Origin of the sequence: Streptomyces sp. NPDC050535, from assembly GCF_044457665.1 — a bacterium.
Classification (GTDB): domain Bacteria; phylum Actinomycetota; class Actinomycetes; order Streptomycetales; family Streptomycetaceae; genus Streptomyces.
Window position 1 is genome coordinate 858,848 of record NZ_JBITHE010000001.1, and the last position, 110,368, is coordinate 969,215.

Below are 110,368 nucleotides of genomic sequence, written 5' to 3' on the forward strand. Positions count from 1 at the left end.
CCTCGACGAGGCCCTGCGCGGCGCCGACTTCGTGTTCTCCGCGATCCGCGTCGGCGGACTCGAAGGACGGGCGGCCGACGAGCGGGTGGCCCTCGACGAGGGCGTGCTCGGGCAGGAGACGGTCGGCGCCGGCGGTATCGCCTACGGCCTGCGCACGGTGCCCGTCGCCGTCGACATCGCGCGCCGGGTGGCCCGCCTCGCCCCCGACGCCTGGGTCATCAACTTCACCAACCCGGCCGGTCTTGTCACCGAGGCCATGTCCCGCCACCTCGGCGACCGCGTGATCGGCATCTGCGACTCGCCGGTCGGCCTCGGCCGCCGTATCGCCCAGGTGCTGGGCGCGAACCCGCGCGAGGCCTGGATCGACTACGTCGGCCTCAACCACCTCGGCTGGGTACGCGGCCTGCGCGTCGCCGGCCGCGACGAACTCCCGCGGCTGCTCGCCGACCAGGAGCTGCTCGGCTCCTTCGAGGAGGGCAAGCTCTTCGGCCCGGAGTGGCTCCAGTCCCTGGGCGCGATCCCGAACGAGTACCTGCACTACTACTACTTCAACCGCGAGACCGTCCGCGCCTACCAGCAGACGGAGAAGACCCGCGGCGCCTTCCTGCGCGACCAGCAGGCCGCGTTCTACGACGAGATGACGCGCCCGGACGCCGCCGCGCTGACCGCCTGGGACCGTACCCGCGCCGAGCGCGAGGCCACGTACATGGCGGAGAACCGGGACGCGGCGGGCGCGGGCGAACGCGACGCGGACGACCTCTCCGGCGGCTACGAGAAGGTCGCGCTCGCCCTGATGCGGGCCATCGCCCGCGACGAGCGCACCACCCTGATCCTCAACGTCCGCAACCGCGGCACCCTTTCGGTGCTCGACGCCGAGGCTGTCATCGAGGTGCCCTGCCACGTCGACGCCAACGGCGCGCACCCCGTCGCCGTCGACCCGCTGCCGGACCACGCCACCGGGCTCGTGTGCGCGGTGAAGGCGGTGGAACGGGAGGTCCTGGCGACCGCCGAGTCGGGCTCGCGGACGACCGCGGTGAAGGCATTCGCCCTGCACCCGCTCGTGGACTCGGTGAACGTGGCACGCCGTCTTGTGGACGGCTACACCTCGGTCCACCCAGGCTTGGCGTACCTTAAGTAAGCGCTTTCCATCTTCCTGGAGACTTCCTATGCATGACGAACGCCGCCGTATCGAGGAGCGCGTCGCCCGCGTCCACGACCAGCGCATCAAGCCCGCCACCTACGCCGCGTCCGTGCCCTTCGAGGTCGAGGCCTGGCAGGCTCCCGGTGAGCCCGTCCCCTTCGAGGAGGCCGCCGCCGCCTCGTACGAGCCCTTCGCCATGGACACCCCGTGGGGCCCGCCTTGGGGGACCACCTGGTTCCGGATGCGCGGGACCGTGCCGCCGGAGTGGACCGGCAGGCGCGTCGAGGCCGTCATCGACCTCGGCTTCACCGGCGACTGGCCCGGCAACCAGGCCGAGGCGCTCGTCCACCTCGTGGACGGCACCCCCCTGAAGGCGGTCAACCCGCTCAACCAGTACGTGGCGATCGCCAACCCGGCGAGCGGCGGCGAGGAGATCGACTACCTGGTCGAGGCGGCGTCCAACCCGGACATCCTGGCCAACGACTTCGCCCGTCCGACCCCGCTCGGCGACGTCCTCACGGCCGGCGACAAGCCCCTCTACACCTTCCGGCGCGCCGACATCGCCGTCCTGGACGAAGAGGTCTGGCACCTCGACCTGGACATCCAGGTGCTGCGCGAACTGATGCTGGAGCTGAACGAGCAGGACCCGCGCCGGCACGAGATCATGCACGCGCTCGACCACGCGCTGGACCTCCTGGACCTGGACGACATCTCCGGCTCGGCGGCCGAGGTCCGCGCCGCCCTCGTGCCCGTCCTGTCCAAGCCCGCCCACGCCAGCGCCCACACCCTCTCCGGCGTCGGCCACGCGCACATCGACTCGGCCTGGCTGTGGCCGATCCGGGAGACCAAGCGCAAGACCTCCCGCACCTTCTCGAACGTCACCTCGCTCGCCGACGAGTACGAGGAGTTCGTCTTCGCCTGCTCGCAGGCCCAGCAGTACGAGTGGGTGCGCGACAACTACCCGCAGGTCTGGGCCCGTATCCAGGAGTCGGTGAAGCGTGGCCAGTGGGCGCCGGTCGGCGGCATGTGGGTGGAGGCCGACGGCAACCTGCCCGGCGGTGAGGCCCTCGCGCGCCAACTCGTCCACGGCAAGCGGTTCTTCATCGAGCACTTCGGCGTCGAGACCAAGGGCGTCTGGCTGCCGGACTCCTTCGGCTACAACGCCGCCTACCCGCAGCTCGCCAAGCTCGCCGGCAACGAGTGGTTCCTGACCCAGAAGCTCTCCTGGAACCAGACCAACAAGCTTCCCCACCACACCTTCTGGTGGGAGGGCATCGACGGAACCCGCATCTTCACCCACTTCCCGCCGGTCGACACCTACAACGCCCGCTTCAGCGGCGAGGAGATGTCCCGGGCCGTCCGCAACTACGCCGACAAGGGCCGTGGCACGCGCTCGCTGGCCCCCTTCGGCTGGGGCGACGGCGGCGGCGGTCCCACCCGCGAGATCATGGAACGGGCGCGCAGGCTGGCCGACCTGGAGGGCTCCGCGAAGGTCGTCGTCGAACACCCCGACGCGTTCTTCGCCGCCGCGCGCGAGGAGTACCCGGACGCCCCGGTCTGGGTCGGCGAGCTCTACCTCGAACTGCACCGCGCGACCTACACCTCGCAGGCCCGCACCAAGCAGGGCAACCGCCGCAGCGAACACAGGCTCCGCGAGGCCGAGTTGTGGGCCACGACGGCCGCGCTGCACGCGCCGGGCTACTCCTACCCGTACGAGAAGCTCGACCGGCTCTGGAAGACGGTCCTGCTGCACCAGTTCCACGACATCCTGCCGGGGTCCTCGATCGCCTGGGTGCACCGCGAGGCGGAGGCCGAATACGCCCGAGTGGCCGAGGAGTTGGAGGTGCTGACGGCCGAGGCGCTGGCCGCGCTCGGCGGAGCGGAGACCCGGGTCTTCAACACCAGCCCGTACGACCGGGCCGAGGTGGTCCGTACGTCGGCCGGTGTCCCGATGTACGCGGAGGTACCGGCGAGCGGCAGCGCGCCCCTCGCGGTCGCCGAGTCCCCGCACCCGGTGACGGTCACCGGCCGGGTCCTCGAAAACGGCCTGGTGCGCGTCGAGTTGGCCGAGGACGGCACCCTCGCCTCGGTGCGCGACCTGAAGGCGAACCGCGAGGTCCTCGCCGACACGGGCAACCTGCTCCGACTGCACAGCGACCTCCCGAACTACTGGGATGCCTGGGACGTCGACAAGCACTACAAGAACCGCTACACGGACCTCCTGGACGCCGACTCGATCACGGTCGTCGACGAGGACCCGCTGCTCGGCGCGATCCGGGTGGAGCGCTCCTTCGGCAAGGGCTCGCGGATCGTGCAGACGATCACCGTCCGCGCGGGCAGCCCCCGCATCGACTTCGAGACGGAGATCGACTGGCACGAGGCCGAGAAGTTCCTGAAGGCCGGCTTCCCGGTGGACATCCGGGCCCCGCACTCCTCCGCCGAGATCCAGTTCGGCCACGTCCAGCGCCCCACCCACACGAACACCAGCTGGGAGGCGGCCCGGTTCGAGGTGTACGGCCACCGCTGGGTGCACGTCGGCGAACCGGGCTACGGCGTCGCGGTCATCAACGACTCGACGTACGGCCACGACGTCTCCCGCACGGTCCGCGAGGACGGCGGTACGACGACGACGGTCCGGCTCTCCCTGGTGCGCGCCCCCCGTGTGCCCGACCCCGAGGCCGACCAGGGGAAGCACCGCTTCACGTACTCGCTCCTGCCGGGCGCGAGCATCGGGGACGCGGTCGCGGAGGGATACGCGCTCAACCTGCCGCTGCGGGTGGCTGAGGCCCGGCCGACCGAGCCCGTCGTCTCCGTCGACGGCGAGGGCGTCACCATCGAGGCGGTCAAGCTCGCCGACGACGCCTCGGGCGATGTCGTCGTACGTCTCTACGAGTCCCGGGGCGGCCGGGCCACCGGCATCCTGCGCACCGGCTTCGCGCTGGCGGGCGCCCAGATCACCGACCTCCTGGAGCGGCCCTTCCCGGACACGACGACAACGGTGGACGGTGACACGGTGACGGTGTCGCTGCGACCGTTCGAGGTGCAGACGCTGCGGCTGGCGCGGCGCGCGTAGGCGACGCGGGGGTGCCGGCCCGGGTGGGCCGGGCGCCCGCCTGAGCGCTCACTCCTGCGGACCGCGTTGCGTGGCCCGTTCGGACGGCCGAGGTCTTCACGCAAGCTGCGCAGGGTCTCTACCGATGCGCACCGTGGTTCGGCGGGGGTTTGTCGTGACCGGCGCGCGCGTGTCTCGCGCGCGCCGGTCACCGAAGGTGATGAAGTGTGCAAATTTTGTTACATAGGTGTCTGCGTGAGGCAGATGCGAAGGTGACTGGGCGTGTGTCGAACGAATCTGACGGACGAAAAGATTCTTCGCACCCGCGTGCGATGTTGGGTCGGCTTCCTGTGAAGTGGCCAAGGCTATGAGTCGACATTATGTCCTGCAGGTGTCGTGGAGCGGTCGACGAGAAAGATGCGAGGATTTACTTTGGCGTTTTCCGATTCCCGCATTTCAGATCCTGGAGTTACGGATCTCCTTTTCCTGGTCCGGGTAGTTACTGGCCGCTAAAGTCCAATTGATGCCGGGCTTATGTTCGACCTTCGAACTCTGAGCCGAGGCCGCCCCAAGTTAGGGCACCCTTCCTTTCCTATTGCGGTCGGCCAAACGGTGATCGCAAGTGGCCAGGAGTGATCCACGGACTCCGTGCGGCGTCGGCCCGGTGCCTTCACATAAGTAGCCTAAGTGTCAAAAGGTCTAAAACGGACGATGGCGCGATGCATCTCGTTCGAGGTGACTGGTTCGTCAACTGCGGTCCAGGATTTTTGCTGAAATCCCTGTAGCTAGGGATTTGGAGCCAGGAGCATTTCTGCTGGCGTGTCCTCGGCTGGCTTGTCGTGGTTAAGGTGGGTGCCTGGTCTGAGCCTAGGTGGGTCCAGGCCCTAGGGGGGTCCCGGAGTGTGGTGCTCCGGGACCTTCCGTCTTATGTGACGTACTTCATCCGGGCTTCTCGGTGCTCATCTGATGCCCTATCCGACGCTTCTGTGAATATGCCAGAAAATGGCGTCCCCGCATATCCCGATGAATTCCCCTGAATTGTGGAATTGTAGATTCCTGTGATGTTCCCCACCATGGTCAACAAGGCAGGCTGGAGATTCCCCAGGGCAAGGGGATTCTTCCCGCCGCTTGAAAGGTCCTCGCTGGAGATTTGCCACGGGCTAGGGGTAGCGTTATCGGCCTGACGTTCTCACCGTGTGCCGCCCTGGCCACCACAGCACATCGCCCGGGCGGACGTCGTAGGAGAGGGCGCTGGATCCACCGCCCGGGTGCGCCCGCCTTTACGGGGGCGCACCTGCGTATATCGATCATAAAGGGACATCAGGCCGCATGTGTACCGCTGTCAGCGGTGGCTTCGCCGCGTGTATCTGCCGCGCGACCCATCGCCGTGAAGACATGACCGTCCGTCACCAGGCTTGCTCCGCCGCGTCGTTCGGCTCCAGGCAGGGTTCTCGGCCGCGCGAGAGGGGGGTGTGACGGATGCCCGCCATGCCCCACGCTCCGCGGCTGAGTGACCTTGTTCTCGGCCGCGCGACCATGCCCGAGGGAAGCTTCCTCAAGCACCTCCCCGCACCGACCTGGAAGGCGATGATCCAGGACTGGGACCAGCGCATCCGCTCCTACAGTCGGGATGACCGGCTCCCGCTGGGCCCGGACGACCGGCACGTGTTCATCATCGTGCAGGGGTGCGTCCGTCAGGAGCGCTTCCCCCACGGCGCCTTTCCCGGGTCGCCCACGATCACCCGTTTCCGTGGCATCGGTGAGGTGGTCGGCGAAGCCAAGCTCATCGAGCGGACCTCCGCGGTCAGCACCACGTGCCTGGCGAAGACGTACGTCATCCCCTGGCGCGTCAGTTATATGCACCGTCTGCAGCGACAGCACCCGGATGTCCAACTGGCCCTGCTGCGCAGCATCGAGGACCGCAGCAGGCGGGACGAGCGGATTTACGGCACCTTCGTGCTGCCGCCGTTCCAGCGCGTCAGCATGCTCCTGGCGCATCTCGCGGAGACGGCCGGTGTGCCCGACCCCACGGTCTCGCGCCGCACTGTCATCAGCGGTCTGACCCAGCGGGATCTGGCCGCGGCCCTCCAACTCGGTGTCTCCACGGTGGAGAACGCGGTCAGTAGTCTCCGGCGTCACGGTGCTCTAGAGGCGGGATACCGTAAGTTCATCGTTCACGATCTCGATGCCCTTCACGACAGTGCCATCAGCACCCAACCCTAGATATCTGGACCCACCGCCCCAAAAACCGCACCCACCACCCCGGACTCCGGGCGTGCGGCCCTCGGACCAAAATTAGGAAGAAACATGCTGCTCAGCGCCATCGTCGCCGAACCCAGCGACGCCACCCTCATCGCGACCGGCGTCACTTCCTTCGTCGCCGGCGGTGTCGGTGCCTTCACGGTGACGCACCACAGGAAGATGTTCGCCTGGATCAAGAAGGTGAACGGGAGGGACGAGACCGCCGCCGAACTCGACGTCCCCAAGAAGGCGTTGGACCTGTTGTTCACGGAGGTGTGCCGGCTCGCCAACACGCCCGCCTACGCGGCGGGCCTGGTGGAGGTCACGCGGATCGCCAACGAGATCAAGGGGCGCATCGCGAACACCGAAGACATCCGTCCCGAGCTCGAAAAGGTCGTCGGGTGCGCGAAGGACTATGTCGCCACGGCCCTGCCCGAGCTTCCGACGACCGTCCGTATGCCTGTCGCCGACATACGGGCCCACCTGGTGCAGGCGATGAAGCAGGAATCCGCCCGCACCGCTCTCGAGTGCGCCATCAACTCCGCCGAGCAGAGGATAAACACGCTGCGACGCGTCTGAGCACGGGGCTCACCCGAGACGGTGAGGGGCTGCACGAAGATCTTCGTGCAGCCCCTCACCGTCTCCGGGCCCGGAGACAGACCAGCGCCCTCAGATCCGTGAAGGCCAAGGCGACCTTGCCCGCCTCGATACGGATGAACTTCGAGCCGGACCAGAGCTGTTCGGGCCGACCGGACCAGCATCCGGACCGTGACCGTGGTGCCCCGGGACGCCACACGGTCGGATGAAGACGCCGAAATGCCGGAACCCTCCCCGACCTCCAGGTGCCGTGGGGGACGAGAGCCGGATCAGCGAGGTGCAGGTCAGTGAGCCGGGCCTGGTCGTGCCTGCCACGGCCTCCACCACGTCGCCCTCGGTGGGTGTGTAGGAGTCGCCGGCCCTCGCAGTCGGATGACAGGCCGAAGGGACGGAATGGGTGCCCGGTCTCCCGGCCGGGCACCCATCGTCGTACGCCCTGCCAGGACGGTCAGCCGGTGAAGCCGGCCGTGATGGACGTGAACTGCCAGTTGGTCTGGCTGATGCCGGAGCAGTTGCTCACCACGCCGCCGCCGGCGCAGGGCCGGTCGCGGTTGACCGCCCAGTAGGCGAGGCGGGCGATGTGGTGCGAGTTCGCCCAGTCGCGGATCTGGGTCCAGATCGCCGGTGAGGTGAGCTCCTGCTGGTCACTGAGCCCGTTCATGCCCGAGATGCCGATGTGCGCGTACGCCGTGGCGTCGTCCCAGCCGAAGGTGGACTTCAGCTTGGTCTTCAGGCCCTCGGTGGCGTTCACCGTGTTGCCGTACATGTCGGAGCCGCCGCTGAAGTCGAACGGCATGATCGTGAAGACGTCGATGTTGGCGCCCAGGGCCGAGGCCCGTTCGATGAGCCGGTTGCCCCAGTAGGTCGGGCCGGTCGTCGAGGTGCCGAAGGTGATGATCGTGCGCAGGCCCGGGTTGTTCGCCTTGACGATCTTCAGGGCGTTGAGGATCCGGTCCTGGACGACCTCGTTCTCGAACTCGTCCGTGTTCTCGATGTCGACGTCGATCGCCTTGAGCCCGTAGGCGTTGATCACCTGCTGGTACGCGCCCGCCAGCGCCTCCGGCGTCGAGCAGTTCGGCCCGAGCTTGTTGCCGCTCCAGCCGCCGATCGACGGCACGATGTCACCGCCCGCCGCACGGACGGCGTTGATGACCGACTGGTCGTTGCCGCCGGTCAGCGCCCGCGACCCGTCCCAGGCCGGGTTGCAGCCGCCCGAGGAGAGGATGAACGCCATCGTGAACCACTTGATCCCGGTGGAGTTCATCACCGTACTCACGGCGGGCGGGTCGCCCCAGCCGAGGTAGAGGTACGGTGCCGCCTGCTTGAAAGCCGTGCCGCCGCTGCCCGCGTTCGTGGTGACCGAGACGGAGTTGGAGGCGGCGGAGAGGTTCCCGGCGGCGTCCCGTGCCCGCACGGTGAACGTGTAGGCGGTGCTCGGGGACAGGCCGCTGACCGTCCCGCTGGTGCCCGACACGCTGAGCACCTGGTTGGCGCCGCTGTAGACGTTGTAGCCGGCGACACCGACGTTGTCGCTCGACGCTCCCCATGCCAGGGACACGCTGGAGGAGGTTTTGGCGGGGGAGGTCAGGCCGGTCGGCGTCGTCGGCGCCTGGGTGTCCGAACCGCCGCCGCCGGGGCCGTCCAGACTGACGTCGTCGGCGTAGTAGGTGCCCTGGCCGTACCAGCCGTGCGTGTAGATCGTGGCGCTGGTCTGCGAGGCACCGGTCGTGAAGTTCACGGTCAGTCGGCTGTACGCCGACGGGGATGTCGTCCACGTCGCCGCGCCGCCGTCCACGCCCAGGTACACGTAGTTGCCGCGCACCCAGCCCGTCAGGCTGTACGCCGTGTTCGGCTGGACGGTGACGGTCTGGCTGCACTTGGCGTTGTCGCTCGCGCTCGCCGCCCCGGTGAGGGCCTTGGTGCCGCCGTGCACGGGCGTCGAGACGACCGAGCCCAGGTTCCCGGTGCAGGACCAGGGCGAGAGGGCGCCCGACTCGAAGCCGGGGTTGGTGAGGATGTTGGCCGCGTGGGCCGTGGTGGGCAGGGCGACCGCCCCGGCCAGAGCCAGGGCGGCCGTGCCGAGCAGAGCGATGAGGCGGCGTCTGGAACGCCTGAAGTGTGTGATGCGCACGCGATCTCCCTGAAGAAATGGGGGTGTTCGGGAGTGCTGGAGGGTGCGCAACCAAGTTGGTATGGACCAATCGAGCTGTCAAGAGACTGTGCGTGGATTGGTCCAGACCGATGGTCGGGGCGGGGGCGGGGCCGGCTCTTGGCGAGGGCTGGGCTACGCGGGAGCGGCGGCGGTGGTGGCGCCCGCGGCTGCCTGGGCGATGCCCGACGCGATGGCGGGTGAGGCGTTGGGGGCGATGCCCGACGCCATGGCGGGTGAAGCGTTGGCGGCGATACCCGGCGTGACGGTCGGCGTGAGCGCGCTCTCCGCCGCCGGTGCGGCCGTGGGCTCCGTGACCGGCGTCGTGAGGGGCTCCGTGACGGCCGCGGGCGCGGCAGGCAGTGCCTCGGTCCGCTGCTGCGGCAGCGCCACCGGACGCACCGGGCGCGGTCCCGTGACCACCGCGTAGTCCTGTCCGAGGTGCGCCGGAACGATCTCCCCGGTCTCCTCGCCGAGCGCCAACTGCACTGCCGCCCAGGGGGCGTTGATCCCGCACAGCGAGAGCTGGTGCAGTCCGCCGGCCGGCCGGGTGTTGACGTCCATGAGGACCGGCTCGTCCCCGTACATCCGGAACTGAATGTTCGTCAGGTAGTGCAGCCCGAAGGCCTCCGCGAGCCGGCGCGCGGGCTCGATCCAGGAGGGGTGCAGCGTGAACCCGCGACGGCGCCCGTTCTTGGTGCGGCCCACGGCCATCCGGACCCGGCCGTCGGGTCCGGTGAGGCAGTCGACGGACACCTCCGGCTCCGCCAGCAGCGGCATCACCAGCCAGTCCACGGGCTTCTCGGACCCTCGCAGCGCGTCCTGGACCAGGCTCAACGGCACGTACGAGCTGGGGAATCCATTGAGGTGCATGAGTGAGAAGGGGGCGCGCGTGATCACGCGGAAGCCCACCCCGCCCGCACCCGCGGCGGGCTTGAAGCAGGCCTTGTGGCCCGCGGCCTCCAAGGTCTCGACGGCGACGAGGAGTTCCTCCTCGTTGCGCACCCGCCACCACGGCGGCACCGGGATGCCCATGGCCTGGAGCGCCTGATACGCCGTCACCTTGTCGCGGAAGATGGCCACCGCCTCGGACGGCGGCGCGAGCAGGGCCGTACCCTGCGCGGCGAACTCGGCGCGATGCGCCACGATCGACGTCTGGTGCAGCACGGGCACGAACACGTCGATCTCGTGCCGGGCGCACTGGTCGAGGGCGTACTCGACGTAGGCGGCCCGGGAGAGGCCCTCGGGTTCCATGGCCGCGGTGTCGGCGGCGGCCAGGATGGGCGAGTCGGCGTCTCCGTGCGTCGCATGGATCTCGACGGGGCGACGCTGCGGATTACTTCGCAGCTGATCCATGAAGAAGACATTCTCCGCGTACGTGCGGTTGAGCCAGACGCGTACGCGAGAACCCATGCAGGCCGCCTTTCACGGTTTGCGGGCACAACGAAGCAGGCCGTGCCCGGCCAGGGGAGAGGGAGGTACACCAAGCCACCGCAGACCGGGGGAGGTTCAGGATGGTGGTGTTGGGGCGATCATAAGGGGCGCGGGACGGATGTGACGCTACGAGCGTGTTACGGATTCCCGAATTGTGGACCCCGGACTGTGCCGGACGGTCTTGTGAGGCCCCCGTCCCGTGTGTTCTGGTGATGCTATTCGTGTTCGCGGAAGGGGCGAGGGTGGAGTCGACGGCCGGCCGTTCAGGACAACTGTTGGCCATCAGTGATCTGCACATCGGGTACGCCGAGAACCGCGCCCTGGTCGAGAAGATGCGTCCCCAGTCGGACGACGACTGGCTCCTGGTCGCCGGTGACGTCAGCGAGAACGTGGCCGACATCCGCTGGACCCTCGAAACGCTCAGCGCCCGCTTCCGCAAGGTGATCTGGGCACCCGGCAACCACGAGCTGTGGACCCACCCGAAGGACCCGGTGCAACTGCGCGGCGTCGCCCGCTACGAGCATCTCGTAGCGCTGTGCCGGGAGTTGGGCGTCACCAGCCCGGAGGATCCGTACCCCGTGTGGGACGGACCGGGCGGCCCCGCCGTCATCGCACCGCTCTTCCTGCTCTACGACTACTCCTTCCTGCCCGGGGGCTGCACCACCAAGGAGCAGGGGCTCGCCTACGCCGAGAGCACCGGGGTGATCTGCACCGACGAGCACTTCCTGCACCCCGACCCCTACCCGAGCCGCGAGGCCTGGTGCCGGGCCCGGGTCGCGGAGACCGAGCGCAGACTCGCCGAGCTGCCCGACGACCTGCCGGTGATCCCGGTCAACCACTATCCGCTGGACCGCCACCCGACGGACATCCTGCGCTACCCCGAGTTCGCGATGTGGTGCGGCACCCGGCTGACCGCCGACTGGCACCGCAGGTTCCGTATCGAGATCATGGTCTACGGTCATCTCCACATCCCCCGGACCACCTGGCACGAGGGTGTCCGCTTCGAAGAGGTGTCCGTGGGCTACCCCCGCGAGTGGCGCACCCGCCCCGGGCCGCCCGGTACGCTGCGCCGCATTCTGCCGATGGAGGTCGGAGCCGGTGATCGAGGAGCTGCTCCCGGAGTCCGTGGTGGCCGTGGAGACCTACGGTGACGACGGCGCCGAGGGTACGACCCTGTACCCCGAGGAGCAGGCGCTCCTGACCCGGGCCGTGGAGAAGCGGCGCCGTGAGTTCACCACCGTGCGCGGCTGTGCCCGGCGTGCCATGGAGAAGCTCGGGGTGGCCCCGGCGCCGATCCTGCCCGGCGATCGCGGCGCCCCACAGTGGCCCGCGGGCCTGATCGGCAGCATGACGCACTGCGACGGCTACAGCGCCGCGGCCCTCGCCCGCGCCACGGATCTGGCCTCCCTCGGCATCGACGCCGAACCCCATCTCGTGCTCCCGGACGGTGTCCTGGACGCGGTCGCCCTGCCCACCGAGGTGGACCGGCTGTCCGGCCTCGCGGCCCGGATCTCCGACGTCCACTGGGACCGCCTGCTGTTCAGCGCCAAGGAGTCGGTCTACAAGGCGTGGTTCCCGCTCACCGCGAAGTGGCTGGACTTCTCCGAGGCGGACATCGACATCCTCGTGGATGCCGGTGCCGGGGGCCGTGTGCTGACGGGGCGGCTGCGCGCCGAACTCCTCGTGCCCGGCCCGCTGGTCGGCGGCGACCGCGTCGGGTTCTTCGACGGGCGCTGGACCGTCCAGCGGGGCTTGGTCGCGACGGTGGTCACGGTGCCGCACGGCTGAGGCCGTGCGCTGTTACCCGGCCGGGGCCCGGTCCCGGCGTCCCTGGGCCGGGGCCCCGGCGCAGTTCCCTACCAGTCCCCGTGCCGGTCCCAGGGTCCGCGCCGGTGCCGGGGTGGCCGGGGCCAAGTCCCTGCCCCTGAGCCGGGGCCCCGGCGGACCGTGCGCCGACGCGGGCCTCAGAACTGCGACGGCTCCGGGCACCAGGTGTGCAGCAGTCGGAAGAAAGCCTCCTCGTTGCCCGCGAGTCCGGCCGCCGCCAGTGCGCGTTCCGCCTCGGCCAGCGCGGCGGGCGGCACCACGGGTGGTCGGCGCCCGTCGGGCGGACTGTCGAAGGCGGCTCGGACGGTCTGGAGGAGACGCAGGTAGGCCTGCACGGCGGCGCGTTCGTGATCGGTCAGTACGGCGGTCGGCATCGGACGGCTCTCCCCGGGTCGGCTTGTCGAAGCGGTACATGGCGGTACTGACCCCAGCTTGCCTTCCGCCACTGACAATCCGGTTCCGGTGCCCGGGGGTTCGCCTGCTTAGCGGAGGCGAAACCTCACGGAAATCCCTTGGGGGACGAGGGCCCTAGGCTGGAACGGCAAGCTGGGAACCGCTTTCTCGGCGGCTCGGGAGCTGCCCCACGGCGGCCTGGGAACAGGAGGCGAACCCATGGTCGACGTACCGTCGAAGCGCCCGCGGCGCGCCCTGCGCTCGGTGGGCGACGGGGAACTGCGCCTGCGGCACCGGGTCGTGCACGGCTACCGGCGCGCCTACCGGATGGCCGGCGAGGGGCCCGCGCTCGTCCTGATCCACGGCATCGGCGACTCCTCGGGCACCTGGGGCGAGCTGATCCCCGACCTCGCCCGCACCCACACGGTGATCGCGCCCGACCTCCTCGGCCACGGAGAGTCCGACAAACCCCGGGCCGACTACTCGGTCGCGGCGTACGCCAACGGAGTACGTGACCTGCTGGGCACGCTCGACATCGAGTCCGCCACGCTGGTCGGTCACTCGCTGGGCGGCGGCGTCGCCATGCAGTTCGCCTACCAGTTCCCCGAACGCACCGAGCGGCTCATCCTGGTCAGCGCGGGCGGCGTCGGGGGCGAGGTCAACCCCGTACTGAGAGCGGTCTCGCTGCCCGGCGCCCACCTCATGCTCTCCACGCTGCGGCTGCCCGGCATGCGCCTCCAAGTGGGCCTGTTCCTCCGCCTGATGAAACTCCTCGACACCGATCTGGGCCAGGACGCGCCGGAGTTGCTGACCCTGGTGGACGCGCTGCCCGACGCGACGTCCCGCAGCGCCTTCATCCGCACGCTGCGCGCGGTGGTCGACTGGCGCGGACAGGCGGTGACCATGCTCGACCGCTGCTACCTGACCGAGGGCATGCCCACGATGCTGCTCTGGGGCGACCGGGACAGTGTGGTGCCGGTGCGGCACGCGTACGGGGCGCACAAGGCGATGCCGGGCAGCCGCCTGGAGATCTTCGAGGGCGCCGGCCACTTCCCCTTCCACAGCGATCCGGCGCGCTTCCTTTCCCTGGTCGAGGAGTTCACGAGCACCACGAGCCCCGCCGGCTGGAACCGCGACCACTGGCGCGAGCTGCTGCGGGCTGGCCGCCCTGGTACGGCCGTCGGCCAGCCGGACACGGCTCGGAACCGGGCGGTGGAGAGAGACTTGCGAGAGGCGAGCGAACGCAGCGCGACGTGAGGCAAAGGTGCGGGCGGGGTGTGCCTGACCGTGCGTCCGAGGCGTGGACGGGGTTGCGTGACTCCACGTCCGCGCCATGGTCCGGCGGACGGGTCCTGGCCGGCTCCTAGCCGACGCGCTCGTGGGAGCCGGTCCCCGCCCCGGACGCGGCCCGGTCCCGGACGGTCGCCACGACGGGGGAGCGGCGCAGGGCGACGGACATGCCCACCAGGTCCCGTGGACCGCCGGCCGGGTCGGCGGACGGGGTGCTGTCCGCGGTCGCCGCGCAGATGATCCTGCCCTCCGGATCGTCGGCCCTGGCCCGCAGCGCCGCCGTCACCATCGCCGCGTCGGCCTCGGCCCGCGCCCGGTCCGGGCCGGAACCCGCGGCCACGGCGGCGTCGTGGGCTCGCGCCCGCACCTCGGGGTCGAAGTAGGGATACAGGCTGAGCAGGCCGTCGTGGATGTCGGACTCCCGCTGGGTCACCTGGAGTTCGGCGGGCGACCACCAGGCGATCCGTACCGCGTGGGCCCCCGCGGGCTGCAACTCCCGCCAGAGCGGCCCGAGGCGGCGGTAGGTCGCCCAGGTGCTCCACACGTCGCCGAAGCGCTGACAGGCCATCGGCACACAGAAGCCGATCGCGCAGATCAGCTCCGCGGCCGCGGCCAGCGCGGGGGCGACGTCGGAGCTCAGGTGGTCGAGGTTCCCGCCGTTCCAGCGCGCCACGACCGCGGTCAACTTGGCCACCGCGAAAGTGATGTTGGTCAGGAAGCCGATCACGATGATCAGCAGCCCGGCGCGCAGCCAGCCGCGTACCTTCCGCGCCCAGCGCCAGCACATCGCGATCATCGCGACGTTCGCGACGGCGAGCGCGGCCAGGTACAGCACGATCATCTCGCGGATGTAGGGGGTGTTCGCGTAGTAGGTGTCGAAGTCCCGCTGCCGTTCCTCGGGCGCGTGCCCGAGGCCGAACAGTGTCATCGTCGCCACGATCACCACGGCGTACCCGGCGACCCAGCGGTGCGCGGCCCGGCGGGCCACCTCCGGAGGTCCGCCACGCCAGTGGAGCAGCAGCAGCAGGCAGGAGGCGCTGAAGGCACTCAGCAGGCAGTACACGAGCGCGGCGGAGATGTTGGGGATCCCGGCGGTGCGGTTGACCCAGCCGATGGTCGGCGGGGCGGCGAAGAAGAACACCAGACCGGAGAGCACGATGAGCGTGTAGACCGACCGCAGCAGCGGGTCACGCCAGGCGCGCAGCACCGCGGGACCCTTGAGGACACACGCGATCGCCATCGCGATCGCCGGTGTGTAGTAGCTGGAGTCGTGCACGGCGTCTCAGCCCTGCGGCCCGCGGTAGCCGAGCGACGCCTCGATCCGGCCCGCGAGTCCGTCACGTGGCGACGGCCTGCGCAGCGCCGAACCGGCCAGCCACGTACGGCACTTGCTGGCGAGCAGCAGACCGAAGCTCTCGGCCTCCGCCTCGTCCGCGAGGTGCGAGCGGGTGCGCGCGGCGACCTTGAGGACGGTCGCCTGGAGGTCCGCGCCGTCCCTGAGCAGTCGGGCCGCGACGGCCGCGCCCTCGACGTGATGGCTGCAGTGCCCGGCCGTCATGTGCCACAGCTCGTGGCCCAGGATCACCAACTGGTGGTCGGGCGCCGTGCGTTCCTCGATGACGACGAGGTCCTGGTCGGCCATGTCGAGCCAGAGCCCGCTGGCGGTCCCGGGCGGGAACGCGGCGGTACGGAACTGGACGGGGCGGCCGCGGCGTCTGCTCATGGCGTCGCACAGCGCGGCGTAGAGCTCGGCGGGTTCCGCCGGCGCCGGGAGCGCCAGCTCCCCGACCAACTCGCCGCACAGGCGGCGCATGTCCCTTCGGATGCCCACAGTTCTCCCCGTGCTCACGACTCGGGCCGCTTGACGCTTTCCAGGAGCATGTCCAGCCACTCGGCGACCTTGTCCCGGTGCTGGTCGGTGGGCAACTGGGCGGCCCGCCAGGCGATTCCGCGGACGCCGTGGTCCAGCAGGAGCCGCTCCAGCGGATCGGCGGCCACCGAGGCCGCCGCGCGCTCGCGGTCGGCGAGTCGCTGCAGCAGTTCCTGTTCCGAGCGCTGGAGGGCGCCCACGAGGGCCTCGGAGTCCTCGGCCGTGAGGAACCCGGCATGGACCCTGAAGAAGCGCTGTATGGCGTCGCAGTGCTCCATGGTGGGGCGCCGGTCGCCGTTGATGAGGGCTCCCGCCTGCTGCCGGGACATGCCGGCGCCGTCCGCGATCTCCTGCTGCGTGTAGCGGCGGCCGTTCGGCTTGAGCCGGGTGCGGCGCAGCAGATCGAGACGCTGCAGGAAGCGGGCCTGAAGGTCGGGCTCTCCGGCGTGGCGGCCGGTCAGCAGGGCCCGCACCACGGGTTCGGGGACGCCGGACTCGGCCGACAGCCGCCGCACGTCGAAGACCTCGGCGTACTGGACGCCGAGCCGGTCGGCGAGCGCGGTGACCCGGGCCACGACGGCCTGCAGCAGAACCGTCGCCGTGGCGCCCGGAACTTCGAAGCCATCCGTCACCGACAGATCTCCTACATCTTTTCTCAGGTCTCTCACATGATGGTCAGGAACCATCGGGAGACTAGCCCCTTGTTCGAACTCGCATCCAGGTCTCGCCACAACTGTGGCGGGATTCAGCCGTCAACAGACGCCAAATGCCACGATAGTTGACACGGCAACACTCCGGGAAGCAGGATCGGGGCGCCGCGTGAAGGCCGCAGAGGCAAGAGGGGTGACCTCCCGATGGCGTACCAGGCAGGATGGCAGCGGTCCCAGCCGCGACCTGTCCCCGAGAGTCTCGAAGCGCAGGCGTATCTCCAGGACTACGCCGGACTTCTCGAGGCCGTCCCGTTCCCCTCCGTCGTCTTCGACCAGCGCTGGGACGTGGTTCTGTCCAACGACGCGTTCGAGACACTTTTCGCCGGTGTGGGAGCCCACCCGACGGCGATGCCGGGCGACAACTTCCTCCGGTTCGTCCTGTTCCATCCGGACGCGAGCACCGTCCTCGGTGAGCACGAGTCGAGCTGGTGTCTGCCGATGCTGGCCCACTTCGCGGCCGCCGTGGAGCGGAACGAGCAGGACCGAGCACTCCAGTCGATCCGCCGGGACATCGCCCAGGACCCGATCATGGACGCCGCCTACCGGCACGGTCTGCCGCACTGGATCCGGGCGGTCGGCCCGGACGGCGTCGAGTCCGACGGCGCCGTACGCCCGCTGGTGCACCCCGATCCGCGCTGGGGCCGTACGGACTGCCGGATCGTCGGCGACACCCCCAAGTCCCTTCATGACATGGGCTACACCCGGATGACGCTGGTCCTGCGCGACGCCCGGCACGACGCGGTGACCGGACCGCGCAGGGCCCGCAAGACCCGCAACGGCGCGGCGGAGCTGCGCGCGGTGTGAGGCCGCGCGGCGGTCGCGTCACGGGGGTGCGAGGCGGGCGTCGGTAGCACCACCGTGGTGTGAGCCCGTTCAGCTACGCGTTCCGGGTGGCACCACGAGCACGAGCGGAACCCCGTCGTACGGCACCATCGGGACCCCACCGAAGCCCTCGGTCCGCGCCGGGGCACTGAACGAAGTCCGGCCCCTTGGTGATTCCGATCTACGCGGCGCAGCGGCTGTCCGCCGGCACGGCGACCGGGTGCAGGATTCGAAACGGCCGGGCTACCCGGCGAACTCCCGCATCCAGGCCTCGACTTCGTCGGCCGAGCGCGGCAGCCCCGCCGACAGGTTCTCGTGGCCGTCCGCCGTCACCAGCAGGTCGTCCTCGATCCGGACACCGATGCCGCGCCACTCCTCGGGCACGGTCAGGTCGTCCGGCTGGAAGTAGAGGCCGGGCTCGACGGTCAGCACCATGCCCGGCTCCAGGATCCCGTCGACGTACTCCTCGTTGCGGGCCATGGCGCAGTCGTGCACGTCGAGTCCGAGCATGTGGCCGGTGCCCGCCATGGTGAAGCGGCGCTGGAGGCTCAGCTCGTACGCCCGCTCGGCCGGGCCCTCGATGAAGCCCCAGTCCACCAGCCGTGCGGTCATGGACCGTTGGGCGGCCTCGTGGAAGTCGCGGAAGCGCGCACCCGGCTTCACCGTGGCCATGCCGGCTTCCTGGGCCTCGTACACCGCGTCGTAGACCTTCCGCTGGAGCGGGGTGAAGGTGCCGCTGACCGGGAGGGTGCGGGTGACGTCGGCGGTGTAGAGCGTGCGGGTCTCCACGCCCGCGTCGAGCAGGAGCAGTTCGCCGGGACGGACCGGGCCGTCGTTGTCCGTCCAGTGCATGATCGTGGCGTGTTCGCCGGCCGCGCAGATCGAGCCGTAGCCGACGTCGTTGCCCTCGACGCGGGCGCGGCGGAAGAAGGTGCCCTCGATCCACCGTTCCGAGGTGGCGACGGCCTGGGACAACTCCCGTACGACATCGGTGAATCCGCGGACCGTCGCGTCCACGGCACGGCGCATCTCGCCGATCTCCCACGCGTCCTTGACCAGCCGCAGCGCGGACACCGCCTCCTCGAACTCGGCGTCCCGCTCCTCGTCCGTGGCGAGCGCCGCGTCGAGTTCGGCGCTGTGGCCCCGCACGAGACGGGTCGGTACGCCGGTATCCCTGAGGTCCTCGGCGATCGTACGGATGTCACGGCAGGGCAGGCCGAACACCAGCTCCGACTCGGCGAGGGAGCGTCGGCGGCCCATCCAGAGCTCGGACGTCATGCCCGTCCAGAACTCGTCGCTGTCCCGGCTGTCGCGGGGGAGCTGGTAACAGTGCGCGTCGTGCCCGCCGTCCGCGCGCGGCTCCAACACCAGTGCGCCGTCCCGAGCTTGATCGCCCGTCAGGTGCACGTAGCCCGTGTACGCGCGGAACGGGTAGTGACTGTCGTTCGAGCGGATCCTGAGACTTCCCGCGGGGACGACGAGCCGTTCGCCCGGGAAGCGGGCGGAGAGCGCGGCGCGGCGGCGGGACGCGTGCGGCGCCTGTTCGTCCGGTCGCAGGTCGTGCCGCTCGGTGTCGGCCCAGCCCGTCCGCATCAGGGCGGAAAGCTCGTCGGAGATCCCTGGATAGAGACTGTTCTTCCGGCCCTTGGCCACGTCGGGCACCTCTTCTGTGTGTCGGTCGCTGCGTCTGCGCGCGGTGCTGCGCGCTGTGTCGTGTCCGGTGTTCGTGCTCGGTGTACCGCACTGCTCCCGGCCGGTCAGTCCGGTTGTTCCCAGCGAGAGAAGCATGTGACATAGTACTGCCGTGAGCAAGCGACTGACCTGCGATGTCGTGGTGGTCGGAGCCGGAATGGTGGGCGCGGCCTGCGCCTTCTACGCGGCTCGTGCCGGTCTGGACGTCGCGCTGGTGGACCGTGGTCCGGTGGCCGGCGGCACGACCGGCGCGGGCGAGGGGAACCTGCTCGTCTCCGACAAGGAGCCCGGACCCGAGCTCGGCCTCGCGCTGCTCTCGGGGCGCCTGTGGGCGGAACTCGCCGAGTCCCTGGGGCGGGCGATCGAGTACGAGGCCAAGGGCGGTCTCGTCGTGGCCTCCGGGCCCGAAGGGCTGGCCGCGCTGAAAGCCTTCGCCGCGGGGCAGCGGGCTGGCGGGGTCACCGCGACGGCGGTCGGAGCGGACCAACTCCACGACCTGGAGCCGCACTTGGCACCCGGGCTCGCCGGTGGCGTCCTCTACCCGCAGGACACCCAGGTGATGCCGGCCCTGGCCGCCGCGCATCTGGTGCGGGCGTCGGGGGCCCGGCTGCTGACCGGACGGACGGTGACCGAGGTGCTGAGCACGGCCGGGGGCGCGGTGCGCGGGGTGCGGACCGACCGGGGTGACATCCACACCCCGGCCGTGGTGAACGCGGCCGGGACCTGGGGCGCGGCGGTGGCGGCGCTCGCGGGGGTCTCCCTGCCCGTCCTGCCCCGCCGGGGGTTCGTCCTCGTCACCGAGCCGCTGCCCCGGATGGTGCGGCACAAGGTGTACGCCGCCGACTATGTCGCCGACGTGGCCAGTGACTCGGCGGCGCTCCAGACCTCGCCCGTGGTGGAGGGGACCGTCGCCGGGCCGATCCTGATCGGCGCCAGCCGCGAGCGGGTGGGCTTCGACCGGTCCTTCTCGCTGCCTGCCGTACGGGCTCTCGCGGCCGGGGCGACCAGGCTTTTCCCGTTCCTGTCGGACGTGCGCGCGCTGCGTACGTACCTGGGTTTCCGCCCGTACATGCCCGACCACCTGCCCGCGCTCGGGCCCGACCCGCGGGTGCCCGGCCTCTTCCACGCCTGCGGGCACGAGGGCGCGGGCATCGGGCTCGCCACCGGCACCGGTCACCTGATCGCGCAGGTCCTCACCGGCAAGACACCGGACCTCGGCCTCGCGCCGTTCCGGCCCGACCGCTTCCCCGAGGAGTCCGTGTGAATCCCCTGGAGCTCGTCCAGGCCCAGCCGGGGCCCGCGTTCACCGTCACCCTCGACGGCCGCGAGCTCGACGCCCGGCCGGGTCAGACCGTCGCCGCCGCGTTGTGGGCGGCGGGTGTCACCTCCTGGCGCACCACCCGGGGCGCCGGCCGCCCGCGTGGCGTCTTCTGCGGCATCGGCGTCTGCTTCGACTGCCTCGTGACCGTCAACGGCCGCCCCAACCAACGGGCTTGCCTCGTCCCGGTCCGGCCGGGCGACACCATCCGCACGCAGGAGGGAACAGGCCACGATGACTGAGCGACCCCACCTCGCGGTGATCGGCGCGGGTCCTGCGGGCCTCGCCGCCGCCCTGGCCGCGGCGGTCCGAGGCATCCGGGTCACGCTGATCGACTCCGCGCCGGAGGCGGGCGGCCAGTTCTACCGCCAGCCGGCCGCGGGATTCGGTGCCCGTCGCCCACGTGCACTGCACCACCAGTGGCGCACGTGGGAGAGGCTGTCGCGAGGCCTCGCCCGGGGGGTGGAGGCCGGCAGCATCGAGCATCTGGCGGGGCACCATGTGTGGCTGGTCGAGCGCGCCGCGGGTGGGGTTCCTGGCGGGCCTGGAGTGGTCGACGTGACCGGTGTCTCCGACGGGTCCGGAGCCGTCGGCGCGAGCGAGGTCCCGGGCGGGCCTGGGACGGTCGGCGCGGCCCAGGTCCATGGCGGGCCTGGGACGGTTGGCGTGGCCGAGGCTCATGGCGGGTCTGAGCCTGAGGGAGTCTGCGTGGTCGAGGGCCATGACGGGCCTGAGGCGGTCCGGGTAGCCGAGGTCCCCGGCGGGTCTGAGGTGCTCCGTGTGGCCGAGGTCCCCGGCGGGTCTGAGGCGGTCGGCGTGGCCGAGGCCCATGGGGGGCCTGAGGTGGTCCGGGTAGCCGAGGTCCGCGGCGGGTCTGAGGTGCTCCGTGTGGCCGTGGCTCCCGGCGGGTCCGAGGCAGTCGTGGCCGCGGCGCCCGGCGGGCCGGAAGCAGCCCGTGCGGCCGGGGTCCCTGACGGGGCCGCAGCGATCGGCGCGGCCCAGCCGACGGCTCCCGCCCGTTCCTTCACCATCCACGCTCTCACCGGCCCCCTTCAGGAAGCCTCCGTCACCCTTCGCGCCGACGCCGTCCTCCTCGCCACCGGGGGTTACGAGAAGGTACTGCCGTTCCCCGGCTGGACCCTCCCCGGTGTCGTCACCGCCGGGGGTGCCCAGGCCATGCTGAAGGGCGGCCTCGTGGTTTCGGGGCGGAGGGCGGTGGTGGCCGGGACCGGGCCGTTGCTGCTGCCCGTGGCTACGGGGCTCGCCGCGGCCGGGGTCGACGTCGCCGCGCTCGTCGAGTCTGCCGATCCGAGGAGGCTCGCGCGGAGGGCGGGGGCGCTGGCCGCCCAGCCAGGCAAGGTCGCCGAGGGAGCCCGGTACGCGGTTCAACTCCTCCGGCACCGCGTCAAGTCGCTCACCCGGCACACGGTTGTGGAGGCGCACGGCAGTGAGCGGCTCACCGCCGTGACCGTCGCCGCGCTCGACGACGACGGGCGCGTCAGGACCGGCACCGAGCGGCGTATCGCATGCGACACGCTCGCCGTCGGGCACGGCATGCTGCCGCACACGGATCTCGCCGAGTCGCTCGGCTGCCGTGTCGACGGCCTCGTCGTCCATGTCGACGGGGAACAGCGGACCGACGTGCCCGGTGTCTGGGCCGCGGGCGAGACCACCGGCATCGGCGGCTCCACGCTCTCGCTCGCCGAGGGCCACATCGCGGGACAGTCGATCGCCGCCCGGCTGAACGGCCGCGAACCCGACCCGCGCGAGTGGGCAGCGGCGGCCGACTCCCGTACGAGAACGCGGGAGTTCTTCGCCGCGATCGACACCGTGTACGCACCGCCCGCGCACTGGACGGACCAGGTCACCGACGACACGGTGGTGTGCCGGTGCGAGGAGGTCACCGGCGGTGCGATCCGCGAGGCCGTCGGCCAACTCGGCGCGGGCGACGTGCGAACCGTGAAGCTGCTCACCCGGGCCGGCATGGGCTGGTGCCAGGGCCGGATCTGCGAACCCGCGGTCGCGGGCCTCGCCGGGTGCGAACAGTCGGCCGCCCGGCGGCTGTTGGCCCGCCCCGTGCCACTCGGAGTACTCGCCCACGCCGGGGAGCCCGACGACGACTGAGTCTCAGCCCTCTGCCCGGAATCCGACGACGACCGAGTCTCAGGCCCTCTGCCCGGATTCCGGGGGCGACCGAGTCTCGCCGCCCCCGGAATCTGACGGCGACCGAGCCCCGCAGCTCCCACAAACCCCGTCGCACCGACATCCGCCAGTAAAATGTCACACCCTATCGAGACAGGACCGGCACATGACCGCCACCACCGAGAACCGCCCCTGGCGCGGCGTCCTCGTCGCCACCGCGCTCCCGCTGAACGACGACCTCTCCGTGAACCACGACAAGTTCGCCGAACACTGCGCCTGGCTCGTCGAGAACGACTGCGACGGCGTGGTGCCGAACGGTTCCCTCGGTGAGTACCAGGTGCTCACGCCCGAGGAGCGGGCCAAGGTCGTCGAGACGGCGGTCGCGGCCATAGGCGGCTCGCGCGTGATGCCCGGCGTCGCCGCCTACGGTTCCGCCGAGTCCCGCCGCTGGGCCGAGCAGGCCCGCGACGCCGGCTGCCGTTCCGTGATGCTGCTGCCGCCGAACGCCTACCGGGCCGACGAGCGCTCGGTCCTCGCGCACTACGAGGAGGTCGCCAAGGCGGGCGTCCCGATCGTCGCGTACAACAATCCCATCGACACCAAGGTCGACCTGGTGCCGGAGCTGCTCGCGAAGCTGTACGACGAGGGGTTCATCCAGGCGGTCAAGGAGTTCTCCGGCGATGTGCGGCGCGCCTACCAGCTCGCCGAACTCGCCCCCGGACTCGACCTGTTGATTGGCGCCGACGACGTCCTCCTCGAACTCGCCGTCGCGGGCGCCAAGGGCTGGGTAGCCGGCTACCCGAACGCGCTCCCCGGCGCGAGCGTCGAGCTCTACCACGCCGCCGTCGAGGGCGACTTCGACACGGCGAACAAGCTCTACCGCCAACTGCACCCGCTGCTGCGCTGGGACTCCAAGGTCGAGTTCGTGCAGGCCATCAAACTGTCCATGGACATCGTGGGGCGGCACGGCGGTCCGGTCCGGCCGCCGCGCGTCCCGCTGCTGCCCGAGCAGGAGGCCGCCGTCCGCGCCGCCACGGAGCAGGCCGTCGACGCCGGTCTCGCCTGACCCGCCCGCAACCATCAGGAGCCCGTCCTCAACCCTCAGGAGTCAGTGATCCCATGCGCAGCAAACTCGTCCTGCACGCCGTCGACTCGCACACCGAGGGCATGCCCACCCGGGTGATCACCGGCGGTATCGGCACGGTCCCCGGCGCGACGATGAACGAGCGGCGGCTGTACTTCCGTGAGCACCGGGACGACATCAAGCAGCTCCTGATGAACGAGCCGCGCGGCCACTCCGCGATGAGCGGCGCCATCCTCCAGCCGCCCACCCGCCCCGACTGCGACTACGGCGTCATCTACATCGAGGTCTCGGGCTACCTCCCCATGTGCGGCCACGGCACCATCGGGGTGGCGACCGTGCTGGTGGAGACCGGCATGGTCGAGGTCGTCGAGCCGGTCACCACCATCCGGCTCGACACCCCGGCGGGCCTCGTCGTCGCCGAGGTCGCGGTCGAGGACGGCGCCGCGAAGGCCGTCACCCTGAAGAACGTGCCCTCCTTCTCCGTCGGCCTCGACCGCAAGGCCACGCTGGCCGACGGGCGGACGGTGACCTACGACCTCGCGTACGGCGGCAACTTCTACGCGATCCTGCCGCTGGAGGAGTTCGGCCTGCCCTTCGACCGGGCCCGTAAGGAGGACATCCTCCAGGCGGGCCTGTCGCTGATGGACGCCGTCAACGCCGAGGGCGAGCCCGTCCACCCCGAGGACCCCTCCATCCGCGGCTGCCACCACGTCCACCTGCTCGCGCCGGGCGCCACCGCCGCCCACTCGCGGCACGCCATGGCGATCCACCCCGGCTGGTTCGACCGCTCACCCTGCGGTACGGGCACCAGCGCGCGCATGGCGCAGCTGCACGCCCGTGGCCAACTCCCGCTCCACACCGAGTTCGTGAACGAGTCCTTCATCGGGACACAGTTCACCGGACGGCTGCTCGGCACCACCGAGGTCGCCGGAATCCCCGCCGTGCTGCCCAGTTTCACGGGCCGCGCCTGGATCACCGGCACCGCCCAGTACCTGCTCGACCCGTCCGACCCGTTCCCGGCCGGATTCGTTCTCTAGGACCTTCCGGAGATACTGGTACCGCGTGACATTGCATATGGCACGTGAGAATGAAAATGCCCGTACGAGGAGACTCTCCATGCCCGCCCAGCGCAGCAGCGCACCTTCCGCCGCCCCCGTCCTGCCGACGCTCGGCGGCAAGAAGCGCAGCTACCGCGAGCGCGTCGCCGACGCCCTGCGGGCCGCGCTGATCGCCGGTGAGCTGCGGGCGGGCGAGGTCTACTCCGCGCCGACCCTCGCCGCCCGATTCGGTGTCTCGGCCACGCCGGTGCGCGAGGCCATGCTCGACCTCGCCAAGGAAGGCCTGGTCGACACCGTGCCCAACAAGGGCTTCCGGGTCACCGCGGTCTCCGAGAAGCAGCTCGACGAGTACACCCACATCCGCGCCCTCATCGAGATCCCCACGGTCGTGGAACTGGCCGTCACCGCGGACCACGTCTCCCTCGAGGCGCTGCGCCCGGCCGCCCGGGAGATCGTTACCGCCGCGACGGCCGGCGACCTCATCGCGTACGTCGAGGCGGACATCCGCTTCCATCTCGGCCTGCTCGCCCTCGCGGGCAACGCGCACCTGGTCGAGGTCGTCGGCGACCTGCGCAAACGCTCCCGCCTGTACGGCCTCAACGCCCTCGTCGAGGCGGGCCGCCTCCAGGAGTCCGCCGAGGAGCACCTCGAACTCCTCGACGCGCTCCTCGACCGCGACAAGGGCGCCGTACGTGAGGTGATGACCCGGCACCTCGGCCACGTCCGGGGTCTCTGGGCCGCCGACTAGAGCCGCCCGGCCACCGCACACCGGGGCCCCGGTCCGCAGGCCGGCGCCCTGGCTGGAAAGAGGGCCCGCCCCACTCCTCGTACGCTGTTACGCAAGCCGTTTGCATATTTTGCGCTATTCTTGCGTGCATGACGCGACGACTTGCTCAGGTGGCGAAGAAGGTCGGGGTCAGCGAGGCCACGGTCAGCCGGGTGCTCAACGGCAAGCCCGGAGTCTCCGATTCCACCCGGCAGGCGGTGCTCTCCGCCCTCGACGTCCTCGGCTACGAGCGGCCCACGCAGCTGCGCGGTGAACGCGCCCGGCTCGTGGGCCTCGTACTGCCCGAGCTCCAGAACCCGATCTTCCCGGCCTTCGCCGAGGTGATCGGCGGGGCGCTCGCGCAGCTCGGTCTCACCCCGGTGCTGTGCACCCAGACCAAGGGCGGCGTCTCCGAGGCGGACTACGTCGAGCTGCTGCTTCAACAGCAGGTCTCCGGCGTGGTGTTCGCGGGCGGCCTGTACGCGCAGGCGGACGCGCCGCACGATCACTACCGGCAGCTCGCGGACCGCAACATTCCGGTGGTGCTTGTGAACGCGGCCATCGAGCACCTCGGCTTCCCCTGCGTCTCCTGCGACGACGCCGTCGCCGTCGAGCAGGCCTATCGCCACCTGGCCTCGCTCGGCCACGAGCGCATCGGACTCGTCCTCGGCCCCGGCGATCACATGCCCTCTGGGCGCAAGCTCGCCGCGGCGCGGGTGCTCGCGCCCGACCTCCCCGACGAGCACGTCGCGCGCGCGATGTTCTCGCTGGAGGGCGGCCAGGCCGCGGCCACCCGGCTGCTCGACCAGGGCGTCACCGGCATCATCTGCGCCAGCGACCCGCTCGCGCTCGGCGCCGTACGGGCCGCCCGCCGCCGGGGTCTCACCGTTCCGGGCGAGGTCTCCGTGGTCGGCTACGACGACTCGGCGTTCATGAACTGCACCGAGCCCCCGCTGACCACCGTGCGCCAGCCCATCGAGGCCATGGGGCGCGCGGCCGTCGAGCTGCTGAACGCTCAGATCGGCGGCAGCAGTGTCACCGCCGAAGAGCTGCTGTTCGAGCCGGAGTTGGTGGTCCGTGGTTCCACAGCGCAAGCCCCGCGCCGCTGAGGAACACGTGACTGTCAAATAATTACAGATTCTGCGCGACATCTTGCGGACGGATGTCGTCGGTGCTTGAGTGTGCGGCGCCCACCGCTCCAGGCCACGGGTTGCCAAAGGGTTCCACCCGCTCCTGCCCAAAGGGGTCCACCGATGAGAAGCACCGGGTTCCGCCGTACTTGCATCACGCTCATGGCGTGTTCTTTCGCGCTCACCGCAACTGCTTGCGGTTCGGGCGACGACACGGCCGACGGAAAGACCAGCATCACCGTCAACTGCATGCCGCCCAAGAGCGCCAAGGTCGACCGCTCGTTCTTCGAGGCCGACATCAAGGCCTTCGAGAAGGCCAACCCGGACATCGACGTCGTCGCGCATGACGCGTTCCCGTGTCAGGACCCCAAGACGTTCGACGCCAAGCTGGCCGGCGGTCAGATGGAGGACGTCTTCTACACCTACTTCACCGACGCCAAGCACGTCGTCGACATCAACCAGGCCGCCGACATCACGAGTTACGTCAAGGATCTCAAGAGCTACGACACCATCCAGCAGCAGCTGCGCGACATCTACACCGTCGACGGCAAGATCTACGGCGTCCCGCGCACCGGCTACTCGATGGGCCTGATCTACAACAAGAAGCTCTTCGAAGAGGCGGGCCTCGACCCGGAGAAGCCCCCGGCCACCTGGGAGGAGCTGCGCGCCGCCGCCAAGGCGATAGCCGGGCTCGGCGACGGCACCGTCGGATACGCCGACTACAGCGCCCAGAACCAGGGCGGCTGGCACTTCACCGCCGAGCTGTACTCGCAGGGCGGCGACGTCGTCAGCGCGGACGGCAAGAAGGCCGCCATTGACACCCCCCAGGGCAAGGCCGTCCTGCAGAACCTCAAGGACATGCGCTGGACCGACAACTCGATGGGCAGCAAGCAGCTCCTCGTCATCAACGACGTGCAGCAGATGATGGGTTCGGGCAAGCTCGGCATGTACCTCTCCGCGCCGGACAACATCCCGATCCTGGTCAAGGAGAAGGGCGGCAACTACAAGGACCTCGCCCTCGCTCCCATGCCCGGCGGCCAGGGCACGCTCATCGGCGGCGACGGCTACATGTTCAACAAGAAGGCGTCGCCCGAGCAGATCAAGGCGGGCCTGAAGTGGCTCGACTCGATGTTCCTGACCCCCGGCGACGGCTTCCTCGGTGACTACGCCCGCGCCAAGAAGAACGACGCACCCGTCGGCCTGCCCGAGCCCCGCCTGTTCACCGGCGCCGCAGACGAGAAGGACCAGCAGGTCAAGGGTGCCAACGCGAACGTCCCGGTCGAGAACTACCAGCCCTTCCTCGACGGCAACCAGGGCCTGGACATGAAGATCGAGCCGCCGCAGGCCCAGCAGATCTACTCGGTACTCGACGGAGCCGTCTCCGCGGTCCTCACCAAGAAGGACGCCGACATCGACAAGCTCCTGAGCGACGCGTCCGGCAAGATCGACTCCATCCTGTCCCGGGGCTGACCACGTTCATGAAGACCGCATCGAAGCCCACGGTGCCTCCACCGACGGACCTCCGTCCGGTGGAGGCGCCCAGGCCCGGACCGTCCGCGCGTCCACTGCGCCGGCGGCTGGCCGACCAGTCCCGCGCGTACGCCTTCCTCATCGGCGGCCTGCTCTGCTTCGCCCTGTTCTCCTGGTACCCGGCGATCCGCGCGGTCGTGATCGCCTTCCAGAAGTACACGCCCGGGGCGGAGCCGGAGTGGGTCGGCACCGAGAACTTCACCCGCGTCTTCCACGACCCGGAGTTCACGGCCGCCTGGCGCAACACCCTGACCTTCACGGTCCTCGCCCTGCTCATCGGCTTCGCCGTCCCCTTCGTGATGGCGCTCGTGCTGAACGAACTCCGGCACGCGAAGGCCTTCTTCAGAGTCGTGGTCTACCTGCCGGTGATGATTCCGCCGGTGGTCAGCGCCCTGCTCTGGAAGTGGTTCTACGATCCCGGAGCGGGCCTGGCGAACGAGGCACTGCGCTTCCTGCACCTGCCGACCTCGAACTGGTCCAACGGCGCCGACACCGCACTCGTGTCACTGGTCATCGTCGCCACCTGGGCCAACCTCGGCGGCACCGTCCTCATCTACCTCGCCGCGCTCCAGGGCATCCCCGGCGAGCTGTACGAGGCGGCCGAGCTGGACGGCGCGAGCATCTGGCAGCGCGTCCGCCATGTGACGATCCCGCAGACCCGCTTCATCATCCTGATGCTGATGCTGCTGCAGATCATCGCCACCATGCAGATCTTCACGGAACCGTTCGTCATCACGGGCGGCGGCCCCGAGAACTCGACCGTGACCGTCCTGTACCTGATCTACAAGTACGCCTTCCTCTACAACGACTTCGGCGGCGCCTGCGCCCTGAGCGTGATGCTCCTCGTCCTGCTCAGCGCCTTCTCCGCGCTCTATCTGCGGCTGACCCGCTCCGGAGGCGAGGACTCATGAGCACCCGCACGCTCGTCTCCCCGCTCACCCTGGCCCGCCCCCGCGGCAAGGCCCTCTACTGGACCGTCTTCAGCGGGGTGGTCCTGCTCTTCGCGCTCGCCTTCCTCTTCCCCGTGTACTGGATGGTGACCGGCGCCATGAAATCGCCGGACGAGGTCACCCGCACACCCCCGACCCTCGTCCCCGACAAGTGGAGCCTCACCGGCTACACCGACGCCTGGGACCTGATGGACCTGCCCACCCACCTGTGGAACACGGTGGTGCAGGCGACGGGCGCCTGGATCCTCCAGCTCGTGTTCTGTACGGCGGCCGCCTACGCCCTGTCCAAGCTGAAGCCCGCCTTCGGCAGAATCGTCCTCGGCGGCATCCTCGCCACCCTGATGGTCCCCGCCCAGGCGCTGGTCGTCCCGAAGTACCTGACCGTCGCCGACCTCCCGCTCATCCATGTGAGCCTGCTCAACGATCCGCTCGGCATCTGGCTGCCGGCCGTGGCCAACGCCTTCAACCTGTACCTCCTCAAACGCTTCTTCGACCAGATCCCGCGGGACGTCCTGGAGGCCGCCGAGATCGACGGCGCCGGAAGGCTGCGCACCCTCTGGTCGATCGTGCTGCCCATGTCCAGGCCGGTGCTGGGAGTCGTGTCGATCTTCGCCCTCGTCGCCGTCTGGCAGGACTTCCTCTGGCCGCTGATGGTCTTCTCCGACACCGACAAACAGCCCATCAGCGTGGCCCTCGTCCAGCTGTCGCAGAACATTCCGCTGACCGTGCTGCTGGCCTCGATGGTGATCGCCAGCATCCCCATGGTCGCGATGTTCCTGGTGTTCCAGCGGCACATCATCGCCGGGATCAGCGCGGGCAGCACGAAGGGCTGACCCCACCCCCTTCCAGAGCTTCACAGAAAGGTAGGCACCGTGGGACAGCATTCCCCTGCCCGCACCCAGGGCGAATGGTGGCGCTCCGCCGTCATCTACCAGGTGTACGTCCGCAGCTTCGCGGACGGCGACGGCGACGGCACCGGCGACCTCGCGGGCGTCCGCGCCAGACTCCCGTACCTCGCCGAACTCGGCGTGGACGCCCTGTGGTTCAACCCCTGGTACCTGTCACCGATGGCCGACGGGGGCTACGACGTCGCCGACTACCGCGTCATCGACCCCTCCTTCGGCACCCTCGCCGAGGCGGAGAAACTCGTCGCCGAGGCGAGGGAGCTGGGCATTCGCACCCTCGTCGACATCGTGCCCAACCACGTGTCCGACCAGCACGCCTGGTTCCGCGCGGCCGTCGCGGCAGGACCCGGTAGCCCCGAGCGGGAACTGTTCCACTTCCGTCCGGGACGCGGCGAGCACGGCGAACTCCCGCCCAACGACTGGCCGTCGCAGTTCGTCGGCTCCACCGAACCCGTCTGGACCCGGCTGCCCGACGGCGACTGGTACCTCCACCTGTTCACCCCCGAGCAGCCCGATCTCAACTGGGCGCACCCGGCGGTCAGGCAGGAACACGAGGACGTCCTGCGCTTCTGGTTCGAACGGGGTGTGGCGGGCGTCCGCATCGACTCCGCCGCACTGCCCGCCAAGGATCCCGACCTCCCCGACTTCGTGGAGGGCCGCGACCCGCACCCCTTCGTCGACCGCGACGAGCTGCATGACATCTACCGTGCCTGGCGCGCGGTCGCCGACGACTACGACGGCATCTTCGTCGGCGAGGTCTGGCTCCCCGACACCGAGCGCTTCGCCCGCTACCTGCGCCCCGACGAGCTGCACACCGCCTTCAACTTCTCCTTCCTGTCCTGCCCCTGGGACGCCGCACGGCTGCGCACGTCGATCGACGAGACCCTCGCCGAACACGCCCCGGTCGGCGCGCCCGCCACCTGGGTGCTGTGCAACCACGACGTCACCCGCACGGTCACCCGCTACGGCCGCGAGGACACCGGCTTCGACTTCGCCACCAAGGCCTTCGGCACCCCCGCGGACCCCGCCCTCGGCACCCGGCGCGCCCGCGCCGCCGCCCTGCTCTCGCTCGCCCTGCCCGGCGCGGTCTACGTCTACCAGGGTGAGGAACTCGGCCTGCCCGAGGCGGAGATACCCCGCGACCGCATCCAGGACCCGATGCACTTCCGCTCCGGCGGCACCGACCCGGGCCGGGACGGCTGCCGGGTTCCGCTGCCGTGGCACGGCGACGCGCCGCACGCGGGCTTCGGCGGTGATCCCTGGCTTCCGCAGCCCACCGGCTGGTCCGCGTACGCGGCGGACCACCAGGCGGCCGATCCCGGCTCCATGCTCGCCCTCTACCGCCAGGCACTCGCCCTCCGCCGCACCGAGCCCGGCTTCGGCGACGGCCCGCTCACCTGGCTGCCCGCCCCCAACGGTGTTCTCGCCTTCGCCCGCACCGACGGGCTGTGCTGTGTGCTCAACCTTTCCGGCAAACCGGCCGAACTCCCCGCACACAGTGAACTGCTGCTCACCAGCGGCCGTTTGGACACCGAAGGCCGGCTCCCCCAGGACACGGCGGCCTGGCTGCGCGCCTGACACCGCAGCCGGGCCGCCGCACCACCCCGCTGTCCCGCACCCCCACACGAAAGGGATCGGCATATGTCCAGATCCATCAGGCGCATGCCGGCGAAGGCCACCGCCGTGGCCGTCGCCCTGGCCGCCGGCATGCTCAGTGTCACCACGGCCCACCCCGCGACGGCCGCCGCGGGCGCCACTCTGCCCTTCAGCTCCGTCGAGGCCGAGTCCGCCACCACCACGGGCACGAAGGTCGGCCCCGACCACACCCAGGGGACTCTCGCCTCCGAGGCCTCCGGGCGACAGGCCGTTCGGCTGGCCGCGGGGCAACGCGTCGAGTTCACCGTGCCGCGCGCAGCCAACGCCGTGAACGTCGCGTACAGCGTCCCCGACGGCCAGTCGGGGACGCTCGACGTCTACGTCAACGGTACGAAGCTGGCCAGGACGCTCGCCATCACCTCCAGGTACTCGTACGTCGACACCTCCTGGATCGCGGGCGCCAGGACCCACCATTTCTTCGACAACGCCAGGCTGCTGCTCGGCCAGAACGTGCAGGCGGGTGACAAGATCGCCTTCCAGGCGACCTCCGTTCAAGTCACCGTCGACGTCGCCGACTTCGAGCAGGTGGCCGCGGCAGCCACCAAACCCGCCGGAGCCGTCTCCGTCGTCGACAAGGGCGCCGACCCCAGCGGCGTGGGTGATTCGACGCAGGCGTTCCGGTCCGCGATCGCCGCCGCGCCGGGAGGCGTGGTCTGGATCCCGCCGGGCGACTACCGGATCACGTCCTCGCTCAGCGGAGTCCAGAACGTGACTCTGCAGGGCGCCGGCAGCTGGTACTCCGTCGTGCGCTCCTCACGCTTCATCGACCAGAGCAGCTCGTCCGGAGCGGTCCGCCTCAAGGACTTCGCGGTCATCGGCGACGTCACCGAGCGCGTCGACACAAACCCGGACAACTTCGTCAACGGCTCGCTGGGCCCGAACTCCACGGTCTCCGGCATGTGGATCCAGCACCTCAAGGTCGGCCTCTGGCTGACGGGGAACAATGACAACCTTGTCGTCGAGAACAACCGCATCCTCGACACCACCGCCGACGGCCTCAACCTGAACGGGAACGCGCACGGCGTCCGCGTCCGCAACAACTTCCTGCGCAACCAGGGCGACGACTCGCTCGCCATGTGGTCGCTCAACTCGCCCGACACCAACAGCAGTTTCGAGAACAACACCATCTCGCAGCCGAACCTGGCCAACGGCATAGCCATCTACGGCGGCACCGACATCGCGGTGCGGAACAACCTGATCTCGGACACCAACGCCCTCGGCAGCGGCATCGCGATCTCCAACCAGAAGTTCCTCGACCCCTTCTCCCCGCTGGCCGGCACCATCACGGTCGACGGCAACACGCTCGTGCGCGCCGGTGCGATGAACCCCAACTGGGGCCACCCGATGGGTGCGTTGCGCGTCGACTCCTACGACAGCGCGATCAACGCCACGGTCGACATCACCAACACCACGATCACCGACAGCCCTTACAGCGCCTTCGAGTTCGTGTCGGGCGGCGGGCGCGGCTACGCGACGAGCAACGTGACCGTGACCGGCGCGACGGTCAGCAGGGTCGGCACCGTCGTCGTCCAGGCCGAGACGCAGGGCGCGGCGAGGTTCAGCAACGTCCAGGCCTCCGGTGTGGGCGCCGCGGGCGTCTACAACTGCCCTTACCCGAGCGGCACCTTCACCCTCACCAACGGCGGCGGCAACTCCGGCTGGGACAGCACCTGGTCCAACTGCTCCGCCTGGCCGCAGCCGGGGTCCGGAAACCCGGATCCCGACCCGACCACGAACCTGGCCAAAGGCCGCGCCGCCACCGCCACCGGCTCGGTGGACGTCTACACGCCGGGCAAAGCCGTCGACGGCGACGCGAACACCTACTGGGAGTCCACCAACAACGCCTTCCCTCAGGCCCTGACGGTCGACCTCGGCTCAACCCAGGCCGTCCGCAGGGTCGTTCTGAAACTGCCGCCCGCCACGGCCTGGGGCGCCCGCACCCAGACCCTGTCCGTGCAGGGAAGCACGGACGGCTCCTCGTACTCGACGGTCGTCGCATCGACCGGCTACCGCTTCGACCCCGCCACCGGGAACACGGTCACCGTCTCCCTGCCCAGCGGCACGAACCTGCGTCATCTGCGCGTCAACGTCACCGGCAACACCGGCTGGCCGGCGGCCCAGCTCAGTGAGGTGGAGGCGTATCTTTCGTGAGCTCGAGGGGCGTCCCGCGCTTCGCCGCCTGGATCTGTTCGTACACATGGGTCCGCAGTTCGGCGAAGCGCGGGGCGACCCGCGTGTGCAACTGGTCCCGCTCGTCCGGGAGATCGACCTTCAGCTGCTCCTGTACGACGGTGGGGGAGGCGGAGAGGATCAGTACCCGCTCGCCCAGATAGACGGCCTCGTCGATGTCGTGGGTGACGAACAGGATCGTCATCCCGCGCTGCCGCCACAGCCCCCGCACCAGATCCTCCAGGTCGGCGCGCGTCTGGGCGTCGACCGCCGCGAACGGCTCGTCCATCAGCAGGACGTCGGGCTCGTAGGCGAGCGCGCGGGCGATGGCGACACGCTGCTGCATACCGCCGGAAAGCTGCCAGGGGTAGGCGTCCGCGGCATCCGCGAGCCCGACCGACTCCAGCGCGTCGGCGACCAGTTCCCGGCGCCGTGCCTTGGTCAACCGCTTCTGCTTCAAAGGGAGTTCGACGTTCTCGCCGACCCGCATCCAGGGGAACAGGCTGCGCCCGTACTCCTGGAACACGAACGCCATCCCGGGTGGCGGCCCGGTGACCCGGTTGCCGCCCAGCGACACCTCGCCCGCGGTCGGGGTGAGCAGTCCGGCCATGCACTTCAGCAGCGTGGTCTTGCCGCAGCCCGACGGGCCGACCAGGCAGACGAGTTCACCCGCCTCCACGGTGAAGGTGAGGTCCCGTACCGCCTCGACCCGGCGGCCGGAACCCTCGTAGACCTTGTTCAGGCCGCGTACGTCGAGCATGGACCGCCCTTTCGTGAGTTTCACGGGGACCGCCGGGAGGACGCGCGCAACCCGTGGTACCAGCCGAGCACCCGGCGCTCGACCACCTGGAAGACGACCGAGAGCAGAAAGCCGAGCAGGCCCAGAACCAGGATTCCGGTCCACATGTCGGGGATCGCGAAGCCGCGCTGGAACTGGACGATGGTGAAGCCGATGCCGTTGCTGGCCGCGAACATCTCGCTGATGACCATCAGGATGATGCCGATGGACAGCGCCTGACGCAGGCCGGCGAAGATTTGCGGGCTCGCCGCGGGCAGGACCACGCCGCGCACCCGGGCGACGCCGGTGATGCCGTACGAACGCGCCGTCTCGGACATCACGGAGTCGACCGCCCGGACGCCTTCGACGGTGTTGAGCAGGATCGGCCAGACACAGCCGCTCGCGATGACCGCGATCTTCATGGTGTCCCCGATGCCCGCGAACAGCATGATGACCGGGACCAGTACGGGCGGCGGGACCGCGCGCAGGAACTCCAGGACCGGTTCGCAGAAGGCCCGTACACGGCGGTAGGAGCCGATGACCGTGCCCACCGCGACGCCCACGACGGCCGCCGACGTGTAGCCCACGAGGAGCCGCGCCACGCTGGGCAGGACGTCGGCACGCAGCCGGTCGGCCGTCCAGACCTCCGGGAAGGTCTTCAGGATCGTACGCAGCGGCGGCCAGAAGACGTCGGTGCTCCCGGCGGACGCGAACCACCAGACGATGACGAGCAGGGCGGGCAGCGCGACGACGTGGAGCGCACGCAGAAGGACGTTCCTCACACCATCACCTCCCCGCGCACCGACTGGTGCCAGGCCAGTGCCCGCCGCTCCACCGTGCGGGCACCCACGTTGATCAGCAGGCCCAGCAGACCGGTGACCACCAGCAGGGCGTACATCTCCGGGACGGCCTGGGACGCCTGGGCGACCCCGATGTTCTTGCCCAACCCCGGTGCTCCGATGACCAGTTCGGCGGTCACGGTGAGGATGAGGGCGACCGCGGCGGCAAGCCGGACGCCCGTCATGACGTACGGCAGGGCCGAGGGCCAGAGCACATGGCGGGTCCGTGCCCAGGTGTCGAGGCCGTAGGAGCGTGCCGTCTCCTCCGCGACCGGGTCGACGTCCTGGACGCCGTACAGAACCTGGATGAGGACCTGCCAGAAGGAGGCGTAGACGACGAGGAGGAGGACGGAGCGCAGTTCGGTGCCGTAGAGGAGGACGGCGAGGGGGATCAGGGCGACGGAGGGGATGGGGCGGAGGAACTCGATGGTGGACGCGGTGGCTTCGCGCAGATGCGGCACGACCGAGATCAGGACGCCCGCGAGGATTCCGGCGGTCACCGCGATCGCCAGCCCCAGCGCCCAGCCGGTGAGGGTGTCGCCGAGTGCGGTCCAGAACACCTCGTCGTCGAGCTCCTGCCAGAGCGCGTCGGCGATGCGGCTGGTCGGCGGGAAGTACTCCTCCTTGACAAGGCCGAGCCGCGGCACCGCCTCGCCGAGAGCGAGGAAGGCCGCGAGCCCGGCCGCACCCAGTGCGGAGTTCAGTCCCTTCACGGAAGCAGCTTGTCCAGGTCGGGGGCCGTCTTGAAGAGCCCGTCGGTCTCGCCCAGCTTCGCCAGTGCCTCGATCGAGGCACGGTTCGGCTCGGCCGGCCACTTCGGCAGGACCACGTTCGCCAGCACCGCGGCGGGGATCTTGGTGTACGTGGTGACGATCTCGCGGGCCTCGTCCGGGTGGGTGTCGGCGTAGGCGAGCGACTCGGCGGCGGCCTCCTGGAACTTCTTCACCAACTCGGGGTTCTGCTGCTCGTACTGAGCCGACGTGAAGTACATGGCGACCGTCAGGTCCTTGGCGACGTCGACCAGTGACGAGGCGATCTCGACCGCGCCCTGGCTCTTCACCGTGGCGAGCGCCGGCTCGACGACCATGGCGGCGTCGATCTGCCCGCCGTCGAGGGCCGCGGGCATCTGGTCGAAGGCCAGCTCGACGAACTTCACCTTGGACGGATCGCCGCCCGCCTTGCGCACCGACTCGCGCACCGCGGTCTCGTTGATGTTCTTGAGGGTGTTGACGGCGACCTTCTTGCCCTCCAGCTCCTTGGCCGACTTGATGGCGCTGCCCTTCTTCACCGTGAGGGCGCCGAAGTCCTTTCCCTCGACTCCTGTTGAGGCGATGCCGTTGGCCACGGCCTTGACGGGCACGTTCTGGGACTGGGCGATCATCAGCGAGGTCATGTTGGAGAAACCGAACTGGAACTGGCCGCTGACCACGCCGGGCACGATCGCCGCGCCGCCCTGAGCGGTGGTCAGTTCGAGCTTCAGGCCCCGCTTGCTGAAGAAGCCCTTCTTCTGGCCGAGGTAGATGGGCGCGACATCGACGATGGGAATGACCCCGACCTTGACCGTGGTGGTGCCTCCGGACGACGAGTTCTTGTCCGACGACCCCGAGGAGTCGGACGAACCGCAGGCCGAGGCGGTCACCAGCAGGGCTCCGACCGCGAGACCGGCAAGCAGACGACGCATGACTCCTCCTGTGCAGACGAGAGTGTTCCGACAGGCTGTGCGCACACCGCACAATAGTGCTCAGCGGGAAAGTAGGACCCTTGCACGACGGGGTCAATCCCTTTCGCTGACAATATTGTTGACAGTTACCGAACCGAGCTCAACGCGTGCGCGGAAGGCGCACACCGGCCGTCAACCCGGAGGCGACGATGCCTGCAGCAGCCCGCGCGCCCCACTTCGTCCGGTCCTTCGAACGAGGCCTGGCCGTCATCCGCGCATTCGACGCGGAACACCCCCAACTGACGCTCAGTGAGGTCGCGCGCACCTGCGACCTGACCCGCGCCGCCGCCCGCCGCTTCCTGCTGACACTCCTCGACCTCGGATATGTGCACACGGACGGCCGGATGTTCCGGCTCACCCCACGGGTCCTGGAGCTCGGCTACTCCTACCTCTCCGGCTTCACGCTGGCCGACCTCGCCGAACCCCATCTGGAGCAACTCGTCGAGCGGGTACGGGAGTCGTCCTCGCTCTGCGTCCTCGACGGCGACGACATCGTGTACGTGGCGCGTGTCCCCACCCGCCGCATCATGACCGCCACGATCACCGTCGGCACCCGCTTCCCGGCCCAAGTCACGTCCGTCGGAAGGGTGATGCTCGCCCATCTGCCGGACCAGGAGATCGACGCCCGGCTGGCCCGCGCCGAACCGCGGCCCCTCACGGCACGCACGATCGTCTCGGCCGAGTCGCTCAGAACGGAACTCCGGCGGGTACGGCGCCAGGGATACGCCATCGTCGACCAGGAACTGGAAGAGGGGCTGCGCTCGGTCGCCGCCCCGGTGCGGGACCGGGACGGCGAGGTCGTGGCGGCCGTGAACATCCCGGTCCACGCGAGCCGCAACTCCGTGGAGTCCGTACGGCGCGACCTGCTGCCCCATCTGCTCGCGACCGTGGCCCGCATCGAGGCGGACCTCAAGGTCACAGGTCCAGCACGAGCCGCTTCCCCCGACAGCGAGAGACGCAGATGAGCATGGTCTCGCCCGCCTCCCGCTCCGCGTCGCTGAGTACCGAGTCCCGGTGGTCAGGGACTCCTTCGAGCACGTCCGTCTCGCAGGTCCCGCAGGTGCCCTCGGTGCAGGAGTACAGCACCTCCACACCCGCGGCCCGCACGGTGTCCAGGACGGAGACACCGGCGGGGACGGCCAGAGTGCGCCCGCTCCGCGCCAGCTCCACCTCGAACCCGCCGTCCGGGCCGCTCTCCAGGACCTTCGGCTGGAACCGCTCGACCCGCAGCAGCGCGGCGGGACAGCGCTCCTCGACAGCGTCCAGCAGTGGTCCGGGTCCGCAGCAGTAGACGAGCGCGTCGGGACTGTCGAGCGCGGTCAGGTCCAGCAGGCCTGTCTCGTCCTGCGGGGCGATGGTCACCCGTTCGCCGTAGCGACCCAACTCCTGCGTGAACGCCATGGATTCACGTGTGCGCCCGCCGTACAGCAGTGTCCACTCCGCGCCCGCCGCCTCCGCCGCGGCCAGCATCGGCAGGATGGGAGTGATCCCGATACCACCCGCGACGAACCGGTAGCGCGGGGCGTCCTGGAGCACGAAGTGATTGCGCGGCCCGCGCACCCGCACCTTGTCGCCCTCGCTCAACTCCGCGTGCACATAAGCCGATCCGCCACGCCCGGCAGTCTCCCGCAGCACGGCGATCCGCCAGGCCCGACGGTCGGCCGGGTCGCCGCACAGCGAGTACTGCCGCTCCAGCTCCGGCCCGAGCAGCACGTCGATGTGGGCGCCCGGCTCCCAGTCGGGGAGTTCCTCACCGAGGGGGTGAACGAGAGTGAGGGCGAGCACGTCCGCGGCGGCGAACTCCACCTTCCGCACGACGAGTTCGGCTTCGTAAAGGATCATGGTCGATTTCCTCGGGACTCCTGTCCCCGGGGCTGGTGGCCCTCGGGGTGGGCGAGCATCCACTCCCACATCTCGATCGGATCCTCGGCGGTGTGCTCGGCGCCGCAGTGGCAGGTGCCGTGCAGCACGTCCGTGCCCGGGATCCAGTCGACGCGGTAGATCTCGCCGGTGGGACTGGTCACAGGACCCTCTCCATGGGCTTGTCGCCCTCCTCGACCAGTCGGGCGAGGATACGGCGGGCCGCGAGACCGCCGGTGTCGATGTTGATGCTCAGCTCCTGGTAACCGGTTCGCTCCGAACCCAGCGTCCGCTGCAGCAGGTTGAGCGCGTCGACGTCCTGCATGACCACCGTGTGGTTGAAGTCCCTCAGGAACGTGGTGACTTCGCCGTCGTCGGGCGCGAAGTCCCGTGAGACCGCCCAGAAGTCGTAGACGTGACCGTCGCCGGAGGGCGTGATCGCATAGGTGATCTCGGTGTGGAACGCGTGCGGGTCGCTGCCGTCCGGCTCGGGGAGCACACCGACCGGCGCGACCCTGCTGTGCAGCAGATACAGACAGGGCGCGAAGTACTCGATGTCCTGCCAGCGCGTGATCCGGCCCTCGATACCGGTCGAACGGGCGTAGAACGGCGGGCACTCGGCGTCGTCCATGTGCCGGCTGACCCGCACGATGCCCGCGCCCTCGTCGACCTCCGTGCTGATCGGCGTCTCGGCGACCTCGGGCGTGCCGATGTACCCGCCGTGCAGATAGGTCTCGTGGGAGAGGTCGAGCAGGTTGTCCACCAGGAGGCCGTAGTCGGCGTCGATGGGCTCCATGCCGCGGACCGTGACCCAGTCGGGGGAGTCGAGGTGGCGGGCGCGCGGGATCGTTCCGGCGTCGGCGAGGGCAGGGTCGCCGATCCAGACCCAGATCAGGGAGTCCTGCTCGACCAGCGGGAAGGACGCGACCCGGGCGGTCCGCGGTATCCGTTTCTGCCCCGGCACGTACACGCAGGCGCCCGTCATGTCGTACGTGAACCCGTGGTAGCCGCACACGATCCTGTCCCCGTCGAGCCGGCTCTCCGAGAGCGGGTACCGCCGGTGCACACACCGGTCGGCCAGTGCGACCGCCGTCCCGTCCTCCTCGCTCCGGTAGAAGACGAGCGGCTCCCCGAGAACGGTCCGTCCGAGCAGCTCACGCCCCACCTCGTCCGAGTAGGCGGCGACGTACCACTGGTTCCTGGCGAAGGCGGTGGTGTGCGGCATGAGAGGGTCCCGTCATCGTCGACGTCGTGTCAGAAACACCATGGCGCCGTCTCGTTCCCCCCGGCAACAGGACTTCCGTCGGACGGAAATCCCCTGCTCAGTCGCCGACCGTCTGTTGCGGCCACCGAAGATCTCACCGGCGCGTTGTTCGTTCCCCGGCACGGAATTGCCCGCCGGCCACACCAATGTCACGCGGCCGTCCGGACGGGGTTGCCGACGGATGCGATGTCAGTGCCGTTCGCTATGTTCTGGTCCGGATCGGAAGTCCAGAACTGTTCGGGGAGCAATCAAGATGGTGGCACTTTCTGGCTTGGCGGAGCGCGACGAGTTCTCAGCCCTGGTCATCAGGACCGACTTCACGGACGAGGCCGCGTGGCGGGAGATGACGGCAGAGCTGGAGAGGGCCTCCCACTACGACGGCGACCCCACGGAGTCCTACGACGTGGCCGACGAGCCGGAGCTGGACGGCGCGGACACGGAGGCGATCCTGGTGGCGATATCGGCCCACGAGCACCTGTCGGGCCGGCTCAGCGTGGTGTTCATCGCCGACAGCGTCACGATGCGTGCCGACCACCACGCCCTGCTCGCGGTCACCACGTTGACCCGGGAGGACTTCGACGACGACGGGGGCTATGAGGCCATGGTGGAGTTCGGGCGCGAATTCCGCACGGTGCCGAGCGGTGTCCACACGATTCACGCCAACCTCGAACTGGCCAACATGGACTTCGACGAGTTCTCGGCGAGCGCGCACGAGGACTCGGAGGGAGTCTTCCGCTCCTTCTCCTAGACGGCCGACCGGCATCTGCGAGATTCGACGCAACGCGGGGCAGCAGTCTTTGCGGCGGGTGCACAAGGCGAAGTGACGGCGCTCATCACGGCTTGGCCCGGGTGTGCTTCCAGAAGCCGGAGAACGTGATGCGGTCCTTGGGCAGACCCGCGCGGTGCAGATGGCGGCGGCCCTCGGTGGCCAGCGTCGACTCGCCCACCACGAAGGCGTATCCGGACACGTCGACCTCGTGACGTCGGCGGAGTTCCCGCAGCGCGGCGGCGCCCGGTATCGCGTCGGCGTCGTCGCGGACCACCCAGGTCACCCGGACGCCGTCGGGTGCGTCGAGGTGGCGCCGGTCGCCGGCCACCGGGATCTCCTGGATGACGTGCCCGACGGTGTCGCGCGGCAGGGAGCGGAGGATGCCCGCGGTCGCCGGCAGGCCGCTCTCGTCGGCGACCACCAGCACCTCGGATGCCTCGCTGGGACAGTCGAAGAGCAGTCCCTGGTCGAGCAGGGCCATGGGGTCGCCGGGCCGGGCCGCGCACGACCAGATCGCCGCGTTGCCCTCGGGTTCGCCCGTCGGGCCGCTGTGCACGACGAAGTCGATGTCCAGCTCGGCGGTCTCGGGACGGAAGTCGGCGACCGTGTAGTTGGCGCAGTGCGGCCGTACGTCCTCGGGGACGGCCAGGTACGGTTCCCACCATTTCGAGCCCTCCAGCTGTGGAAGCATGAACCCGTCCTGGTGCGGCAGTTGCAGGAACAGCCTGAACCAGTGGTCGTAGCCCCGCCACAGGAAGTCCGCGAAGTCGGCCCCGGACACCGTCACGCGCCGCATCGACGGAGAGAAACGCACACTCCTGACCACTGCGCCGCGGAACAGCGTCGGATGCTTCGGCATGAGTCTGATCTTCGCCACAAAGAAAGGTTAGCCTAAGCTAACTTGAGGCTCGGCCGGGGTGCTGGCTGGAGCAGATTGACGGCCGATGGTCGGCGGGCCTGAGTCGCACGACAGCCGCCTGACCGGCCCGGCTCGGGACCAGTCAGGCAGCCGCGAGCGTTCGAGCAGCCGGAGCCGACAGAGGTCTCCGTGCGAGAATGGACGGGTTCCCCCTCTTCCACCCCGTCCGTCGCTCTCCGCACCGATCCATCGAGGTTCTCCGTGGCCAAGGCCGTCGTCCGCGAGCCGTTGCGAAGCAATTCGCGGGCCAACCGGGCGCGCATCCTGGCCACCGCCCGCCGGGAGTTCGGCCGGAATCCGGACGTCACCCTGGAGGAACTGGCCCGAGCCGCGGGTGTCGTACGGCGCACGCTCTTCGGTCACTTTCCGGGGCGTGAGGCGTTGCTGGAGGCGCTCGCGGAGGAGGCCTCCGAGGCTCTTCGGGGCGCGCTGGCAGCCGGTGCGCGGCTCGCGGAGTCCGAGCCCGCCGAGTACGCGCTCGCCCACCTCGAGATCTCGATGTGGCCCGTGGGGGACCGTTACCGTCTGCTCCTGGCGCTGGCCCGGCGCGATCTGGGTACGGAACGCGTGGCCGAGATCCTGGCACCGGCCCGCGACCGGGCCACGGCCATTCTGGCGCGGGGTCAGCGGGACGGCGTTTTCCATACGCACCTGCCGGCCGCCGTGCTGAGCGCCGGGCTGGAAGCGATGTCGGTCGCCCTGCTGGAGGCGGTCAACACCGGTGAGCTGGAAGACGACGGCAGCCGGGCCGCCGTCTCCACGCTCATCGCGGCCGGGGTGCCGCGAGAGCGGGCGCAGGCCGTGGCCACGGCCGTCGCGGCGATGGCCGTCCCGTCGAGTGCCGTCGCGGAGACCACGTCCGACGACTGAGCTGTCGTACGGCCTTGATGTGCCTCCGGCCCTGACAGGCCTCGGCTCCCGGGTTCGCGAGGCGTCTGCGGCCCCGGCCCCGATCGCCGGGGCCGGAGCCGGGCGGGATCTCTCAGACGGAGTCGGCGTGCTCCTTGTCGTGGTCGGCCTCCGGCGTGACCGGTGACTCCGGTCGGCGCTCTCCGGCGGCTCGGCGGCCGGGGAGGACGGCCAGGACGATCAGCGTTCCCGCGGCCATGATGATTCCGCCGACCAGACTGGTCTGCGCGATGCTGTGGGCGAAGGCCTCGTGAACGGCGTCGACCACGGCCTGTGCCTGCCGCGCCCCGCCGGAGGGGGTTTTCGCGACCTCCTGGGCGACCGCCAGACCGCCGCCCACCGAGTCCTTCGCCGTCTCCATCGCCGCGGCCGGCAGCCGGCCGCCGATCAGGTCGGTCAGCTCGTCGCGGTAGGCGGTGCCGAGAAGCGAGCCCAGCAGCGCGATGCCGAGGGAACCGCCCAGTTCCATCGAGGTGTCGTTGGCGCCGCCGCCGACTCCCAGCTCGGACTCCGGGAAGGAGCCCATCACGGTGTCGGTGGCAGGGGAGACGCTCAGGCCGATCGCGAAGCCGAGCATCATCATCGGGGCCAGGAAGTCGGTGTACGTCGAGCCCTTGTCGACGAGCGTGAGCAGGAAGACTCCGGCGGTACCGATGACCATGCCGGTCACCACCATCGGCTTCACCCCGAGCTTCGGGGTCAGACGCCCGGTGACCGCGGCGCCGAGGAAGACCGCTCCGGCCAGCGGCAGCAGGCGTACACCCGTCTCCAAGGCGTTGTAGCCGAGGATGAACTGGAGGTACTGGGTGGAGTAGTAGATCGCGCCGAAGGTGCCGAAGAAGAAGAACAGCACCGCGATCATCGAGCCGGTGAACGGACGCATCCGGAACTTCCGTACGTCCAGCATGGGGTGCGGGTGCCGCAACTCCCAGGCCACGAAGGCCACGAGACCGACCACGGCGACCACGGCGGCGGTCACGGGTCCGGCGCCCCAGCCGAAGTGCGGGCCCTCGATCGTCGCGTACACCAGGGAGCCGATCGACACGATGGAGAGCAGCCCGCCGACGTAGTCGATCCGGCCGATGCCCGCCGCCTTGGACGGCGGCACCAGCGCCAGCGCGCCGATGACGGCGACGACCGCGATCGGCACGTTGATCAGGAAGGTCGAGCCCCAGGCGTGGTCCTCGAGGAGCCATCCGGCAACCAACGGGCCGACGGCTATGGCGAGGCCCGAGGTGGCGCTCCACGCCGTGATGGCCTTGACGCGCTCGGCCCGCGGGAAGGTCGCGACCAGCAGGGACAACGTGGCCGGCATGACCACGGCCGCGCCGATGCCCATGACCGCACGGGCCGTGATGACCAGCTCGGTCCGGTCGACGAGGCTGCCCATCACCGAACCGCCGGCGAAGATCAGCAGACCGGTGACGAGGGCGCCGCGGCGGCTGTACTTGTCGCCGATCGCACCGAGTACGAGCATCAGCGCGGCGTACGGGACGGTGTAGCCGTCGATCACCCATTGCAGGTCACTGCTGCTCAGGCTCAGGTCCCGGGTCATGTCCGGCGCGGCCACGATCAGCGACGTGTTCGCCATGACGACGATCAGGAGGCTCAGACAGAGCACGAGCAGTGCCCACCAGCGCCGTGCGTACGGCCCTGTCATCTTCTCGACTGGGGTGTTGGCAGGGAAGGGCACGAGGGCTCCCATGGGTGACGAGTTATTTGCACATCCATGAGCAGGCTAGTTTCGTGCTCGCCGATGTGCAAATAACTCCACGGCTCCACGCCTCCGGCATCGCCTCGCCCACCAGGACCTTCACGGCGCTCGTCACGACCGACCGGGACCTTCACGGCTGTCGTCACGACCCTCTCGGTGAGCGGGTTCGCCCCGCGTGGCGAGCGCCTCCGCCGGTCCCGGAGCCCCGTCGTCCAGGTGGCGGACCTGGGCCGCGCCGAGGGTCGCGCGACGCTGGTCGAGGCCGATGCGCGGGCGCGGGTGGTCAGTCCCGTGGTGCGGAGGATCCCAGCAGTCGGGCGATGAAGGCCGCGAGCTGGGCCCGCAGCTGATCGCGTGTCATCCGCTGCCGCCCGATGAGGTGTTCGACCAGGTCGGCGCGGACGGCGGCGAGCAGGGCGTGCGCGGCGAAGTCGCCGTCGGTGAGTCCGGGGACCTTCTCCAGCGACTCCTGGAGCGTGCTGTGCCACCGCTCGTAGTGCTCCGCCCGGTAAGGGCTGTCGCCGCCGATTCCCTCCAGTGCCAGGGCGAGGTGGCGGTTGTCGATCTTGAAGCACAGGACGGCGTCGAGAAGGGCGGGTACGCGCTGGAGTGGCGGGGTCGCGGGCCCCAGCGGCGGCGGGCCTTCCTCGGCGGCGAGTCTGATGGGCGCGAGCCGCGTCTCGTAGAGCGCGTGGATCAGGCCGGTGCGGTCGCCGAAGCCGCGGAAGAGCGTCGCCTTGCCGACGCCGGCCGCTGCCGCGATGTCGGCCATGGTGACCGCCTCCGGGCTCTCGCAGGTGGCGAACAGCGTGTCGGCGGCCGCGAGGACGGCCTCGCGGTTGCGGGCGGCGTCCGCGCGGGGCTTGCGGTCGGACATGCGTGCCTCCATTTGCAAAACGGACCCGGGGTCCGTATCGTCGGCCACATGAAGCGGACCCAGGGTCCGCATTCTACGGGACGGAGCACCCCATGAACACGAACACCGCACCGGTGGACCTGTACCGCCGCGGCCTGCGGCTTCTGCTGGACAAGGACATCCCCGGCTGGGTGGACCTGTGGGACGGGGACGGGGTCCTCGAGTTCCCCTTCGCGCCGGAAGGCTGGCCGAAGCGGCTGGAGGGCAGGACGGCCATCGCCGAGTACATGCGTTCGTATCCGGACCACGTGGACCTGCACGACTTCCCCTACGTCGAGATCCACCAGACCCTCGCCCCGGAGACCATCGTGGTCGAGATGCGCGGTGTGGGCAGGCTGGTGGACACCGACAGCCCCTTCGACATGTCCTACATCGCCGTGGTCACCGTCAGGGACGGCCTCATCACCCACTACCGCGACTACTGGAACCCGCTCGCCGTCCAGGACCCCGCGGCGGACTTCGCCGGGAGCAACCGATGAACCCCGCCGAGGAGTTCACCCTGGTCATCGGGGCCACCGGCACCACCGGCAGCCGTGTCGTCGCGCAACTGGCCGCCGCGGGACGGCGCGTCAAGGCCGCCGGCCGCCGCGCCACCCCCGTGGACGGCGCCACCGCCGTGCGGTTCGACTGGGACGACCCGACGTCCTTCGAGGGAGCCCTCGAAGGCGTGGACCGGATGTATCTCATCCCGCCGCTCGGCGCTCCCGACCCGGCAGCCGTCATGCTGCCCTTCCTCCGGCAGGCCCGGGCGGCCGGAGTGCGGCGCGCGGTTCTTCTCAGCTCGTCGGCGATCCCCGAGGGAGGCCCCGCCGTGGGGCAGGTTCACCGGGCACTGCCCGGCCTGTTCGCCGAGTGGGCGGTCCTGCGGCCCTCGTGGTTCATGCAGAACTTCACCGGCGACCACGCGCACGCCCGGACCGTCCGAGCGGACGGCACCATCCGGACGGCGGCCGGCGAGGGCCGCGTCGGATTCGTCGACGCCGACGACATCGCCGCCGTCGCCGTCCACGCCCTGACCGAGACGTCGGCCCCGAACACCGACCTGATCATCACCGGGCCGACAGCGCTGAGCTACGGCGACATCGCGGCGATCCTCACCCAGGTCACCGGTCATACCGTGACGCACAGTCAACTGTCCTACGAGCAGATGCGTGACCGGCTGACCGCCGACATGCCCGCCGAGTTCGCCGCGATGCTCGCCGGCATGGACCGGGCCATCGCCGACGGCGCCGAGGACCGCACCACCGACACGGTCGAGCGCCTCACCGGCCGCCCGCCGCGCGGCTTCCGCGCCTTCGCTGAACGGGAGACGGGCCGGCTACGGGTCTGAGATCCGAGCGGGCATCCCGAGTCGGCGGCCCGAGCAGGCGTCCCGAGTCGGCGGCCCGAGCGGACAGCCCGAGTCGGCGGCCCGCTCCGACTCGGGGAAATCGGCCTTTCTCAGCGGACGCCGGGGCGGCCCAGGAGTTCGGTGACCTGCTGGCGGACCACTTCCCAAGCCGGGTCGGGAAGTCCGCCGACTGTCGTGCGACGCAGGGCGTCGAGGACCTGCTCGGTGTCGCCGTCGCACGAGGTGCCGTCGCTGAGCACCTCGTAGCCGTCGCGGACGGCGACCCGGAGACGGGACGGACCGTCCTCGCCACGGTGCACGGCGGCGGCGACGACGAGGGGCGGCGGCCCGCCCGCCTCGCCCGTCAGCTTGTGGTAACTGCTGGCGACCGGCTCCCGCCAGTGGAGGCTGAGCAGCAGATGACGCTTGGCCAGCACCTCGGCCAGGTCGGTCTCGTAGACGCTGTCCGGTTCCAGGACCACCCCGCGGGCGTCCAGGACGAGCGCCGCGGGCAGCAGACATCGCAGCGTGCTGCCGACGAGGTTGCCGCCGACGGTGGCCGTCCGGCGGACCGCGCCGGTCCCCACGGAGGAGGCCGCCCGGCGCAGCGCCTCCGGCACGCTGTCGTCTATCCGGTTCAGCACGACACCCGCGCCCAGTGCCCCTCGCTCGACCGCGTTGGCCGCCGGCAGTTCGCGCAACGACATCGCCTGCTCCGGGAAGCCGTCCCGTTGCCAGCCCGCCCACACCAGTGTCGCCCCGCCTATGGGCACCGCCCCTTCGGCCAGGCACTCCTGTGCTTCGGACACGGACGTGGGCAGACGCAAGAGCACGGTGGCCGACCTGTCTTTCTGGAACTCGGTGGCCCGGGTGGGCGATACCCCGGCCGATTGACCTCTGACAAAGCGCATTTTTCCCGCGCACGCGGGGGCGCGTACAGGGCTCACTTCTCCACCCTGTGCTCCCCTCACGGGCGAGCACCTAATCGAGGAGCCCTACACGTACCTTCCGTGACCTGCTCCGGCCCGACGGCCGGGGACGACCGGGAAGGGGCCGCGGCGTGCCCTTCCCGGTCGTCCCGGCGGGTCAGGACCCGGCGAGTTCGGTGCGGACCGTCCGGGCCGCCGCGACCAGGTTCTCCAGCGACGCGCGCGTCTCGGGCCAGCCGCGCGTCTTCAGTCCGCAGTCGGGGTTGACCCACAGCCGCTCGGCGGGGATGGCCTCAAGTCCCTTGCGCAGCAGGGCGGATGCCTCGTCCGCGCTCGGCACGCGCGGCGAGTGGATGTCGTAGACGCCGGGACCGGCCTCGCGCGGATAGCCGTGCTCGGCCAGCTCCCGGGCGACCTGCATGTGTGAGCGGGCCGCCTCCAGGCTGATGACGTCGGCGTCGAGGTCGTCGATGGCCCGGACGATGTCCCCGAACTCGGCGTAGCACATGTGGGTGTGGATCTGGGTGTCCGGGCGTACGCCGCCGGTGCTGAGCCGGAACGCCTCGGTGGCCCACGCCAGATACGCCGGATGGTCCGCGGCGCGCAGCGGCAGCGTTTCGCGCAGCGCGGGTTCGTCGACCTGGATGACCGAAGTCCCGGCCGCCTCAAGGTTGTTGACCTCGTCCCGCAGAGCGAGGGCGACCTGGCGGGCCGTGTCGCCGAGCGGCTGGTCGTCACGGACGAAGGACCAGGCGAGCATGGTGACAGGGCCGGTCAGCATGCCCTTGACGGGGCGGTCGGTCAGGGACTGGGCGTACGTCGTCCAGCGCACCGTCATCGGCTCGGGGCGGGAGATGTCACCGGCCAGGATCGGCGGGCGGACGTAACGGGTGCCGTACGACTGGACCCAGCCGTGCCGCGTGGCGAGGTAGCCGGTGAGCTGTTCGGCGAAGTACTGGACCATGTCGTTGCGTTCGGGCTCGCCGTGCACGAGGACGTCGAGGCCGGTCTTCTCCTGGAAGGAGATCACCTCGCCGATCTCGGCCCTGATGCGGTCCTCGTACCCGGAGCTGTCGATCCGGCCGGCGCGCAGATCGGCCCGCGCGGTGCGCAGTTCGGCGGTCTGCGGGAAGGAGCCGATGGTGGTGGTCGGCAGCAGGGGCAGACCGAGGTGGGCGCGCTGGGCGGCGGCGCGCTCGGAGTACGGCTCCGAGCGGCGGGCGTCGGCGTCCGCGACGGCGGCGGACCGGGCCCGCACCGCGGGGTCGCGGGTGAGCGCCGAACCGGCCCGGGAGGCCAGGTCGGCCCGGTTGGCGGCCAGTTCCGCCGCGATGGCGTCGGTCCCGAGGCCGAGACCCTTGGCGAGGGTGACGATCTCGGCGGTCTTCTGGCGGGCGAAAGCGAGCCAGCGCAGGATCTCCGGCTCGATGTCACTCTCGGCGGCGGCGTCGAGCGGGACGTGGAGCAGCGAGCAGGACGCGGCCACGTCGACCCGGTCGGCCAGGCCCAGCAGGGTGCCCAGGGTGGCGAGCGACCTGGTCAGGTCGTCGGCCCAGATGTTGCGGCCGTTGACGACGCCGGCGACCAGGCGCTTGCCCGGCAGTCCGCCGACGGCGGCGAGCGCGTCCAGGTTGGCGGCGGCCGTGCCGGTGAAGTCGAGGGCGAGGCCGTCCACCGGGGCCTTGGCCAGTACCGGCAGGGCGTCGCCCAGCCGGTCGAAGTAGGAGGCGACCAGCAGTTTCGGGCGGTCGGCGAGTCCGCCCAGATCGCGGTAGGCGCGGGTGACCGCGTTCAGCTCGGCGGGCGTGCGGTCCTGCACGAGCGCGGGCTCGTCGAGCTGTACCCACTCGGCACCCGCCGCGCGCAGGTCGGCGAGGACCTCGGCGTACACCGGCAGCAGTCGGTCGAGGAGGGTCAGCGGGTCGAAGTCCGCGGCCACGCCGGGCGCGGGCTTGGCGAGCAGCAGGTAGGTGACGGGGCCGACGAGGACCGGCCGGGCGGTGAGCCCGAGAGCCAGGGCCTCCTTGAACTCGGCGACCTGCTTGGCGGAGTCGGTGGTGAAGACGGTGTCAGGGCCCAACTCGGGTACCAGGTAGTGGTAGTTGGTGTCGAACCACTTGGTCATCTCCAGCGGCGCGACGTCCTGGGTGCCGCGCGCCATCGCGAAGTACCCGTCGAGCGGGTCGCTGGCGACGGCGTCCCGGTGACGGTCGGGGACCGCGCCGACCATGACGCTGGTGTCCAGGACGTGGTCGTAGTACGAGAAGTCACCGGTGGGGACCTCGTGGATGCCGGCACCGGCGAGCTGCTCCCAGTTGGCCCGGCGCAGTTCGGCGGCGGTGGCCCGGAGGGCGTCGGCGTCGACGCGGCCCTTCCAGTAGCCCTCGATCGCCTTCTTGAGCTCCCGGCCCTGGCCCTGACGGGGGTAGCCGTACACGGTGGCCCGTGCTGCCGCGGCTGCGGACTTCGCTGTCACGGAAATCTCCTTCGCGAGATATCTCCCTGGAATCCCGGGACGGGACGAGGGCGCGAAGGGCCGGCGACCGGACGGAACGATCCTCGTACGCGAGACACGGTCGTCCGTCCGATATGTGCGCCGACCCGCCCACGAGGTCACCGGGATGTCCGCGCACGAGGGGTCGCGCGCGGGCAGCGGGCAGGTCTTCGGACTTGTGGGCGCGCCCTCCCTGCGGAGGACATCTACTGGCCGTCGCTTCCCAGACCCGGCCGGGCCCAGTGCGTATGACGGCGGTCGTTCCCACTCACCGCTGCGGGGCAGTCCCGGATTCCCACCGGGTTCCCTCTTGCGACGCTCCCGTCTGGCGGACGGGGCGAACCAGCTGCACCGACCAGCCTAGAGGGCCGCGCGAGGCTGCGGGGGACATCGCCCACATGCCGGGCGGCGAGACTTTTGCCCGACGTTGGTTGCGGGAGGCCGGGTTGGCGTTCCGTTTACCGCCGTTCGCCGCACGTACCTCCGAGTTTCACGCGGGGGCCACGGGACCCTTCCTTGCCGTTCGGTGCTCTTGGAACACTCCAATCGCACACGTTCCAGCAGTATCCCGGCCAGCCCGGTCATCCCGTACGTCCGTTGTTTCCGTCAGGACAAGAGGTCACCCAGCCATGCCCCAAGTGAATCGGCGCCGCTTCCTCCAACTCGCCGGCGGTACCGCGGCGTTCACCGCACTGAACAGCAGCATCGAGCGGGCCGCGGCGCTGCCCGCGAACCACCGCTCCGGGACGATCGACGATGTCGAGCACATCGTCGTCCTGATGCAGGAGAACCGTTCGTTCGACCACTACTTCGGCTCGCTGAGGGGTGTCCGCGGCTTCGGCGACCCGGTTCCGGCCAAGACGTCGGGCGACAAATCGGTCTGGTACCAGTCGGACGGCACCAAGGACGTGCTCCCCTTCCGTCCCGACGCCGACGACCTGGGCATGCAGTTCATCCAGGATCTCCCGCACGGCTGGAGCGACGGACACGCCGCCTTCAACAAGGGCAAGTACGACAAATGGGTGCCCAACAAGTCGTCGACGACGATGGCGTACCTGACGCGTGAGGACATCCCGTTCCACTACGCGCTGGCCGACGCGTTCACCATCTGCGACGCCTACCACTGTTCGTTCATCGGCTCCACGGACCCGAACCGCTACTACATGTGGACGGGCTACACCGGTAACGACGGCGTCGGCGGCGGCCCGGTCCTCGGCAACGACGAGGTCGGCTACGACTGGACGACGTACCCCGAGCGCCTCGAGGCGGCCGGCGTCTCCTGGAAGATCTACCAGGACGTCGGCGACGGCCTGGACGCGAACGGCTCCTGGGGCTGGATCTCCGACGCCTACCGAGGCAACTACGGTGACAACTCGCTGCTGTACTTCAACAAGTACCGCGACGCCAAGCCCGGCGACCCGCTCTACGACAAGGCCCGCACCGGCACGGACGCCCGCAAGGGCGAGGGCTTCTTCGACCAGTTGAAGGCCGACGTGCAGGGCAGGAAGCTGCCGAAGATCTCCTGGATCGTCGCGCCCGAGGCCTTCACCGAGCACCCCAACTGGCCCGCGAACTACGGCGCCTGGTACATCTCCCAGGTCCTGGACGCGCTCACCTCGAACCCCGAGGTGTGGGGCAGGACGGCCCTGTTCATCACGTACGACGAGAACGACGGCTTCTTCGACCACCTCGTACCGCCGTTCCCGCCGCAGTCGGCCGCGCAGGGCAAGTCCACGGTCGACGTCGGTCCGGACCTGTACGCGGGTGACGCGAGCCGCACGGCCGGACCGTACGGATTCGGCCAGCGGGTGCCGATGCTCGTCGTCTCGCCCTGGAGCAAGGGCGGTTACGTCTGCTCCGAGACGCTCGACCACACCTCGATCGTCCGGTTCATGGAGCGCCGCTTCGGCGTGCACGAGCCCAACATCTCGCCCTGGCGGCGCGCGATCAGCGGCGACCTCAGCTCGGCCTTCGACTTCGCCCACAAGAACACGAAGCCGGTCGCGCTGCCGGACACCGACGGCTACGAGCCGCCGGACAACGACCGCCACCCCGACTATGTGCCTACACCGCCCGCGAACCCCGCCCTGCCCAGGCAGGAGCGCGGCACGCGCCCGGCCCGCCCGCTCAAGTACGCGCCCCTCGTGGACGGTTCGGCGGATCCGGCGGCCGGAAAGTTCACGCTCACCTTCGGCTCGGGCGCCAAGGCCGGCGCCGCCTTCCTCGTCACGTCCGGCAACCGCACCGACGGCCCCTGGACCTACACGACCGAGGCGGGCAGGAAGATCTCGGACACCTGGAACTCCGCGTACTCGAACGGCTCGTACGACCTGACGGTGCACGGCCCGAACGGCTTCCTGCGCACCTTCAAGGGCCCCGGCAAGAAGGCCGGACCCGAGGCCACCGCGCGGCACACCGGGGGTGACGTCGAACTGACCTTCACCAACAGGGGCTCCGGCACGGTCAACCTGAAGGTGAGCGACGGCTACGGCGGCCGGCCGAAGTCGTTCAAGGTGCGGCCGGGCGCGACCGTGCGGCACACCTTCGAACTGCGGGCCGACAAGCGCTGGTACGACCTGACCGTCGTGTCCGACACGGACGCGAGCTTCCTTCGCCGGTTCGCCGGACACGTGGAGAACGGCCGGCCGGGCGTGAGCGACCCGGCGATCGTTACCCACTGACGCGTCGGCCGGCGGACCCGCTCCGCGGACCGGCCGAGGCTTGGTCAACTGCTGGTTGATCTCCGGCCATCGCACGATAGTGTGCCCCGGTGAACACACATTCGAACACTCCCGCGGAGCGGCAGGCCGGGGTCGCGGCGGGCGGCGGCACCCTCTTCACCGAGCCGGTACTCGTGGTCAACCAGAAGGCCAAGCTCATCGAGCTGACCAACGAGTACAAGGTGATGGACCAGCAGGGCAACCAGCTCGGTTCGGTCGTCCAGGTCGGACAGAGCGCGCTGAAGAAGATCCTCCGCTTCTTCGCCGGCCTCGACCAGTTCATGACCCACAAGCTGGAGATCCGCGACGCGCACGGTCAGCCGCAGCTGCTGCTGACCCGCCCCCGTAAGTTCCTGAAGTCGCGGGTCCTGGTGGCGCGTCCGGACGGTTCGCCGGTCGGTGAGATCGTGCAGCAGAACATGATCGGGAAGATCAGCTTCGCGATCAACGCCGGTGGTCAGCAGGTCGGCGCGATCAAGGCGGAGAACTGGCGCGCCTGGAACTTCGCGATCGTCGACCGGTCGGACAACGAGGTCGCCCGGATCACCAAGACCTGGGAAGGCCTCGCCAAGACGATGTTCACCACTGCGGACAACTACGTACTGCAGATCCACCACCAGCTCCCCGAACCCCTGTTGAGCCTGGTCGTGGCGACGGCGCTGACCGTCGACACGGCGCTCAAGCAGGACTCCCGCGGACTGGGCTGACACGAAACCGCGTGAGAGGGCGGCCGCGGACACTCCGCGGCCGCCCTCTCACGTTCCCGTGGCGGTTCTACCGGGCCGTGAGATGCCCCGGGTTCGGTTGCTGCGGCAGCAACGAGGGTTCGTACGTCGCCGACTCGGGCCTGAGAGCCAGCACCGCGGCGACCGGGTGCTCGTCGAGGATGTCTGCGGGCAGCGGGACTTCGGGCGCGGAGCGCGACAGCGTCACCACACCCCACGCCGCGATCCCCGCGCCCGTCAGCGCGAGGAGCACGCCCGCCGCGCCGCCCTGAAGGCGTTCGCCGAGCAGGGACAGGCCGATCACCGCGGCGGCCATCGGATTGGCGAGAGTCACGACGGCCAGCGGCGCGCCGAGTCCGCCCTGGTACGCCGTCTGCGACAGGAGCAGCCCGCCCATCGCGAAGGCCGCCACCAGCAGGGCCACCACGATCACCTGGGCACTCAGCAGCGAGTCCGAGCGGTCGGTCGCGGCCACCGTCACCGTCTGGGTGAGCGCGGAGGCGACACCGGAGGCGAAACCCGAGGCGGTCGCGTGCCGCAGCCCCGGCCGCGTGCCCCGCCGCGCGAGAGCGCCGATCAGCACGGCGGTCATACCGGCCACGCCCACCGCCTGCGGCACGCTCAGCACGGTGTCGGGCGCGGGCCCCGACGCCGTGACGAGCAGCGCGGCGAGACCGGTCAGGGTGAGCGCGGTTCCGCGCCACTCGACCGCGCTGACCCGCCGCCCGGCGACCCGCGCCCCCAGCGGCACCGCGGCCACCAGGGTCAGCGCGCCGAGCGGCTGCACCAGCGTGAGCGGACCGTACTTGAGCGCGGCGACGTGCAGCAGCGCGGCGCCCGCGTTCAGCGCGACCGACCACCACCAGGCCCCGCTGCCGAGGAGCCGCAGCGCGCCCGACCCGGAGCCGCGGGACGCGAGCCGCTCCTGCGCCACGGCCGCGGCGGCGTACGCGACGGCCGAGAACAGCGACAGGACGACGGCGACGAGAGTGGCGTTCATCGGCCGGCTCCCACGAGCTCGGGTATGTCCCGTACGGAGTCGTCGGCACGTTCTTGGGTGCGCCCCGCCGTTGTCGTGGTCCGGTGCGGCAGGTGGATCACCGCGAGGGCGATCCCGAGCAGCGCGGCCGCCACGATCGCGTCGAGCCAGTAGTGGTTCGCCGTACCGACGATCACCAGCAGGGTGACCAGCGGATGCAGCAGCCACAGCCAGCGCCACCGGGAGCGGGTCGCGACGATCAGGCCTATCGCGACCATCAGGGCCCAGCCGAAGTGCAGCGAGGGCATCGCCGCGAACTGGTTCGCCACCGCGTCGGTCGCGGGATGGGCCCCGTACACCGTGGGGCCGTAAGCCTGCCCGGTGTCCACGAGACCCGCCGCCTTCAGCAGACGGGGCGGTGCCAGCGGGAAGAAGAGGTGCCCCACCAGGGCGGCGCCGGTGACCACCGCGAGGACCCGGCGCGCCCACACGTAGTGCGCCGGACGCTTCAGGTACAGCCAGACGAGGAAGGCCACCGTGGCCGGGAAGTGGACGGTCGCGTAGTAGGTGTTCGCCACGTGCACGAGGGTGTCGCTGTGCAGCAGCGCGCCCTGTACGGCGCCCTCGCCGGGCAGGCGGAGGGCGCGCTCCCAGTCCCACACGCGGTCCGCGTTGCGGAAGGCCTCGCCGGTGTGACCGGCGGCCAGCTGCCGGCCGATCTTGTAGACGAGGAAGAGTCCCACGACGAGCAGCAGCTCGCGCAGCAGCGGCGGGCGTGCGGCGGTGTCGTCCGGCGGGCGCGCCGCCGTGTCACGGGGCGCGGCCCGGCCTACGGTCGCATCGGTCTTCGGTTCGGTCTGGGCTTCTGCAGGCTCGGATCGGGAATCCATCCCCCGGCCCCCTTGCTGACGGTCTTGCGTGGGGTGGTGCGTGGTGAGCCCAGGACAAGGTCCACTCCGTGCCTGTCCACTCGACGGAGGAGTGGGTCCTGTCCAAGGCTCATCGATACGCCAGTGTACCGATACGCCGCCGTATCGGTACACTGGCGTATCGCTTAGACTGTGTGAAGCGGACCACCGGATCGATCTATTCCCAGCCGTGCGGAACCGGATGTGCACAACCGATCGAGCGAGGAGAGAGCATGACGTCGCAGGCCGCGGAGGGACCGGAGACGGTCATCGCCTCGCGCCGCTCCAAAATCACGCCCGAGCGTGAGCAGGAGTTCTACGACGCCGTGATCGAACAGCTCCGTGAATGCGGCTACGACGCGTTCACCATGGAGGGCGTGGCGGCGAGCACCCGCTGCAGCAAGTCCACGCTCTACCGGCAGTGGAAGACGAAGCCCCAGTTCGTGGCGGCGGCGCTGCGCGCCAACCGCTGCCCCCGGTTCATGGGCATCGACACCGGCTCGCTCGCCGGAGACCTCCGCGCGGCGGCGCACGCCGCGGGTGAGTGGTCCGGCCGGGACACGCAGCTGCTCCAGGCGCTCGGCCACACGGTGATGGCGGACAAGGAGCTCCAGCAGGCGCTGCGCGAAGCGCTCATCGAGCCCGAGGTCGCCTCACTCAAGGAGATGATCGAGCGCGCGGTCGAGCGGGGTGAGGTCCGCGCGGATCACCCGGCGCTGGAGTTCATTCCGGCACAGGTCATCGGCGTCATGCGAGTCCGGCCCGTGCTGGAGGGGCGGTACGCGGATGCGGCGTATCTCACACAGTTCGTGGAGGCGGTCGTTATTCCGGCCCTTGGCCTGACCTGAGACCAGGCCGCCGTCCGCGGGATGACCGGACGTCGGCCTGCTCGCGCCGCACCGTGGGGACGGGGGCGGCGCGAAACCCCGGCCGGGTGGGGTTCCTCTTGAGCGGAGGGGCACCCCACCCGGCCGAACACTTTCCGTTCCTTGTCCGGGCGCGATCCGCCGGACGTCGCGGACGGGCTGATCCGGACCAGCAGCTCCCAGGACCCGGCCGGACGGGTCCTAGACGCCCTGTCCGCTGCCGCCGGTTCCGGACCCCGCCTTGATGCCCTTGGTGATCTCGTCGATCACGTCCTGCTTCTGGCTGGCGTCGACGCCGAAGCGGATCACGACGAGCTGTCCGGTGCTGAGCGGGGAGGGGAAGGCGAGCGACTCGACATAGCCGTCCTCGCCCTTGCTGGTGACGGCCTTCCAGCGGACCAGGTAGCCCTTCTGCCCGGCCACCGTGACCGCCTTGGAGGCGAGTACCTCGTGCGAGGTGATCTCGCCGTAGGACTTGCCGCCGTAGGACTCCTCGGCGTTCTTGGAGATGTCCTCCTTCGCCGCCGCCTCGGCCGTGGTGGCCTTCAGCTCGAGCGCCAGCGCCGGGGCGGAGTACAGCCCGCCTGCGGTGCAGGTCGCCGTGGTGTCGCCGGGGCACTTGTACGAGTCGTCCGAGGTCACCGCGGCGCCCACCGAGATGGACGAGCCGGTCCAGCCGTCGGGCACCGGGATGCTGATGCCGTTGACCGCGTCGGCGGCGAAACCGTCCTCGGTCTGCGGCTGCCCGGACTGGCCCGGCGCCGGCGTCTGGCCGCCGGAGCCGCCGCCCGAACCACCACCGGGACCGCCGCTGGGGGCACCGGACGGACCGCCCTGGAGCCCGCCGGGGCCCCGGGAGTTGGCGGTGTCGTCGCTCGCGCCGTCGTCCTTGGTCAGCGCGTACACCCCACCCCCGATGCCGGCGAGGACCGCGATCGCCACGGCGACGGCTATGCCCGTGCGCAGCCCGCGCCGCGGCGGACCTGGCGGACCTGGCGGATAGGCCGGATACGGTCCGTCGGCCGGCGGGTACGCCGGGGGACCCCATGCGGCGGCCGACCCGACGGGGCGCGTCTGGTCCGTCCAGGACCTGCCGTCCCACCAGCGCTCGGCGGCGGGACTGTCATCTGTCTGCCCGGGGTCGGGATACCAGCCGGGAGGAGTCACCTGCGTCATGGTGCCCACCGTATGAGGCCCGGGTGAAAGACGGATGAGAGGGGGCGGACAAGGTTCATTTCAGGAGCTCGTTTCAGGGGTTCGTCGTCGGAGTTCGTTTCAGGACGAGCCGCAGAGGTGCCCGATCGGCCCGCGGCGGCAGTCCCAGACCGTTCCGTCCCGGGGTGACCGACCCGAGCACGCTGGGATGCCGGGCGCCGGTGCTCACCGGGTCGGTGCCCGCGAGCCCGTGCAGGGTCAGAAACCCGAGCACGGCGAAGGCGTACGCCTCCTTGGCGGCCGAGGGCAGGCCCAGTGCGTCGGAGGTGTGCAGGGTGACGCCGGGGAGCTCGGCGCCGAGCATCGCCATGAGCGCCGGATTGCGGGTGCCGCCGCCGGAGGCGACCACCTCGGTGGCCCCGACCGTGCGTACGGCGTCGGCCACCGTGCGGGCGGTGAGCGCGGTGAGCGTCGCGATGACGTCCTCGGCGGTCAGCGTCCCGAATCCCGTCAGCGCGTCGCGCAGATAGCCGAGATGGAACAGCTCCTTGCCGGTCGTCCTGGGCGCGGGCAGCCCGTAGTACGGCTCGGCGAGCAGGCGGGTCAGCAGCGGGCCGTGGACGGTACCGCGGGCGGCGAGGGCGCCGTCCACGTCGTGGTCGAGACGGCCACCGCTGAAGCCCCGCGCCGCCGCGTCCAGCAGCGCGCACGCGGGTCCCGTGTCGAAGGCGGTGCCGTCCGGCGCGGTGAGGTTGGCGATCCCGCCGAGGTTCAGCGCCACCGGTGTCCCCGGCCTGCCGCGCAGCCACAGCAGGTCGAACAGGCTGACCAGGGGAGCGCCCTGTCCTCCGGCTGCGATGTCACGCGAGCGGAAGTCGGCGACCACGGGCAGCCCCGTCGCCTCGGCGATCCAGGCCGGCTGGCCGAGCTGGAGCGACCCGTGCACCTGGCCGTCCGTCACCCAGTGGTAGACGGTCTGTCCGTGCGAGGCGACCAACTCGGCCTTCCCGTCGCACAGTTCGCGGTCGGCCCGGACCGCTGCCGCCGCGAAGGCCTGTCCGATCCGGGTGTCCAGCCGGCACACCTCGGCCAGGCCGGTCGCGGCCGGGGGCATTGCCGCCGCCAGTGTCTCGCGCACTTCGGGGGTGTACGGCTCACTGACGAGCCCGAGCGGCCGCAGTACGAGGGTCTCCTCGTCGAGGGTCAGGTCGGCGGCCGCCGCGTCGATGGCGTCGTACGACGTGCCGGACATCAGGCCGATCACCCGCACGCTCTCAACTCCCTTGTCCCTGTTGTCCCTTGGGCAGCGTGGTCAGCGCGAGGACGCTGACGGCACAGGCCGCCGCAGCGTAGTACGCGGGGATGTCCACGCTCCCCGTCCGTTTGATCGTCTCGGTGATGATGAGCCCCGCGCACCCCGAGAACACCGCATTGGACAGGGCGTAGGCGAGTCCCAGGCCGGTGTAGCGGACGCTGGTGGGGAACATCTCGGAGAGCATCGCGGGGCCGGGGCCGGCCATCAAACCGACCACGGCACCGGCCAGGAACACGGCGGCACCCTTCACCGCCGCCGAAGTCCCGCTGTCCTGGAGGACGTTGAGCAGTGGCACCGCCAGCACGGTGACCAGGACGGCCCCGGTGAGCATCACCGGGCGCCGGCCGATCCGGTCGCTGAGCAGGCCCGCCGGGATGATCGTGACCGCGAAGCCGAGGTTGGCGACGACGGTGGCCAGCAGCGCTTGCTGGAAGGTGGCGTTCAGGCTGCTCTGGAGATACGCGGGGAGTACGACGAGGAAGGTGTAGCCGGCCGCCGCCCAGCCCATGACGCGCCCGGCGCCGAGCGTGATCGCCCAGACCAACTCCCTCGCGCTGGGCCGCACTCGCTCCCGTTCCTGTTGTCGCTCCTCCTGGAAGGCGGGCGTCTCGTCCAGCCGCATCCGCAGCCACAGCGCTCCGAGGCCGAGCGGCAGGGTCAGCAGGAAGGGGAGCCGCCAGCCCCAGTCCTCCAGCTGGTGTGCGCTCAGCACCGTGGCCAGCAGCGCCGCCACCCCCGCTCCGGCCAGCAGCCCGAGCGCCACCGTGAACGACTGCCAGGACCCGTAGAGACCGCGCCGGCACGGCGGCGCGAACTCCGTCATCACCGAGACCGCGCCGGCACGGCGGCGCGAACTCCGTCATCACCGAGACCGCGCCCCCGAACTCACCGCCCGCGGAGAGCCCCTGGAGCACCCGGAGGAAGGTGAGCAGCCATGGGGCGAGGGCGCCGACGGTGGCGTACGTGGGCAGCAGGCCGATCAGGGTCGTGGCGGCCGTCATCAGGACGATCACCAGGATCAGTACCGGACGCCGCCCGATGCGGTCGCCGAGCCGTCCGAACAGCGCGGCACCCACGGGCCGGAAGAAGAACGCGAGTGCGAAGGACGCATACGTCTTCACCAGCCCCTCGACCTCGCTGCCGCCCTCCGGAGTGAAGAACCGCGCCGCGATGACGGTCGCGAAGTAACCGTAGACCCCGAACTCGTACCACTCGATGAAGTTGCCCACCGAGCCGGCCGCCAGGGCTCTGCGGGACTGCCGAGGAGGGGAGGCGCGCAGGTCGGAGTCGTGCGCGGGGGCGCTCATGCCGGATCCTCCCGGGGAGTGCCGGGCCGGGTCGGACCCGGTCGGCGGCGGAAGCCGATGTTGGAAAGTTAGTTTCAGTTCGTGGGGAGTTGGCTGTCAATAACTTTCACTCCGGCAGGTGGGAGCACGGCGCGTCGCCTCCGGAACCCCGCTGTCACCCGTCTCGGCAACAGCTCCCCGTACCCGCCGACATGGCGGCTTCAGGAGGGCTAGGCTCGTTGCTTGTACGTCGTTTGGGCGACCTGGGGAGGTAGCGGGATGACGGAGGCACGGCCAGGAGCGGCTGCCTCGGCTCCCCTGTGGGAGCGCGACGAGGAAGTCGCCACGCTCGAACGGGCGATCGGAGCCCTGCGCGCCGACTCCGCCTTGTCGGGAAGCCTGCTGGTGTTCAGCGGTGACGCGGGCCTCGGCAAGACCGCGCTCCTCGCGGAGGCACGCCGGATCGCGGAAAGCGCCGGCTGCGCGGTGTGGTCGGCACGGGGCGGCGAGACCGTCACCTCCGTCCCCTTCAACGTCGTACGGCAGCTCCTGCAACCCGTCCTGGTGTCGCTGCTGCCCGAGGAGGCGCGCGAATACCTGGGCGACTGGTACGACATCGCGGGGCCCGCGCTCGGCATAACGGAACCGGGCGACCGGCAGCCCGACCCGCAGGGTGTCTGCGACGGGCTGGTCGCGGCCGTGCGGCGGCTCGCCAAGCGTGAGTGGCCGCTCGTGCTCCTCATCGACGACGCGCACTGGGCCGACCAGGAGACCCTGCGCTGGCTGGCCGCGTTCGCCGAGCGCCTGGACGACCTGTCCGTCCTCGTCGTGGTGGCCCGCCGCCCGGGCGGGCTGAGCGGCGTGAGCGCGGCCCACCTCGACACCATCGCCGCCGCGGGCCGCCCGATCACCAACCTGAGCGCACTCACCCCGGCGGCGGCCGAAGGGCTGACCCGCGCCACGATCGGCGAGCACGCGGACGCCCCGTTCTGCCGCGAGGTGTGGGCGGTCACCGGCGGCAACCCGTACGAGACCGTCGAACTGCTCGCCAAGGTGCAGGACAGCGGCCTCGACCCGGTCGAGGCGTCGGCCGCCGAACTGCGCGCCCTGAACCGCTCGGCCCGCGGGCGCGGACTCGTCGCCCGCCTCGAAGGACTCGGCATCGACGCCACCCGGTTCGCCTGGGCTGCCGCGATCCTCGGCACCGGAATCTCCCTCGACCTCGCGGCCCACCTCGCCGGAATGCCCGTCGAGGAGGCGCGGGACTGCGCCCAAGTGCTCGGCTCCGCCCGCATCCTGACCAGGACCGAGCCCGTGAACGGCCGGGTGGGCGAAGGTGACCTGGAGTTCGTGCATCCGCTCATCGCCAGCGCCGTCTACCGCTCGATCCCGGACGCCCTGCGCACCGCGATGCACGGCCAGGCCGCGTGGGCGGTCACCGACTCCGGACGCGGTGCCGCGGCCGCCTCCCGGCACCTCCTCGAAGTGCACCCGGACGACGACCCCGAACTCGTCGAGCAGATGCGCGAGGCCGCCCGCGAACACCTCGCCGTCGGCGCGCCCGACGCCGCGAGGCGCTGTTTGGAGCGCGCACTGGCCGAACCCCCGCTTCCCGACGTCCACGCACGCGTCCTCTACGAACTGGGCTGCGCCACCCTCCTGACCGCGCCCGCCACGACGATCCGCCATCTGCGGGCCGCGCTCGACAGGACCGGCCTCGAAGGCGACCTGCGCGTGGACGCGGTCTTCCGCCTCTCCCAGGCGCTCCTGCACAACAACCAGCTGGAAGAGGCCGTCCGCACCGTCGACACCGAGGCCGCGCGGCTCGACGAGGGCCCCGCCCGCATGCGGCTCCAAGCCGTGCACTACATGTGGGAGGGCATCCACGCCGGCGAGGAGCAGACCCCGGGACGCTCAAGCGGTCTCGCCGAACTCGTCGGGACCTGCACCGGCCGCGACAACTCCGAGCGCGCGCTGCTCATACTGCGCGGCTTCGACGCGATGACCCGCGGCGAGAGCGCCGAGGAGGTCGCGGAACTCTGCGACCGCGCCCTCGTGAACGGCCGCCTCGCACCAGGGCTCGGCTGGACCGACACGGAGTGGGGCATCGAACTCCTTCTGATGCTGGGCAGCGCGTACGCCTACGCAGACCGGCTCGACCGCGCCGAGAGCCTCTTCAGCGAGGCCCTGCACGCCTACACGAAGGCCGGCTGGAGCGGCGGGCACCTTGCCCTGGCCAACGCCTACGTCGGTCTCGCACACCGCAGACGGGGCCGCCTCGCCGACGCGGAGACCTACCAGCGCGAATCACTGCGTCTCGCCGAACGCGTCGGGCGCGGGCTGCCCCTGTACTGGTCGGCGACGTGCGGGCTCATCGACACGCTGCTCGCCCGCGGTCACGTGGTCGAGGCCGAGGAGATCGCCGACCAGTACGGCTTCGCACCGCCGTACCCCTCCACGATCGTCCTCCCCGACACCCGCTCCGTACGCGGCCGTCTGCTGCTCGCCGCCGGCCGCACGAAAGAGGGCATCAACGAACTGGAGGCAGCCGAGAAGGCCGCCGCCACCCGCGGTCACCACAACACGGTGCTCGCTCCCTGGGCGGTGGACCTCGCCCGCGCCCTCGCCACGGAGGACCCGGCACGCGCCGCCGCGCTGGCCGCCGACGCCCGCCGCCAGGCCGAGCGTTTCGGCACGGACACGGCCATCGGTGAGGCCCTGCGCTGCGCGGCGGCCCTGGAGTCGGGCCAGCGCGCGGTACGGCTCGCCGCCCAGGCGGTCGCCTATCTGGAGGCCTCTCCCTGCCAGTACGAACACGCGGCGGCCCGCGTCGAGTACGGCATCGTCTCCCGGTCGGTGTCCGAGCTCAACAAGGGCCTGACGCTGGCCCGTTCGTGCGGTGCCGACGGAGTGGTGGCACAGGCGGAGCGGGCGCTGGGCGGCTTCTAGGGGGTCGTTCGGACCAGCTCGGACCCGGGCTGGTCCGAACGGCACCCCCTAGTCCTCCGCGTCCGTCCCGTCCTCCTCGGCCAGCACGCGCTGGGCCACCGCGAACGCCGAGTTGGCCGCCGGGACACCGCAGTACACGGCGGTCTGGAGCAGCACCGCGCCGATCTCCTCGGGGGTCAGTCCGTTGCGGCGGGCGGCGCGGATGTGCATGGCGAGTTCGTCGTAGTGGCCGTGCGCCACCAGCGCGGTGAGCGTGATCATGCTGCGCTCACGGCGGGCGAGTGTCGGGTCCGTCCAGATCTCACCCCAGGCGTAGCGGGAGATGAAGTCCTGGAAGCGTGCGGTGAAGGGCGTCTGGCGGGCCTGTGCGCGGTCCACGTGGGTGTCGCCGAGTACCTGGCGCCGTGCTTGCATGCCGCGTGGCGCGTACCCGTCGAAGTGCCCGCGCAGCGCCGTGAGTACGGCTTCGGGGCGTTCGGCCGGCGCCAGGTGCGAGGCCCCGGCGATCTCGGTGAGCGTGGCGCCGGGCACCGCGTCCGCGATCTCCCGCAGATGCGCGGGCGGTGTCGCCGGATCCTCGCGGCCCGCGATCAGCAGGGTCGGTGCGCCGATGGAGGACAGCCGGTCGCGGATGTCGAACACGGCGAGCGCGTCGCAACAGGCGGCGTACCCCTCCGGGTCGGCGGTCCGGTGGTCCTCGATGAGCTCCGGCACGGTGAAACCGGGGGTGAACCAACGGGAGGTCGCGCCGTCCGCGAGCGCGCCGAGACCCTCGCGGCGAACGGCCGCCGCCCGCTCCTCCCACGGCCGGGAACCGTTGAAGTGGGCCGAGGAACAGATGACAGCCAGGGACGACACCCGTTCCGGGTGGTGCACGGCCAGGTGCAGACCCACCGCACCGCCCAACGAGACGCCCGCGTAGGCGAACTCGCCGATTCCGAGCGAGTCGGCGAGGGCCAGGACCAGCGCGGCCAGATCGGCGACGGTGGCGCCGGGCCCGATCAGGTCCGCCGGAGAACCGCCGTGCCCCGGCAGGTCCCAGCGGATCACCCGGTGTGTCACGGACAGTTCGGGGGCGACCTTGTCCCACAGCGCGGTCGACGTGCCGAGCGAGGGCCCGAGCAGCAGCGGGGGAGCGGTGACCGGCCCCTCGGCGCGGTGGTGCGGCAGCTTGCCGGTGGGAAAGGTCGGCTGGGTGGTCAACGTCGCTCCAGAGCACGGTCGGTGAGGGCTCCGGCGGAGCCCGTGTAGCGGGCGGGATCGGTGAGGTCCACGAGGTCGAGATCCTTGAGCTCCGGCTCCGCACGGAGCAGCTCCAGGAGCGGCCGGTTCTCGGTGACCGCCCGTTTCGCGGCGGCCGTCAGCAACTCCTTGGCCCGGGCCCGCCCGAGCACGGGAGCGAGCGCGGCGGCCAGCCGCTCGGAGACGATCAGCCCATGGGTGAGACCGAGATGCTCACGCATCGCGTCGGCACGCACCCGCAGCCCCTCGGCCAGTTCCGCGGCGTCCCGGGCCGCCCCGCCGACCAGCCGCAGCAGCTCCCGCAACGGCTCCCACTCGGCGTGCCAGGCCCCGGCCGGGCGCTCGTCCTCGGCCGCCATCGACCCGTACAGCGTGGCCGCGAGCTGCGGCGCGCGCCGGGCGGCGGCCGCTACGAGGGTGGCCCGTACGGGGTTGGCCTTGTGCGGCATCGCGGACGAACCGCCGCCCGAAGCCTCGGCGAGCTCCGCGATCTCGGTACGGGCGAGGGTGAGCACGTCCACCGCGGTCTTGCCCAGCGCCCCCGCGGTGAAGGCCAGCGCACCGGCCAGATCGCCGACCGGGGTACGCAGGGTGTGCCAGGGCAACACGGTCTCGGCGAGTCCGAGTTCACGGGCGTAGGCCGCGGTGAGAGCCTGCGGGTCCGGTGCGCCGAACGCGGTGAACGCCGCCAAGGTCCCTGCGGCGCCGCCCAGTTGGGCGGGCAGCGTGGCCCGTACGGCCGAAACCCGGTCCCTGGCGTCCAGCACCAGCGACCGCCATCCCGCCGCCTTCAGCCCGAAGGTCGTCGGCACCGCGTGCTGCGTCAGCGTCCTGCCCGGCATGACCGTGTTCCGGTGCTCCGCCGCGAGCCGGGCCAACGCCCGCGCCGTACGGTCGAGTTCGTCCACGACCAGATCCAGCGTGCGGGCGGCGACCAGCATGGTGGCCGAGTCCATGATGTCCTGGCTCGTCGCGCCCCGGTGGACGTACGCCCCGTACTCGTCGCCGACCGCCTTCGTCAGGTCCGCGACCAGCGGGATCACCGGATTGCCGCCGTCACGGGCGCGCAGTGCGAGCGACCCGACGTCGAAGCCGGCGAGGTCGGCGGCAGCGTCCACCGCCGTGGCCGCCTCCGCCGGCGCCAGCCCCAGCGACGCCTGGGCGCGGGTCAGCGCGGCCTCCGCGTCGAGCAGCGCCCGCAGATACGCGGTGTCGCTAGTCGCGGCTGCCGCCGGGGAGCCCGCCCACCCGGGGGCGAGCAGGGCTTCGGACGTACCGAATGTCACTGGAACTCCAGGAAGACCGTTTCGCCTTCGCCCTGAAGGCGGATGTCGAAACGGTACGTCCGGTTCGTCCCCTCGGCCGCGATCAGCGTGGCGCGCCGGTCGGCCGGGAGCGCGTCGAGCAGCGGGTCGGTGCCGTCACCGAGGTACGCGCGGGTGAAGAGGTGGTTCGTCAGGCCGCGGGCGAACACGCACACGCTGATGTACGGATGCCCGGGGCCGCCCGGCGGCAGGGTCGAGAGCGCGTAGTGCCCGTCGGCGTCGGTGGGCACCCGCCCGAAACCGGTGAAGTCCGTGCCGGTGCGGCCGAGGAAGCCGCCCGTGGACGGGTCGCGGCGCATCGAGCCCGGGGCGCCCTTGAGGGAGCCGTCGGGCGCCGCCTGCCAGAAGTCCAGCAGGGCGTCGGGGATCGGCTCACCGGCACCGTCGAGCACGTATCCGTGCAGGGTGATCGTGTCGGGGTGGCCCGGCGGCGCGATCCGCCCGCCCTCGGGGAAGGGCAGCGCGTGCCCGTAGAAGGGGCCGATCGTGTGGGACGGGGTGGGGAGCAACCGCTCGGTCATGCTCAACGGCCTTCCTCGATCCAGGTGGCGGAGGGACCGTCCAGGACGATGTCCCACGCGTAGCCGAGCGAGAACTCGGGCGCCGAGAGATCGTGCCGGTAGGCGGCGATCAGCCGGCTGCGGGCCGCGGTGTCCGTCACGGAGTTCAGGATCGGGTCGTAGGGGAACAGCGGGTCGCTCGGGAAGTACATCTGGGTCACCAGCCGCTGGGTGAACGCCGTGCCGAAGACCGAGAAGTGGATGTGCGCGGGCCGCCACGCGTTGGCGTGGTTGCCCCAGGGGTAGGGGCCCGGTTTGATCGTGGTGAACGCGTATCGGCCCTGATCATCCGTCAGGGTCCGCCCCACACCGGTGAAGTTGGGGTCGAGCGGCGCCGGGTGCTGCTCGCGGAGGTGGGCGTAGCGGCCGGCCGCGTTGGCCTGCCAGACCTCGACGAGCTGACCGCGCACCGGCCGCCCGTCGCGGTCGAGCAGCCGGCCCGAGACGGTCATCCGCTCGCCGATCGGCTCGCCCCGGTGGTGGCGGGTGAGGTCGTTGTCGATCTCGGTGATGTCGGTGACGCCGAAGACCGGACCCGACAGCTCGACCGTCTCCGGGTCGCCGCCGCTCACGGCGACCAGCGGCTGCTTGGGGTGGCGCAGCACCGAGCTGCGGTACGGGGGGTAGTCGCGCTGCGCGTGGTGCAGGACCTGGCCGCCGCCGGCGACCGCCTTGTCGTACGCGTCCTGGCGGTCCTTGATCTCGAGGTCGATGTCCGACTGGGTGAGAGTCATGGCCGACTTCCTATCGTTCGAGCACGAGGGCGAGGCCCTGGCCCACGCCGATGCAGAGGGTGGCGACGCCGGTGCCGGAACCGGCGGCCTTGAGCTGGTGGGCGACCGTGCCCGCGAGGCGGGCTCCGGAGGCGCCGAGGGGGTGGCCGAGGGCGATGGCGCCGCCCCGCGGGTTGAGGATCGCCGGGTCGAACTCGGGCCACTCGGCCACACAGCCGAGCACCTGCGCGGCGAAGGCCTCGTTCAGCTCCAGAGTCGACAGGTCGTCAAATGTCCTGCCCGCCTTGGCCAGTGCGCGGTTGACGGCCTCGACGGGGGCGAGGCCGAAGTAGTGCGGATCGATCGCGGAGACGCCGGTCGCCGACACCCGGGCGAGGGGCTCGCGGCCGGTGGCCTTCAGGCCCTCCTCGTCCACTAGGAGCAGCGCGGCGGCGCCGTCGTTGAGCGGTGAGGCGTTGCCCGCCGTCACCGTGCCGTTCTCGGTGCGGAAGGACGGCTTGAGCCCGGCCATGGCTTCGAGGGACGCCGAGGCACGCACGGACTCGTCGGCGGCGAAGAGGACCGGCTCGCCCTTGCGCTGCGGGACGGAGACGGGAGCGATCTCCGCGTCGAACAGACCGTCCGCCTGCGCGCGCGCCGCCTTCTGGTGGCTGGCGAGCGCGAACTCGTCCTGCTGCGTCCGCGTGATCTTGTGCTTCTCGGCGATGAGTTCGGCCGACTCGCCGAGCGGGACGGTCCACTGCGGGTCCATCCGCGGGTTGACCATGCGCCAGCCGAGGGTGGTGGAGTACAGCTCGGCGTGCCCGGCGGGGAAGGGCTTGTCGTTCTTGGGCAGGACGTAGGGGGCGCGGGTCATCGACTCGACCCCGCCGGCCAGGGCGATGGAGGCGTCGCCGACCGCGATGGCCCGCGCGGCCTGGATGACGGCTTCGAGCCCGGACGCGCAGAGCCGGTTGACGGTGACGCCGGGCACGGAGGTGGGCAGACCGGCCAGCAGCGCGGCCATCCGGCCCACGTTGCGGTTCTCCTCGCCGGCGCCGTTGGCGTTGCCGAAGTAGACGTCCTCGATCCGGGAAGGATCCAAGTCCGGTGTACGGGCGAGGAGTTCACGGATGGCGTGCGCGGCCAGGTCGTCCGGGCGGACGGCGGCCAGCGAACCGTTGTACCTGCCGACCGGGGTCCGAACGGCATCGACGATGTAGACGTCCTTCACGACTGGATCTCCTCGGCGGGTTCTTCCGCGACGCGGAACTTCGCGGCGGTCTTGGCGGCGATCTCCTCGACGTCGACCCTGGGCGCGGTCTCGACCAGCACCAGCCCTTCGGCGGTGACGTCGAGAACACCGAGATCGGTGATGATCCGGTTCACGCACGCCTTGCCGGTGAGCGGCAGCGCGCACTCGTCCAGGATCTTGGGGGAGCCGTCCTTGGCGGTGTGCGTCATGACGACGATGACCGTGCGGGCACCGTGCACGAGGTCCATCGCCCCGCCGATGCCGGTGATCAGCTTGCCGGGGATGGCCCAGTTGGCGAGGTCGCCGCCGGCGGAGACCTGCATGGCTCCGAGCACGGCGACGTCGATGTGCCCGCCGCGGATCATCCCGAAGGACAGTGCGGAGTCGAAGTACGAGGCGCCGGGCAGGACCGTGACGGTCTCCTTGCCGGCGTTGATCAGGTCGGGATCGACCTGGTCCTCGGTCGGGTACGGGCCGGTCCCCAGGATGCCGTTCTCCGACTCCAGGATCACTTCGACGCCCGGCGGGAGGTAGTTGGGGATCAGGGTCGGCAGGCCGATGCCGAGATTCACGTACTGGCCGTCCGCCAGCTCCCGGGCGGCGCGGGCCGCCATCTGCTCACGTGTCCAGGCCATCAGCCGCTCACCTCCTGGTCCGCCGCGGACGCCGAAACCGTCCGCTGCTCGATCATCTTGGCCCGCGCCTGCTCGGGAGTGAGGGCGACGACGCGCTGCACGAAGATGCCCGGCAGATGCACCGCGTCCGGGTCGATCTCTCCGGGCTCCACGAGCTCCTCCACCTCCGCGATCGTGACGCGGCCGGCCATGGCGGAGAGGGGGTTGAAGTTGCGGGTGGACTTGTTGAAGACCAGATTCCCGTGCCGGTCGCCCCGGGCGGCCCGTACGAGCGCGAAGTCGGTGCGGATCCCGAGCTCGAGGACGTACTCGGTGCCGTCGAACTCCCGCACCTCCTTGGGCGGTGAGGAGAGCGCCACGCCGCCCTGGCCGTCGTACCGCCAGGGCAGTCCGCCGTCGGCGACCTGGGTGCCGACTCCGGCCGGGGTGTAGAACGCGGGGATGCCCGCGCCGCCCGCGCGCAGCCGCTCGGCGAGCGTGCCCTGCGGGATCATCTCGACCTCCAGCTCACCGGCCAGGTACTGGCGGGCGAACTCCTTGTTCGCGCCGATGTACGAGCCAGTGACACGGGCGATCCGGCCGGCCGCGAGGAGCACCGCGAGGCCGGACTCCATCGCCCCGCAGTTGTTGGAGACCACGCCGAGCCCGGCGACACCGCGCTCGTACAGGGCCTCGATCAGCACGTTCGGTACGCCGCTGAGGCCGAAACCGCCGACCGCGAGAGTCGCGCCGTCCGGTACATCGGCCACCGCCTCGGCGGCTGTGGCGACCACCTTGTCCATCCGGGAAGCCCCATCTCTCGCGAGGGTCCAGTGCCTCAATTAGTCAGGGCACTGATTATTTCTTCGAGGTTTCCGACACGCTGCCACCCCGACCCCCCGCCGTCAAGACCCCGGATAAACAAGCAGGTGGGAGTCTTGGAACGGGGCGAGACAGGGGGCGGTGCGAGTGGGTATTGTTCAGTGCACCAACGAATTCGATCCTCTGAACGGCGCCCACACGGCGTTGTCCGGGCCGAGCCGAGGAGCGCACATGACCGCGGTGGATCTCGCCACCCACCCCGGGCACCTGGCCCGGAGGCTGCAGCAGGCGCACTACCTGTTGTGGAACACGATGGTCTCCGAGGAGATCACCTCCCCGCAGTTCGCGGTACTGAACGCGCTCGTCGCGGAGCCGGGCATGGACCAGCGCACCGTGGGGGAGCGGGTGGGCCTCGACCGGTCCACCATCGCCGAGGTCATCAGCCGGCTCGGACGTCGCGGCCTGCTCGACAAGGTCCGTGACCCGCAGGACGGCCGCCGCTTCCTGCTGCGCCTCACCGACGAGGGGACGCGGACGCACAAGAAGCTGACCGTCCGCACCGCCCGGATGAACCAGATCTTCCTGGCCCCGCTCTCCGCCGCCGAGCAGACCGTGTTCTTCGACCTCATCCAACGGGTCTCGGACGCGGCGGAAGGACTCCGCAACCCGTCGGACCCGCTGGTCACCCAGGGCCAGGCGGTCGCGCCGACGCCGACGCCGCCGACGCGCCCGGCGCCGGTCAGCCGGCGGTACCGGTCTCCGCGCCGCGCCTGACGAGGTCCGCCGGTAGCGCGGACCTCCCGCGCCGGATCCGACGCGGTCCACCGCTGGCACCGGTCCCCGCGCCGCGCTTGACTAGGTCCGCCGGTGGGACCGGTCTCCGCGCCGTGTCTGTCGAGGTCCGCCGGTCGGGGGTACCGGTTTCCGCGCCGTGTCTGACGCGTCTGTCGGCAGCTCCGGCCCTGTGCCGCGCCTGACTCGGTACGGCCGGTAGTGCGGACTCCGTGTCGCGCCTGACTCGGTACCGTCGGTAGTGCGTACTCCGTGTCGCGCCGACGCGGTCCGCCGGTCACCGAGCGGGCCCGCTCCGGTGCCGGCGACTCGCGTGGCCCGCCGGTCACGCCTTCGCGAACACCACCCACACCTGGCCCTTCGCGAAGTTCATCGGCGCGCCGTTCGGCGTCGTGAACTCCGTGCCGTCCGCGGCGCCGGGACGCTCCCAGTTCGCCTCGAAGACGCGGCCGTCGCGCAGCACCTTCGCCGTCCCCGAGCCGACCGTCTCCGTGAACGGCGTGTTGTTGCCGAGGACGTCGTGGAACCTGGACTCGCGGATCTTCACGTACTGCACGACGACCGTCGGGGGAGCCACCGTCCTGGCGTCCGTCGTCACGGTCCGCGTGCCGTCCATGTCCACCAGCCAGCCCGCCCGGCTCGCCGACCAGGTGAACGTGAAGGTGGCCGAGGGGAAGCGCACGGTCCGCGAGGCCTCCCGGCTGCCGCCCGCCGGTGCCGGGCCGAAGCGGAAGCCCGTGGTGAGGGCGGCGGCGCCCGGCGCCTTCGCGACCAGTTGCCGGGGGCGCAGGTAGAGGTTGTGCGGCGAGGGCTTCTGGTCGCCCCGGTAGTAGGCGTCGTCGGACTCCTCGCCCGGCGGGTGCGCGTGCAGCGGCGCCTCGTCGATCAGCGGCAGCAGCCTGTGCTGCGCCCCCGAGAAGGCGAGGGTCGGCTCGTCGAACTGGCGGAGCAGTTCGAGGTCCGACTCGCGCGCGCTGCGCACCGGGCCGACGACCTTGGGCAGCTTGGTCGCGTAGACCGCCATCAGCCGGCTGAGACCGCCCTCGACCTGCTCCGCGTACACGATGTCCGCCGCTTCCAGACCCGTCTGGGGGCGGGCGTCGCGCACGTTGTCGATCTTCACGGCCAGCACCGAACCGGCACTGGCGGGGCGCGGCGTCGGCCCCGCCACGTCCGTCCGCGTCGCGCTGGGGCTCGCGCCCGGGCTGTGCCCGCGCCCGTCGTCGACCCCGCCGCCCACGGTGCAGCCCGTCATCAGGGAGCCCGTCACCGCGGCGGCCAGCAGCGCCGCCGTCATCGCGCCGCGCCGCATCCGCGCCATCTGTCGCATGCCCACCGTGCCACCCTGTCCCGTGTCATTGATTGTGCGCTTATCAGTTCAACGGGGGACATACCCGTTCGGTTCTGATCAAGCGCGCTCAGTGGGCCGATCGGCTCAGCGAGAAGCCTCGGAGGTGGTGGAGCGGAGGGAGCTGCCGGAGTGGTGAGGGTTCCGGGCGGTCAGTCCTGCGGGCCGAAGATCTCCGCGAGGTCGTACCCCACCGGCTCCTCGAGCTGGCCGTAGGTACAGCTCTCGGCGGTGCGGTCCGGGCGCCAGCGCCGGAAGCGGGCCGTGTGGCGGAACCGTACGCCGTTCTCCATATGGTCGTACGCCACCTCGGCCACCCGTTCGGGCCGCAGTGGCACCCAGGAGAGGTCCTTCTTGGACGACCACCGGCTGGGCGCGCCCGGCAGCCGTGCCGTCTCGTGCGCCGACTCGTCCGCCCACGCCGCCCACGGATGCTCCCGGACATCCTCCAGTCGTAGCGGCTCCAGCTCCTCCACCAGCTCCGCGCGCCGTTTCATCGTGAACGCGGCGCTCACCCCCACGTGCTGGAGGGTCCCCTGCTCGTCGTGCAGCCCCAGCAGCAGCGAACCGACGATCGGCCCGCTCTTGTGGAAGCGGTAACCGGCGACGACGACATCCGCCGTCCGCTCGTGCTTGATCTTGAACATGGCGCGCTCGTCCGGCCGGTACAGCAGATCGAGCGGCTTGGCGATCACCCCGTCCAGGCCGGCGCCCTCGTACTGCTCGAACCACTGGCGCGCCACGTCGATGTCCGTCGTCGCCGGGGCGACATGCACCGGAGCGGTGGCGCCGGACAGCGCCATCACCAGCAGCGCGCGCCGGTCGCCCAGCTCCACGTCGAGCAGCGCCCTGTCGGCCAGCGCCAGCAGGTCGAAGGCCACGAAGGAGGCGGGCGTCCGCTCCGCCAGCGTCCGCACCCGCGAGTCCGCCGGATGGATCCGCTCCGTGAGCGCGTCGAAGTCGAGCCGCCCGCCCCTCGCGATCACGATCTCGCCGTCCATCACGCAGCGCGCCGGCAGCCGCTCCCGCAGCGCCTCCACCAGCTCGGGGAAGTACCTGGTCAGAGTCTTGCCGGTGCGACTGCCGATCTCGACCTCGTCGCCGTCGCGGTACACGATCGCCCGGAAGCCGTCCCACTTCGCCTCGTAGTGCATGTCGGGCGGGATCCTCGCCACGGACTTGGCGAGCATCGGCTTCACGGGTGGCATCACCGGCAGGTCCATGGTTCGACCATACCGGCCGTATCTGGACCTTTCTCGGCGTCTATACCGTCCACAGATCCCTAGGTCAGAGGTCTGTAGTCCCCTCCGCTTCGCATGGTCTGTGAGACATGTGTGAGACGGCGGCGGCCCCGGACCGGTGACTCCATCACCCATCCGAGGCCTTGATCCAGATCCTTCCGATCAAGGAGCAAGACCCGTGGAAAACGTACCTGTCAGCAGCCCTGCGCTCGAAGAGACGACGCCCGCCGAGCCCGCCCAGCACCACCTCGGCATCGCGCGCCAGCTGCTCTCCGACACGGACTCCCTCGACTACGCCGAAGCGACCGATCGAGACCTGTGCCGTCTCATCGGCCGGTGCGAAGTCGTCATCGCCAGCCTGGTCCTCGTCATCGAGGAAGGCACCCGATGACCACCGTCCCGCCCCGCGACCCGATGAGAACGTTCCTGACCCGACTGTCCCTCGCCGCCGGTATCGCCTTCACCGCTCACGCCGAGTTCGACCTCGCCCGCTCCCTGGGTGCGGACCCCGTCATCGCGGTCATGCTGCCGGTATCCATCGACGCCTACGTGGTCGCCGCCCTGCGCTGGTTCAAGGCGCTGGACGTCACCCTGTCGCTCGCCCTCATGGGTGCCGCGCAGGTGGCAGCCCACCTCCTGGACGCCCGCGTGATGGCCGTGAACATCCCGATGGTGGTGGTCGTCTCGCTGCTCGTGCCGGTGGCGCTGTGGCGTACCCACGCCCTCGCCCGGAACGAGGGCGAGGTGACCACTCCCGCCATGCCGTACGCCCCCGCGAAGGTGGTCACCTCGGTTCCTGCCGTACCGGATCCGATGCCCTGCGCGTGGGACGACTTCACGACCGTCAAGGTCCCCACGGATACCGGCATGGCGACCAACGCCGTGCCCGCCGAGAACCCCCGGCAGCTGGTCACTCAGGTGGTCACCCTCACCCCGGCTGACCTGCGGCGAGAGGCGTCCAAGCTGAACCGGAAGGTGGTAGCCGATACCGGCAAGCCGGTGACCATCGAGAACATCCGCGAGGAGCTGGGCCTGTCGCGACGCGCGGCGGCATCGTTGTGGCGCGAGGTTACGGGAGGGAAGCGGTCATGAGCACCTTCGAACAGACCCTCGCGCAGTACCAGGTCCAGCCCATCGGCATGACCGCCGACGGCCAGGTCATCTACCCGTGGCCGGTGGCGCCCGCACCGGTAGCGCAGGCGCCGCTGAAGGCGCATCCCGTCGGGACCTATGTCGCCGGTGGATGCCTCGCTCTGGCCGCTCTGGTCATCGTCGCCATCGTGGTCGTCACCATCATGATCGGCCTTGCCATCGCCTCGGCGGTGCTCGCCATCGTCGTCGTCTCGCTCGTCATCTGCCTGATGGTCCTGCGTGGCCTGTGGCGCGACTTCCAGAGGGGCCACTGACATGGCGCTCACCGGCAAGGACCCGCACAACGCCCGCGAGTTGGCCCGCGTTCTCCTCCTCGGCGCCCGCATCACCCGGCGAGAGGCGCGCGGCAAGCCGACCAAGCGCCTGAACAACGAGGTCGACCGCATCCGCGAGAAGGCCCAGCAGCGCGAGGACGGCAAGCGCACGAAGTAGTACGCCACGGGGCGGCCGTAACCGGGCAGGTACACCGGCCGCCCCGGGCTCGTCTCTCAGAGAGAGGACCCCATCATGTCGGACTCTGTCGTCCAGCTCTTCAAGGACGCAGAAGGTGTCCCCGTCGCGGACACACCACCTCTGGTTCTCGTCCCCGCCGTACCCTCCTCCGTTCCCGGTGTCCTCAGGGAGCAGAGCCGGTGGCTGCACACCGTGCTCCACCATGCACGCCGCTACCGGTACGGCTGGTCCGCCATCCGAGCCGGGTACCTGGTGGCGAGCACACCGATCCTCGGCACGTCCCGCATGCTCCGCACGGGGTGGGCGTGGATGCGTGCCGATGACTACGGCTCGGCCATCGCCGAGTCCCCGGAGTTCGTGGAGAAGGTACGGACCCGCCGCCGTCACACCGCCTGGTACCTCGCGGGTACGGCGGTACTCGCGTTCGCGGGAAGCTGGCTGTTCGTCACCGACTCGACTCCCGTCTTCTCTGCGACCGCCGTGCTCGGCACCGGCGCCGTGCTGGACGTACGGCGCCGCCTGGGCGAGCGCAAGACGCCGCTGAACTTCCCCGGGCTCTCGCGCAAGAACCCCGGGGAGAACGCCGTCACACGAGCTGCGGTCGCCTCGAAGCTGGGCACCGGCCGGGACGTCGAGGAGATGCGGCTCGCCTCCCCGATCCTGAACGAGGGATCCGGCTGGTCGACGAAGCTGAAGATGCCGCCGGGGCAGCGGGCCCGTAAGGCGATCGGCAAGGAAGCCGACTTCGCCTCGGCGCTCGGCGTCGGCGAGACGCAGGTGTTCTTCGACCTGGTCCCCTCGCACGCGGGGCTCCTGGACATCTTCGTCGCCAAGGACGACCCGTTCCTCAAGGTGTACCCGTCGCCGCTGATCGGACGGACCGAACCGCTCGACTTCTGGGGCGGGATCCCCGTGGGCGTCAACGGCCGGGCCGGGGTGGAGTTCCTTCGCCTCGTCGATGCCTCGCTCCTGGTCGCCGGTGAGCCGAGGGCGGGCAAGACGGTGGCCACCAACACCATCGTGGGAGCCGCTGCGCTGGCCGTGACGCCGCGCATCCATCTCTTCGACGGCAAGGGCGCTGGTGACCACCGGCCGTGGCGGAGGATCGCTCACACGGCGGTGAAGCGTGAGCCGGCCAAACTCCTCGGCCACCTCAAGCGGATGACCGACGAGATGGAACGACGCTTCGACCTGCTGGACCAGGCGGGCGCGGGCACGAAGCTGACGCCCGATCTGTGCCGCTCGCTCGGGGTCGACATCGAACTGACGGTGGTGGACGAGACCCGCTACTACGTGACCAGCGATCTGGGAGACGAGATCGTCGCCGCCATGGTCGACATCGCCTCGCGCGGTCCGGCCGCCGGAGTGATCCTCGTCCTGGCCACGCAGCGCATGACGGTCGACGCCATCCCGGGTCCGCTCAAGGGAGTCTGCTCGCTGCGCTGGGCGATGCGCTGCCCGGACACCACCGCCTCCAACGCCGTGCTCGGCCCCGGCGCGGTTGGCCGTGGGTACGACGCCTCGGCGATCTCCCGGGCTCACCGCGGGCTCGGCATCCTCGACGCGGACGGCAACGAGCCGACGATGCTCCGCTCGTACCTGCTCGACGATGACGACCTGGCCGGGGTGGCTGAGACCGCGTATCGGCTGCGCGAGGCGGCGGGCACCCTCCCGGGTGTCTCCCCCGAGGACCAGGTGGAGAGCGAGCTGACGCGCATCTTGGCCGCCTTCGGTACCGACGACGGGCTTCTCTTCGAGGAGCTGGCCGCCCGGCTCAGTACCTCCGTGGACCAGCTGAAGAAGGAGCTGAACGGGGTGAAGGTGGCGCAGATCTGGCGAGACGGAGGCAACGCCGGACGGGGGTGGAAGCGGTCCGAGGTCCAGGATGCCGTCGGCTGCTAGGGCCTAGCACGCTGCTAGGGCCTAGCAAGGCGCCTAGCAGCCTCTGACCTGCGAACTAGCACTCCTAGCAGGTCTAGCAAGAACCCGCAGAACCCCGGTCCCCAAAGCCGAAAGCCCCGCCCTCCGCACGGAGGGCGGGGCTCCTTCGTACGTCCGGTTACGCCTGTGGGGAACCGTTCATCGAACTGGTCTGCTTCTTCGGAGCGCGCTTCTTCGGCGTCGTTTTCTGCTTGTTGCGGCTCGGATCAGCCGCCGGGCTGCTCCGGCGGGAACTGGTGGCGAGAACCTCGTTGATGATCTGGCACCGCACGTCCTGAGCGTGCTCCTCGTCGAGCCCCGAGACCAGGCGCTCCGCCGTCAGGTAGAAGCTGTTGAGCACCGGTTGATCGAAGTACCGGTTCAGCTGCCCGATCGACTCCTTGTACATCGCCAAATAGGTCTTGGTGAGGTAGCCCGTGAGCAGGGTGCTGAACGCGGCCAAGGCTCCGATGAACCACCGGACCTCTTCCATCGGCACGTACGCGCCTCCGATGGCCGCGCACACAATGAGGAAGAGGCCGACACCCATAGCCGTGCGGGACGACTTGAAGGACTTGTCGGCCTGTTGGGTGACGATCCGGTGGTAGGTGGCGATCTGGTCCTGGTTGAGCTCCATGAGCGTGGCCAACTCAGTGGTCTTCTTCAGCTTCTCCAGTGCTTCGTGCCGCAGCTCCTGCTGAGTCTTCAACTGCTCTGCGATGCGAGCATTCTGGTTCTTCATGAAGGTGCGTCGCGTGATCAGCCATGGCACAGACACAGAGAGGAGGGCGAAGCAGGTAAATCCCAGAATTCCTGCGATCACAAGCCAGGTACTCTCGCTCGCCTGCGGATTGACTTCCCCGGCGTCATGCCCCGTCAGCAAGAACACGACCAAAGCCACGGCGGACGCAGCTACGGCGACCGCTAGAAGTCTCGACGCCCTCTCAAGCTTCCTTGCGGAAGTGACTGCCCAGTCCAGTTGTTGGTCGGCAATCACGTTGTACGTCTGAATGCCGCTGCTATCCAAGCCCACACTTCCCCCTCGATCAGGGCCGGAAGCTTAGACGGCCGCCCGTCTCAAGATGGGTGGTTCTACGGAACTTGCCCCGGCGACAACTGCCCTGGCTGCTAATCGGTTCGTGGGGACCCGCCGACCGTCCTCACGAGGACTGGACGGCCGAGACGATGTTGGCCGCGAGACCGGCGACGACACCGACGGCCAAGAGGAGCGGCCCCCGGTAGGCCACGAGCCAGTGCGGGCGTCCCTCGCTCGTGACGAACTCGCGGAGCCCGTCGAGTCGATCGTCGAGCGTCTTCTGCACGTCGGTCAACTCCCGACCGAAGCGGTCGGACAGTCGATCGGACAGCTTCTTCTCCCGCTGGCTCTGTTCCCCGGCCAGGCCCCGTTGCCACGCTTCAATCGACGCGAGGCGCTGCTCGACCGTCTGCTCGGAACTGCTCCCCCAGAGTGGCATCGCCTCCTCTACGGTCCCGGCGTCGGAGGCGTACACGTGACGCGGGCGAACGAGATACGACGCCAAGTGCCTGCGTTCGGCACGAATGTCCCGGATCGTCAATGCGATGCCACCGATCTCCAGGACGGCGGCGATCACTGCGAGAGTCACAGCAGCAGTAGCCATGAGCGGAGCGTAGCGTGACGCACAGCAACCAACTGCCTGTCGCGCGTGCGGAATCCCGTGCGCTTCCAGGATGGTTTGGGGATGAGCGCCCGTAGATGTACCCTCGCGCCCCCAACGTCCAACGACGGCGAGGAGCCGATCATGACGACCATTCAGGAAGCCCTGGCGGAGGCGACCAACGCCTACGTCAAGGAGGAGGAGGCGTTCACCGCGCTGATGGCGGAGGTGAGCACGAGGGAGCTGACGCTCGCCGAGATAGAGGTGACCGACAAGGCCGTCAAGAAGACACGCAAGGCGTACGCCGAGGCTCTGGTAGCGGCCGGACACACCGTGCCCGCAGGACTACTCAACCGATAGCGGCCCGGCCCCGGGCACTGCCCGGGGCCCCGCTGGTCCTCAGCGCAGCGCTTCGATGGCCTTCACGATCAGGGCGCGCGCGTCCGCGCCGTACACCGCGAGTTCCGTCATCCTGGTGAAGGCCCGCGTGTAGATGTCCAGTTCGCCGGGGGCCGTGACGGTGATCTTCGCGGCGAGCAGCTCGACGTTGACCCGCGTGTCGTCGAAGACGGTGAACTGCTCCAGGGGCCACATGACCTGCTCCCGGGGCGCGGCCGAGGGGATGATCCCCAGCGACATGGACGGCAACGCCATCGATGCCAGCAGGGAACCGAGTTGGCCGGCCATCACCTCCGTATCGCCGACGCGGTGATGGAGCACGTTCTCCTCGACGAGAGTCGCGAAGCGGTGGTCCCCCTCCTGCGTGACGCGGGAGCGGCGCATGCGTGCGTCGACCGCGTCGATCACGTCGTCAGGGGTTCCACGGAATCCCGCGATGGTGCTCATGAGGGCCGTCGCGTATCCCGGGGTCTGGAGGAAGCCGGGTACGACATGAGAGGCGTACACCCGGAACTGACGGGTGCGTTCGTACAGGGGCGTGGACGCCTCTTGCAGACGGCGCATGCCGGTGCGCTGGAGCCGCCGCCACTGGACGTACATGCTGTCGGCCTGCCGGTTCGCCGCGACCAGGTCCGCCGCCTGTCCATCCGCCCCGCACGCCGTGCACCAGGCCCGTATGTCCGCGTCGGACGGGGCGGTGTGGGCATTCTCGATCCGGGACGACTTGGCGACGGACCAGCCGCAGCGTGCTGCCAGTTCCTTGCCGGTTATCCCCGCGTCCAGGCGCAGCTCTCGAAGACGTTGGGCGAGGGCTGCGCGTGCTTCGTGCACGGTGGACAAGGGGAACTGGGACATGGGCGGTTACTTGACCTCGTACTCGTCGTGCGGGATGGCGCGCTCCCAGATCCTCTCGAAGGCGGCGGAACAGGTTCCCACCACCCCGGGGTCATCGCACAATTCCTTGTCCGCCCAGGCGCCGTCGCCGGTGAAGTGGTGCACGCGCATCAGCTGGTCGTCGAAGATCCAGAAGTCGTTGACGGGGATCAGGAGGTCCGTGGCCTGGCGACGGGACAGCCATCGCACCTGTTCACCCGCAGCGACGTTGGCGGCGGTGACGTAGTTCTCCCAGCGGATGTAGTCCGTCACCGGCTCTGAGACGACACGGGCGCGGCGCACGCTCACCCCGCGGGCAACCGCGTCGGCGATCTCGTCGTGGAACGAACGCCACCATGACGCACGGTCGTCCCAGTCGGTGCGCTCACCGTTCTTCCACGCCTCGAAGCGGGGATTGCTGTAGTAGACGTCCCGCGTCTCCAGGTGAACGGCTGTTCGCCGGGCACCGGCGAGGAGTTCACCGAACTCCGGGATCGAGCTCATCGCACGCCTTCCTGATGAGCGGAATCATCCGCTTGGGGATCCTGATGACGGTCTCGCCGGACGGGATCGGGGCCCTTGCCGGGGACAGCGCATCGCATCGGGCGGTCGACGCGTCGTCGGCCGTATAGCTCTGGATCAGCAGGTCTGCTGCCTCCGTGTCCACCCACACCGTGGGGCATCCGTCGTCGTCCGTATCGGGATCGATGCCGACGAACTTGATGTTCATGATGGCTGGCCTCCCGCGCTAGCTGGTTACAGCGATTTACACCACGGTCATACCCACGGGCTACATGGTCAAGACCGCATACTGGACACCACCTGCGAGTGGTAACTCCCCTGTAATTCGGTGCAACTTCATAGCGAGTGCGACGACCCGGTTCCTAGCGTCGAGGTGCGACAGGGCCCCGGCGAAGCGGTGAGGCCTAGCGGGGCATGGCCGACTACCGAGGAGTCGACATGGCGGAGGCAAGACACACGGAAGAGAGCCCGACACCCGGGGCCCGGGGTGTGAGCGGGATGACGCTCAGGGTCTACACGGTGGACCGAGCGGGCACCATCACGAGCGACTCGGGCACCAGGCACGTGAGCCTGCGGGGCGACGTGGTCCCGCTGACCGGCGCCTTCCCAAAGTGCAGTTGCCCGAACTGCGCCAAGAAGGCCGCTCAGCAGTGACGACCGAACGACCTCTCCCCGACGCCGACACCCTGACAGGAGGACAACTGCGCGGCTGGCGGTGTGCACTGTGCGGAGCGCGGCTGTATCAGGACCGCCCTCTCGGCACTGTCACCCAGACGCGCGGGAAGATCACCGAGGACATCGAGCTGTGGGCCTGCGATCCCGAATGCCCATCCAAGCCCCGAGGGCCTTCCGTGAGACCTCAACCCCACTGACGGCAGAGCGCTCGTGAACGGGTGCCGTATACCGGAGAACTGAACTGGTGACAGACGAGAACGAGAACGAGAAACCGAGAGAGAACGAGAAGGAGAAGGACGGCCTCACGCTCGCCATCCTGCGTGAGAAGGCCGGAATGACGCGGGAGGAAGTCGCCGAGAGGATGGCCATCCCGACGACCGCGGCGGATGTCGGGGTCATCGAATCGATGTACCCGAACACGATCAGCGGAGTCTTCGAGACGTACATGGCGGCCCTCGGCGTCAAGATCACATACACGCTAGAGGGGGTCGGTGAGTGGTCGTCCACCGAGGTGGCCTTCGAGGAGATCGAGTTGTCCCTGAGAGCCTGTCGCCGGGGAACCAGGCGGTTCCGGGAGGGCGGCTCTGAGGAGTCAGCCTGACGGGTTGGCCGGCGGCCCCGTCCAGCGCGGGGCCGCCTTCACTTCCCGAGGACCTGAACGACGAACGGCACCGCCATTCCGACCAGCGCGGCGACACCCGACGCGGTCCACACTCGCTTCTCCAGGGCACCGACTCGAAGCTCCAGAGCCGTCACCTCCGCGTCTGTACGGCCTGTGCGCTCGACAACCATGTTGAGGTTCCCGTTCACCTCGGCGAACTTAGTGTCAACCTGGGCGAATCCCTGCACCATCGTGCCGCGGAGCCGTTCTATCTCCAGGGCGATGTCGCTCGTCGGGGCTCCGGGGAGAGTCACTTTGCTGCCTCCAGCTTCTTCACGGCCGCCTCAAGGTCGGACAGACGCTGCTCCACAGTCTTGGCGGGGGCAGGCGTGCTCGGTGTCGGCTTCCAGGACGCCGGGTGCTTCAGGCGCTCAGCCACCCGGGCCCGGAACTTCGTCATGTCGACTCCGGCGGGGTCGGGCTTGCCGGGCTGCCACTCCTTGTGGCCGATGACGGACTCGTCACTCCACCCGTGAGCCCGGCACAGCGCGGCGGAGACGCGGACCATCGCTTCGATCTGGGCCTCCGGCCACGCCTGGCCATCGCCCTTGTTGATGGCCTCGAAGCCGTAGAACCGTGCGTTGCCATCGGTGTTGGAGTCGTCATCTACCGGCAGCTTGGTCTCGTCGATGACCGCGTTCAGGACATCGTCGTCCCCGAGGCCCGCATGGTTTGCGCGCCCGTAGCCGATCAGGTGGATCGTTCCTGCCCGATCGACTACGCCGTGACACAGCGGCCCCGGAAGACCGGAGTAGCCGTTCCAGCACAGCGTGACCATCGCGGACTCCGTGCTGTACGGCCCCGTGTGATGCATCATCACGCCGTTGACCGGCCCCCACGCACCGTGTCCGGCGCGGTTGTGTGTCTTCCACCCGGGGCGCTCGACGACCTTCACACCCTCGGCCTTGAGCGCGGCGAGGAATGCGGCGGTGGACATTGGTGAGGCCATGGGGGCTCCAGACATGACGAAATCCCCGGCCAATGGCACGGGGCGGGCGGTAGCGGCGGGTAGGTCCTTGATCTCAGCCGTTCTGGCTGATCCACATGAAGCTGATGCGCATGGTGGCGTTCGTTCCGATCCCGCCCGAACCGGACGTGGTGATCAGCGTGATGTCTCCAGTCGTTGAGACTGATGCACGGCCGTCGTTGACCGTGGTGCCCCACAGAACGGTCGTCGTCTCCGAGGGGCGCCATCCTGCGGGGAGGGTGGCGCACAGGATGTCGGTGATGTCTCCCGAGTTGGTCGCCAGCTCCGCGATGGCCGCGCCCGTGCGCTGGATCACGCAGTTCACGAACGTGATCCCGTTGACCTTCGTGCCCGAAAACGAGGTGATCGAGAATCCGGTGGCGGCCACCAGGCCGGAGGTCGTGGTCGACGAGGCCGAGTTGTCGTTCATCCGGTCCGCGGTTGCGCGCATCCCGGCGAGGAATACCGTCATCGTCGCCTCCTACAGCGGTATGTAGACGGGGTTGGCGAGGCGGATGTCCTGGCCGGTCGGGTGCTCGATGCGGACTCCGTTCACGCCGCGGACCACGGTGAACGTCTGGGCCAGCGTGGTGCCCGTGCAGGCCGTGACGCGCATGACCTCCCCGCCCGTTTTCACGTCGAACGGGAAGTCCGTCGGGTAGGTGGCCGAGTCGACCCACCGGTACAGAGCCGTGGTGAGGACGTCCACGCCGGTCTCCGTGGTGTCCAGGACTTCGGCGAGTTCGCATCCTGCGGTGTCGATGCGGGCATACGTGGTGCTCCCGATGACCAGCGCGGTCCACGGCTCGGCCGGCGTGCAGTTGAACGTGATCTTCCAGGCGGTGGGCCCGGCTTCCTCGGTGTAGCCGTTGATCAGGACGTCGACGTCGTCCGGGCCGTGGTCGTCGGGCAGGCCGGTCAGCCGGATCTTGTCGCCGCAGTCGGCCCTCAGGATCGCGTCGATCATCTGGTGGACGCGGGAGTTGGCCAGGTCCAGGGTGATGCGCGCGTACCGGACCCCGTCATAGGTCCCCAGGTGCAGCCGCAGGTAGGCCAGTTGGGCTGCCTGGCTGTCCTCGTACAGGCTGTACGTGTGCTCCTGGTCGTACCGGCCGACCCCGTCCGGGGGGTCCTGTACGGACAGGGCGCCCTCGTCGAGGATCTGACGCGAGGGCACCTGGCCGCCCTCGCGCCGCACGGACACGTCGTTCTCGGTCAGCTTGTCGCCGTCGTCCGGCTTGAACGGGGAGCTGATGAGGCCAGCCTTGAAGTCCAGCGTGATCGCCGGGGGCTGGTTCCACAGGGTGGAGTGCCCCCGGTGGATCACCTCTGGTGCGTCCCGGCGGTCCAGGAGGTATCCGACGTTCGAGCGGGACGCCTCGTTCAGCAACTCCAGGAGCTTCCTTCGGCGCTGGATGCCCAGACGGGTCTGGTATTCCGACATGCCTGCCACGGAGGCCGTGTATCCGCTTTCGGCGGCCAGGCGTTCGATGCGTGCGCCGGCGCGCTCGCCCTGATGGCCGGTGGCCGCGTCGTAGACCTGTGCCGCGGTGGGCCCGGTGCCGTCCCAGTAGGTGACGTAGCCGAGCTGCTGGTCACCTCCGGAGATGCCGCCACCCGAGAGGAGCGACCAGCTGTAGCTGACCGAGCGGACGGCCTTCACGACGATGCTGGCCACCGTCCCCGTCGCCTTCTGCACTCCGTCCACGTAGATCGTCCAGACGGAGCTGCTCACCCCCGGGTCGACCGAGAACCGGATGTGATGCATGTTCCCGTCGTAGATCCCCACATCGGTCACCGAGGTGAGCAGCGACGAGGAGGAAGAGGTGTCGCCCCTGCTCGCGCGGAAGATCGTGATGTCGTTGTCCACGGTGTCCAGCGAGAGGGTGAAGAACACCACGTTGTCGGCATCGGTGCCAGCGCCGCGGTCCCGGATCTCGAACACTCCCGCGTTGCCGGGTGCCTCGCTCTTGTAGAGAAAGTCCACGGACCAGAACGCAGCGGCGGCGGCAGAGTTGGGCACACCGCCTGCGATGACCCCGGCCGTCTCCCCCTTGAGGGTGACGACGGGCTCGATCCAGTCGGCCAGTGTCCCTGACCCCCACTCGGGAATGTCCGTCCCGAGGCTCATGGTGGTGCGCATGTCGCTGCCACCGAGGAGGGACTTACCTGCGGTGCCGGTCTGTTCCCCGTCGGTCAGCGGCCAGCACTCGATCGGGCTCCGGGTCTTGAGGAACCGCAGCATGGCCGAGTCGATGGGCTTGTTGCCCGCGTCCATGCGGCGCGTAACCCCGGCCGGTGCCAGGGTGACGGTCCGGTCGTTGCCGGTAAGGTCCCGGGACGGCGGCCAGGCCGGTACCTCGCCGGCCATACGGATGTGGTGGTTGGTCAGCGTGGCGCCCGTCGTGGTGGTCCACACAGCGCCGTTCGACGTGAAGGATGCAGCACCCGGTGCCGCGTCCGCCGTCGTCATGGCGAGCACGGCGGTGCCGAGGATCCCGCTCATCAGCTTGAGAGCGAACGCTTTGCCCGTCATACCGGCGACCACCAGTCCCAGGAAGTCTCCGAATTCGACACCGGACGATGCGGCGAACACGGCCGTGGTACCGACACCCACGATGGGATCACCGAGGAGTTCCCATTCCTCGTCGTCCACCGTGCGCCCCGTGTAGAAGCGCAGTTCGTAGCCGGAGGCTCCGTTGTCCACGTCGAGCGTGATGTGCAGGGTCAGACGCTGCCCGTTGTACGCGATGACCGGGACCGTGGAGAACTGGGTAATGGTGGTGGATGTGCCAGTGGGTGACCACACGAAAGCTATCTGGCCCGTGCCTGCCAGATAGACACCCCATGACCGGTTGTTGCCGGACGCGGTGTACCGGGCGGCGATGCCCTGCCCGGTGGCCCAGTCATCGAGGGCCAGGTCGAGGCGGAGGTCGACATCGGTGACGTTGTACGCGGCGTTGGTGGGGGTGGTGATCTCGTTGCCGTTGGTACCGGGCAGGTTGACCCATGGGCTGCCCACGCGGTACCCGAGCCGTATCGGGGTGTTGCGCCCGATCTTGCCCTTGAGCCTGCTGCGGGGATTGCGGGGGCTGTAGTCGTTGCTGCGGTTGTCCAGCACGCACTCCGCGCCCATGGGGGACGCCTCGGATGCGGACTCCGAGGTGAGGCCGCGCGTGAACGTCACGGGGGCGGTGGCGCGCAGGCTGCGGCTGATGTCGTTCCACGCCCCGTCGAAGTACAGGTGAGCCCGGAGGTCCGGGGGAAGGCTGACCATCACCCCTCCACGTACTTGAAGATGTCGCCGCCGGTGGCGTCGCGCACCGACTCCTGGAGGAACTCGCGGAACGCCCTGCTTCCGCCCCGCAGCTCGAATACCTTGCGGTCGTCGGCGGGCTCCACGTGGCGGCTGGCGCTCTGCATGGCGGTGACGTCGAGCAGGTTCTGAAGCTTGCTCAGCGGCATGACGGCTTCCTGCTCGTGCCCTTCGCCGATCATCGCCATCGTCGGGCCGGTCGTGATCCCGCCCTCGGCCAGGTACGGCACGTAGGGGATGGAGGGGATGTCCACGCCGGGGATGCGGTTCGCGTTGCCGATCAGGTTCGAGTTGATGGAAAAGATGCCGTCGTTGACGATTCCGATGGCACCGTTGAGCGCGCCCTTGAGCCCGTCGGCGATGAAGCTCCACATGCCGGATCCGGCCTTGGCCAGCCGCCCGGGGATGCCCGCGAACCAGCCGATGGCGCTGTTCCACTTGTCGACGATCCAGTCCACGCCGCTGCCGACCCAGCCCGGAATCGTGCTCGTGAAGAACTTGCCGATCGGGTTGAACACGTTGTTGACCAGCCAGTTCCAGCCGGACCAGAACTGGTCAACGATCCAGCCCCAGGCCTTGCCCATCGACGCGGAGACCGCGTCCCAGTTCTTCCACAGCAGCACGATCGCGGCGATCAGCGCCACGATCGCGACCACCACCCAGGTGTAGGGGTTGGCCAGGACCGCGGAGTTCATCACCCACTGGGCAGCGGCGGCGACGGCCAGGCCCACAGCCAGGGCCACCAGGATCGGGACCAGGACCCCCACCAGGCCGGGGTACTTGGCGAAGAAGTCACTGATGATCAGGAGCGCGGGGGCGAGGTACTCCCCGAGCGTGGTGGAGATGGTCCGCCAGATACTGCTCAGGGACTGGGATGCCTCCGCGCTGTCGGCGAGTCCCTTCGACGAACCGGCCGCCTTGTTCAGCCCGGTCGCCGCAGCGGCGCCCGATGCGCTCAGGTTCAGCAGGCTGTTGCCCATGTCCTCGCCGGGGCCGCCGAAGAGCGCGGCTTGCAGCATGGTCCGTTCGGTCTGGTCGTCGACGCCCTTCAGGGCGGTGACGACCTCGTCGAACGCCTTCGTGCCCTGCCCGGTGTTGACTAGCTTCTGGATCTCGCCGACGTCCAGGCCGAGCTTCTTGAGCGGCTCGCTCGCGGCGTCGGTGTCGGAGATCAGCAGGCTGAATTCCTTGACCGCGTCGCCGAGCTTGTCGAGCTCGAACGTCGGGTCCTTCGCGGCCTGGGCGACCAGCCCGAACATCTCCGGGCCGGTGAACCCCAGCTGGCTGAAGAACTGGCTGTACTCCTTGGTGAGGGCGGGGAGTTCCTCGCGCAGCGCGGGCGGCAGCTTCTGCGCGGCTGCGGTGATCAGGTCGAAGGCTTCGGTGCCGTCCTTGGCCAGACCTGCCTTCATGAGGGTGCCGGCCGCGGCGGTGGACTCGGCGACGTCGAACTCGAATGTCTTGGCGAGGGCCTCGGCCGTTTTGGTGAGCTGGGTCAGCTCCTTGTCACCCAGCTCGGCGAAGCCGCCCAGGTTCTGCGCGACCGCCCCCAGCGACTCGGAGACGCTGCCGATGGACTCGCCGAACCCGGCGGAGAACACGTCGCCAGCGAGACTGCCCGCGCGCTGCGCCTCGTCGTCGGTCAGCCCCAGCTGGTTCTGGAGCTTGCTGGTCGCATCGCTGGCGTCCATCGCAGAGGCCAGGCCCACGCTGAATGCCGCACCCAGGCCTACTGCGGCAAGACTCCCGGCGCCCTCCAGGCCGCCGAGGCTGTCGAGGATGCCTTGGCTGCCGCGCTCGGTCTCGGCCTCTGCGTCCGTCATGTCGACGCCCACGCGGACCAGCAGTTCGTCTAGAACAGTCACGCGTCAACCCCGCTTCCGGTTGGAGCCCTCGTAGAAGGCCTGCCATCCCTTGAGCACGTCGTGCAGTTCACGGCCCGTGCGCCGCTCGGTGTTGCGTGACCACGTGAACAGGTGGTCCTTCATCTTCGGCTTGCGGCCCTTCTTCATGTGCGGGGCGGTGACATCCATGCCGAGGCGGGCCATCACCATGTCCAGGCGCCGCGGGGTGATCAGTCCGTAGAGGTTCTGGTAGGCCACCAGGTGGATCATGTCCTCCTCGGTGAACCGGTCCAGAACCTCTCCGGGCGGGATGTGGAAGGCGACGGCCAGGTCGTGCAGGAGCCTCAGCTCTGGCCGTCGTCGGAGTTTCCCTCCGCGTCCTTCACCTTCTGCTCGAACGACTTGTCGTCGCCGGACAGGTGCCGCACCAGGTTGAATAGGCCGTTGACGATGCCGCCCGATTTCTTGCTGAGGATCGCGACGCCCTCGCGTACATCGGGGAAGACCAGCTCGTCGCTCTCCTGGTCGTACAGGGCTTTGGCGACGATCTCGCACTTGTTCGACTTGAGCGTCATCTCGCCGCCGCTCTTGCCCTGCTCCAGGCGGATGCGGGCCTGCTTGTTCTGGTAGTCCTCCCAGTCCTTGGAGGGCAAGCCGCGTACGCGGAACCTTGCCCCCGGCGCCCACTCAGGGATCTCTACGTCGTCCTGGAGGGGGATGTCCTGGGCCTCACGGATGAGGTCTCGAAGGCTTGCCACAGTGGGTGTCTCCTGCCTCAGCCGGTCGCGGTGAATACGGGCTTGCCGGAGATCTTGAAGGTGACCTCGCGGGACATCTTGTCGTCGATGGGGTAGCTGTCACCGAGGTCGGTGATCAGGGCGTTGAACTGGCAGGTGAGTTCGTCCGCGTCCCCGGGCAGGGCGACGATCTGGTAGGCGCGCAGGTCGTCTTCCTCGAAGTCGGCATCGAGCGCCAGGTGCGTGGTCTCGCCCGGGTCGAAGTTGATGGTGGCGGATACTTCGCCGCCGTCCTTGAGGCCCTTGATGAACTCTCGGTACTTGTCCGGCGAGTCGTGCGCGGTCACCTCGATCGCCTCGCGCTGGCGCGACGGGCCGGACAGGTCCGACACGTTCGCGATCTCGACGAAGCTGCCGCTTCCTGTCGAGTCCCGCAGCAGCTGGGTGCCGAAGGCATCGGTTCCGGCCATGGCGTCCTCCTTGATGTCCGGCCGTGGCCGGGATGATTCGGTTAGGCGGGGGCGACCTCAGTGCCGATGCGGAACGTCATCGGCACATGGCGGATGTCGCCCGGAGGCTCGGGGTCGGTGAGGGTCTGCATGGACACGAACCGCGTCCACTTGTGCACGTGCCCGTCGATCACCAGCGGCGCGTGATCGAGGACGAGGATGATGCGCTGCGCGATCGTCACGGCCTGGGCGTAGCCGCGGTACTTGGACCAGACGTGCAGCGTCTGCAAGACCTGCGCGCCGTACCGGTCATGGGCGTTGTTCGGGACCTCGAAGGACTCTCCGAGGTCGATGTACGGATAGGGCTGCTTCTCCGGGACCCAGTCGAAGACGCCCTGGACGAGGCTTATGAGCTGGGCGTCGGTAGTCAGTGCAGCGAGGATCGCATCGCGGGTGGGCAGGGAGGCCAGCCCTGGCACGGGCGTAGTCACAGGAGCCTCCGTACCTCGGCGCGCAGCTTGCCCACCAGCTCCCGCGCCTCGCGCTCCAGCGCAGGGACGAGCGTGGGGTTGGCGGGAATACGGCGCGTGCCGCGCTCATGGAATGCGACGTACAGGTCGTCCTGGTCGCGCCAGCCGACCGACGTCTGGAGGCCGTCCTTCTCGTAGGTGTCCTTCACGCTGCTTTGGAGGTTGCCGGTGTCGCGGCGCACGTTGCGCTGCACGTCCGAGACCATGGCCGCGCCGGATTCCTTGACCGCCTCCTGGGCGGCTTCCGTCAGCTGCGGCACCAGGTGGGCCAGGCGGCGCTCCAGCCGGTCCAGACCGATCACTTGTACGCGTGCCCGACTGCGCGCCATGGGCGGTCACCTCTTTCGCAGGAGTCCGCGGATCTCGCGCAGCTCGGCAGCGACGGCGAGTACGCCGAACGCGATGGCGCGCGGCACATCGACGTCGACGTCGCACAGCCCGAGGAAGTCCTCGGCCCGGCGCCGGTACTCGTGCGGCTCCAGCCGGGGCACCTGTGGCCGCTCCGGACCAGCCATCAGACGCCGAGCTCGAAGGGGCGCACAGTCAGGGAGGTGACCCCGCTGTAGGTGATGGCGGCGCGGCCGGTGGCACCGCGGAACACGTTGGCCAGCGGGATGATCGCGTGCTTCCCGGCGGCGACGGCCACCGCGGTGTCGGCGATCGCGAGGCCGGACACGGTTCCCGGCGTCGCCAGCGTGACCGTGATGCTGCCGCCGCTGCCGTTGTTGACGTACAGGAACCGTCCCGGCCCGACGGGGACCGTGTCCCCTCCTCCGGCGGCGGCGGTCGCCTGAGCGGCGACGTCGGCGATGCCGGTGGCTACCGGCACCGTGGTGAGGCTGAGGTCAGCCATCGGGTTCTCCTTCTCCCTGGATCAGCTCGACAAGAGCCTTCGAGTACACGGGGCGGGACGCCTGGACGACGGACAGCACCCGGAACGCCTGGTCGTTGCCCAGGCGATCCGTGCCGCGCAGCTCGTCGCTGCGCCGCACGTCGGCGCTGGGCAGCATGAACACGTCGTGCGAATGCTTGGAGTTCGCCTGCTGGGCGATCAGGTGTTCGGTGGGCGAGGGCTGGTCGACCTTCGCCCGTACGGGCAGTGCCCGCTTGACGAGGGTGGTGGTCTGGCCGCCGTGCCCGTCCGGCGACGTCTGCGGGCGCCAGACTTCCAGCAGCCGGTTCAGGTACCGGCCAACGCTCACCGTGACCTCAGCAGCTGCATGCCGCCGCCGAAGCGGGCTTCGAGCCGCTCGCGCCAGTACTGCGGCAGGTCCATCTCACTGACGCGCCCGTCGCCGCCGAAGGTGACCGCGTAGTCCCCGATCCGCTCCGAGGTGATGACCTCGGTGGCCAGGCCCGTACCGTCCTCTTCGGACCGTTGCGCTTTCAGTGCGCCCGCGACCATGCGGCACACCAGGTCGACGATGTCCTCGGGTACGTCGGGCAGGCCGTGTGTCTGGGTGACCTCCACTTCGGACGGGCCGTCGCATCCCGACCAGCCGACCGCGCGCCACAGCCGCTGCGAGCGCAGACGCCAGTCGGTGATGGCCACGCCGTCCAACTCGACCGTCGCCACGGAGGAGACCGGCAGGCCGGGCAGTGTCAGCCACTGGCCCGGCTCGCCCTCCAGCGTGATGGTGGATGTCGTCTCCGAGATCGGCGCCCCGGCCGCCTCACGTACTGCCGTCGAGGCCACGCCGAGGTACACGGCGACCATCGCCGTCTCGGAGGAGTCCACGGTCAGACCGCGGGCCTCCAGGTCGGCCTGTGTCGCCAACGGTTCGAGTGCCACGGCGACCTCCCTGTCAGCTGGCCAGTTCGATCAGATCGGCCTTGGTGAGGTTCGCCGCGTCGTCGGCAGACAGGTGTCCCTGGCCCACGACGTAGGCGATCCACTCGGACTTCGACGCGTTCACCGCCGGCCGCGGGGACTTACCCGCAGTCAGGTCGCTGCCGCCGTCTTCCTTGGACTGCACCGAAGGCTCCGCGTGGTACAGGCTGCCGTCGGAGTGGACGCGGACCAGCAGCCCGCGCTCATACCGCTCTGCGATGCCCTCGGGCAGGGGCAGGTCCATCGCAAAGATGGCCCCGCCTTCACCCCGGACATGGATCGTCTCAGCCATGTCAGGTGTTCCTCGGGATCTTGAAGGCGGTGATCGTCGCGTCGACCGTCGCGGCCTCGATGAGCATGCTGCCGTCGGACTGCACGAACCGCCCGGACTCGAACGGTCCGATGAACTGCACACCGGTCGTCGCAGCCACGGTGACGGACAGGTCGCCCTGCCCCGCGGCGATGGCCTGCGGCCCCGTCCCCGCCTTCACCTTGACGATCTGCTGCACGCCGGTGTTCACGACCCGCAGCACCGTCAGCTCCGGGAACGCGTTGGAGATCTGCATGTTGTTCGTCGGCGCCACGACCGTGGTCGTCCCCGCCGGTTGCGCGAGGTTCGAGTTCGGGACAAGGCTGGAGTACGGGATCTGCGTAGTTGCCATGGGTCAGCTCTCCGATCAGGCAGCGGGGTTGATGAACGCGGCGGCCAGGTAGTCCGGGCGCACGACCTTCGCGCCGTACAGCGCGAGGCCCTTCACCGCGTCGCTGAAGCTGGACTCGGGGCGGTACGCCTCGGTCTTGTTGATCTGCTCCGCGAACGTGATGGCTGCCGACGTGCCTGCGGTGACGACCTGCGTGTCGCCCGACGGGTTGGGGACGTTGTTCGACTCATAGATGTCGAACCCGGCCGCCCGACCGACGAGACCGTTGCGCAGACCGGCGTCCGTACCCGACTCGTTGACCTTGATGAAGCGGGAGTCCAGCAGCAGCGACGCGTAGAACTCGGCCGAGACGACGACGTACCGGCCCGCCTTCGGCACGTTCGCCTTCGTCAGCCGGGTCCGCAGCGGGACGAGGACCTTGTCGTAGGCGTCGGTCGCCGTGGTGTACGTGTCGATCGGGGAGCCGACCACGTTGAGGAAATTCGCGGTCTGGATCTGCGTGTACAGCCCGGCCACGTACTGGTCGATGGTGTCCGCGAGGCCGTAGGCCGCCTCACTCATGGCCTGCGGGATCAGGTTCGACTTCACCTGCCGCTTGTCGACGTCGTCGATCGAGAACGCCCAGTACTTCGACTGATCGACGACGAGAGTGCGCTGCCCGGTGGTCAGTTTCTCCGGGGTGATCGTGGTCGTACCGGGAACGTATGTCCCGATCGCCGGACGGGACACCGACGTGATGCGGACGGTGTCGCCCGCCTCGGAGATGTCGCCCTCGTAGTCTCGGTTCACGACGGTCGGAGCCGCGTAGACGAGCTCCTTGCGGGTCGCGACGAGCAGCCGCGAGCTCCAGATTTCGGGAACAAAGTTCCGGACGGTCATGGGTTCCTCCTGGGTTACTTGCCGCCCATGAGGTCGTCGAGCCGGCCGTCGATGCGGGCCTTGTCGATCGCCTCAGGGGCCATGGTCTTGAGGTCCTGCTGAGTGAGCTGCTTCGGCCGGCCCGCCTTGCGCGCTGCGCCGCCGTCGCCTGTGCCCTGGAACCTCTTCGCCGTTGCGGCTGCCAGGTAGGGGCGTTCCTTCAAGAGGTCGTCGATCGCGTCAGCGATCTCGTCCTCGTCGACCTGACCGTCGTCGTCGACCTCGAACTGATCGACGTCGATGAACGTCAGGGCGTCCTTGGGGTTGATGAGCTTCCCGGTCGCTGCGGCCTTGAGCTCCGAGCGCACGATCCGGCCGTTGGCGCGGGCGGTTGCCGCCGCGTCCGCCTTGGCCTGAATCTGGTCCGCGTCGCCGCCGACGGCGGTCTTGTCCTGTAGCTGGGCCTCGACTGTCCGGCGGCGCTCGCGCTCCGCCTTGAGCTTGACCTTCATGGCGGCGAGGGCCTTCTTGCCCTTGTCGCCCAGTCCGTCGGCACCCTCCGGGTCGGCGTCCGTGTCCGCGTCATCCGCGTCCGCGTCGTCACCCTTGTCGGCGTTGGCGTCCGCATCGCCCTCCGCTTTCGCGTCCGCATCGTCGTCCGTGTCGTCGGTGTCGGCGTCCTGGTCGCCGTCCGCGTAGAACACGGGCGAGAACGGGTCGGCCGGGTACGGGTGGGACCAGCCGGGCGCGTGCGCGCGGGCGCGGCGGGGCAGGGTGCTGCGGTGCATGTGATCTCCCATTGCGGGGTGTGGGCCTGCGCGTTGCGCGCGGGCAGGGTCAGGCGATGTACGCGTGCTGCCGCAGCAGCCGGACCGCGTGCTCGCGGTTGTCGGCCAGGCGGACGATCTCTTCGGGCATGAGCCGCGTCGCGGTGGGGCTGAAGCCCCGGATCGATCGGGACCGGGGGATCGCTCCCTCGTCCTGGAGACGGCGGAACTCCCGGCGGCGGAACTCGCCGCGCTGCGTGCCTTCGGTCGTGGCCCGCACTGTGCGTCCGAAGACTGTGGCGCTGGCCATACCGCGGCGAGCGTTGACGACCTGGGCGATGTCGGCGCCAGCGTCGATCGCCTTCACCGCGGACGCGCCGAACACGCGCTTCTTCTCTGCGTCGGACATCGACTTGAAGAGCGCCTCCGGGCTGGCCGGTGTGGGCCGGTGCTCGCGGGTGACGGGCTCCATCGAGCAGTTGCACTTCGGGTGCCGGGCGAACGCCGTACTGACGCCGTACTCCCGCCCCGCCAAGACCAGGCAGCGCGAGCAGGCGCCGCCCTCGACGACCCGCACATACGACGTCACGGCCGGGCGCGCAATCATGCCGACCGAGTCGGCCGCGCGCCCGGCGTCGGCCACCGCGGTACGGACTACGGCGTCGAGCAGGGCCTGACCGCTGGCCATCGACTGCACCACCGGCCTGCCCTGCGTGACCAGCCGCAGCGCGGCCCACATTGGAGCCATCAGCACGTCCGCCAGCGGCTGGCCTCCGCCGTCTACGCCGACCAGGGCGGCAGGGTTGAGGCGGTCGGATTCCGGCTGTTCCGGATCCATGCCCAGCAGCTCCATCAGCCATGGGTCTGTCGCCTGCGCGGCGGCCAGTTGTCCGCCCGACACGATCGCCACCAGGCGGGCGAGCATGCCCAGCCACGACGTGTAGATGTTGTCGCGGTCAACCTGCCGCCACATCTGCCGCGAGGCCCGCGCGGTCGCCTCGGTCAGGCGACGCCGCGCTTCCATGTGCGCAACCGCCTGAGGAGACGGACTCATGCCGCCTCCGGGTCAGCCTCGTCGTAGGCCGGCTGCTCCTCGGCGGGCACGGTCCGTCCGCCGGTCAAGTTGCGAGTGAGCTCCGTGACCGGGTCTGCCTCCAGCTCGCGCTCCCGCATGACCAGCACGTCGGCGACCTCGGTCGGCGTAAGGCCGTATCGCAGGGCCAGCCACTCGAAGGGGAAGCCCAGCTGCTTCAGCTTCAGCAGCGCGTCGGCCATCTGCGCGTGCGAGCGGGACTCGGTCTCTGCCCACAGCACGCGGCCCGAGCGCAGCGCCTGCGCCTTCGCGTCCTCGCCCTTGGCGAGCGCGATCAGACGGGACACCTCGCGTAGGCCCTGCCCGTACCAAAGGGTCTTCTCGTCGCACCGCTTCACCAGACCGGTCTCCGCAGCGAGGAGAGCGCCCTCGCCAAGGTTCGCCATCTTCCCGATCAGGTAGTGCTGCGGAGTCCGCGTCTGCGCCGCGAGGTGACCGACCGCCATCTCGATGATGCCGCTGTACATGGCCAGGTTCGCGGCCTGCCATTCCGCGATTCGCGCGTCCGCGCCGGTGATCCAGGCGACCCTGTCCACCTGGAACTTTTCGAGATCGACAGGCTGTTTGCCGACGATCTCACCCGCGCTGTTCAGCTTCGGGATCATCGGCCGCTCGGCGCCGAGGATGACGCGCTGCGGGAAGCTCGCATAGTCGGAGGCCGTGAACAGCTGCGCCCACAGCAGGTTGATCGCGTCCTGCATCGCGACCACACCGGCGACATCCGAGATCGGATCCTCGACGAGCATCGGCTTGTTACGGAGCTCCACCATCGGCACCACGCCCATGGGATTGGGTTGCGGGTTCGGCTCGTCGTCCATTTCCCGCGGCGTCCACGTCTTCAGTTCCTCGTCGACGTCCGCCATCTGCGGGGACTTGTCCTGCCGCTGCAGGGGGCGGCAGAACTTCCACACCTCGTGCTTCAGGTACAGGGTGGCGTAGTCCTGGTTGCCGTCTTGCCACCGCTTCAACGCCGCCCGGCGCAGGCGACGCGAGCCCGGCTCGTAGGCCACGATGCACTGCGAGGCGTCCTCGAACGTGACCACCGGCATGTCCGGGTCGTCAGGGTCACCCCACACCAGGACGAAGCACCGGCCGCTGGTGACCGCGCCCAGGAAACCGAGCTGACTGTCGGCGTCCAGGCCGTTGACCTGCCAAACCTTCCACAGGTCCCTGTCCGCAGACGTCTCGCCGTCGGCCACGAACCCGGTGACGGTCAACCGCTCGACCGGGGCGTCGGCCACCACCTGCACCCAGTTGTCGGAGAAATCCCGGTAGCGCTGCCCGTGGAACTTGGCGAACTCCTCGGACGCGAACTTCAGCGGGTGATTGCCCCGGTAGTAGTCGTTGTGCCGGTCGATCGGGCCGCGCCTGCTGATCAGTTCGTTCTCCAGCAGGGAGACCAGCTGGAGGGCCTGCGCCTCGGTAGCCATCGGGCCCTCCTCAACTGCCGTAGTAGTAGGACACTTCGCGCTCGGCCAGACCCGCGGCGATCACGTCGCCGAGCGCCTCATGGGCGAGAATGCTCGGGATCGTGGCGTCGATCTTCTGAGTGGGGCTCGCCTTGCGCAGGACGTACCGGTCCATCGGCCGGGCCGCCATGCGGGTGTGGGTGATGTGGTCGTAAGTGGTCTCGCAGCCGTCGTGCCGGAACGTCGCGTCCCGCTTGATCACGTCGGTCTTGAGCCGCTCGCAGGCCGCGTGCATCTGCACGATGCGGCGGGTGTGCCAACGGATGACGCGCTCCTCGCCGTACTCGTCCACCCAGTCGTCGATCTCGGTGTCCCAGTACGGCGGGTCCGCGTACAGCCGGACCACGTCGTACCGGCGCATCAACTGGTCCATCGCCGCGCGCACCTCAGCACGCGGAACCTGCCCGCCGTGATCGGCGGGGTTCCAGATAGTCGGCTCGTCGTTGCCCCCGTACTTCGGGGTGAACTGGTAGCCGTCCATCGTCTCGGCGCGAATCGCCGTCCAGTCGTCCGAGTCGGAGCCGTCGAACCCGAGGACGATCCGGGTCATCGGCCGTATCCGCTGAGGCTTCGCCTTCGCTGCCCACTTCGCGGGATCCAGCCAGCTCGCCGTACCGGCTACGCACCGGTTGCCGAAGAACCGCTCGGCCTGCGCCTCGTCCTTCTCCATGATCTCGACGGCCTCGGCCTCGATCGCGTCGAGGTCCACATGGGACGAGCCCGCGTACACGATGGTGTGGATCCTCCGGCGCTGCCGCTTGTCCTTGTACGACAGCGACTTCGGCGCCTGCGGGTGGTACCGGAAGATGTCCCGCACCTTGGCCTCGCTGGTCGTCTGCGCGACCGAACTATCCGACGGATCCCACCCGTTCGTCGTCTCCATCGAGCGGCCACCCATACCGGCCGCGCCGCGGCGCTGCGTCTCGGCGACCTTCCTCAGCTTGTTCGCCGCGGTGTACAGGCCGGTCTCGTCCTGCAACGCGAAGATGATCGGGTTGCCCAGCCGGGACAGAGCCGACGAGGTGACCACGTCGATCCGGCCGTCGTCGCCGACCCGCGTGAACTCCTCGCCGGTCTGCATCAGTTCGGCGAGCGGGCCCCGCTTCACCATCGACCGCAGCGGCCGGTACACGTTGTCGACCTGGTCCTCGGACGTCGCCGTCAGCTGGATCAGTGGCGTCGGCCACGGCACGCCCATCGGCTCGCCCGGCTCGTACCCGTACCACCAGCCGCAGCCGCAGCCGTGATCCGAACACCGGTACCGCTCGCCGCCCTTGGCCCAACTGTCAAAGACCACGGGCCCCGCAGCCTCGGCCAGGACGATCGTCGCCGACCACGGACCCTTGCCCGTCTTCTGCGGAGCGACGACCTGGCTACGGCGGTAGTGGAACGCCGGCGCCAGCTGCCCGACGCGAGCCGTCGGCTTCACGCGGTAGTGGTTGACCGTGCACCACAGCTGCCACGGGTACAGCTCCAGATCCTCGCCCACCCGGAAGCCGTCCGGGATCGGACAGTGCGCCTCGATCCAGTCCGGCACGATCCACAGGGTGGGGAAATCGACGACGAACTCGGCCCCGGTGTCAGGCCCCTTCGCCACTGGGCACGACCTTCAGCCGGTCGCGAGCCGACGGACGCCGAACGGCATCCGGCTGCACGACCTCCGTACCGGCGGGCTCCTCGATCGCCGGAGCGATCTTCCACCGGTTCCGGTTCATGCCCGCCACGCTGAGGCCCAGGCTGTCGAGGTACCCGCGCACCATCTTCTTCACGTCCACGCGGGCGTCCGCGCGCTCGGCCTCGGCCAGCGTCCGCACGAACAGCGCGACCTCCAGCTCCTGGCCCATGTCCTCCCACGCCACAGCCTGCGGCTTGGCCCACAGGTCATCCCACAGGTCCAGCTCACGGTCCACGGCCTCGGTCAGCGGCCACTCGGGCGATGCGCCCTCGCGCCCTTCCGCCGACAGCGTCCGCCAACCACCCTTGTCAGCAGCCTTCGTGCTGCGCAGCGACCTCGGGTCCGGCGGCGGACCGGAGACCGCGCGCGCTCCTCCACGGGGCATAGTCGATCACTCCTCATCGCTGCGTTGCGCAGCACAGAGAGACGTCACCTTGCGTGACATCTGGGACCCTCTGAACCCGGCGCACCCCTCGGTGCCCTCCCCCGCGTCGTGGACCCCCAGGCCAGCCGGGGTCACCCCCCTGGGTCCGGTCACTTTCGGTGACTCAGGTTCCCCAGGTTTCCGCCGCGGTTTTGCGGGAGTGGTGCGGCTTGCTCATGGCCTGCCAGTTGGTCGGGTCGTAACCGCGGGGGCCGAGCGGCCCGAGGCCGTCGATGTGGTCGACCTCGGTCGCCAGGTCGCGCTGAAGGGGCGGCAGCGCCGAGCACTCGGAGCACTCGCAGTACGGGTGATCACGCAGGTACATGGCGCTCGCGTCGCGCCATCTTCGGCCTCGGCCTGCGTCCTTGTGCCGTGGCCTGTCGGCTATGGCCTGGGCCTGGCAGTCAGCGCACCGCCCGCTGGCGGTGAGGGTCGGACATCCGGGGGTTGGGCAGACCTGCATGGCCTTGCGTGGCATGGCCACCTCGGTGGGTGAAGAGCAGACTGCACGTATGCGCACACACCAGGGCGGCGCCGCAGTCATCGTTGGGGAAGCCGACCACGAGGTCGAAGCGGACTTGTGGTCCCACACTGAGCACCTGCGCGTTCGAGCCATGGGGGACGTGAGCTCCATGAAGGGGCAAACCTCATGGGGCGGAACGCTCTACACGGACGACGAAGCGGCGGCTTGGGCCATCCTGAATGGCGGAGTTATGCAGCTGCGGGTATGGGGTGCCGGTGAGGGAGAGTTCCTCGCAAGCCACGGCACGGTGGGCGGCGGTTCCATAGAGATCACCGGCAATGGCGACCCGCCGTTCTGAGCGCGGCGCCTGACACGACGAAGGCCCCGCCCTCCCAGAGAGCGGGGCCCTTCCCCATCCCAACGCGGACGTCACTCGGGAGCGATCTCTCCGAGGCGGTCACTGACGGCAGTCATATGGCGGATGCCGATGTCCATCTCGGACGCCATCAGGTCGAAGTCGTCCTGGCTGTCGCTGACGGCGCCGTTGGTGCATGCCGTCGCGGACGCGGCGAAGTGTCCGAGGGCGAGCTTCCAGCTGTTGTTGGCAGTCTCGTCAGGGATGGGGTCTTCGAGTTCTGCGGTCTCGACGTGAGCGGCGAGATCAGCGCAGGCATCGCGGAGGCCGCCAAGATCCACAGGGTCGGACGCCTTGTCGACTGCGGAGAGGTCCTCGAGGAAGGTGTCGAGGGTTTCGCTGCCGCCGCTGTCGCGCCACTCGATGAGTTGGTCGACCACGTCAGGGGTGGGGCTGGCGGATTCGCTGTGGACGCTGGGTTTGGCCTTGACGTTGGCTTGGTCGCCGCAGCCCGCGAGGCAGAGCGCTAGGGCTGCGGTGAGCGTTGTGATGGTGACGATTCGGGCGTGCATGGTCCCCCCAAGGACGTGCTGTCGCTGAGGGGGCATCATGCGCCGCGCGAGGGGCGTGTGTACGCAGTGTGGCTGTCCTGTGACACGACGAAGCCCCGGGGCTCGGGGCCTCCGGGGCTTCGTGTGCGTCTGTGTCCGTTGTACCTGGGCACGCCGAACGTGGTCCCATTATTACACCTGGCGATCTTACGGGTCAAGCGGCGTTTGCCGTTAGCTGGGTATGGAGTTCGTGCAGGTCGATGAGGGTACGGCCTTGGCTGTCGTGGCCGTGGCGGGTGAGCTTCCCGCGGTGGAGCCAGACGCGGATGGTGCCGGGCTTGATGCCGGTAGCCGCATGGGCGGCGTATGCGTCGACGAGTAGCGGCTCTGTCATGCCTTCATGATGCGGCAGGGAGGGAGGCGGAGGGGCTGCGTGATGACCCGGCGGCCGTCGCGAAACGATTGGAGCTGTACGGATATGGCCGGTTCTGAGGATGACAGTGCAGGTACCGCGCAGCCACGATCGGTAATCGTCAGCTCCACAATAAACGTCACTTGGGGGCAACTCGTGAAGCATATTCGTGCACTTGCCGGTATCGGCCTTGGCGCCTCTGCTGCGCTGTTCATTGCGGCACCACAGGCTCAGGCCGCGTCGTACAACGGATGTATCTACCCGCGCGTGTGTTTTTACCAGACGCTCGCCGATTGGAACGCAGCGGCACCCAACGCCGCGTACCAGGACGTCACGACGGCCTACCAGAATCTCGGATCGAGCAGTCGTGGCGCTGACCACGTCTGGAATACCCGCAACGATGACCGCGCGATGATCCGGTATCTGTACCAGGGCGGGACCTACTACACGTGCCTCGCGCCGAACAGTGGGCGCACGTTCCCGTCGAGCATGACTGTGACTGGCATCAGGATCGATACTGCGAGCACATGCTAGTAGTAGAAGCACCGCAGGCAGTGAGGCCTCACCCGTTCCGGTTTCGGGTGGGGCCTCGCGCTTCCTCGGCCGCCGCAGGAAACACGGCGGCGCTGCCGCAGACGCCATCAGGACACCTCCGCGGGCTGAAGCGTCTTGAGCATCAGGAAGTCCCGCGCCTCGTACGCGTACGTGCACCATGGGCAGACGATCGACCTCTCGCCTGGGTGATGCCGCAGGACGGCGCCGCACACCGTGCCGGATGCGTCGACGGCGACGCACTGCCCGATGCGCCGGCCCCGGTCCGGGAGCGCGCCGACGATCGACAGGGCGGCCCGCTCCATCTCCCTTATCTCCGAGGCCAGATCGCCCGCCGCCGGGTACGAGGCGGCGATCCACTCCAACTGCATGCTGAGGCCGCGCGACGCCGCGAGCACGCGCCGCTCGATACCGCCCTCGACGGCAGGATCACCCCAGCCGCGGGCCCGCTGGACGTCGGACCGCCACGACTCCAGGACGAGGGCGATGCCGCCGTACCGGAGATCGAGGACCGTTTCGTCGACGGGCAGCGCTGCGTCGACCAGCTTGAAGACGACTCGCTCGGCGCCGCCACGGACGGGCGGGGCGAGGAACCCACCGAGCGCCGCGTACAACTTCGGTGCTCGGTCGAGGCGTTCGGCTAGGGCGCGGGTGTCGCCGGGGCAGAGGTAGCCGTTCTCCAGGCTGCGATGACACACCCCACACTCCGCGCTCACACCCGGCTCCACGAGGCGAAGCTTCTCAGCGGGCGACTCTTCGTCGGCCATCGGTACCTCCGGCTGAGCAGGCACGTTCTACATGTCCACTACAAGTGTAGTGGTTATCATTCCAACCTTCAGGCACACGACGAAGCCCCTCCTCCATTCTGGAAAAGGGGCTCATCTCACGTACGAGGATTAGGCGGGGCCGGGGGTGGAAGGTTCGTGTTCGATGCCCAGGACGTCTTTAACGGCTTGCACGTACGCCAACCGCGATCTGATCAAGCGGGCAGCGTTCGCATCCGCCCGGCGGGAGTACTCCGCCAAGGCTGCGAATTCAAGCGCGCAAATGGCCACCGAGTTCGGGCCTTCGATGACCACCCTCGTACGGGATACGCGCAATGCCGGGATCAACTCGTCGTTGCTCGGGTCGCGCGCCACGTCCTCCACGGCTGCCAGGAATTCGCTGTACGCAGTGCGTCGTCGGTCTTCGACGCGGGCTCGGCGCTGCTCGTCAAGGGATGCCTGAACTGTGTGCAGCAGCGCGTCGGCCTGCCGGTCTCCCGCATGCTTCGCGGCCTCCGCCTGTCGGAGCCCCGCGCTCCTGGCGAACCAGCCGCCGACAGCGGCACCCGCCACTGCGGAGCCAGCAGCGACAAGGGCGATAGTCAGTTCACTCACGGCCGCATTCTGCCCGCCCGGTCACCGCGGTCGCAGGCATCTCGGAGATCAGCCTCGGGGGCCGGCCGACGACAACGCCCCTCCCTCTACTGGAGGGAGGAGCGCGTCGAAGGAGTACTGAGGCAGCCTTACTGCGTCACCGTCAACCCGGCGTCGTACCCGATCTGCCGGATCGCCTCTGAGGCGGCCTCCACAGCATCCTCATGCGAGTCGGCCGGGAAATCGATGTGGAAGATCACCGGGTGACCAGCGCTGTACTCCGGAGTGATGTACCCGTCGCCGAACTCCTGCGTGTGGTCCATGCGGGACAACTCATCCGCTGTGAGGTCCCGTTCCCCCGTGAGATCAAACGTCCAGATCATGTGCAGTCTCCTCGGGTGTCCACGCCGACCGACCACGGTACCGGTCAGACAGCCTCGGAGAGCTGGGCCTGAAGCTCTTCACCTGTTCGTGGCAGCCTGTAGAACTTGCCGCCCATCTCGGCCTCCAGGCGGGCCTGTTCGGCATCGCACGCCCTACGGAACTCCCAGTAGCGACGTACGCCCTCGGAGATCTTCGCGCGCGACTCGGGGGTGTGGGGGCGGTAGTGACCGGCTTTCCGATCGCGGCGTCGCGCCGACTCGGCGGGAGTCGGCGTGACGCCATCGAGGACGTTCAGAAGCTCGGAGCCGTACGTCCCCCGAGCCCAACGAGTCCAGTGCGTCTCGGCCTTGATGCGGTCTGCCCATACGACGGTCTGGAGGAGTACGGCCTTGGGTCGACGCTCCAGGCTGCGGAGCCAGTTGTTGAGCCCGGGATTGCCGCGGTCCGCGTCGTTGCGGTGTGCGTGGTGGACCGCCGCGCGCTTCTGAATGTCCAGGCTGGTCGAGCCGATGTACCGCGGCGTCTCGAAGGCGTCGACGAGCGCGTATATGCGGGCCAACTTGACGGTCATGCCGCCTCCTCAGAGTTCGCAATACGGAGCAGCACATCGCCATGGCAAGGGCTGCCGACAGGGCACCAGCACATCAGCGGCCGGGATCCGAGTTCCTTCTGTACGACGTCCGTGGTGTACGGCAGGCGTCCCTCAACCAGGTCAGCCTCGAACAGTCCCACGGCCCGCTGGGCGCCGTGCTCTGCGACGGTGTGCGGATTGCCCCATCGGTGCGGCCGTACGACAGAGACGGCCCCCTGGGGCTTGCGCCACCCTCGGGTGCGCTTCTGCTGGATTCTTTCCGCGCTCATGCCGCTTCCTTCCGGTGCGCGTCGCGCAGGGCTCGTGCCCAGCGGCTCCGGTGCTGGCCGGCCCAGCCGCCCTCGGCCGTCCACGACTGGTTGGTGATGATCGAGGTGCAGTCGTCGCCGGGCTGGGCGTCGCAGTAGGAGCAGGGGGTCTTGAGACCCAGCTCGTACGCTCGTCGGCTCTCGGGTTCGTTGCAGGTCATCACGCTGCCTCCCACATGTCGTTGATGGCGAGATCGGCCAGCTCGATCAGCACGTCGACATGGCAGGGCTGGTCCATAGGGCACCGGCAGGCGAGGGACCATCGTTCCTCCACGAGCTCGGCCGCCATGTCGATCAGGTCGGGGTGCTCGGTGAGGTGGGCGCGGTAGAGGTCCAGGGACTCGTCCCGGGTGTGGAGGTGCAGGCCGTCGTCGCACGGGGCGCAGGTGACGCAGGGGTCGAACTTGCAGTGCAGCCGTGCCTTGCAGAAGTCCGTGTCGTTCTTCGCGACCTTGTGAGGGTTCCGCAGGAGGTGGCCCTTCTGGGCGGCGAATGCCCGGCCGACCCATACGGCGTTGTTCTTGTCCAGGAAGTCGGCCATCCGCTCCTTGTGGAACAGTCCGACGGTCCCGGCGGTGGACACGCGGCGGCTGGTCACGCTGCCTCCTTGGCGATGGCGCTGATTCGCATCTCCGTCAACCCGGCGATACGGCCCGGGTCTTCGTCGATCTCGGCCTGAGTGAGGACGATGACGTCGGCGAGCGAGGCGTCGGTGGCGAAGTACCGTACGCCGCCCGGCTCGGGATGGTTGGGCGTCTTGTCGGCCCCCTGGAGCTTGGAGAAGGTGACGACGAGGCCGTAGTCGGTGGTCCGCGTGTGGACCTTGCGTCCATGTCGCCGAGCCTGGTTGAAGACGACGGCCCTGAAGGACTCGGTGGGGGTCATGTAGTCGGTCCCGCGCCTGAGGTGCCACATGCTGCCGTCCATCCACGATCCCCAGTCATAAAGGCGTGAGGTATCACGGCGGAGGAGGGTGGCATCGGCAGCGGATATTCGCTCTGCCATGTCTCTTATCTTATCCGCCCTATCGCCAAGAAACAATCCAAGAGAGGCCCTTTCTCGCCTTTTGAATTTGGCCAACTCGCTCCGTCAATTTCAAGAAAAGGCGAAAAATCGGCAATCCCCGTCTTATGAATTCCTTTTCTCCAGGGCGCCCGACCGGCCGACCTCGCTGCCGTCGTGCGTTCGCATGGTGAGCATGACCGGCTCGGACTTGGCGACCGGCTCAGGTTTGGGCATCGCCTCGGTGTACCGCTCCGGCAGCGTCTCGAACACCGGGTCCACGGTGGCCTCTTCGCAGGCACGCCAGCGGTTCCGGCAGTCACGATCCGGGCCGGCGGACGCTGGACCTCCGGAGCTCTCCGAGGGGCCGAAGTCGGTGGATGCCTCACGGGGATTTCGTGCGGTTCATCGATCCGTACGCACCCCTCGACCCGGCGGGGCTCTTCCGGCTCCCGAGATGGGGCTGAGGTGACTGAGATGGCGAATCCCTGTCTCAGGTAGTCATCCCCCCAGGCCGGAGGGCCTGCGGGCGCGTCCGCCTGAGATAACTGAGATAGATGCGGCCCTACACCCCTACGCAGGGGAAAGAGGTTTTTACGGCAGAGGGAAGGTAAAGTTCCTTTTTTCCTCACGGGGCATCTAGCTCGACTTCTATCTCAGTTATCTCAGCTTGATCATGGTTGCAAGGCTCTGAACTGCACAAACGCCAGCCTGAGATAGCACCTGAGATAGCGTCCGACCATCGTCTATCTCAGGCCATCTCAGGCGTCCGAAGCCTCCGTCCAGGGCTGTCCCAGGAGCGATACCACGGGTAATCGCAGGTCAGAGCGTTGTCTGAGATAGAGCGTCGTCCCGTCGCTATCTCAGACGCTCCCTGAGATAGCTCCCGGCCTATCTCAGGTACGACGAAGGCCGCCCCTCGCTATCTCAGGGACGGCCTTGTCGTACGGGTCCAACGGTCAAATCAGCGACTCCTGAACACCCTGAGCCGGGATCGGCACCGGGTTGTCGGGCATCCGCTCGGGCCACCACCACGTCTTGCTGGCCGCCTTGTCATGGCGACCACGCAGAACGAACCCACTCATCGGCGTGCTCTTCCGGCGCCCGAGCCACCTGCCAAGACCCACCGCGCTGTACGGCTTGTCATTGGCGCGCGCCGGGAACGAGCCCTGCCACGGGTCTGTCCCCATGGTGTTGAACGATCCGCAAGTGTCCGTGATGGTCGCGCGGTACCGGACGATCAGGTCCGATGCGGTGATCGGCTCGACCCCGATCAGCTCCATCCACTTCTGGAGGAACAGGGAGTCCTGCTGCTGCTCCTCGTCGGCCTCGGCCAGCAGGTGCTCGTTGGCGAGGAAGCCGTCGATGCCGTGGTGCTTCAGGATCCCGCCCACATTGCCCGCCCAGGGGGTGAAGACGCGCATCGTCTTGGTGATCTTCGGCATCCCGGCCGCCGCCCAGTCCCGGATGAGGATCAGCAGGGACCGTACGAGGGTCGCGCGGTTCTGCGGCTGGAGCAGCCACTGCTCCAGGTCGCCCAGCTCGAACTCGTTGGTCGGCCGGAGGTCGGGGCGCTCCATCTTGGCGTCCAGCTCCACCAGGAAGCTCCTGGTGGACAGGTCCCGGCTCGGCTTGATGTTGTTGCCGGTACCCAGCCACAGCTTGTCGTTCGGCAGCGCGATCGAGATGTTCGCGCCGAGGACACGGTCCTTCCAGATGTCCTCGGTGAGCATGGAGTCGAGGGTCGCCGCGTCGATAGTCGATCCACGCTTCAGGTTGTCGAAGTTGACGACGGGGGAGGCCTGGTCCATGAGGATCGTGGTCAGCTGCTTGCGCTGCTCGGCCTCGTCATGCAGCGGGAACGTCCAGGATCCGCCGCCGTGCGCAGCGATGGCGATCTTCGCGAGCAGGGTCTTGCCGGACCCCGGTGCGTGCGCGTTGATGAAGCAGAAGGGTACCGGGCACTTGATGATGAACCTGATCATCGGCGTCAGCAGCATACCGACGGCGTTGGCCCGGTCCGCCGTGGTGACGAACGGGAAGTCCCGTAGTGCCTGGTCGAGGATCAGTGCTCGGGCCTCGGCGACATCCTCGGCGGAAGGATTCTCCGGCACGGGGATATAGCCCTCGGGCAGTCCGAGCCACATGCCCGACGCCTCGTCATAGCCTGCCACCTGGCAGATCGTTCCGTCCTCCCGGACGAACGGGGCGTCCACGAGCGCGTTCAGGAGGGGCAGCCCCTGCCAGTCGGACTCGGTCAGGACGGCCTCGCAGAGAGACGGCGCGGGGAGCGGGCTGGAGACACCTTTCTCGGTGAGCTTCATCGTCCGGGTGTGCAGGGCGACCAGGCGCCGCATGGTGCTCGCGGTTATGTCCTTGGCCTGGTAGGTGGAGGTGTTGAACTTCTTGTTCGTGGCGCGCACACCGCTGACCGGCTGAACGTGGACGAGTTTGCCGTCTCGTACGTACGTCTCGGGGAAGATTCGCTTCTGTATCAGCCCCACGAGGTTGATGTACCCGTCCAGTTCTTCGGTCAGGTCCAGCATGGGCTTGCCGTCGGTGCCCGAGACGGACTTCTTGCCGCTCATGGCGGTGGAGCTGTACAGGGAGTCGAAGTCACCCTTGGAAAGCCCGGTGGTGGCCTTGAGGAAGTCGCGCTCGACCTGCCGCTCCTCCTCGGTGCTCTTGAGGCGGGCGAAGTGCTTGACCCGGGTGCGGGCCTCGTTCTTGCGGGAGGCGGGGTCCTCGATCCCCTTCATGCGTTCGGTGAACGCCTCCCGGCTCTCGAACACCTGTTCCACCGTCTCCGGCGTGGGTGCTCCCTGCTCCGGGACCGTCACCGGGGCAGCTCCCCTCTCCGGCGTGGGTTCCGCCTGCGGCGCCGTCCGGGGACGGATGAGGTTGGTCAGCCCGGCGGCGTCGCTCTTCTTGAAGGAGGGCGCCCAGGCGCGGGGTTTGCTCAGGTTGTGGTTGCGGGCGTTGCGGGTGGTGCGCCGGGCCTCGGTCTCGGGCAGGCCGCATCCGATTCCGGCCTGGACGAAGATGTCCTCGACCTCGTCCGGGCTGATCTGTCCGGCGCCCGCGTACTGGAACGCCATCCCGGCGTTCTGGAGGAGCAGGTTGTTGCGTCCGCCTTCGCCCCGGTTGGCGGCTACCTCGTCGGCGAGTTCGATGACGCGGGCCTTGACCTCGTCGTACTCGGCGGTGTCGGAGCGGGGGAAGGAGAGGCGGGCGGAGGGCTTGGCGCTCTCCCTCTTCTCCCGCTGAACGATCTCCTCGGCCACCCAGGAGGGCAGGACCGGGACCGGGAGGTCGCCGTCGGTCTCCCAGGTGTACTGGCCGGTGACGACGCCCCTCTTGCTGTCGTAGACGAGGGAGGGGGCGGCGACCATGAGTCCGCCGACGGCTTTGATGTCGACCCAGTCGGCGAGTCCGTGGGCGCGGCCCTTGGCGTCGGTGTAGCCAGTGGAGGAGCGCAGCTCGTGTCCGTCGGGCAGGCCGAACACCCAGTGCCCGCCGCCGGATGCGGTCACGGCGCGCGGCCCGGTGGGGAAGTCGCCGCGCCGCTCTTCGAGGGCGGCCATGGACCGGTCGCCGAACTTGCCGTCGTGGTGCTTGATGTCGATGTCGACGCAGGCGATGCCGCTGCGCCCGCAGTTGATGCCGATGTTGGCGTGCGGGTTCTCGGTCCACCAGTGGTGGATGACGGCGGGGTCCTGGGTCGCGGACCACAGGCCGTGGCAGCGGGCGTATCCCTCGGGGTGCAGCGTGCACTGCTCGCTGCCCTGTGCGTGGGCGTCGGTGTCGTAGTGGTCGCCGGAGGGCTTGCACCGTGAACAGTTCCCGAAGAACTCCTTGGTGCCCTGCCGCATCTGGAAGACGTGCCAGCCGCGTTCGGCGTAGGCGAGTGCCCAGTCGAGCATGCGGGTACCGGTGTAGGGACCGTTGAGGAAGGTACCGGCGCCGTCCATCCATCCGCGTGCGCCGGGGACGCCGGACCGTACGAGAGGGATGCCGGCGGGGACCAGCAAGGTTGACGTCGAGGTTGACTGATCTACCCCGATGTCATTGGCGTCCGTTACGCTGCTGATTGACAACACAGCGCCTCTCTCTGAGGCGACAGCCCCGGGGCCCGCTCAAGGTGATCCGGTGGCAGTCGCGTTTTGGTGGCGTGAAGCCCTCTGCGTGTCGTCGGTGCTGAAGACACCGGCGCCTACGCAGGGGGCACTTTTTTATGCCGAGGTCGGGCGTACAGGTATTCGTCCGGGGCGCATGTCAGTTGCCCTCCAGGACGCGTACGAGCGAGGCGTTCACGACGACCACGCGGCGGCCGTACGAGAGTGTCCTGACGGGCGCGTCACCCCGGCGTATCGCCTCGTACAGCCCGGACCGTGAGCATCCGAGTGCGTCGGCGGCGCGCTCCACGGTGACGACGGCAGGCCACTCGCGGATCTCGGCGAGGGTCGGGGCAGGCTTCACGCGGCGCTTTGCCACAGGGCGTCTTCGAAGCGCTGAAGCTCGACCTCGCTGTACAGCATGCGGCGACCGATCTTCACAGCCTTGGGCCCGTAGCCGACGTGACGCCAGTACCGCACGGTGCCCGGCACAGTCCGGTATCGGGCAGCAACGTCGTCTGTGGTCAACCAGCGCCGGGCGGCTGTAGGTACGAGTTGAGTAGCCACCTGCATTCTCCTATCTTGGTAGTGCAGTATTACGTAAATGGGAGCCTGAGCTCCGTTGAAAGAATGATCCAGGCGTTGGCTTGTGTTGTCAAGCTTGGGAGTGCACACTACTGTCATGGGAGAAAACGAGGTTGGTGGAACCTCCCGCCCTAGGCGTGCGAACGAACTAGGGCCAACGGGGAACCGCCTCATGGAGAACCTGAAGGCGCTGCGCGAAAGCATGCAGCTCACCACGGAGCAACTCGCCGACCAGGTGACCCGCCTCGGTCGCCCCATGCGGGCCAACACCATCACGAAGATCGAAAAAGGTCAGCGGCGCGTCGATGTCGATGACTTGATGGCGCTGGCCGTGGCCCTTGATACGTCACCGGGCAGGTTGCTGATGCCGCCGACGCTGGTCGGGGATGTCGAGCTGACGAGCGGCAAGACCGTCTCGGCGCTCGACGCGTGGATGTGGGCGGCTTTCAGGCGTCCACTCGACGTGCCTGAGGGGGACGACGGTACGGCCCTTGTCGAGCACCAGGTGCGGTCGCTGCCGGTGGGGCTTCGGAGGTTCGGCGAGCCAGGGAAGCCCGGCGTTCAGACCTCGGAGGGTTTCGTGCCGATGCCTGACGAGTGACGGCGCCATGGTGCCGAACCCACCAGACGGAAGAGGAAGGGGGAGTTCGATGGCTGAGATCAAGAAGATCACCTTACGGAACGGCAAGACCCGGTACCGCGCAGTGGTCGACGCTGGCACCGACGAGAACGGCAAGCGAGTCCAGATCACCCTCACCAAGGACACCAAGGCGGAGGTGAAAGCCGAGCAGAGCCGCATCCAGCACGAGCGCTCCGCAGGGACCCTGATCCTCCCCAACAAGATCACGCTGGCGGAGTGGCTGGACCAGTGGCTGGAGTACAAGAAGCGCGACATCGAAGAGTCGACGATCCACACGTACCGCCTCGCCATGGTTCACGTCCGTGATCGCATTGGACACATCCGCCTCCAGGAACTCACCGAGGACCACATCCACGACTTCGTGGACGAACTGGTGGCGGCGGGCCGCCGCAGCGGCGGCGAACCCGGAGGACGCCTGGCCGTCTCGACGGTCGAGAGCATCCTGCACAAGCTCCGCAGCGCCCTGCGCCGGGCGATGGTCCGCAAACTCGTCAGCGTCAACGTGGCCTCCGACGTACGACCGTCCCTAGCCGACAAGAAGGCCGACCGGCGCGACCGTCCGAAGGTCAAGCCGTGGAGTGTGAACGAGGTCCAGACGTTCATCCGCGGTATCGAGGGCGACCGCCTGCACGCCGCTCTCCTGCTCAGCCTCATGGGCTTCCGACCGGCAGAAGTGATGGGCCTGCGCTGGCAGTACCTGGACCTGAAGCTGGCCACGCTGGAGATCACCTCGACGCGCACGATGGTCGGCAACAACTACGTCATCGAGAAGGACGCCAAGACGGATGCCGGTGAGCGCGTGCTGCCCTTGCCCGCCCCCGTACTGGGCGCGCTGAAGAAGTTCCGGGCGCTCCAGGCCCGCGAGAAGCTGGCGGCAGGCGAGGGCTACACCGACTCCGGGTACGTCGTCGTCGACGAGCTGGGGGTCGTCAGGAACACAAGGCATCTGCGCGAG

115 protein-coding genes, 3 pseudogenes and 1 riboswitch (2 of these 119 cut by a window edge) are annotated in these 110,368 nt (G+C 69.5%); of the genes and pseudogenes, 43 read left to right on the forward strand and 75 right to left on the reverse strand.

Annotated elements, in window-relative coordinates; all coding sequences use genetic code 11:
• From ACIBLC_RS03620 to ACIBLC_RS03635, 4 genes are all read left to right on the forward strand, one after another.
• Window positions 1-1,138, forward strand: partial view of a 6-phospho-beta-glucosidase gene (locus ACIBLC_RS03620; RefSeq protein ID WP_399208966.1) — the 3' portion only. Its footprint begins 200 nt before the window's first position; only the last 1,138 of its 1,338 coding nucleotides appear in the window; the start codon falls outside the window, past its left edge; it ends in the stop codon at window positions 1,136-1,138.
• A 28-nt stretch (window positions 1,139-1,166) separates the two neighbouring features.
• Window positions 1,167-4,214, forward strand: a complete 3,048-nt coding sequence (locus ACIBLC_RS03625; RefSeq protein WP_399208967.1) for an alpha-mannosidase — start codon at window positions 1,167-1,169, stop codon at window positions 4,212-4,214.
• 1,467 nt (window positions 4,215-5,681) lie between these two features.
• Window positions 5,682-6,416, forward strand: coding sequence for a Crp/Fnr family transcriptional regulator (locus ACIBLC_RS03630; RefSeq protein WP_399208968.1), 735 nt, complete (start codon window positions 5,682-5,684; stop codon window positions 6,414-6,416).
• An 84-nt stretch (window positions 6,417-6,500) separates the two neighbouring features.
• Window positions 6,501-7,013 (forward strand): hypothetical protein, encoded by a 513-nt coding sequence (locus tag ACIBLC_RS03635; protein ID WP_399208969.1) that lies wholly within the window; start codon window positions 6,501-6,503, stop codon window positions 7,011-7,013.
• 466 nt (window positions 7,014-7,479) lie between these two features.
• Here ACIBLC_RS03635 and ACIBLC_RS03640 read toward each other — a convergent pair whose 3' ends face one another.
• On the reverse strand, window positions 7,480-9,162 hold the full coding sequence (locus ACIBLC_RS03640; RefSeq protein WP_399208970.1) for a carbohydrate binding domain-containing protein: 1,683 nt from the start codon (window positions 9,160-9,162) through the stop codon (window positions 7,480-7,482).
• Window positions 9,163-9,315: 153 nt separating this feature from the next.
• Entirely contained in the window at window positions 9,316-10,593 is a 1,278-nt protein-coding gene (locus ACIBLC_RS03645) for an ATP-grasp domain-containing protein (protein WP_399208972.1), read from the reverse strand.
• Window positions 10,594-10,856: 263 nt separating this feature from the next.
• On the opposite strand from ACIBLC_RS03645, the gene ACIBLC_RS03650 reads away from it, so the two are divergent.
• Together ACIBLC_RS03650 and ACIBLC_RS03655 are read left to right on the forward strand one after the other, a co-directional pair.
• Window positions 10,857-11,765, forward strand: a complete 909-nt coding sequence (locus ACIBLC_RS03650) for a metallophosphoesterase family protein (RefSeq protein WP_399208973.1) — start codon at window positions 10,857-10,859, stop codon at window positions 11,763-11,765.
• Window positions 11,713-12,402 (forward strand): 4'-phosphopantetheinyl transferase, encoded by a 690-nt coding sequence (locus ACIBLC_RS03655; protein ID WP_399208974.1) that lies wholly within the window; start codon window positions 11,713-11,715, stop codon window positions 12,400-12,402. Before ACIBLC_RS03650 ends, ACIBLC_RS03655 begins: the two co-directional genes overlap by 53 nt.
• Before the next feature lie 176 nt (window positions 12,403-12,578).
• Here ACIBLC_RS03655 and ACIBLC_RS03660 read toward each other — a convergent pair whose 3' ends face one another.
• Window positions 12,579-12,815 carry a hypothetical protein gene (locus ACIBLC_RS03660; RefSeq protein WP_399208975.1) on the reverse strand — a complete coding sequence of 79 codons (237 nt, stop codon included), beginning with the start codon at window positions 12,813-12,815 and terminating at the stop codon, window positions 12,579-12,581.
• Between the two features lie 238 nt (window positions 12,816-13,053).
• Between ACIBLC_RS03660 and ACIBLC_RS03665 the strand changes: the two genes are divergently transcribed.
• Window positions 13,054-14,091 (forward strand): alpha/beta fold hydrolase, encoded by a 1,038-nt coding sequence (locus ACIBLC_RS03665; RefSeq protein WP_399208976.1) that lies wholly within the window; start codon window positions 13,054-13,056, stop codon window positions 14,089-14,091.
• A gap of 106 nt (window positions 14,092-14,197) precedes the next feature.
• Here the strand turns inward: ACIBLC_RS03665 and ACIBLC_RS03670 are convergent, their stop codons facing one another.
• From ACIBLC_RS03670 to ACIBLC_RS03680, 3 genes are read right to left on the reverse strand one after another with little or no spacing between them, the layout of a single operon-like run.
• A complete protein-coding gene (locus tag ACIBLC_RS03670) occupies window positions 14,198-15,400 on the reverse strand; it encodes an MAB_1171c family putative transporter (RefSeq protein ID WP_399208977.1) in 1,203 nt (400 codons plus the stop codon).
• A gap of 6 nt (window positions 15,401-15,406) precedes the next feature.
• The gene (locus ACIBLC_RS03675) at window positions 15,407-15,937 is read right to left on the reverse strand and encodes a toxin-antitoxin system, toxin component (protein ID WP_399209277.1); all 531 of its coding nucleotides are present in this window, start codon (window positions 15,935-15,937) and stop codon (window positions 15,407-15,409) included.
• Between the two features lie 32 nt (window positions 15,938-15,969).
• Window positions 15,970-16,626 (reverse strand): helix-turn-helix domain-containing protein, encoded by a 657-nt coding sequence (locus tag ACIBLC_RS03680; protein ID WP_399208978.1) that lies wholly within the window; start codon window positions 16,624-16,626, stop codon window positions 15,970-15,972.
• A gap of 222 nt (window positions 16,627-16,848) precedes the next feature.
• Between ACIBLC_RS03680 and ACIBLC_RS03685 the strand changes: the two genes are divergently transcribed.
• Window positions 16,849-17,508, forward strand: a complete 660-nt coding sequence (locus tag ACIBLC_RS03685; RefSeq protein ID WP_399208979.1) for a hypothetical protein — start codon at window positions 16,849-16,851, stop codon at window positions 17,506-17,508.
• A 261-nt stretch (window positions 17,509-17,769) separates the two neighbouring features.
• Here ACIBLC_RS03685 and ACIBLC_RS03690 read toward each other — a convergent pair whose 3' ends face one another.
• On the reverse strand, window positions 17,770-19,179 hold the full coding sequence (locus ACIBLC_RS03690; RefSeq protein ID WP_399209278.1) for an aminopeptidase P family protein: 1,410 nt from the start codon (window positions 19,177-19,179) through the stop codon (window positions 17,770-17,772).
• 151 nt (window positions 19,180-19,330) lie between these two features.
• Here ACIBLC_RS03690 and ACIBLC_RS03695 point away from each other — a divergent pair, with 151 nt between their 5' ends.
• The 13 genes and pseudogenes from ACIBLC_RS03695 (at window position 19,331) to ACIBLC_RS03755 (ending at window position 33,908) form a co-directional block, all read left to right on the forward strand.
• On the forward strand, window positions 19,331-20,482 hold the full coding sequence (locus ACIBLC_RS03695; protein ID WP_399208980.1) for an NAD(P)/FAD-dependent oxidoreductase: 1,152 nt from the start codon (window positions 19,331-19,333) through the stop codon (window positions 20,480-20,482).
• A complete protein-coding gene (locus tag ACIBLC_RS03700) occupies window positions 20,479-20,778 on the forward strand; it encodes a (2Fe-2S)-binding protein (RefSeq protein WP_399208981.1) in 300 nt (99 codons plus the stop codon). Before ACIBLC_RS03695 ends, ACIBLC_RS03700 begins: the two co-directional genes overlap by 4 nt.
• Window positions 20,771-20,944, forward strand: a pseudogene (locus tag ACIBLC_RS03705) (FAD-dependent oxidoreductase); the annotation flags it as partial. The gene ACIBLC_RS03700 and the pseudogene ACIBLC_RS03705, both read left to right, overlap by 8 nt.
• Window positions 20,945-21,352: 408 nt before the next feature.
• A complete protein-coding gene (locus ACIBLC_RS03710; protein ID WP_399209279.1) occupies window positions 21,353-22,660 on the forward strand; it encodes an FAD-dependent oxidoreductase in 1,308 nt (435 codons plus the stop codon).
• Between the two features lie 184 nt (window positions 22,661-22,844).
• Complete coding sequence (locus tag ACIBLC_RS03715) at window positions 22,845-23,744, forward strand: dihydrodipicolinate synthase family protein (protein WP_399208982.1); 900 nt, start codon at window positions 22,845-22,847, stop codon at window positions 23,742-23,744.
• 53 nt (window positions 23,745-23,797) lie between these two features.
• Window positions 23,798-24,799 (forward strand): proline racemase family protein, encoded by a 1,002-nt coding sequence (locus tag ACIBLC_RS03720; protein WP_383684442.1) that lies wholly within the window; start codon window positions 23,798-23,800, stop codon window positions 24,797-24,799.
• A 79-nt stretch (window positions 24,800-24,878) separates the two neighbouring features.
• A complete protein-coding gene (locus tag ACIBLC_RS03725) occupies window positions 24,879-25,568 on the forward strand; it encodes a GntR family transcriptional regulator (RefSeq protein WP_399208983.1) in 690 nt (229 codons plus the stop codon).
• Window positions 25,569-25,696: 128 nt separating this feature from the next.
• Window positions 25,697-26,695 carry a LacI family DNA-binding transcriptional regulator gene (locus ACIBLC_RS03730; RefSeq protein WP_383684439.1) on the forward strand — a complete coding sequence of 333 codons (999 nt, stop codon included), beginning with the start codon at window positions 25,697-25,699 and terminating at the stop codon, window positions 26,693-26,695.
• A gap of 144 nt (window positions 26,696-26,839) precedes the next feature.
• Complete coding sequence (locus ACIBLC_RS03735) at window positions 26,840-28,186, forward strand: ABC transporter substrate-binding protein (RefSeq protein WP_399208984.1); 1,347 nt, start codon at window positions 26,840-26,842, stop codon at window positions 28,184-28,186.
• An 8-nt stretch (window positions 28,187-28,194) separates the two neighbouring features.
• On the forward strand, window positions 28,195-29,157 hold the full coding sequence (locus tag ACIBLC_RS03740; protein ID WP_399208986.1) for a carbohydrate ABC transporter permease: 963 nt from the start codon (window positions 28,195-28,197) through the stop codon (window positions 29,155-29,157).
• Window positions 29,154-30,029: a carbohydrate ABC transporter permease gene (locus ACIBLC_RS03745; protein WP_399208987.1), complete on the forward strand. Its 876-nt coding sequence runs from the start codon at window positions 29,154-29,156 to the stop codon at window positions 30,027-30,029. The genes ACIBLC_RS03740 and ACIBLC_RS03745 overlap by 4 nt, the downstream gene beginning before the upstream one ends.
• A gap of 39 nt (window positions 30,030-30,068) precedes the next feature.
• Entirely contained in the window at window positions 30,069-31,679 is a 1,611-nt protein-coding gene (locus ACIBLC_RS03750; RefSeq protein WP_399208988.1) for a glycoside hydrolase family 13 protein, read from the forward strand.
• Between the two features lie 63 nt (window positions 31,680-31,742).
• The gene (locus ACIBLC_RS03755) at window positions 31,743-33,908 is read left to right on the forward strand and encodes a discoidin domain-containing protein (protein WP_399208989.1); all 2,166 of its coding nucleotides are present in this window, start codon (window positions 31,743-31,745) and stop codon (window positions 33,906-33,908) included.
• Here ACIBLC_RS03755 and ACIBLC_RS03760 read toward each other — a convergent pair.
• From ACIBLC_RS03760 to ACIBLC_RS03775, 4 genes are read right to left on the reverse strand one after another with little or no spacing between them, the layout of a single operon-like run.
• Window positions 33,880-34,686 (reverse strand): ABC transporter ATP-binding protein, encoded by an 807-nt coding sequence (locus ACIBLC_RS03760; RefSeq protein WP_399208990.1) that lies wholly within the window; start codon window positions 34,684-34,686, stop codon window positions 33,880-33,882. The two genes, ACIBLC_RS03755 and ACIBLC_RS03760, sit on opposite strands and share 29 nt — an antisense overlap.
• A gap of 20 nt (window positions 34,687-34,706) precedes the next feature.
• Window positions 34,707-35,486 carry an ABC transporter permease gene (locus ACIBLC_RS03765; protein WP_399208991.1) on the reverse strand — a complete coding sequence of 260 codons (780 nt, stop codon included), beginning with the start codon at window positions 35,484-35,486 and terminating at the stop codon, window positions 34,707-34,709.
• A complete protein-coding gene (locus ACIBLC_RS03770; protein ID WP_399208992.1) occupies window positions 35,483-36,256 on the reverse strand; it encodes an ABC transporter permease in 774 nt (257 codons plus the stop codon). Before ACIBLC_RS03770 ends, ACIBLC_RS03765 begins: the two co-directional genes overlap by 4 nt.
• Complete coding sequence (locus ACIBLC_RS03775; RefSeq protein WP_399208993.1) at window positions 36,253-37,224, reverse strand: ABC transporter substrate-binding protein; 972 nt, start codon at window positions 37,222-37,224, stop codon at window positions 36,253-36,255. Before ACIBLC_RS03775 ends, ACIBLC_RS03770 begins: the two co-directional genes overlap by 4 nt.
• A gap of 188 nt (window positions 37,225-37,412) precedes the next feature.
• Here ACIBLC_RS03775 and ACIBLC_RS03780 point away from each other — a divergent pair, with 188 nt between their 5' ends.
• Window positions 37,413-38,228 (forward strand): IclR family transcriptional regulator C-terminal domain-containing protein, encoded by an 816-nt coding sequence (locus ACIBLC_RS03780; protein WP_399208995.1) that lies wholly within the window; start codon window positions 37,413-37,415, stop codon window positions 38,226-38,228.
• Here ACIBLC_RS03780 and ACIBLC_RS03785 read toward each other — a convergent pair.
• The 3 genes from ACIBLC_RS03785 to ACIBLC_RS03795 are packed head-to-tail and all read right to left on the reverse strand — an operon-like array spanning window position 38,179 to window position 40,348.
• Window positions 38,179-39,105 carry a PDR/VanB family oxidoreductase gene (locus ACIBLC_RS03785; protein ID WP_399208997.1) on the reverse strand — a complete coding sequence of 309 codons (927 nt, stop codon included), beginning with the start codon at window positions 39,103-39,105 and terminating at the stop codon, window positions 38,179-38,181. The two genes, ACIBLC_RS03780 and ACIBLC_RS03785, sit on opposite strands and share 50 nt — an antisense overlap.
• Window positions 39,102-39,287, reverse strand: a complete 186-nt coding sequence (locus ACIBLC_RS03790) for a hypothetical protein (RefSeq protein ID WP_399208998.1) — start codon at window positions 39,285-39,287, stop codon at window positions 39,102-39,104. The genes ACIBLC_RS03785 and ACIBLC_RS03790 overlap by 4 nt, the downstream gene beginning before the upstream one ends.
• Window positions 39,284-40,348: a Rieske 2Fe-2S domain-containing protein gene (locus ACIBLC_RS03795; protein ID WP_399208999.1), complete on the reverse strand. Its 1,065-nt coding sequence runs from the start codon at window positions 40,346-40,348 to the stop codon at window positions 39,284-39,286. The genes ACIBLC_RS03790 and ACIBLC_RS03795 overlap by 4 nt, the downstream gene beginning before the upstream one ends.
• A 292-nt stretch (window positions 40,349-40,640) precedes the next feature.
• Here ACIBLC_RS03795 and ACIBLC_RS03800 point away from each other — a divergent pair, with 292 nt between their 5' ends.
• Entirely contained in the window at window positions 40,641-41,135 is a 495-nt protein-coding gene (locus tag ACIBLC_RS03800; protein WP_399209000.1) for a DUF6924 domain-containing protein, read from the forward strand.
• A gap of 85 nt (window positions 41,136-41,220) precedes the next feature.
• Here ACIBLC_RS03800 and ACIBLC_RS03805 read toward each other — a convergent pair whose 3' ends face one another.
• Window positions 41,221-42,015, reverse strand: a complete 795-nt coding sequence (locus ACIBLC_RS03805; RefSeq protein ID WP_399209001.1) for a siderophore-interacting protein — start codon at window positions 42,013-42,015, stop codon at window positions 41,221-41,223.
• Window positions 42,016-42,276: 261 nt separating this feature from the next.
• Here ACIBLC_RS03805 and ACIBLC_RS03810 point away from each other — a divergent pair, with 261 nt between their 5' ends.
• Window positions 42,277-42,945: a helix-turn-helix domain-containing protein gene (locus tag ACIBLC_RS03810; RefSeq protein ID WP_399209002.1), complete on the forward strand. Its 669-nt coding sequence runs from the start codon at window positions 42,277-42,279 to the stop codon at window positions 42,943-42,945.
• Between the two features lie 112 nt (window positions 42,946-43,057).
• On the opposite strand, the gene ACIBLC_RS03815 is transcribed toward ACIBLC_RS03810, so the two are convergent.
• Together ACIBLC_RS03815 and ACIBLC_RS03820 are read right to left on the reverse strand one after the other, a co-directional pair.
• The gene (locus tag ACIBLC_RS03815; RefSeq protein WP_399209003.1) at window positions 43,058-44,677 is read right to left on the reverse strand and encodes an MFS transporter; all 1,620 of its coding nucleotides are present in this window, start codon (window positions 44,675-44,677) and stop codon (window positions 43,058-43,060) included.
• A gap of 304 nt (window positions 44,678-44,981) precedes the next feature.
• Entirely contained in the window at window positions 44,982-45,575 is a 594-nt protein-coding gene (locus ACIBLC_RS03820; protein ID WP_399209004.1) for a TetR/AcrR family transcriptional regulator, read from the reverse strand.
• A 92-nt stretch (window positions 45,576-45,667) separates the two neighbouring features.
• Here ACIBLC_RS03820 and ACIBLC_RS03825 point away from each other — a divergent pair, with 92 nt between their 5' ends.
• Both ACIBLC_RS03825 and ACIBLC_RS03830 read left to right on the forward strand, forming a co-directional pair.
• Window positions 45,668-46,093, forward strand: coding sequence for a nuclear transport factor 2 family protein (locus ACIBLC_RS03825; protein WP_399209005.1), 426 nt, complete (start codon window positions 45,668-45,670; stop codon window positions 46,091-46,093).
• On the forward strand, window positions 46,090-46,944 hold the full coding sequence (locus ACIBLC_RS03830) for an NAD(P)H-binding protein (protein WP_399209006.1): 855 nt from the start codon (window positions 46,090-46,092) through the stop codon (window positions 46,942-46,944). The genes ACIBLC_RS03825 and ACIBLC_RS03830 overlap by 4 nt, the downstream gene beginning before the upstream one ends.
• A 110-nt stretch (window positions 46,945-47,054) precedes the next feature.
• Here ACIBLC_RS03830 and ACIBLC_RS03835 read toward each other — a convergent pair whose 3' ends face one another.
• Window positions 47,055-47,777, reverse strand: a complete 723-nt coding sequence (locus ACIBLC_RS03835; protein ID WP_399209007.1) for an FAD binding domain-containing protein — start codon at window positions 47,775-47,777, stop codon at window positions 47,055-47,057.
• A 253-nt stretch (window positions 47,778-48,030) separates the two neighbouring features.
• Window positions 48,031-50,349, reverse strand: a complete 2,319-nt coding sequence (gene metE, locus ACIBLC_RS03840; protein WP_399209008.1) for a 5-methyltetrahydropteroyltriglutamate--homocysteine S-methyltransferase — start codon at window positions 50,347-50,349, stop codon at window positions 48,031-48,033.
• A 182-nt stretch (window positions 50,350-50,531) separates the two neighbouring features.
• Window positions 50,532-50,679: riboswitch (cobalamin riboswitch) on the reverse strand.
• Between the two features lie 317 nt (window positions 50,680-50,996).
• Between metE and ACIBLC_RS03845 the strand changes: the two genes are divergently transcribed.
• Complete coding sequence (locus ACIBLC_RS03845; protein ID WP_399209010.1) at window positions 50,997-53,048, forward strand: phosphocholine-specific phospholipase C; 2,052 nt, start codon at window positions 50,997-50,999, stop codon at window positions 53,046-53,048.
• An 89-nt stretch (window positions 53,049-53,137) separates the two neighbouring features.
• A complete protein-coding gene (locus ACIBLC_RS03850) occupies window positions 53,138-53,794 on the forward strand; it encodes an LURP-one-related/scramblase family protein (protein ID WP_399209011.1) in 657 nt (218 codons plus the stop codon).
• Between the two features lie 67 nt (window positions 53,795-53,861).
• On the opposite strand, the gene ACIBLC_RS03855 is transcribed toward ACIBLC_RS03850, so the two are convergent.
• Entirely contained in the window at window positions 53,862-54,812 is a 951-nt protein-coding gene (locus ACIBLC_RS03855; RefSeq protein WP_399209012.1) for a hypothetical protein, read from the reverse strand.
• Window positions 54,809-55,681, reverse strand: a complete 873-nt coding sequence (locus ACIBLC_RS03860) for a phosphatase PAP2 family protein (protein WP_399209013.1) — start codon at window positions 55,679-55,681, stop codon at window positions 54,809-54,811. The genes ACIBLC_RS03855 and ACIBLC_RS03860 overlap by 4 nt, the downstream gene beginning before the upstream one ends.
• 251 nt (window positions 55,682-55,932) lie before the next feature.
• Here ACIBLC_RS03860 and ACIBLC_RS03865 point away from each other — a divergent pair, with 251 nt between their 5' ends.
• Window positions 55,933-56,547 (forward strand): TetR/AcrR family transcriptional regulator C-terminal ligand-binding domain-containing protein, encoded by a 615-nt coding sequence (locus tag ACIBLC_RS03865; protein ID WP_399209014.1) that lies wholly within the window; start codon window positions 55,933-55,935, stop codon window positions 56,545-56,547.
• Between the two features lie 219 nt (window positions 56,548-56,766).
• Here the strand turns inward: ACIBLC_RS03865 and ACIBLC_RS03870 are convergent, their stop codons facing one another.
• The 3 genes and pseudogenes from ACIBLC_RS03870 to ACIBLC_RS03880 all read right to left on the reverse strand — a co-directional run bounded on the left by ACIBLC_RS03870 (window position 56,767) and on the right by ACIBLC_RS03880 (window position 60,342).
• Complete coding sequence (locus ACIBLC_RS03870; RefSeq protein ID WP_399209015.1) at window positions 56,767-57,741, reverse strand: DUF2510 domain-containing protein; 975 nt, start codon at window positions 57,739-57,741, stop codon at window positions 56,767-56,769.
• A gap of 73 nt (window positions 57,742-57,814) precedes the next feature.
• On the reverse strand, window positions 57,815-58,990 hold the full coding sequence (locus tag ACIBLC_RS03875; protein ID WP_399209016.1) for an anhydro-N-acetylmuramic acid kinase: 1,176 nt from the start codon (window positions 58,988-58,990) through the stop codon (window positions 57,815-57,817).
• Window positions 58,991-58,994: 4 nt separating this feature from the next.
• A pseudogene (locus tag ACIBLC_RS03880) lies at window positions 58,995-60,342 on the reverse strand (MFS transporter).
• 258 nt (window positions 60,343-60,600) lie between these two features.
• On the opposite strand from ACIBLC_RS03880, the gene ACIBLC_RS03885 reads away from it, so the two are divergent.
• Window positions 60,601-63,270, forward strand: coding sequence for an ATP-binding protein (locus ACIBLC_RS03885; protein ID WP_399209017.1), 2,670 nt, complete (start codon window positions 60,601-60,603; stop codon window positions 63,268-63,270).
• 48 nt (window positions 63,271-63,318) lie between these two features.
• Here the strand turns inward: ACIBLC_RS03885 and pcaD are convergent, their stop codons facing one another.
• The 7 genes from pcaD to ACIBLC_RS03920 are packed head-to-tail and all read right to left on the reverse strand — an operon-like array spanning window position 63,319 to window position 69,782.
• A complete protein-coding gene (pcaD, locus tag ACIBLC_RS03890; RefSeq protein ID WP_399209019.1) occupies window positions 63,319-64,473 on the reverse strand; it encodes a 3-oxoadipate enol-lactonase in 1,155 nt (384 codons plus the stop codon).
• Complete coding sequence (gene pcaB / locus ACIBLC_RS03895; RefSeq protein WP_399209020.1) at window positions 64,470-65,798, reverse strand: 3-carboxy-cis,cis-muconate cycloisomerase; 1,329 nt, start codon at window positions 65,796-65,798, stop codon at window positions 64,470-64,472. The genes pcaD and pcaB overlap by 4 nt, the downstream gene beginning before the upstream one ends.
• Entirely contained in the window at window positions 65,795-66,358 is a 564-nt protein-coding gene (pcaG, locus tag ACIBLC_RS03900; protein WP_399209021.1) for a protocatechuate 3,4-dioxygenase subunit alpha, read from the reverse strand. Before pcaG ends, pcaB begins: the two co-directional genes overlap by 4 nt.
• Window positions 66,359-66,360: 2 nt before the next feature.
• The gene (gene pcaH, locus ACIBLC_RS03905) at window positions 66,361-67,131 is read right to left on the reverse strand and encodes a protocatechuate 3,4-dioxygenase subunit beta (protein WP_399209022.1); all 771 of its coding nucleotides are present in this window, start codon (window positions 67,129-67,131) and stop codon (window positions 66,361-66,363) included.
• Between the two features lie 10 nt (window positions 67,132-67,141).
• Entirely contained in the window at window positions 67,142-68,344 is a 1,203-nt protein-coding gene (locus ACIBLC_RS03910) for a thiolase family protein (protein ID WP_399209023.1), read from the reverse strand.
• On the reverse strand, window positions 68,341-69,000 hold the full coding sequence (locus tag ACIBLC_RS03915) for a CoA transferase subunit B (RefSeq protein WP_399209024.1): 660 nt from the start codon (window positions 68,998-69,000) through the stop codon (window positions 68,341-68,343). The genes ACIBLC_RS03910 and ACIBLC_RS03915 overlap by 4 nt, the downstream gene beginning before the upstream one ends.
• On the reverse strand, window positions 69,000-69,782 hold the full coding sequence (locus ACIBLC_RS03920) for a CoA transferase subunit A (RefSeq protein ID WP_399209025.1): 783 nt from the start codon (window positions 69,780-69,782) through the stop codon (window positions 69,000-69,002). The genes ACIBLC_RS03915 and ACIBLC_RS03920 overlap by 1 nt, the downstream gene beginning before the upstream one ends.
• A 250-nt stretch (window positions 69,783-70,032) precedes the next feature.
• Between ACIBLC_RS03920 and ACIBLC_RS03925 the strand changes: the two are divergent.
• Window positions 70,033-70,494: pseudogene (locus tag ACIBLC_RS03925) on the forward strand (MarR family winged helix-turn-helix transcriptional regulator); the annotation flags it as partial.
• Window positions 70,495-70,918: 424 nt separating this feature from the next.
• On the opposite strand, the gene ACIBLC_RS03930 reads toward ACIBLC_RS03925, so the two are convergent.
• Both ACIBLC_RS03930 and ACIBLC_RS03935 read right to left on the reverse strand, forming a co-directional pair.
• The gene (locus ACIBLC_RS03930) at window positions 70,919-71,923 is read right to left on the reverse strand and encodes a DUF3048 domain-containing protein (RefSeq protein WP_399209026.1); all 1,005 of its coding nucleotides are present in this window, start codon (window positions 71,921-71,923) and stop codon (window positions 70,919-70,921) included.
• A 170-nt stretch (window positions 71,924-72,093) separates the two neighbouring features.
• Window positions 72,094-73,164 (reverse strand): ATP-dependent DNA ligase, encoded by a 1,071-nt coding sequence (locus tag ACIBLC_RS03935; protein ID WP_399209027.1) that lies wholly within the window; start codon window positions 73,162-73,164, stop codon window positions 72,094-72,096.
• Between the two features lie 196 nt (window positions 73,165-73,360).
• Here ACIBLC_RS03935 and ACIBLC_RS03940 point away from each other — a divergent pair, with 196 nt between their 5' ends.
• The 5 genes from ACIBLC_RS03940 to ACIBLC_RS03960 all read left to right on the forward strand — a co-directional run bounded on the left by ACIBLC_RS03940 (window position 73,361) and on the right by ACIBLC_RS03960 (window position 76,689).
• Window positions 73,361-73,573, forward strand: a complete 213-nt coding sequence (locus ACIBLC_RS03940; protein ID WP_399209028.1) for a hypothetical protein — start codon at window positions 73,361-73,363, stop codon at window positions 73,571-73,573.
• Window positions 73,570-74,274, forward strand: a complete 705-nt coding sequence (locus ACIBLC_RS03945) for a hypothetical protein (RefSeq protein WP_399209029.1) — start codon at window positions 73,570-73,572, stop codon at window positions 74,272-74,274. The genes ACIBLC_RS03940 and ACIBLC_RS03945 overlap by 4 nt, the downstream gene beginning before the upstream one ends.
• A complete protein-coding gene (locus ACIBLC_RS03950; protein WP_399209030.1) occupies window positions 74,271-74,588 on the forward strand; it encodes a hypothetical protein in 318 nt (105 codons plus the stop codon). Before ACIBLC_RS03945 ends, ACIBLC_RS03950 begins: the two co-directional genes overlap by 4 nt.
• A 1-nt stretch (window position 74,589) precedes the next feature.
• Complete coding sequence (locus ACIBLC_RS03955; protein ID WP_399209031.1) at window positions 74,590-74,766, forward strand: hypothetical protein; 177 nt, start codon at window positions 74,590-74,592, stop codon at window positions 74,764-74,766.
• A gap of 75 nt (window positions 74,767-74,841) precedes the next feature.
• Complete coding sequence (locus ACIBLC_RS03960; protein WP_399209032.1) at window positions 74,842-76,689, forward strand: FtsK/SpoIIIE domain-containing protein; 1,848 nt, start codon at window positions 74,842-74,844, stop codon at window positions 76,687-76,689.
• Window positions 76,690-76,846: 157 nt separating this feature from the next.
• Here ACIBLC_RS03960 and ACIBLC_RS03965 read toward each other — a convergent pair whose 3' ends face one another.
• Together ACIBLC_RS03965 and ACIBLC_RS03970 are read right to left on the reverse strand one after the other, a co-directional pair.
• Window positions 76,847-77,734, reverse strand: a complete 888-nt coding sequence (locus ACIBLC_RS03965) for a hypothetical protein (RefSeq protein WP_399209033.1) — start codon at window positions 77,732-77,734, stop codon at window positions 76,847-76,849.
• 133 nt (window positions 77,735-77,867) lie between these two features.
• Entirely contained in the window at window positions 77,868-78,347 is a 480-nt protein-coding gene (locus ACIBLC_RS03970; protein ID WP_399209034.1) for a hypothetical protein, read from the reverse strand.
• Window positions 78,348-78,488: 141 nt separating this feature from the next.
• On the opposite strand from ACIBLC_RS03970, the gene ACIBLC_RS03975 reads away from it, so the two are divergent.
• Window positions 78,489-78,704 (forward strand): hypothetical protein, encoded by a 216-nt coding sequence (locus ACIBLC_RS03975; protein WP_399209035.1) that lies wholly within the window; start codon window positions 78,489-78,491, stop codon window positions 78,702-78,704.
• Window positions 78,705-78,743: 39 nt separating this feature from the next.
• Here ACIBLC_RS03975 and ACIBLC_RS03980 read toward each other — a convergent pair whose 3' ends face one another.
• From ACIBLC_RS03980 to ACIBLC_RS03990, 3 genes are read right to left on the reverse strand one after another with little or no spacing between them, the layout of a single operon-like run.
• Entirely contained in the window at window positions 78,744-79,598 is an 855-nt protein-coding gene (locus ACIBLC_RS03980) for a helix-turn-helix domain-containing protein (RefSeq protein WP_399209036.1), read from the reverse strand.
• Between the two features lie 6 nt (window positions 79,599-79,604).
• A complete protein-coding gene (locus tag ACIBLC_RS03985; RefSeq protein WP_399209037.1) occupies window positions 79,605-80,120 on the reverse strand; it encodes a DUF6879 family protein in 516 nt (171 codons plus the stop codon).
• A complete protein-coding gene (locus tag ACIBLC_RS03990) occupies window positions 80,095-80,346 on the reverse strand; it encodes a hypothetical protein (RefSeq protein WP_399209038.1) in 252 nt (83 codons plus the stop codon). Before ACIBLC_RS03990 ends, ACIBLC_RS03985 begins: the two co-directional genes overlap by 26 nt.
• A gap of 230 nt (window positions 80,347-80,576) precedes the next feature.
• Here ACIBLC_RS03990 and ACIBLC_RS03995 point away from each other — a divergent pair, with 230 nt between their 5' ends.
• Entirely contained in the window at window positions 80,577-80,792 is a 216-nt protein-coding gene (locus tag ACIBLC_RS03995) for a hypothetical protein (RefSeq protein ID WP_399209039.1), read from the forward strand.
• A gap of 265 nt (window positions 80,793-81,057) precedes the next feature.
• The gene (locus tag ACIBLC_RS04000) at window positions 81,058-81,414 is read left to right on the forward strand and encodes a hypothetical protein (RefSeq protein ID WP_399209040.1); all 357 of its coding nucleotides are present in this window, start codon (window positions 81,058-81,060) and stop codon (window positions 81,412-81,414) included.
• A 38-nt stretch (window positions 81,415-81,452) separates the two neighbouring features.
• On the opposite strand, the gene ACIBLC_RS04005 is transcribed toward ACIBLC_RS04000, so the two are convergent.
• The 23 genes from ACIBLC_RS04005 to ACIBLC_RS04115 all read right to left on the reverse strand — a co-directional run bounded on the left by ACIBLC_RS04005 (window position 81,453) and on the right by ACIBLC_RS04115 (window position 98,421).
• Window positions 81,453-81,728 (reverse strand): hypothetical protein, encoded by a 276-nt coding sequence (locus ACIBLC_RS04005; protein WP_399209041.1) that lies wholly within the window; start codon window positions 81,726-81,728, stop codon window positions 81,453-81,455.
• A complete protein-coding gene (locus ACIBLC_RS04010; RefSeq protein ID WP_399209042.1) occupies window positions 81,725-82,423 on the reverse strand; it encodes an N-acetylmuramoyl-L-alanine amidase in 699 nt (232 codons plus the stop codon). Before ACIBLC_RS04010 ends, ACIBLC_RS04005 begins: the two co-directional genes overlap by 4 nt.
• A gap of 73 nt (window positions 82,424-82,496) precedes the next feature.
• Window positions 82,497-82,913, reverse strand: coding sequence for a hypothetical protein (locus ACIBLC_RS04015; protein WP_399209043.1), 417 nt, complete (start codon window positions 82,911-82,913; stop codon window positions 82,497-82,499).
• Between the two features lie 9 nt (window positions 82,914-82,922).
• Complete coding sequence (locus ACIBLC_RS04020) at window positions 82,923-85,718, reverse strand: hypothetical protein (protein ID WP_399209045.1); 2,796 nt, start codon at window positions 85,716-85,718, stop codon at window positions 82,923-82,925.
• Window positions 85,718-87,622 (reverse strand): hypothetical protein, encoded by a 1,905-nt coding sequence (locus tag ACIBLC_RS04025; RefSeq protein ID WP_399209046.1) that lies wholly within the window; start codon window positions 87,620-87,622, stop codon window positions 85,718-85,720. Before ACIBLC_RS04025 ends, ACIBLC_RS04020 begins: the two co-directional genes overlap by 1 nt.
• 3 nt (window positions 87,623-87,625) lie before the next feature.
• Entirely contained in the window at window positions 87,626-87,871 is a 246-nt protein-coding gene (locus tag ACIBLC_RS04030; RefSeq protein WP_399209047.1) for a hypothetical protein, read from the reverse strand.
• Between the two features lie 74 nt (window positions 87,872-87,945).
• Window positions 87,946-88,359, reverse strand: a complete 414-nt coding sequence (locus tag ACIBLC_RS04035) for a hypothetical protein (RefSeq protein WP_399209048.1) — start codon at window positions 88,357-88,359, stop codon at window positions 87,946-87,948.
• A 17-nt stretch (window positions 88,360-88,376) separates the two neighbouring features.
• Entirely contained in the window at window positions 88,377-88,808 is a 432-nt protein-coding gene (locus ACIBLC_RS04040; protein ID WP_399209049.1) for a phage tail tube protein, read from the reverse strand.
• 41 nt (window positions 88,809-88,849) lie between these two features.
• On the reverse strand, window positions 88,850-89,278 hold the full coding sequence (locus tag ACIBLC_RS04045) for a DUF3168 domain-containing protein (RefSeq protein ID WP_399209050.1): 429 nt from the start codon (window positions 89,276-89,278) through the stop codon (window positions 88,850-88,852).
• On the reverse strand, window positions 89,275-89,646 hold the full coding sequence (locus tag ACIBLC_RS04050) for an HK97-gp10 family putative phage morphogenesis protein (RefSeq protein ID WP_399209051.1): 372 nt from the start codon (window positions 89,644-89,646) through the stop codon (window positions 89,275-89,277). The genes ACIBLC_RS04045 and ACIBLC_RS04050 overlap by 4 nt, the downstream gene beginning before the upstream one ends.
• A 6-nt stretch (window positions 89,647-89,652) precedes the next feature.
• On the reverse strand, window positions 89,653-89,808 hold the full coding sequence (locus ACIBLC_RS04055; protein ID WP_399209052.1) for a hypothetical protein: 156 nt from the start codon (window positions 89,806-89,808) through the stop codon (window positions 89,653-89,655).
• 23 nt (window positions 89,809-89,831) lie between these two features.
• On the reverse strand, window positions 89,832-90,170 hold the full coding sequence (locus ACIBLC_RS04060) for a hypothetical protein (RefSeq protein WP_399209053.1): 339 nt from the start codon (window positions 90,168-90,170) through the stop codon (window positions 89,832-89,834).
• Entirely contained in the window at window positions 90,163-90,519 is a 357-nt protein-coding gene (locus ACIBLC_RS04065) for a head-tail adaptor protein (protein ID WP_399209054.1), read from the reverse strand. The genes ACIBLC_RS04060 and ACIBLC_RS04065 overlap by 8 nt, the downstream gene beginning before the upstream one ends.
• A complete protein-coding gene (locus ACIBLC_RS04070) occupies window positions 90,516-91,109 on the reverse strand; it encodes a hypothetical protein (RefSeq protein WP_399209055.1) in 594 nt (197 codons plus the stop codon). Before ACIBLC_RS04070 ends, ACIBLC_RS04065 begins: the two co-directional genes overlap by 4 nt.
• A gap of 13 nt (window positions 91,110-91,122) precedes the next feature.
• Window positions 91,123-91,440, reverse strand: a complete 318-nt coding sequence (locus ACIBLC_RS04075) for a hypothetical protein (protein ID WP_399209056.1) — start codon at window positions 91,438-91,440, stop codon at window positions 91,123-91,125.
• 1 nt (window position 91,441) lies between these two features.
• Window positions 91,442-91,810: a hypothetical protein gene (locus ACIBLC_RS04080; RefSeq protein WP_399209057.1), complete on the reverse strand. Its 369-nt coding sequence runs from the start codon at window positions 91,808-91,810 to the stop codon at window positions 91,442-91,444.
• A 15-nt stretch (window positions 91,811-91,825) separates the two neighbouring features.
• On the reverse strand, window positions 91,826-92,689 hold the full coding sequence (locus ACIBLC_RS04085; RefSeq protein WP_399209058.1) for a P22 coat protein - protein 5 domain protein: 864 nt from the start codon (window positions 92,687-92,689) through the stop codon (window positions 91,826-91,828).
• A 14-nt stretch (window positions 92,690-92,703) separates the two neighbouring features.
• Window positions 92,704-93,456, reverse strand: coding sequence for a hypothetical protein (locus ACIBLC_RS04090; RefSeq protein ID WP_399209059.1), 753 nt, complete (start codon window positions 93,454-93,456; stop codon window positions 92,704-92,706).
• Window positions 93,457-93,505: 49 nt separating this feature from the next.
• Window positions 93,506-94,489, reverse strand: coding sequence for a hypothetical protein (locus ACIBLC_RS04095; RefSeq protein WP_399209060.1), 984 nt, complete (start codon window positions 94,487-94,489; stop codon window positions 93,506-93,508).
• The gene (locus ACIBLC_RS04100; protein WP_399209061.1) at window positions 94,486-95,958 is read right to left on the reverse strand and encodes a phage portal protein; all 1,473 of its coding nucleotides are present in this window, start codon (window positions 95,956-95,958) and stop codon (window positions 94,486-94,488) included. The genes ACIBLC_RS04095 and ACIBLC_RS04100 overlap by 4 nt, the downstream gene beginning before the upstream one ends.
• Before the next feature lie 10 nt (window positions 95,959-95,968).
• Window positions 95,969-97,594, reverse strand: coding sequence for a hypothetical protein (locus ACIBLC_RS04105; RefSeq protein WP_399209062.1), 1,626 nt, complete (start codon window positions 97,592-97,594; stop codon window positions 95,969-95,971).
• Window positions 97,578-98,057, reverse strand: a complete 480-nt coding sequence (locus tag ACIBLC_RS04110) for a hypothetical protein (RefSeq protein WP_399209063.1) — start codon at window positions 98,055-98,057, stop codon at window positions 97,578-97,580. Before ACIBLC_RS04110 ends, ACIBLC_RS04105 begins: the two co-directional genes overlap by 17 nt.
• 163 nt (window positions 98,058-98,220) lie before the next feature.
• Complete coding sequence (locus ACIBLC_RS04115) at window positions 98,221-98,421, reverse strand: HNH endonuclease signature motif containing protein (protein WP_399209064.1); 201 nt, start codon at window positions 98,419-98,421, stop codon at window positions 98,221-98,223.
• A gap of 187 nt (window positions 98,422-98,608) precedes the next feature.
• Here ACIBLC_RS04115 and ACIBLC_RS04120 point away from each other — a divergent pair, with 187 nt between their 5' ends.
• Window positions 98,609-98,917, forward strand: a complete 309-nt coding sequence (locus ACIBLC_RS04120) for a hypothetical protein (protein WP_399209065.1) — start codon at window positions 98,609-98,611, stop codon at window positions 98,915-98,917.
• A gap of 71 nt (window positions 98,918-98,988) precedes the next feature.
• Here the strand turns inward: ACIBLC_RS04120 and ACIBLC_RS04125 are convergent, their stop codons facing one another.
• On the reverse strand, window positions 98,989-99,486 hold the full coding sequence (locus ACIBLC_RS04125) for a hypothetical protein (protein WP_399209066.1): 498 nt from the start codon (window positions 99,484-99,486) through the stop codon (window positions 98,989-98,991).
• 193 nt (window positions 99,487-99,679) lie between these two features.
• On the reverse strand, window positions 99,680-99,859 hold the full coding sequence (locus ACIBLC_RS04130) for a hypothetical protein (RefSeq protein WP_399209067.1): 180 nt from the start codon (window positions 99,857-99,859) through the stop codon (window positions 99,680-99,682).
• Between the two features lie 174 nt (window positions 99,860-100,033).
• On the opposite strand from ACIBLC_RS04130, the gene ACIBLC_RS04135 reads away from it, so the two are divergent.
• Window positions 100,034-100,411, forward strand: coding sequence for a hypothetical protein (locus ACIBLC_RS04135; RefSeq protein WP_399209068.1), 378 nt, complete (start codon window positions 100,034-100,036; stop codon window positions 100,409-100,411).
• Window positions 100,412-100,518: 107 nt separating this feature from the next.
• Here the strand turns inward: ACIBLC_RS04135 and ACIBLC_RS04140 are convergent, their stop codons facing one another.
• The 12 genes from ACIBLC_RS04140 to ACIBLC_RS04195 form a co-directional block, all read right to left on the reverse strand.
• Window positions 100,519-101,196, reverse strand: a complete 678-nt coding sequence (locus tag ACIBLC_RS04140) for a hypothetical protein (RefSeq protein WP_399209069.1) — start codon at window positions 101,194-101,196, stop codon at window positions 100,519-100,521.
• Between the two features lie 129 nt (window positions 101,197-101,325).
• On the reverse strand, window positions 101,326-101,808 hold the full coding sequence (locus ACIBLC_RS04145; protein WP_399209070.1) for a hypothetical protein: 483 nt from the start codon (window positions 101,806-101,808) through the stop codon (window positions 101,326-101,328).
• A gap of 128 nt (window positions 101,809-101,936) precedes the next feature.
• Window positions 101,937-102,170: a hypothetical protein gene (locus tag ACIBLC_RS04150; RefSeq protein ID WP_399209071.1), complete on the reverse strand. Its 234-nt coding sequence runs from the start codon at window positions 102,168-102,170 to the stop codon at window positions 101,937-101,939.
• 44 nt (window positions 102,171-102,214) lie between these two features.
• On the reverse strand, window positions 102,215-102,742 hold the full coding sequence (locus ACIBLC_RS04155; protein WP_399209072.1) for a hypothetical protein: 528 nt from the start codon (window positions 102,740-102,742) through the stop codon (window positions 102,215-102,217).
• Window positions 102,739-103,032, reverse strand: coding sequence for a DUF4326 domain-containing protein (locus ACIBLC_RS04160; RefSeq protein WP_399209073.1), 294 nt, complete (start codon window positions 103,030-103,032; stop codon window positions 102,739-102,741). Before ACIBLC_RS04160 ends, ACIBLC_RS04155 begins: the two co-directional genes overlap by 4 nt.
• Window positions 103,029-103,232, reverse strand: coding sequence for a hypothetical protein (locus ACIBLC_RS04165; RefSeq protein WP_399209074.1), 204 nt, complete (start codon window positions 103,230-103,232; stop codon window positions 103,029-103,031). Before ACIBLC_RS04165 ends, ACIBLC_RS04160 begins: the two co-directional genes overlap by 4 nt.
• Entirely contained in the window at window positions 103,232-103,669 is a 438-nt protein-coding gene (locus ACIBLC_RS04170; RefSeq protein ID WP_399209075.1) for a DUF4326 domain-containing protein, read from the reverse strand. Before ACIBLC_RS04170 ends, ACIBLC_RS04165 begins: the two co-directional genes overlap by 1 nt.
• Window positions 103,666-103,998 (reverse strand): hypothetical protein, encoded by a 333-nt coding sequence (locus tag ACIBLC_RS04175; protein WP_399209076.1) that lies wholly within the window; start codon window positions 103,996-103,998, stop codon window positions 103,666-103,668. Before ACIBLC_RS04175 ends, ACIBLC_RS04170 begins: the two co-directional genes overlap by 4 nt.
• Window positions 103,999-104,199: 201 nt before the next feature.
• Window positions 104,200-104,355 carry a hypothetical protein gene (locus ACIBLC_RS04180; RefSeq protein WP_399209077.1) on the reverse strand — a complete coding sequence of 52 codons (156 nt, stop codon included), beginning with the start codon at window positions 104,353-104,355 and terminating at the stop codon, window positions 104,200-104,202.
• Window positions 104,356-105,032: 677 nt separating this feature from the next.
• Entirely contained in the window at window positions 105,033-108,044 is a 3,012-nt protein-coding gene (locus ACIBLC_RS04185; protein ID WP_399209078.1) for a bifunctional DNA primase/polymerase, read from the reverse strand.
• A gap of 304 nt (window positions 108,045-108,348) precedes the next feature.
• Window positions 108,349-108,552 carry a DNA-binding protein gene (locus ACIBLC_RS04190; RefSeq protein WP_399209079.1) on the reverse strand — a complete coding sequence of 68 codons (204 nt, stop codon included), beginning with the start codon at window positions 108,550-108,552 and terminating at the stop codon, window positions 108,349-108,351.
• Window positions 108,549-109,046, reverse strand: coding sequence for a helix-turn-helix domain-containing protein (locus ACIBLC_RS04195; protein ID WP_399209080.1), 498 nt, complete (start codon window positions 109,044-109,046; stop codon window positions 108,549-108,551). Before ACIBLC_RS04195 ends, ACIBLC_RS04190 begins: the two co-directional genes overlap by 4 nt.
• Between ACIBLC_RS04195 and ACIBLC_RS04200 the strand changes: the two genes are divergently transcribed.
• Together ACIBLC_RS04200 and xerC are read left to right on the forward strand one after the other, a co-directional pair.
• Window positions 108,946-109,374 carry a helix-turn-helix domain-containing protein gene (locus tag ACIBLC_RS04200; RefSeq protein ID WP_399209081.1) on the forward strand — a complete coding sequence of 143 codons (429 nt, stop codon included), beginning with the start codon at window positions 108,946-108,948 and terminating at the stop codon, window positions 109,372-109,374. The two genes, ACIBLC_RS04195 and ACIBLC_RS04200, sit on opposite strands and share 101 nt — an antisense overlap.
• A 49-nt stretch (window positions 109,375-109,423) precedes the next feature.
• Window positions 109,424-110,368, forward strand: the 5' portion of a protein-coding gene (xerC, locus tag ACIBLC_RS04205; protein ID WP_399209082.1) for a tyrosine recombinase XerC. 243 nt of this gene lie beyond the right edge of the window; only the first 945 of its 1,188 coding nucleotides appear in the window; the start codon lies at window positions 109,424-109,426; the stop codon falls past the right edge of the window.

What these genes read in the sequence shown, in the direction of transcription:
- ACIBLC_RS04150 (WP_399209071.1), bottom strand. Translation starts at nt 102,170, where the DNA reads ATGATCTGGACGTTTGATCTCACGGGGGAACGGGACCTCACAGCGGAT.
- ACIBLC_RS03955 (WP_399209031.1), top strand. Translation starts at nt 74,590, where the DNA reads ATGGCGCTCACCGGCAAGGACCCGCACAACGCCCGCGAGTTGGCCCGC.
- ACIBLC_RS04160 (WP_399209073.1), bottom strand. Translation starts at nt 103,032, where the DNA reads ATGAGCGCGGAAAGAATCCAGCAGAAGCGCACCCGAGGGTGGCGCAAG.
- ACIBLC_RS03830 (WP_399209006.1), top strand. Translation starts at nt 46,090, where the DNA reads ATGAACCCCGCCGAGGAGTTCACCCTGGTCATCGGGGCCACCGGCACC.
- ACIBLC_RS03985 (WP_399209037.1), bottom strand. Translation starts at nt 80,120, where the DNA reads ATGAGCTCGATCCCGGAGTTCGGTGAACTCCTCGCCGGTGCCCGGCGA.
- ACIBLC_RS04115 (WP_399209064.1), bottom strand. Translation starts at nt 98,421, where the DNA reads ATGTACCTGCGTGATCACCCGTACTGCGAGTGCTCCGAGTGCTCGGCG.
- ACIBLC_RS03675 (WP_399209277.1), bottom strand. Translation starts at nt 15,937, where the DNA reads ATGCGCCGCCTGTGCGGCGAGTTGGTCGGGGAGCTGGCGCTCCCGGCG.
- ACIBLC_RS03715 (WP_399208982.1), top strand. Translation starts at nt 22,845, where the DNA reads ATGACCGCCACCACCGAGAACCGCCCCTGGCGCGGCGTCCTCGTCGCC.
- ACIBLC_RS03970 (WP_399209034.1), bottom strand. Translation starts at nt 78,347, where the DNA reads ATGGCTACTGCTGCTGTGACTCTCGCAGTGATCGCCGCCGTCCTGGAG.
- ACIBLC_RS03805 (WP_399209001.1), bottom strand. Translation starts at nt 42,015, where the DNA reads ATGCCGAAGCATCCGACGCTGTTCCGCGGCGCAGTGGTCAGGAGTGTG.
- ACIBLC_RS04080 (WP_399209057.1), bottom strand. Translation starts at nt 91,810, where the DNA reads ATGGCAACTACGCAGATCCCGTACTCCAGCCTTGTCCCGAACTCGAAC.
- pcaH (WP_399209022.1), bottom strand. Translation starts at nt 67,131, where the DNA reads ATGACTCTCACCCAGTCGGACATCGACCTCGAGATCAAGGACCGCCAG.
- ACIBLC_RS03990 (WP_399209038.1), bottom strand. Translation starts at nt 80,346, where the DNA reads ATGAACATCAAGTTCGTCGGCATCGATCCCGATACGGACGACGACGGA.
- ACIBLC_RS04185 (WP_399209078.1), bottom strand. Translation starts at nt 108,044, where the DNA reads ATGGACGGCGCCGGTACCTTCCTCAACGGTCCCTACACCGGTACCCGC.
- ACIBLC_RS04195 (WP_399209080.1), bottom strand. Translation starts at nt 109,046, where the DNA reads ATGGTGTTGGCCCGCATGGGGCGACCGAGGCGGGTCACCTGGTCGGCG.
- ACIBLC_RS03950 (WP_399209030.1), top strand. Translation starts at nt 74,271, where the DNA reads ATGAGCACCTTCGAACAGACCCTCGCGCAGTACCAGGTCCAGCCCATC.
- ACIBLC_RS04120 (WP_399209065.1), top strand. Translation starts at nt 98,609, where the DNA reads ATGCGCACACACCAGGGCGGCGCCGCAGTCATCGTTGGGGAAGCCGAC.
- ACIBLC_RS03635 (WP_399208969.1), top strand. Translation starts at nt 6,501, where the DNA reads ATGCTGCTCAGCGCCATCGTCGCCGAACCCAGCGACGCCACCCTCATC.
- ACIBLC_RS03730 (WP_383684439.1), top strand. Translation starts at nt 25,697, where the DNA reads ATGACGCGACGACTTGCTCAGGTGGCGAAGAAGGTCGGGGTCAGCGAG.
- ACIBLC_RS03930 (WP_399209026.1), bottom strand. Translation starts at nt 71,923, where the DNA reads ATGCGACAGATGGCGCGGATGCGGCGCGGCGCGATGACGGCGGCGCTG.
- ACIBLC_RS03885 (WP_399209017.1), top strand. Translation starts at nt 60,601, where the DNA reads ATGACGGAGGCACGGCCAGGAGCGGCTGCCTCGGCTCCCCTGTGGGAG.
- ACIBLC_RS03745 (WP_399208987.1), top strand. Translation starts at nt 29,154, where the DNA reads ATGAGCACCCGCACGCTCGTCTCCCCGCTCACCCTGGCCCGCCCCCGC.
- ACIBLC_RS03785 (WP_399208997.1), bottom strand. Translation starts at nt 39,105, where the DNA reads ATGATCCTTTACGAAGCCGAACTCGTCGTGCGGAAGGTGGAGTTCGCC.
- ACIBLC_RS03630 (WP_399208968.1), top strand. Translation starts at nt 5,682, where the DNA reads ATGCCCCACGCTCCGCGGCTGAGTGACCTTGTTCTCGGCCGCGCGACC.
- ACIBLC_RS03760 (WP_399208990.1), bottom strand. Translation starts at nt 34,686, where the DNA reads ATGCTCGACGTACGCGGCCTGAACAAGGTCTACGAGGGTTCCGGCCGC.
- ACIBLC_RS04090 (WP_399209059.1), bottom strand. Translation starts at nt 93,456, where the DNA reads ATGCACCGCAGCACCCTGCCCCGCCGCGCCCGCGCGCACGCGCCCGGC.
- ACIBLC_RS04155 (WP_399209072.1), bottom strand. Translation starts at nt 102,742, where the DNA reads ATGACCGTCAAGTTGGCCCGCATATACGCGCTCGTCGACGCCTTCGAG.
- ACIBLC_RS03870 (WP_399209015.1), bottom strand. Translation starts at nt 57,741, where the DNA reads ATGACGCAGGTGACTCCTCCCGGCTGGTATCCCGACCCCGGGCAGACA.
- ACIBLC_RS03740 (WP_399208986.1), top strand. Translation starts at nt 28,195, where the DNA reads ATGAAGACCGCATCGAAGCCCACGGTGCCTCCACCGACGGACCTCCGT.
- ACIBLC_RS03820 (WP_399209004.1), bottom strand. Translation starts at nt 45,575, where the DNA reads ATGTCCGACCGCAAGCCCCGCGCGGACGCCGCCCGCAACCGCGAGGCC.
- ACIBLC_RS03625 (WP_399208967.1), top strand. Translation starts at nt 1,167, where the DNA reads ATGCATGACGAACGCCGCCGTATCGAGGAGCGCGTCGCCCGCGTCCAC.
- ACIBLC_RS03800 (WP_399209000.1), top strand. Translation starts at nt 40,641, where the DNA reads ATGGTGGCACTTTCTGGCTTGGCGGAGCGCGACGAGTTCTCAGCCCTG.
- ACIBLC_RS03980 (WP_399209036.1), bottom strand. Translation starts at nt 79,598, where the DNA reads ATGTCCCAGTTCCCCTTGTCCACCGTGCACGAAGCACGCGCAGCCCTC.
- ACIBLC_RS04095 (WP_399209060.1), bottom strand. Translation starts at nt 94,489, where the DNA reads ATGAGTCCGTCTCCTCAGGCGGTTGCGCACATGGAAGCGCGGCGTCGC.
- ACIBLC_RS03920 (WP_399209025.1), bottom strand. Translation starts at nt 69,782, where the DNA reads ATGGACAAGGTGGTCGCCACAGCCGCCGAGGCGGTGGCCGATGTACCG.
- ACIBLC_RS03960 (WP_399209032.1), top strand. Translation starts at nt 74,842, where the DNA reads ATGTCGGACTCTGTCGTCCAGCTCTTCAAGGACGCAGAAGGTGTCCCC.
- ACIBLC_RS03915 (WP_399209024.1), bottom strand. Translation starts at nt 69,000, where the DNA reads ATGGCCTGGACACGTGAGCAGATGGCGGCCCGCGCCGCCCGGGAGCTG.
- ACIBLC_RS04015 (WP_399209043.1), bottom strand. Translation starts at nt 82,913, where the DNA reads ATGACGGTATTCCTCGCCGGGATGCGCGCAACCGCGGACCGGATGAAC.
- ACIBLC_RS04030 (WP_399209047.1), bottom strand. Translation starts at nt 87,871, where the DNA reads ATGATCCACCTGGTGGCCTACCAGAACCTCTACGGACTGATCACCCCG.
- ACIBLC_RS03665 (WP_399208976.1), top strand. Translation starts at nt 13,054, where the DNA reads ATGGTCGACGTACCGTCGAAGCGCCCGCGGCGCGCCCTGCGCTCGGTG.
- ACIBLC_RS03860 (WP_399209013.1), bottom strand. Translation starts at nt 55,681, where the DNA reads ATGGATTCCCGATCCGAGCCTGCAGAAGCCCAGACCGAACCGAAGACC.
- ACIBLC_RS03845 (WP_399209010.1), top strand. Translation starts at nt 50,997, where the DNA reads ATGCCCCAAGTGAATCGGCGCCGCTTCCTCCAACTCGCCGGCGGTACC.
- ACIBLC_RS04060 (WP_399209053.1), bottom strand. Translation starts at nt 90,170, where the DNA reads ATGGCTGACCTCAGCCTCACCACGGTGCCGGTAGCCACCGGCATCGCC.
- ACIBLC_RS03795 (WP_399208999.1), bottom strand. Translation starts at nt 40,348, where the DNA reads ATGCCGCACACCACCGCCTTCGCCAGGAACCAGTGGTACGTCGCCGCC.
- ACIBLC_RS04165 (WP_399209074.1), bottom strand. Translation starts at nt 103,232, where the DNA reads ATGACCTGCAACGAACCCGAGAGCCGACGAGCGTACGAGCTGGGTCTC.
- ACIBLC_RS03975 (WP_399209035.1), top strand. Translation starts at nt 78,489, where the DNA reads ATGACGACCATTCAGGAAGCCCTGGCGGAGGCGACCAACGCCTACGTC.
- ACIBLC_RS03755 (WP_399208989.1), top strand. Translation starts at nt 31,743, where the DNA reads ATGTCCAGATCCATCAGGCGCATGCCGGCGAAGGCCACCGCCGTGGCC.
- ACIBLC_RS03865 (WP_399209014.1), top strand. Translation starts at nt 55,933, where the DNA reads ATGACGTCGCAGGCCGCGGAGGGACCGGAGACGGTCATCGCCTCGCGC.
- ACIBLC_RS04125 (WP_399209066.1), bottom strand. Translation starts at nt 99,486, where the DNA reads ATGCACGCCCGAATCGTCACCATCACAACGCTCACCGCAGCCCTAGCG.
- ACIBLC_RS04085 (WP_399209058.1), bottom strand. Translation starts at nt 92,689, where the DNA reads ATGACCGTCCGGAACTTTGTTCCCGAAATCTGGAGCTCGCGGCTGCTC.
- ACIBLC_RS03685 (WP_399208979.1), top strand. Translation starts at nt 16,849, where the DNA reads ATGGCGTACCAGGCAGGATGGCAGCGGTCCCAGCCGCGACCTGTCCCC.
- ACIBLC_RS04010 (WP_399209042.1), bottom strand. Translation starts at nt 82,423, where the DNA reads ATGGCCTCACCAATGTCCACCGCCGCATTCCTCGCCGCGCTCAAGGCC.
- ACIBLC_RS03725 (WP_399208983.1), top strand. Translation starts at nt 24,879, where the DNA reads ATGCCCGCCCAGCGCAGCAGCGCACCTTCCGCCGCCCCCGTCCTGCCG.
- ACIBLC_RS04175 (WP_399209076.1), bottom strand. Translation starts at nt 103,998, where the DNA reads ATGGACGGCAGCATGTGGCACCTCAGGCGCGGGACCGACTACATGACC.
- ACIBLC_RS04200 (WP_399209081.1), top strand. Translation starts at nt 108,946, where the DNA reads ATGGAGAACCTGAAGGCGCTGCGCGAAAGCATGCAGCTCACCACGGAG.
- ACIBLC_RS03720 (WP_383684442.1), top strand. Translation starts at nt 23,798, where the DNA reads ATGCGCAGCAAACTCGTCCTGCACGCCGTCGACTCGCACACCGAGGGC.
- ACIBLC_RS04130 (WP_399209067.1), bottom strand. Translation starts at nt 99,859, where the DNA reads ATGACAGAGCCGCTACTCGTCGACGCATACGCCGCCCATGCGGCTACC.
- ACIBLC_RS03855 (WP_399209012.1), bottom strand. Translation starts at nt 54,812, where the DNA reads ATGAACGCCACTCTCGTCGCCGTCGTCCTGTCGCTGTTCTCGGCCGTC.
- pcaG (WP_399209021.1), bottom strand. Translation starts at nt 66,358, where the DNA reads ATGACCGAGCGGTTGCTCCCCACCCCGTCCCACACGATCGGCCCCTTC.
- ACIBLC_RS03825 (WP_399209005.1), top strand. Translation starts at nt 45,668, where the DNA reads ATGAACACGAACACCGCACCGGTGGACCTGTACCGCCGCGGCCTGCGG.
- ACIBLC_RS03660 (WP_399208975.1), bottom strand. Translation starts at nt 12,815, where the DNA reads ATGCCGACCGCCGTACTGACCGATCACGAACGCGCCGCCGTGCAGGCC.
- ACIBLC_RS04110 (WP_399209063.1), bottom strand. Translation starts at nt 98,057, where the DNA reads ATGCCCCGTGGAGGAGCGCGCGCGGTCTCCGGTCCGCCGCCGGACCCG.
- ACIBLC_RS03775 (WP_399208993.1), bottom strand. Translation starts at nt 37,224, where the DNA reads ATGCGTCGTCTGCTTGCCGGTCTCGCGGTCGGAGCCCTGCTGGTGACC.
- ACIBLC_RS03780 (WP_399208995.1), top strand. Translation starts at nt 37,413, where the DNA reads ATGCCTGCAGCAGCCCGCGCGCCCCACTTCGTCCGGTCCTTCGAACGA.
- ACIBLC_RS04050 (WP_399209051.1), bottom strand. Translation starts at nt 89,646, where the DNA reads ATGGCGCGCAGTCGGGCACGCGTACAAGTGATCGGTCTGGACCGGCTG.
- ACIBLC_RS03945 (WP_399209029.1), top strand. Translation starts at nt 73,570, where the DNA reads ATGACCACCGTCCCGCCCCGCGACCCGATGAGAACGTTCCTGACCCGA.
- ACIBLC_RS04140 (WP_399209069.1), bottom strand. Translation starts at nt 101,196, where the DNA reads ATGGCCGACGAAGAGTCGCCCGCTGAGAAGCTTCGCCTCGTGGAGCCG.
- ACIBLC_RS03995 (WP_399209039.1), top strand. Translation starts at nt 80,577, where the DNA reads ATGGCGGAGGCAAGACACACGGAAGAGAGCCCGACACCCGGGGCCCGG.
- ACIBLC_RS04020 (WP_399209045.1), bottom strand. Translation starts at nt 85,718, where the DNA reads ATGGTCAGCCTTCCCCCGGACCTCCGGGCTCACCTGTACTTCGACGGG.
- ACIBLC_RS04100 (WP_399209061.1), bottom strand. Translation starts at nt 95,958, where the DNA reads ATGGCTACCGAGGCGCAGGCCCTCCAGCTGGTCTCCCTGCTGGAGAAC.
- ACIBLC_RS04040 (WP_399209049.1), bottom strand. Translation starts at nt 88,808, where the DNA reads ATGGCCGGAACCGATGCCTTCGGCACCCAGCTGCTGCGGGACTCGACA.
- ACIBLC_RS03645 (WP_399208972.1), bottom strand. Translation starts at nt 10,593, where the DNA reads ATGGGTTCTCGCGTACGCGTCTGGCTCAACCGCACGTACGCGGAGAAT.
- ACIBLC_RS03935 (WP_399209027.1), bottom strand. Translation starts at nt 73,164, where the DNA reads ATGGACCTGCCGGTGATGCCACCCGTGAAGCCGATGCTCGCCAAGTCC.
- ACIBLC_RS04075 (WP_399209056.1), bottom strand. Translation starts at nt 91,440, where the DNA reads ATGGCTGAGACGATCCATGTCCGGGGTGAAGGCGGGGCCATCTTTGCG.
- ACIBLC_RS03735 (WP_399208984.1), top strand. Translation starts at nt 26,840, where the DNA reads ATGAGAAGCACCGGGTTCCGCCGTACTTGCATCACGCTCATGGCGTGT.